The organism is Psychrobacter sp. G, assembly GCF_000418305.1.
Lineage (GTDB): Bacteria > Pseudomonadota > Gammaproteobacteria > Pseudomonadales > Moraxellaceae > Psychrobacter > Psychrobacter cryohalolentis.
The window spans coordinates 2,363,260-2,478,602 of sequence record NC_021661.1; the positions used below are offsets into that span (position 1 = coordinate 2,363,260).

General features: G+C 43.3%; 98 protein-coding genes and 2 pseudogenes (1 of these 100 running past the window's edge). 50 read left to right on the top strand and 50 right to left on the bottom strand.

Annotation, left to right across the window (positions count from 1 at the left end; all coding sequences use genetic code 11):
- From PSYCG_RS09860 to PSYCG_RS09890, 7 genes are all read left to right on the top strand, one after another.
- Positions 1–1,224 carry the 3' portion of an FAD-linked oxidase C-terminal domain-containing protein gene (locus PSYCG_RS09860; protein ID WP_011514205.1) on the top strand. Its footprint begins 255 nt before the window's first position, so the window shows 1,224 of its 1,479 coding nt (coding positions 256–1,479); its start codon lies beyond the left edge, outside the window; its stop codon occupies positions 1,222–1,224.
- The gene (gene glcE, locus PSYCG_RS09865) at positions 1,221–2,279 is read left to right on the top strand and encodes a glycolate oxidase subunit GlcE (protein ID WP_020444066.1); all 1,059 of its coding nucleotides are present in this window, start codon (positions 1,221–1,223) and stop codon (positions 2,277–2,279) included. The genes PSYCG_RS09860 and glcE overlap by 4 nt, the downstream gene beginning before the upstream one ends.
- A gap of 26 nt (positions 2,280–2,305) precedes the next feature.
- Entirely contained in the window at positions 2,306–3,517 is a 1,212-nt protein-coding gene (glcF, locus tag PSYCG_RS09870) for a glycolate oxidase subunit GlcF (protein WP_020444067.1), read from the top strand.
- A gap of 243 nt (positions 3,518–3,760) precedes the next feature.
- A complete protein-coding gene (locus tag PSYCG_RS09875) occupies positions 3,761–5,518 on the top strand; it encodes an L-lactate permease (RefSeq protein WP_020444068.1) in 1,758 nt (585 codons plus the stop codon).
- Positions 5,519–5,710: 192 nt separating this feature from the next.
- Positions 5,711–6,919: an alpha-hydroxy acid oxidase gene (locus PSYCG_RS09880; protein WP_020444069.1), complete on the top strand. Its 1,209-nt coding sequence runs from the start codon at positions 5,711–5,713 to the stop codon at positions 6,917–6,919.
- Between the two features lie 99 nt (positions 6,920–7,018).
- Positions 7,019–8,065, top strand: coding sequence for a rhomboid family intramembrane serine protease (locus PSYCG_RS09885; RefSeq protein ID WP_020444070.1), 1,047 nt, complete (start codon positions 7,019–7,021; stop codon positions 8,063–8,065).
- Between the two features lie 245 nt (positions 8,066–8,310).
- Complete coding sequence (locus PSYCG_RS09890; RefSeq protein WP_020444071.1) at positions 8,311–9,123, top strand: MipA/OmpV family protein; 813 nt, start codon at positions 8,311–8,313, stop codon at positions 9,121–9,123.
- A 152-nt stretch (positions 9,124–9,275) separates the two neighbouring features.
- Here PSYCG_RS09890 and PSYCG_RS09895 read toward each other — a convergent pair whose 3' ends face one another.
- The 3 genes from PSYCG_RS09895 to fumC all read right to left on the bottom strand — a co-directional run bounded on the left by PSYCG_RS09895 (position 9,276) and on the right by fumC (position 12,502).
- Positions 9,276–10,064: a hypothetical protein gene (locus PSYCG_RS09895; protein ID WP_020444072.1), complete on the bottom strand. Its 789-nt coding sequence runs from the start codon at positions 10,062–10,064 to the stop codon at positions 9,276–9,278.
- Between the two features lie 212 nt (positions 10,065–10,276).
- Positions 10,277–10,804: a peroxiredoxin gene (locus PSYCG_RS09900; RefSeq protein WP_020444073.1), complete on the bottom strand. Its 528-nt coding sequence runs from the start codon at positions 10,802–10,804 to the stop codon at positions 10,277–10,279.
- Positions 10,805–11,098: 294 nt separating this feature from the next.
- Complete coding sequence (fumC, locus tag PSYCG_RS09905; protein WP_020444074.1) at positions 11,099–12,502, bottom strand: class II fumarate hydratase; 1,404 nt, start codon at positions 12,500–12,502, stop codon at positions 11,099–11,101.
- 143 nt (positions 12,503–12,645) lie between these two features.
- On the opposite strand from fumC, the gene PSYCG_RS09910 reads away from it, so the two are divergent.
- Positions 12,646–13,356, top strand: a complete 711-nt coding sequence (locus PSYCG_RS09910; RefSeq protein WP_020444075.1) for a 5-formyltetrahydrofolate cyclo-ligase — start codon at positions 12,646–12,648, stop codon at positions 13,354–13,356.
- Entirely contained in the window at positions 13,353–13,586 is a 234-nt protein-coding gene (locus PSYCG_RS09915; protein WP_020444076.1) for a hypothetical protein, read from the top strand. The genes PSYCG_RS09910 and PSYCG_RS09915 overlap by 4 nt, the downstream gene beginning before the upstream one ends.
- Positions 13,587–13,826: 240 nt before the next feature.
- Here the strand turns inward: PSYCG_RS09915 and PSYCG_RS09920 are convergent, their stop codons facing one another.
- Positions 13,827–15,188, bottom strand: a complete 1,362-nt coding sequence (locus PSYCG_RS09920) for a Na+/H+ antiporter family protein (protein ID WP_020444077.1) — start codon at positions 15,186–15,188, stop codon at positions 13,827–13,829.
- A gap of 318 nt (positions 15,189–15,506) precedes the next feature.
- Between PSYCG_RS09920 and lon the strand changes: the two genes are divergently transcribed.
- Together lon and PSYCG_RS09930 are read left to right on the top strand one after the other, a co-directional pair.
- Positions 15,507–18,131, top strand: a complete 2,625-nt coding sequence (lon, locus tag PSYCG_RS09925) for an endopeptidase La (RefSeq protein ID WP_020444078.1) — start codon at positions 15,507–15,509, stop codon at positions 18,129–18,131.
- Positions 18,132–18,405: 274 nt separating this feature from the next.
- Positions 18,406–18,963, top strand: coding sequence for a superoxide dismutase family protein (locus PSYCG_RS09930; protein WP_020444079.1), 558 nt, complete (start codon positions 18,406–18,408; stop codon positions 18,961–18,963).
- A 111-nt stretch (positions 18,964–19,074) separates the two neighbouring features.
- Here the strand turns inward: PSYCG_RS09930 and topA are convergent, their stop codons facing one another.
- Complete coding sequence (topA, locus tag PSYCG_RS09935; RefSeq protein WP_020444080.1) at positions 19,075–21,765, bottom strand: type I DNA topoisomerase; 2,691 nt, start codon at positions 21,763–21,765, stop codon at positions 19,075–19,077.
- A gap of 279 nt (positions 21,766–22,044) precedes the next feature.
- Positions 22,045–22,641 carry a hypothetical protein gene (locus tag PSYCG_RS09940; protein ID WP_020444081.1) on the bottom strand — a complete coding sequence of 199 codons (597 nt, stop codon included), beginning with the start codon at positions 22,639–22,641 and terminating at the stop codon, positions 22,045–22,047.
- A gap of 320 nt (positions 22,642–22,961) precedes the next feature.
- On the opposite strand from PSYCG_RS09940, the gene PSYCG_RS09945 reads away from it, so the two are divergent.
- Complete coding sequence (locus tag PSYCG_RS09945; RefSeq protein WP_020444082.1) at positions 22,962–23,507, top strand: DUF2799 domain-containing protein; 546 nt, start codon at positions 22,962–22,964, stop codon at positions 23,505–23,507.
- A 175-nt stretch (positions 23,508–23,682) separates the two neighbouring features.
- Here PSYCG_RS09945 and PSYCG_RS09950 read toward each other — a convergent pair whose 3' ends face one another.
- From PSYCG_RS09950 to PSYCG_RS09960, 3 genes are all read right to left on the bottom strand, one after another.
- Positions 23,683–24,084 (bottom strand): ExbD/TolR family protein, encoded by a 402-nt coding sequence (locus PSYCG_RS09950; RefSeq protein ID WP_011514224.1) that lies wholly within the window; start codon positions 24,082–24,084, stop codon positions 23,683–23,685.
- A gap of 100 nt (positions 24,085–24,184) precedes the next feature.
- Positions 24,185–24,874: a MotA/TolQ/ExbB proton channel family protein gene (locus tag PSYCG_RS09955; protein ID WP_020444083.1), complete on the bottom strand. Its 690-nt coding sequence runs from the start codon at positions 24,872–24,874 to the stop codon at positions 24,185–24,187.
- Between the two features lie 106 nt (positions 24,875–24,980).
- Positions 24,981–25,973 carry a TonB family protein gene (locus PSYCG_RS09960; protein ID WP_020444084.1) on the bottom strand — a complete coding sequence of 331 codons (993 nt, stop codon included), beginning with the start codon at positions 25,971–25,973 and terminating at the stop codon, positions 24,981–24,983.
- A gap of 334 nt (positions 25,974–26,307) precedes the next feature.
- Between PSYCG_RS09960 and PSYCG_RS09965 the strand changes: the two genes are divergently transcribed.
- The 4 genes from PSYCG_RS09965 to PSYCG_RS09980 all read left to right on the top strand — a co-directional run bounded on the left by PSYCG_RS09965 (position 26,308) and on the right by PSYCG_RS09980 (position 30,496).
- On the top strand, positions 26,308–27,360 hold the full coding sequence (locus PSYCG_RS09965) for a siderophore ABC transporter substrate-binding protein (protein WP_051130948.1): 1,053 nt from the start codon (positions 26,308–26,310) through the stop codon (positions 27,358–27,360).
- Positions 27,361–27,441: 81 nt separating this feature from the next.
- Positions 27,442–28,548, top strand: coding sequence for an ABC transporter permease (locus PSYCG_RS09970; RefSeq protein WP_020444086.1), 1,107 nt, complete (start codon positions 27,442–27,444; stop codon positions 28,546–28,548).
- 62 nt (positions 28,549–28,610) lie between these two features.
- Positions 28,611–29,681, top strand: a complete 1,071-nt coding sequence (locus PSYCG_RS09975; protein ID WP_020444087.1) for an iron chelate uptake ABC transporter family permease subunit — start codon at positions 28,611–28,613, stop codon at positions 29,679–29,681.
- Between the two features lie 44 nt (positions 29,682–29,725).
- Positions 29,726–30,496 carry an ABC transporter ATP-binding protein gene (locus PSYCG_RS09980; protein ID WP_020444088.1) on the top strand — a complete coding sequence of 257 codons (771 nt, stop codon included), beginning with the start codon at positions 29,726–29,728 and terminating at the stop codon, positions 30,494–30,496.
- Between the two features lie 40 nt (positions 30,497–30,536).
- Here PSYCG_RS09980 and PSYCG_RS09985 read toward each other — a convergent pair whose 3' ends face one another.
- Complete coding sequence (locus PSYCG_RS09985; protein WP_020444089.1) at positions 30,537–31,826, bottom strand: PepSY-associated TM helix domain-containing protein; 1,290 nt, start codon at positions 31,824–31,826, stop codon at positions 30,537–30,539.
- Positions 31,827–32,010: 184 nt separating this feature from the next.
- A complete protein-coding gene (locus PSYCG_RS09990) occupies positions 32,011–34,104 on the bottom strand; it encodes a TonB-dependent receptor domain-containing protein (RefSeq protein ID WP_020444090.1) in 2,094 nt (697 codons plus the stop codon).
- A gap of 649 nt (positions 34,105–34,753) precedes the next feature.
- On the opposite strand from PSYCG_RS09990, the gene PSYCG_RS09995 reads away from it, so the two are divergent.
- Complete coding sequence (locus PSYCG_RS09995) at positions 34,754–36,160, top strand: uracil-xanthine permease family protein (RefSeq protein WP_020444091.1); 1,407 nt, start codon at positions 34,754–34,756, stop codon at positions 36,158–36,160.
- 162 nt (positions 36,161–36,322) lie between these two features.
- Here PSYCG_RS09995 and PSYCG_RS10000 read toward each other — a convergent pair whose 3' ends face one another.
- On the bottom strand, positions 36,323–36,988 hold the full coding sequence (locus tag PSYCG_RS10000; protein WP_020444092.1) for a TetR/AcrR family transcriptional regulator: 666 nt from the start codon (positions 36,986–36,988) through the stop codon (positions 36,323–36,325).
- 336 nt (positions 36,989–37,324) lie between these two features.
- On the opposite strand from PSYCG_RS10000, the gene uraD reads away from it, so the two are divergent.
- The 11 genes from uraD to PSYCG_RS10055 all read left to right on the top strand — a co-directional run bounded on the left by uraD (position 37,325) and on the right by PSYCG_RS10055 (position 48,176).
- Entirely contained in the window at positions 37,325–37,846 is a 522-nt protein-coding gene (gene uraD / locus PSYCG_RS10005) for a 2-oxo-4-hydroxy-4-carboxy-5-ureidoimidazoline decarboxylase (RefSeq protein WP_020444093.1), read from the top strand.
- 38 nt (positions 37,847–37,884) lie between these two features.
- Positions 37,885–38,253: a hydroxyisourate hydrolase gene (uraH, locus tag PSYCG_RS10010; protein ID WP_011514236.1), complete on the top strand. Its 369-nt coding sequence runs from the start codon at positions 37,885–37,887 to the stop codon at positions 38,251–38,253.
- Positions 38,254–38,461: 208 nt separating this feature from the next.
- A complete protein-coding gene (locus PSYCG_RS10015) occupies positions 38,462–39,808 on the top strand; it encodes a urate hydroxylase PuuD (RefSeq protein WP_020444094.1) in 1,347 nt (448 codons plus the stop codon).
- A 146-nt stretch (positions 39,809–39,954) separates the two neighbouring features.
- Positions 39,955–41,466, top strand: a complete 1,512-nt coding sequence (locus PSYCG_RS10020) for an NCS1 family nucleobase:cation symporter-1 (RefSeq protein ID WP_020444095.1) — start codon at positions 39,955–39,957, stop codon at positions 41,464–41,466.
- Between the two features lie 100 nt (positions 41,467–41,566).
- Complete coding sequence (puuE, locus tag PSYCG_RS10025) at positions 41,567–42,547, top strand: allantoinase PuuE (protein WP_011514239.1); 981 nt, start codon at positions 41,567–41,569, stop codon at positions 42,545–42,547.
- Positions 42,548–42,771: 224 nt separating this feature from the next.
- Positions 42,772–43,314: an ureidoglycolate lyase gene (locus tag PSYCG_RS10030; protein WP_020444096.1), complete on the top strand. Its 543-nt coding sequence runs from the start codon at positions 42,772–42,774 to the stop codon at positions 43,312–43,314.
- A 114-nt stretch (positions 43,315–43,428) separates the two neighbouring features.
- Positions 43,429–44,265 (top strand): bifunctional allantoicase/(S)-ureidoglycine aminohydrolase, encoded by an 837-nt coding sequence (locus PSYCG_RS10035; protein ID WP_020444097.1) that lies wholly within the window; start codon positions 43,429–43,431, stop codon positions 44,263–44,265.
- A gap of 256 nt (positions 44,266–44,521) precedes the next feature.
- Complete coding sequence (locus PSYCG_RS10040) at positions 44,522–44,797, top strand: Trp family transcriptional regulator (protein ID WP_011514242.1); 276 nt, start codon at positions 44,522–44,524, stop codon at positions 44,795–44,797.
- A 61-nt stretch (positions 44,798–44,858) separates the two neighbouring features.
- Positions 44,859–46,277: an anthranilate synthase component I family protein gene (locus PSYCG_RS10045; protein WP_020444098.1), complete on the top strand. Its 1,419-nt coding sequence runs from the start codon at positions 44,859–44,861 to the stop codon at positions 46,275–46,277.
- A 32-nt stretch (positions 46,278–46,309) separates the two neighbouring features.
- Entirely contained in the window at positions 46,310–46,957 is a 648-nt protein-coding gene (locus PSYCG_RS10050; RefSeq protein WP_020444099.1) for an anthranilate synthase component II, read from the top strand.
- A gap of 271 nt (positions 46,958–47,228) precedes the next feature.
- Positions 47,229–48,176, top strand: coding sequence for a DMT family transporter (locus PSYCG_RS10055; protein ID WP_011514245.1), 948 nt, complete (start codon positions 47,229–47,231; stop codon positions 48,174–48,176).
- A gap of 111 nt (positions 48,177–48,287) precedes the next feature.
- Here the strand turns inward: PSYCG_RS10055 and PSYCG_RS10060 are convergent, their stop codons facing one another.
- The 4 genes from PSYCG_RS10060 to PSYCG_RS10075 all read right to left on the bottom strand — a co-directional run bounded on the left by PSYCG_RS10060 (position 48,288) and on the right by PSYCG_RS10075 (position 51,757).
- A complete protein-coding gene (locus PSYCG_RS10060) occupies positions 48,288–49,031 on the bottom strand; it encodes an amino acid ABC transporter ATP-binding protein (RefSeq protein ID WP_011514246.1) in 744 nt (247 codons plus the stop codon).
- A 73-nt stretch (positions 49,032–49,104) separates the two neighbouring features.
- The gene (locus PSYCG_RS10065) at positions 49,105–49,788 is read right to left on the bottom strand and encodes an amino acid ABC transporter permease (protein WP_181209871.1); all 684 of its coding nucleotides are present in this window, start codon (positions 49,786–49,788) and stop codon (positions 49,105–49,107) included.
- 53 nt (positions 49,789–49,841) lie between these two features.
- Entirely contained in the window at positions 49,842–50,678 is an 837-nt protein-coding gene (locus tag PSYCG_RS10070; RefSeq protein WP_020444100.1) for an amino acid ABC transporter substrate-binding protein, read from the bottom strand.
- Between the two features lie 314 nt (positions 50,679–50,992).
- Positions 50,993–51,757: a UTRA domain-containing protein gene (locus PSYCG_RS10075; RefSeq protein WP_020444101.1), complete on the bottom strand. Its 765-nt coding sequence runs from the start codon at positions 51,755–51,757 to the stop codon at positions 50,993–50,995.
- 269 nt (positions 51,758–52,026) lie between these two features.
- On the opposite strand from PSYCG_RS10075, the gene hutU reads away from it, so the two are divergent.
- The 5 genes from hutU to hutI all read left to right on the top strand — a co-directional run bounded on the left by hutU (position 52,027) and on the right by hutI (position 59,361).
- Positions 52,027–53,745 carry a urocanate hydratase gene (hutU, locus tag PSYCG_RS10080; protein WP_020444102.1) on the top strand — a complete coding sequence of 573 codons (1,719 nt, stop codon included), beginning with the start codon at positions 52,027–52,029 and terminating at the stop codon, positions 53,743–53,745.
- 46 nt (positions 53,746–53,791) lie between these two features.
- Positions 53,792–55,174, top strand: coding sequence for a YjiH family protein (locus PSYCG_RS10085; protein ID WP_020444103.1), 1,383 nt, complete (start codon positions 53,792–53,794; stop codon positions 55,172–55,174).
- A gap of 90 nt (positions 55,175–55,264) precedes the next feature.
- On the top strand, positions 55,265–56,827 hold the full coding sequence (hutH, locus tag PSYCG_RS10090; protein WP_020444104.1) for a histidine ammonia-lyase: 1,563 nt from the start codon (positions 55,265–55,267) through the stop codon (positions 56,825–56,827).
- Between the two features lie 27 nt (positions 56,828–56,854).
- The gene (hutG, locus tag PSYCG_RS10095; RefSeq protein ID WP_020444105.1) at positions 56,855–57,946 is read left to right on the top strand and encodes a formimidoylglutamase; all 1,092 of its coding nucleotides are present in this window, start codon (positions 56,855–56,857) and stop codon (positions 57,944–57,946) included.
- A 77-nt stretch (positions 57,947–58,023) separates the two neighbouring features.
- On the top strand, positions 58,024–59,361 hold the full coding sequence (hutI, locus tag PSYCG_RS10100; protein ID WP_020444106.1) for an imidazolonepropionase: 1,338 nt from the start codon (positions 58,024–58,026) through the stop codon (positions 59,359–59,361).
- A 281-nt stretch (positions 59,362–59,642) separates the two neighbouring features.
- On the opposite strand, the gene gdhA is transcribed toward hutI, so the two are convergent.
- On the bottom strand, positions 59,643–60,989 hold the full coding sequence (gene gdhA, locus PSYCG_RS10105; protein WP_020444107.1) for an NADP-specific glutamate dehydrogenase: 1,347 nt from the start codon (positions 60,987–60,989) through the stop codon (positions 59,643–59,645).
- A 395-nt stretch (positions 60,990–61,384) separates the two neighbouring features.
- Between gdhA and PSYCG_RS10110 the strand changes: the two genes are divergently transcribed.
- On the top strand, positions 61,385–61,654 hold the full coding sequence (locus PSYCG_RS10110) for a hypothetical protein (RefSeq protein ID WP_020444108.1): 270 nt from the start codon (positions 61,385–61,387) through the stop codon (positions 61,652–61,654).
- Between the two features lie 232 nt (positions 61,655–61,886).
- Here PSYCG_RS10110 and PSYCG_RS10115 read toward each other — a convergent pair whose 3' ends face one another.
- Complete coding sequence (locus PSYCG_RS10115; RefSeq protein ID WP_020444109.1) at positions 61,887–62,450, bottom strand: GNAT family N-acetyltransferase; 564 nt, start codon at positions 62,448–62,450, stop codon at positions 61,887–61,889.
- 291 nt (positions 62,451–62,741) lie between these two features.
- Between PSYCG_RS10115 and PSYCG_RS10120 the strand changes: the two genes are divergently transcribed.
- Complete coding sequence (locus PSYCG_RS10120; protein ID WP_020444110.1) at positions 62,742–63,410, top strand: DsbA family protein; 669 nt, start codon at positions 62,742–62,744, stop codon at positions 63,408–63,410.
- 28 nt (positions 63,411–63,438) lie between these two features.
- The gene (locus PSYCG_RS10125; RefSeq protein ID WP_020444111.1) at positions 63,439–63,687 is read left to right on the top strand and encodes a DUF2164 domain-containing protein; all 249 of its coding nucleotides are present in this window, start codon (positions 63,439–63,441) and stop codon (positions 63,685–63,687) included.
- A gap of 89 nt (positions 63,688–63,776) precedes the next feature.
- On the opposite strand, the gene PSYCG_RS10130 is transcribed toward PSYCG_RS10125, so the two are convergent.
- Complete coding sequence (locus PSYCG_RS10130) at positions 63,777–64,901, bottom strand: S-(hydroxymethyl)glutathione dehydrogenase/class III alcohol dehydrogenase (protein WP_020444112.1); 1,125 nt, start codon at positions 64,899–64,901, stop codon at positions 63,777–63,779.
- A gap of 113 nt (positions 64,902–65,014) precedes the next feature.
- On the opposite strand from PSYCG_RS10130, the gene PSYCG_RS10135 reads away from it, so the two are divergent.
- Positions 65,015–65,881 carry a LysR family transcriptional regulator gene (locus tag PSYCG_RS10135; protein ID WP_020444113.1) on the top strand — a complete coding sequence of 289 codons (867 nt, stop codon included), beginning with the start codon at positions 65,015–65,017 and terminating at the stop codon, positions 65,879–65,881.
- A gap of 132 nt (positions 65,882–66,013) precedes the next feature.
- Positions 66,014–66,532 carry a DUF302 domain-containing protein gene (locus tag PSYCG_RS10140; RefSeq protein WP_020444114.1) on the top strand — a complete coding sequence of 173 codons (519 nt, stop codon included), beginning with the start codon at positions 66,014–66,016 and terminating at the stop codon, positions 66,530–66,532.
- 88 nt (positions 66,533–66,620) lie between these two features.
- Here PSYCG_RS10140 and PSYCG_RS10145 read toward each other — a convergent pair whose 3' ends face one another.
- From PSYCG_RS10145 to epmB, 8 genes are all read right to left on the bottom strand, one after another.
- A complete protein-coding gene (locus tag PSYCG_RS10145) occupies positions 66,621–66,908 on the bottom strand; it encodes a DUF4031 domain-containing protein (RefSeq protein WP_020444115.1) in 288 nt (95 codons plus the stop codon).
- Positions 66,909–66,980: 72 nt separating this feature from the next.
- A complete protein-coding gene (locus PSYCG_RS10150; protein WP_020444116.1) occupies positions 66,981–69,284 on the bottom strand; it encodes a transglutaminaseTgpA domain-containing protein in 2,304 nt (767 codons plus the stop codon).
- Positions 69,281–70,330, bottom strand: a complete 1,050-nt coding sequence (locus PSYCG_RS10155) for a hypothetical protein (protein ID WP_020444117.1) — start codon at positions 70,328–70,330, stop codon at positions 69,281–69,283. The genes PSYCG_RS10150 and PSYCG_RS10155 overlap by 4 nt, the downstream gene beginning before the upstream one ends.
- A 142-nt stretch (positions 70,331–70,472) precedes the next feature.
- Entirely contained in the window at positions 70,473–71,480 is a 1,008-nt protein-coding gene (locus tag PSYCG_RS10160) for an AAA family ATPase (RefSeq protein WP_020444118.1), read from the bottom strand.
- 67 nt (positions 71,481–71,547) lie between these two features.
- Positions 71,548–72,003 (bottom strand): c-type cytochrome, encoded by a 456-nt coding sequence (locus PSYCG_RS10165; protein ID WP_020444119.1) that lies wholly within the window; start codon positions 72,001–72,003, stop codon positions 71,548–71,550.
- A gap of 142 nt (positions 72,004–72,145) precedes the next feature.
- A complete protein-coding gene (locus tag PSYCG_RS10170; protein WP_020444120.1) occupies positions 72,146–74,239 on the bottom strand; it encodes an EAL domain-containing protein in 2,094 nt (697 codons plus the stop codon).
- Between the two features lie 238 nt (positions 74,240–74,477).
- Positions 74,478–76,184, bottom strand: a complete 1,707-nt coding sequence (locus tag PSYCG_RS10175; RefSeq protein ID WP_020444121.1) for a hypothetical protein — start codon at positions 76,182–76,184, stop codon at positions 74,478–74,480.
- A 175-nt stretch (positions 76,185–76,359) separates the two neighbouring features.
- Entirely contained in the window at positions 76,360–77,367 is a 1,008-nt protein-coding gene (gene epmB / locus PSYCG_RS10180) for an EF-P beta-lysylation protein EpmB (RefSeq protein ID WP_020444122.1), read from the bottom strand.
- Positions 77,368–77,560: 193 nt separating this feature from the next.
- Here epmB and efp point away from each other — a divergent pair, with 193 nt between their 5' ends.
- Positions 77,561–78,133, top strand: a complete 573-nt coding sequence (efp, locus tag PSYCG_RS10185) for an elongation factor P (RefSeq protein WP_011514270.1) — start codon at positions 77,561–77,563, stop codon at positions 78,131–78,133.
- 130 nt (positions 78,134–78,263) lie between these two features.
- On the opposite strand, the gene PSYCG_RS10190 is transcribed toward efp, so the two are convergent.
- From PSYCG_RS10190 to PSYCG_RS10230, 10 genes and pseudogenes are all read right to left on the bottom strand, one after another.
- On the bottom strand, positions 78,264–80,063 hold the full coding sequence (locus tag PSYCG_RS10190) for a GAF domain-containing hybrid sensor histidine kinase/response regulator (RefSeq protein WP_227500741.1): 1,800 nt from the start codon (positions 80,061–80,063) through the stop codon (positions 78,264–78,266).
- Between the two features lie 21 nt (positions 80,064–80,084).
- Positions 80,085–80,975: a ThiF family adenylyltransferase gene (locus PSYCG_RS10195; RefSeq protein WP_020444124.1), complete on the bottom strand. Its 891-nt coding sequence runs from the start codon at positions 80,973–80,975 to the stop codon at positions 80,085–80,087.
- 72 nt (positions 80,976–81,047) lie between these two features.
- Positions 81,048–82,057, bottom strand: a pseudogene (locus PSYCG_RS10200) (TatD family hydrolase).
- 71 nt (positions 82,058–82,128) lie between these two features.
- Positions 82,129–82,284 (bottom strand): hypothetical protein, encoded by a 156-nt coding sequence (locus PSYCG_RS13460; protein ID WP_020444125.1) that lies wholly within the window; start codon positions 82,282–82,284, stop codon positions 82,129–82,131.
- A gap of 319 nt (positions 82,285–82,603) precedes the next feature.
- Entirely contained in the window at positions 82,604–84,856 is a 2,253-nt protein-coding gene (gspD, locus tag PSYCG_RS10205) for a type II secretion system secretin GspD (RefSeq protein WP_020444126.1), read from the bottom strand.
- Positions 84,857–85,068: 212 nt separating this feature from the next.
- Positions 85,069–85,971 carry a type II secretion system protein N gene (locus PSYCG_RS10210; protein ID WP_020444127.1) on the bottom strand — a complete coding sequence of 301 codons (903 nt, stop codon included), beginning with the start codon at positions 85,969–85,971 and terminating at the stop codon, positions 85,069–85,071.
- Positions 85,972–86,802, bottom strand: a complete 831-nt coding sequence (gene gspN, locus PSYCG_RS10215) for a type II secretion system protein N (RefSeq protein WP_020444128.1) — start codon at positions 86,800–86,802, stop codon at positions 85,972–85,974. It lies immediately after the preceding gene.
- A gap of 216 nt (positions 86,803–87,018) precedes the next feature.
- Positions 87,019–87,342, bottom strand: a complete 324-nt coding sequence (locus tag PSYCG_RS10220) for an H-NS family nucleoid-associated regulatory protein (RefSeq protein WP_020444129.1) — start codon at positions 87,340–87,342, stop codon at positions 87,019–87,021.
- 498 nt (positions 87,343–87,840) lie between these two features.
- Positions 87,841–88,500, bottom strand: coding sequence for a single-stranded DNA-binding protein (gene ssb, locus PSYCG_RS10225; RefSeq protein ID WP_020444130.1), 660 nt, complete (start codon positions 88,498–88,500; stop codon positions 87,841–87,843).
- Positions 88,501–88,608: 108 nt separating this feature from the next.
- Positions 88,609–89,973 carry an MFS transporter gene (locus PSYCG_RS10230; protein ID WP_020444131.1) on the bottom strand — a complete coding sequence of 455 codons (1,365 nt, stop codon included), beginning with the start codon at positions 89,971–89,973 and terminating at the stop codon, positions 88,609–88,611.
- 584 nt (positions 89,974–90,557) lie between these two features.
- Between PSYCG_RS10230 and uvrA the strand changes: the two genes are divergently transcribed.
- On the top strand, positions 90,558–93,464 hold the full coding sequence (gene uvrA, locus PSYCG_RS10235; RefSeq protein WP_020444132.1) for an excinuclease ABC subunit UvrA: 2,907 nt from the start codon (positions 90,558–90,560) through the stop codon (positions 93,462–93,464).
- A gap of 114 nt (positions 93,465–93,578) precedes the next feature.
- On the opposite strand, the pseudogene PSYCG_RS10240 reads toward uvrA, so the two are convergent.
- Together PSYCG_RS10240 and PSYCG_RS10250 are read right to left on the bottom strand one after the other, a co-directional pair.
- Positions 93,579–94,937 (bottom strand): annotated as a pseudogene (locus PSYCG_RS10240) (AbiH family protein).
- 399 nt (positions 94,938–95,336) lie between these two features.
- On the bottom strand, positions 95,337–95,618 hold the full coding sequence (locus PSYCG_RS10250; RefSeq protein WP_020444135.1) for a DUF503 domain-containing protein: 282 nt from the start codon (positions 95,616–95,618) through the stop codon (positions 95,337–95,339).
- 163 nt (positions 95,619–95,781) lie between these two features.
- Here PSYCG_RS10250 and PSYCG_RS10255 point away from each other — a divergent pair, with 163 nt between their 5' ends.
- The 3 genes from PSYCG_RS10255 (at position 95,782) to gorA (ending at position 98,483) form a co-directional block, all read left to right on the top strand.
- Positions 95,782–96,591 (top strand): threonine/serine ThrE exporter family protein, encoded by an 810-nt coding sequence (locus PSYCG_RS10255; RefSeq protein ID WP_041772304.1) that lies wholly within the window; start codon positions 95,782–95,784, stop codon positions 96,589–96,591.
- Between the two features lies 1 nt (position 96,592).
- Positions 96,593–97,045: a threonine/serine exporter family protein gene (locus tag PSYCG_RS10260; RefSeq protein WP_011514285.1), complete on the top strand. Its 453-nt coding sequence runs from the start codon at positions 96,593–96,595 to the stop codon at positions 97,043–97,045.
- Positions 97,046–97,127: 82 nt separating this feature from the next.
- On the top strand, positions 97,128–98,483 hold the full coding sequence (gorA, locus tag PSYCG_RS10265; RefSeq protein ID WP_020444137.1) for a glutathione-disulfide reductase: 1,356 nt from the start codon (positions 97,128–97,130) through the stop codon (positions 98,481–98,483).
- 164 nt (positions 98,484–98,647) lie between these two features.
- On the opposite strand, the gene PSYCG_RS10270 is transcribed toward gorA, so the two are convergent.
- Positions 98,648–99,016 (bottom strand): hypothetical protein, encoded by a 369-nt coding sequence (locus tag PSYCG_RS10270; RefSeq protein ID WP_227500742.1) that lies wholly within the window; start codon positions 99,014–99,016, stop codon positions 98,648–98,650.
- A gap of 104 nt (positions 99,017–99,120) precedes the next feature.
- On the opposite strand from PSYCG_RS10270, the gene PSYCG_RS10275 reads away from it, so the two are divergent.
- Complete coding sequence (locus PSYCG_RS10275) at positions 99,121–99,330, top strand: hypothetical protein (RefSeq protein ID WP_020444139.1); 210 nt, start codon at positions 99,121–99,123, stop codon at positions 99,328–99,330.
- Positions 99,331–99,332: 2 nt separating this feature from the next.
- On the opposite strand, the gene PSYCG_RS10280 is transcribed toward PSYCG_RS10275, so the two are convergent.
- Both PSYCG_RS10280 and PSYCG_RS10285 read right to left on the bottom strand, forming a co-directional pair.
- On the bottom strand, positions 99,333–100,004 hold the full coding sequence (locus PSYCG_RS10280; RefSeq protein WP_020444140.1) for a GNAT family N-acetyltransferase: 672 nt from the start codon (positions 100,002–100,004) through the stop codon (positions 99,333–99,335).
- Between the two features lie 233 nt (positions 100,005–100,237).
- The gene (locus tag PSYCG_RS10285; RefSeq protein ID WP_020444141.1) at positions 100,238–101,878 is read right to left on the bottom strand and encodes an FAD-dependent oxidoreductase; all 1,641 of its coding nucleotides are present in this window, start codon (positions 101,876–101,878) and stop codon (positions 100,238–100,240) included.
- A gap of 171 nt (positions 101,879–102,049) precedes the next feature.
- Here PSYCG_RS10285 and truD point away from each other — a divergent pair, with 171 nt between their 5' ends.
- Entirely contained in the window at positions 102,050–103,219 is a 1,170-nt protein-coding gene (truD, locus tag PSYCG_RS10290) for a tRNA pseudouridine(13) synthase TruD (RefSeq protein WP_020444142.1), read from the top strand.
- 51 nt (positions 103,220–103,270) lie between these two features.
- On the opposite strand, the gene PSYCG_RS10295 is transcribed toward truD, so the two are convergent.
- Both PSYCG_RS10295 and PSYCG_RS10300 read right to left on the bottom strand, forming a co-directional pair.
- Positions 103,271–104,791 (bottom strand): sensor domain-containing diguanylate cyclase, encoded by a 1,521-nt coding sequence (locus PSYCG_RS10295; RefSeq protein ID WP_041772306.1) that lies wholly within the window; start codon positions 104,789–104,791, stop codon positions 103,271–103,273.
- A 166-nt stretch (positions 104,792–104,957) separates the two neighbouring features.
- On the bottom strand, positions 104,958–105,839 hold the full coding sequence (locus PSYCG_RS10300; RefSeq protein WP_020444144.1) for a PHP domain-containing protein: 882 nt from the start codon (positions 105,837–105,839) through the stop codon (positions 104,958–104,960).
- Between the two features lie 154 nt (positions 105,840–105,993).
- On the opposite strand from PSYCG_RS10300, the gene ispZ reads away from it, so the two are divergent.
- The 5 genes from ispZ to PSYCG_RS10325 all read left to right on the top strand — a co-directional run bounded on the left by ispZ (position 105,994) and on the right by PSYCG_RS10325 (position 110,400).
- Positions 105,994–106,545: a septation protein IspZ gene (gene ispZ / locus PSYCG_RS10305; protein ID WP_011514294.1), complete on the top strand. Its 552-nt coding sequence runs from the start codon at positions 105,994–105,996 to the stop codon at positions 106,543–106,545.
- 155 nt (positions 106,546–106,700) lie between these two features.
- Positions 106,701–107,030 (top strand): YciI family protein, encoded by a 330-nt coding sequence (locus PSYCG_RS10310; protein WP_011514295.1) that lies wholly within the window; start codon positions 106,701–106,703, stop codon positions 107,028–107,030.
- Positions 107,027–107,521 carry a hypothetical protein gene (locus tag PSYCG_RS10315; protein WP_020444145.1) on the top strand — a complete coding sequence of 165 codons (495 nt, stop codon included), beginning with the start codon at positions 107,027–107,029 and terminating at the stop codon, positions 107,519–107,521. Before PSYCG_RS10310 ends, PSYCG_RS10315 begins: the two co-directional genes overlap by 4 nt.
- Positions 107,522–107,620: 99 nt before the next feature.
- On the top strand, positions 107,621–109,714 hold the full coding sequence (gene mnmC / locus PSYCG_RS10320) for an FAD-dependent 5-carboxymethylaminomethyl-2-thiouridine(34) oxidoreductase MnmC (protein ID WP_020444146.1): 2,094 nt from the start codon (positions 107,621–107,623) through the stop codon (positions 109,712–109,714).
- A 59-nt stretch (positions 109,715–109,773) separates the two neighbouring features.
- Positions 109,774–110,400: a hypothetical protein gene (locus PSYCG_RS10325; protein ID WP_020444147.1), complete on the top strand. Its 627-nt coding sequence runs from the start codon at positions 109,774–109,776 to the stop codon at positions 110,398–110,400.
- Positions 110,401–110,516: 116 nt separating this feature from the next.
- Here PSYCG_RS10325 and PSYCG_RS10330 read toward each other — a convergent pair whose 3' ends face one another.
- From PSYCG_RS10330 to tsaB, 6 genes are all read right to left on the bottom strand, one after another.
- A complete protein-coding gene (locus PSYCG_RS10330; protein ID WP_051130974.1) occupies positions 110,517–111,134 on the bottom strand; it encodes a DUF4112 domain-containing protein in 618 nt (205 codons plus the stop codon).
- 49 nt (positions 111,135–111,183) lie between these two features.
- A complete protein-coding gene (ubiA, locus tag PSYCG_RS10335) occupies positions 111,184–112,107 on the bottom strand; it encodes a 4-hydroxybenzoate octaprenyltransferase (protein WP_020444149.1) in 924 nt (307 codons plus the stop codon).
- Between the two features lie 253 nt (positions 112,108–112,360).
- Positions 112,361–112,600, bottom strand: a complete 240-nt coding sequence (locus tag PSYCG_RS10340) for a hypothetical protein (protein ID WP_020444150.1) — start codon at positions 112,598–112,600, stop codon at positions 112,361–112,363.
- Positions 112,601–112,640: 40 nt separating this feature from the next.
- On the bottom strand, positions 112,641–113,531 hold the full coding sequence (locus tag PSYCG_RS10345) for a class I SAM-dependent methyltransferase (RefSeq protein ID WP_020444151.1): 891 nt from the start codon (positions 113,529–113,531) through the stop codon (positions 112,641–112,643).
- A gap of 65 nt (positions 113,532–113,596) precedes the next feature.
- The gene (locus PSYCG_RS10350) at positions 113,597–114,439 is read right to left on the bottom strand and encodes an undecaprenyl-diphosphate phosphatase (protein WP_020444152.1); all 843 of its coding nucleotides are present in this window, start codon (positions 114,437–114,439) and stop codon (positions 113,597–113,599) included.
- 126 nt (positions 114,440–114,565) lie between these two features.
- On the bottom strand, positions 114,566–115,249 hold the full coding sequence (tsaB, locus tag PSYCG_RS10355) for a tRNA (adenosine(37)-N6)-threonylcarbamoyltransferase complex dimerization subunit type 1 TsaB (RefSeq protein WP_041772633.1): 684 nt from the start codon (positions 115,247–115,249) through the stop codon (positions 114,566–114,568).
- Positions 115,250–115,343 lie beyond the last annotated feature (94 nt).

A 115,343-nucleotide genomic window follows, 5' to 3' on the forward strand; every position in this document is an offset into this window, starting at 1 on the left:
GCAATGCCCAACCCTGATGGCGTCTTATTGGTGTTGTCACGATTTAAACATATCCTTGATATTGATCCACTTGCCCGTAGCGCACGTTTGCAGCCAGGTGTCCGTAACCTTGCTATTAGTGAGGCGGCTAGACAATATGGCTTGTATTATGGCCCAGACCCCTCCTCACAGATTGCCTGCTCCATCGGTGGCAACGTCGCCGAAAACTCAGGCGGCGTCCATTGTCTCAAATATGGTCTGACCACTCACAATTTATTAAAAGTTGAGATGGTCACAGTCGAGGGGGATCTCATTACTATTGGTAGTGAAGGTCTTGATAGCAACGGCTTTGATTTGATGGCTTTGATTACTGGCTCTGAGGGTCTACTTGGGGTGATTACTGAAGTGACGGTCAAGCTGCTACCTAGCCCTGAAAAGGCTCAGGTCATTATGGCCGCTTTTGATAATGTTCAGACCGCAGGGGACGCGGTCGGCGGCGTGATTGCCAAAGGTATTATTCCAGCCGGACTTGAGATGATGGATAGCCCTGCCATCATAGCCGCCGAAGCGTTTGCTCATGCAGGCTATCCAATTGACGCCCAAGCTTTGCTGCTGTGTGAGTTAGATGGCAGCGAGGCGGAAGTTCAAGAACAGATTGCAGAGGTTGAGCAGCTGTTTATCGAGCTTGGCGCAACCACAACACGTGTCTCACAAAGTGAGGCGGAGCGCGCCTTATTGTGGAAAGGTCGAAAATCTGCATTCCCCGCTGTCGGACGAATATCCCCTGACTACTACTGCATGGATGGCACGATTCCGCGTAGCCAACTTGCCCATGTCCTAACCGAAATGCAAAAACTCTCAGATGAATACGGTCTGCGCGTCGCCAACGTGTTTCATGCTGGGGACGGCAATTTGCACCCGCTTATCTTATTTGATGCCAATGTCCCAGGAGAGCTTGAGCGCACTGAAGAGTTCGGCAGCCGTATTTTAGAGCTTTGCGTCAAGGTGGGCGGCTGCATAACTGGTGAGCATGGGGTTGGCGTTGAAAAAATCCGCCAAATGACGATTCAGTTTAACGATCAAGAGCTGACACAATTTCATGCAATCAAGCACGCCTTTGACCCAATCGGTACGCTAAATCCAGGTAAGGGCATTCCAGTGCTCAAGCGCTGTCAAGAGTACCGTACCCTTGACAGAACGCAACACAACCATGACTCTCAACCACAGCAAGGAGATCTGGCATGACAGACATGAGTCAAGAGCTGATTGCGCGAGTAATGCAAGCCAGCCATGACGGCACAGCCCTACAAATCATGGGCGGGGGCAGTAAGCAGTTTATGGGACGTGAGCCAATAGGCGACCCCATCAGTCTTAGCGAGCACAAAGGCATCATCAGTTATGAGCCGATCGAATTGGTGCTGACTGCTCGTGCTGGAACCTCAATTACTGAGATTAATAGCGCATTAGCCGAACACAATCAGTGCTTAGCATTTGAGCCACCGACATTTGACGGACAAGCAACCTTGGGCGGTACATTGGCTTGCCACTTATCAGGCCCAGCAAGACCTTGGAGCGGTTCAATAAGAGACCATGTCTTAGGCATTCGCCTGATTAATGGCCATGCAGAAGAACTGCGCTTCGGCGGTCAGGTGATGAAAAACGTCGCCGGTTATGATGTATCACGGATGCAAGCAGGCGCGATGGGCACTTTGGGTATCATCACTGAAGTCAGTCTAAAAGTCATGCCTAAGCCTGCCGCCACTGTGACTATTAAGCAGGAAATGGACGCTGCAAAGGCTATTGAGACCATGAACCGTCTCTCAGGAAAATCCAAACCCTTGACAGGGGCGTGTTGGTTTGACAATCATTTGTATTTGCGCTTGGCAGGCGCGCGAAGTGCTGTAGACAGTACTGTCAACCAGTGGCAAGGCGCGATATTAGAGGATACAGATACGTTTTGGTCAATGCTTCGTGAGCAGCAATTGGATTATTTCTTAGACGCGTCCTCATTGTGGCGGTTTTCTGTAAAAAGTAGCGCGGCGCATATGCTACCAGAGGAAGATTGGCTGATTGATTGGGGAGGATCACAGCGCTGGCTTCGTGGCGACTTTACCGCGGAAAAATTAGAAGCGCTTGCTGAGGCCGCAGGTGGTCAGGTCAGCCTTTATCGCGGTGGCGACAGGAATCAGGAGGTCTTTCATACTCAGCCTGAGGCGCTCCAAAAGCTCCACCAACGCCTCAAACACGCCTTTGATCCGAATGGTGTTTTCAATCCCAATCGTTTATATAGCTGGATGTAAATTAGCTCGATGACAAGGAAGTCGTAATGCGAACTCAAATCAATATAAAATATCTGGATCACCCAGATATTCAAGAAGCCGATGATATTTTGCGCACTTGCGTTCACTGTGGATTTTGTAATGCTACGTGTCCCACGTATCAAGAGCTTGGCGATGAGCGTGACGGTCCTCGCGGTCGTATTTATTTACTAAAACAAATGCTTGAAACTGGTGATGTTAGCGAAAAATCCCAACTTCATTTAGACCGCTGTTTGACTTGTCGTAGCTGCGAAACCACTTGCCCCTCCGGGGTAAAATATGGCCGCTTGGCTGAGATCGGCCGCGATATTATGGAAGAACAGCTGTCGCGACCTGCTGATCAAAGACTTAAACGCTGGCTTATCAGAAAGGTGTTGCCCTATCCGCACCGATTTGGGTTTCTCTTAAGACTTGGACAACTGTTTCGCTCCTTTTTGCCTCGCGACTTAAAAGCCCAAGTCCCTGTTAAGCAAATCACCCGCCCGCGACCCTCACAGCAACAGTCGCGTCAAATGCTGGTGCTAGAGGGCTGCGCCCAACCTTCTGCCACCCCCAATACCAACAATGCCGCCGCCCGAGTACTTGATAGGCTAGGCATCAGCTTGATTGCTGCACCAGATGCCGGATGTTGCGGCGCTGTGAGCTATCACATACCTGCTCATGAAGAAGGGCTTGCGTTCATGCGGCGCAATATCGATGCGTGGTGGCCATATATTGAGGCTGGGGCTGAAGCCATTGTTATCAGCGCTTCAGGCTGCGGCTCGATGGTCAAGGAGTACGGTGAAAAACTCAAACATGACGACGCTTATGCAGCTAAAGCCAAGCGTATCAGTGCACTGACCCGAGACCTGAGTGAGATTTTGATCAAAGAGGACCTAGAGAAGTTGGTAGTAAAACAGACGAATCGCAAGACCGCTGTCCACTGCCCATGCTCGCTACAGCACGCTCAGCAGTTAGGCGGTCATGTTGAGCAGATATTGCAACGCGCTGGGATTGAGCTCTCTAAAACCCAAAACGGACATTTATGCTGCGGCTCTGCTGGTACTTACTCGCTCCTTCAGCCTACGCTTAGCCAGCAACTACTCACCAATAAAATCAACGATCTTACCATCGATAACCCAGATCAGATTGTGACAGCCAATATCGGATGCCAATTGCATTTAGGCAGCCATGCGTCCGTCCCAGTCAAGCATTGGATCGAATTGTTAGACCCACAATAAAACCAACTATAATGAGTTAAGCGGATTGTAAAGGACAATCATAATCAGCTCTTAACTACCTTAATAAAGAATACAAGGTCTCAGCTAATTTTTGAAATAAGTTCTCTACTGCCATTTGAATGACGCCCGCAGCACCAAAAAACTACGGGCTTCTTTTGGCTTAATACTGATAAAGAAAAAAGAAATATCCTTCAATGATATTTCAAAGATGACTTCAACTACATATACCAAGGACGGTTTATTATGTACACTTTTTTGGCCTTAGCGCCTATTCTGGTAGTACTCGTTTTGCTTGTAATGTTGCGGCTCCCTGCCAAGATTTCTATGGGCGTTGCCTATTTAGTAACCGCGCTATTAGCGTTGTTCGTTTGGCAAGCCAGTGGTGCTCAAGTCGCAGCCGCGACTGTAAACGGCATCATCGTCGCACTCACGCTTTTATTTATTGTATTTGCGGCTATTTTATTGCTGAATACTTTGAAGGAAGGGGGCGCTATTGTCGCTATTCGTAAAGGCTTTATGGATATCTCGCCCGATAGACGCGTTCAAGTTATCATTGTGGCGTGGTTATTCGGCTCGCTGATAGAAGGCTCATCAGGATTTGGTACGCCATCTGCTATCGGTGCACCGTTGTTGTTAGCTTTAGGTTTCCCAGCGATGGCATCAGTTATGGCTATGTTAATTATTCAGTCGACGCCCGTATCATTTGGTGCCGTTGGTACGCCAGTATTACTTGGCGTTTGGACTGGTATCAATGATAAGCCAGATATAACGCAAGCGATTGCGCCACTCTCAACTGAAAACTATCTATTACAAATCGCGGGTAACATCGGTCTGATACATGCGCTGGTGGGTTTTCTAATTCCGTTACTTTTGAGTGGATTTTTGACTCGGTTCTTTGGTAAAAATCGCTCCTTCGTTGAAGGGCTCAAAGTATGGCCTTTTGCAATTTTTGCTGGTCTCTGCTTTACCGTTCCTTATTATTTAGTGGCTAGATACCTAGGTCCTGAGTTCCCATCATTGGTCGGCGGTTTTATCGGTCTTATGATTGTGCTTCCTGCAGCAAAGCGCGGCTTCTTGATGCCTAAAGAGATTTTTGATTTTGCGCCACGCGCTAAATGGGATAAAGACTGGCTAGGCTCGTTACCTGAAGAAAAGTTTGATGATGCCATTGCACCAAGATTTTCTTTGGTTCGGGCATTTTCTCCTTATCTCATCGTTATTGGTCTACTAATCATCACTCGAGTCATTGCACCACTGAAGGCATTTTTGACTGGAGATTTGACCACTATACAATTTACCAATCTTTTTGGTACAACTATTTCTAGTAAAATCCAACTTGCCTATTCTCCAGGTATTATTCTAATTATTGTTGCCTTAATCTCTATCTTGTTGTTCAGAATGAACGGACAAGCCGTCAAACGTAGTTGGAGTAGTTCTGCAAAAACCATGGTAGCCGCTGCACCAGCCTTGCTGTTTTCGGTACCGATGGTACAAGTATTCATCAATTCCGGGTCAGCTGCTGAAGTCGCAAATTCGCTACCCGCTATGCCCATCTTACTGGCTGAGAGTGCCGCTGGTGCATTTCAAAATGCATGGCCACTCGTGTCTCCGTGGATTGGCGCGCTGGGTGCGTTCATTGCAGGCTCAAATACCGTCAGTAATATGATGTTCGCTTACTTTCAGTGGTCAACCGCCAGTCAAATTGGCTTAGATGTCAATCTTGCTGCACAAGTAGTAGCACTGCAAGCGGTCGGTGGCGCAGCGGGTAATATGATTGCGGTACATAACGTCGTTGCTGCTTGCGCGGTGGTTGGTCTGATGGATAAAGAAGGCTATGTTATTCGCAAAACCTTAGTCGCAATGACATACTATGTGATTCAGGCAGGATTGATCGGTATGGGTATTATTTTCGGTCAAATGTGGTGGTGGATATTGGCTGTCATTTGGCCAATCGCATTTTTTGGCATCATGGCAATGACGAGTAAAAAAACCGTTGCTTAACATGAGTTAGCTGTACTAGCAAATCTGTGAATCCGCACTCAGTACTTGAACTGACGCTATTATACTAACTATGATAGCGTCAGTTTTATGTCATGGTTAAGATAATATTTTCTAATAATTAACGACAAAAAATGAATGACCGCAGCATCATAATGAATAAACGGTTACCAAATAAGCAACAAGGAAGACCTTATGAAAAATTTGAGCAAAATTACTGAAATTGAAGACTTACGACGGGTCGCTGAGCGTAAAGTACCTCGCATGTTTTATGATTATGTTGACTCAGGATCATGGACTGAGACCACCTATCGCAATAATGAAACTGACTTTGACCGTATCAAACTGCGTCAGCGAGTATTGGTTAATATGGAAGGACGCTCGCTTGCCACCGAAATGTTGGGCACGCCCGTAAAAATGCCGGTTGCGATTGCGCCAACAGGCTTTACTGGCATGATGTGGGCAGATGGAGAAATCCTCGCGGCACAGGCAGCAGAAAAGTTTGGCGTACCGTTTTCACTATCGACCATGAGTATTTGCTCTATAGAAGATGTAGCAGAAAATACCAGCCAGCCGTTTTGGTTTCAGCTGTATATGATGCGTGATATGGACTTTATCGCCAATTTGATTCGCCGCGCCAAAGAAGCCAATTGCTCAGCCCTCATCCTGACCGCCGACTTACAAGTACTCGGTCAACGTCATAAAGACATCAAAAATGGTCTATCTGCGCCGCCAAAACCGACGCTTGCCAATATCTTAAATCTGATGACCAAGCCAGAATGGTGCATGAATATGCTGAGTACCAAGCGTCGCACCTTTGGTAATATCGTCGGTCACGCTAAAAACGTCGAGGATATCTCATCGCTATCAGCATGGACAGCTGAGCAGTTCGATCCGGCACTGAGCTGGGATGATGTCGCTCGTATTAAAGACATGTGGGGTGGCAAGCTGATTATCAAAGGCATCATGGAGCCAGAAGATGCCATCATGGCAGCTCGTAGCGGTGCCGATGCGCTAGTGGTCTCCAATCATGGTGGACGCCAATTGGATGGTGCGCCCTCTTCCATTTCATCTCTAGCCGATATTGTACAAGCCGTGCGTGCTGAAGACAGTCAGATTGAAGTTTGGCTCGATAGCGGTATTCGTTCTGGGCAAGATGTACTCAAAGCGATGGCATTAGGAGCCAATGGCACGATGATTGGTCGCGCTTTTCTTTATGGTCTTGGCGCGTATGGCGAAGATGGTGTCCGCCGAGCGCTTGAACTGATTTATAACGAATGTGATATCAGCATGGCGTTTTGCGGTCATACCGATATCAATGAAGTGCGCGATGATATCTTAGTCAAAGGTACCTACGAGCATCTCAAAACTGCCTTGCCATACGTAGCGCCAATGCGCTGGTAAGTGTATACGATATAGCTACTTAGACTTGTTGGTCGCTTTCTTTATACTATCTATACCCTTTATACTGTACTGATAATTTTTTATTGATAATTAGATGTTATGACCATTCAACAATTATTAAAGACAGCGCCTGTTACCACCTTGTTATTAGTCAGCTTTATCGGGCTATTTATCATGCAGGTATTAACGGGTGTCGATGCCAATAATCCTTCAACTGAAGCGCTGATAAAATGGGGTGCCAATGCTCTGCCTTTTACTATGGATAATGAGCCATGGCGCTTGGTGAGCAGTGCGTTTTTGCATATTGGGCTGATGCATTTATTGTTTAATGGTTTTGCCATGTATTTTTTTGGTCAAATCGCCGAGCCGATGTTTGGCTCCGTGAAGTTTTTGGCGCTATTTTTACTGGCAGCAATCGGTGGCAACTTGCTAAATAATTACGTCACATGGCAAGGTATTGTGGACGGAACAGGACAAGCTGGATTATCTGCGGGCGCATCGGGCGGTATCATGGGTATTGGCGCAGCGTTATTAATCGCTGCGCTGTTTAAGATATCAGTCAATGGTATGGTGCTGAATCTTAAAAGCCTGATATTTATTATGGGCATCAACTTAGTCTATGGTTTTGCGGTGCCAGGTATCGACAATGCTGGTCACATTGGCGGTGCGATTACCGGTCTTATCATTGCACTGCCTTTTGCGATTGCCTATCGTCAACGTATGGCAGCTGTCATACAGAATATTGCCACTTACGAGAATGATTATTTACCCCATTATCAAAGTGAGCAACAAAACGAATATCATACCACTTATATTAATACGCCAGTGAATAGCGGCACTGACTTTGATAATAATGCACACTTAAATAATACTCATTTAAATAACGCCAGTTTGCATAATGAGAGTCATGTAGATAATAATAGTGGTGTAAACTCAAACGTAACTGTTAACCCTACCAATCCTATTCGCCCTACTCTTAACGAAATCCCGAATGAAAAAAGCGAAGCCATTAAACCTGCGCTTATTTGGCAATTGCTGCCATGGATTGTAATGTTATTTATTAGCATTGGCTTTATGTGGTGGTGGCAAGATATCCATCAGCAATTAATAGAAGTGCTCAATGCCATTGAGCAAAGCACTGTTTAGCCTATATCTCTTTTATTTTTACCTGATTCTATAGTCAGTTCAAAATAAAAGCGATACGATTGTAATAACGTGCTATTGGCTATAATTTTTTCTTGCTTGCTGTTCGCAGGCGTGACAGAGGCTGCAAAAAATTTATAGCCAATAGCACTGTATCGTTTTTAAGATGAATCGACTATAACGTAAAAAAATCCTTACGTGTTTTACTATTTTTATCCCTTTGTTTCACCCACTTATGAGAGCACATCATGTCTACATCATCATCGCTATCCCCTACTTTTAAGCGTGCTTTGCTTAGCACGTTGACGGCTACTGCCATGCTTGGCGCAGCTAGCCTATCTAATGCAGCACTCTTCAATAAAAACCTACCGAAAGATCCTGATGCTGAGTTAAGCGTCGGCATCAACGTCATGGCAGTCAAATCTGCTTACGATTTGGAAGAAAGCACCGAGATAAAAGTATTGCCAGGCGTATTCTATGACAATAATAGAATCTACGCACGCGGTGCTCAAGCAGGTGCTTATATCATCAATGATGGCAGCAATCAGCTAGCTGCTTATGCTCAGCTTGCTGGCAATTCATTTGATCCTGATGATGCTACTGGCGCACTAAAAGGACTTGATGAGCGTAAAGCCTCTGCTGCTGCAGGACTAAGCTATACGCGTCTGACACCGGTTGGTGGCTTTCGTGCCCAATACGCAACAGATATCTTAGACCGTAGTGGCGGTAATACTGCCCGCTTAAGCTATATTGGTAAAATTAGCAAAAACAAGCTAACGGTCTATCCAAGCGTTGGATTTGAGTACAATGATGCTGACTACAATGAATACTACTACGGCGTGAGCGATATAGAGTCAACTAGAACAGGCGTTGCTGCTTATACCGCCAACTCAAGCTTGAATCCTTATATTAATGTTAGTGCCAACTATGATTTCAGTAAGCGCTGGGCAGGCTTTGCCAATCAAAGCTTAAGCTATCTGCCAAATGAGCAATATGACAGTCCAATGGTTGACTCGCGTACTGATGCTACGACGACGCTTGGTTTGCTTTATAAGTTTTAATTAAGCACGTATATGAAATAAAAAAAGACCTTGTCGCTTAATGTGGTAAGGTCTTTTTTATTCTGTAATAGATACGAAACCTTAAACTTTCAACGCATTAAATCCTTCTAACTCAATCAATATATGCTCTTAAATTCATTAGTAGTAAAAATTTAAGCAAGTTCCATATTTGTGGATCTTTTCAATAATTCTAAAATATCTGGACGATTTTCTAGAAGAATTTTATTTAACATCTCTTGAATAAACGGAGCTACCCAGTACTGACTATTTTCAGGTGGCGTCATACCCATTTCTAAATGTTCTAAATAATTTGAAGAGACCATGTAATGTTCATTAATTATAAAGATGTATGAAATATTAAGTATGAATACATTTCTAACATCTTTTCGCAATTGTTCAAGATGCTGAGAACGCTCTTTCAAATATATTCTGCCATCATTAAGCAATACTAAGGAAAAGAAATTGTAGTGCATATTATCATTGCAACGATTTCTAATACCTTCATAGCGCTGATTCAAGTCAATTAACTCATTAACTTCAGATAGAAGCAAAGAGTTCTTTAAATATTTTGCCATCTTAGACATTCTTGGCAATGGCTTTTTACCATGCAGCCAATCATTGATCTCAGCAACATAAAAATCTGCTATTTCTGAATTTTGATTGATATATAAATTTGTGTACGCATTGATCATGACAGAATCATAATATTTTCTTAATAACGCATAACCATCATTTAGATTACCATTTTTTAAAACTAAATCTATAGACTCTAAGGTGCCTCTCATGGACATATAAACATAAGTATCCATATTAGCAATTGCTGATGTACCTTTAGTCGAGAAGCTCATGACAGAGTTGGATAAAGACTCATAAAAGCTAGCATAATAATTAAGTTCTTCAAATATTTTATGGTCAGTATATTCGGCATCCGTTGAATTCATATTCAAGTACTCTGTAGATATGGTAGTTTACTATCTTTTGATATTATTACTTATATCATAAATTGAAGAGATAAATAATGTCACAGAGTAGCGCAAAACTTTACCTACCTATTGAGGCTTTGCAAACTCTTAGCTCCAAAAATTTAACCGAAAAAAAGACCTTGCCACATAACGTGACAAGGTCTTTTTTATTTCTAACTTCTCAATAGAATCTAAGCATTACTTTTTAAATACGCTAACATAGTGTCTGCATCTGATACTTCAAATGGGTCTATTGGACAGTTGTCGCCAAAATCGGCTTCCTTAAACACTTTTTTAACTTCTTTATTGTCGACAACCATCGAATAACGCCATGAGCGCATACCAAAGCCAACATTACTCTTATCAACAAGCATCCCCATTTTACGAGTGAACTCACCATTACCATCAGGAAGTAAGAAAACGTTTTCACGGTTTTGCTTCAGACCCCATTGGTACATGACGAACGCATCATTGACAGAAATGCAAACTATTTCATCTATGCCTAATGCCTTAAACTCATTATAAAGCGCTTCATAACGAGGGAGATGGCTGGTCGAACAAGTTGGCGTAAACGCACCTGGTAGAGAAAACACAACCACTTTTTTATTGGCAAATAACTCATCTGTGGTTAGATCATACCATGTGAACGGGTTGTCTCCTCCAATAGAGTCATCACGAACACGAGTTTTAAAAGTCATATCAGGTACATGGGTAATCATTGTTTACTCCGATTTAGGTTATTGTCTTTTTTTCCAAAATTCTGCATGTATATGATAATAGTTATAGTAGTCCATAAGCAATCTTTGAGATTACATTCACTATATAAGATGTAGATCTAGCTTTAAAAATATAAACCAAAAAAACCTTGCCACATTCTCGTATAAGAAGTGACAAGGTCTTTTTTTCTAAACTTTCAATGGAACAAATATGATGCTGCTACTAGCAGTACAAATGGTACCTATCGTACATTAAGCAAGTCTGACACCGTAGCAGGTCATTATTTGGTCTATTGCTTACTTAGGATTTACCATATCAGCAGGAATAACCCACTCATCAAACTGTGCTTCAGTTAGCAGTTCTAGCTCAACGGCAACTTGTTTCAAGGTTTTGTTCTCTTTATAAGCAGTCTTAGCGATTTTCGCGGCATTCTCATAACCAACATGACGGTTCAATGCAGTGACTAGCATCAATGAGTTATGCAAGAAGTCATCGATTTTGTCTTTGACTGGCTGGATACCAACAGCACAGTTTTCGTTGAAACTGTTGCACGCATCGCCAAGCAGTTTGATAGATTGCAACAAGTTAAACGCGATAACTGGCTTATAAACGTTTAGCTCAAAGTTACCTGACGCGCCTGCCATGCTGATAGTGACATCGTTACCCATGACTTGCGCAACTACCATGGTCATCGCTTCTGACTGCGTTGGGTTGACTTTGCCCGGCATGATAGAAGATCCTGGCTCATTTTCAGGAATCGTCAACTCGCCCAAACCACAACGAGGACCTGATGCCAACCAACGTACGTCGTTAGCGATTTTATTTAAGCTACTTGCTAGCGTTTTTAGTGCGCCAGAAGCAAATACTTCAGCATCACGAGCAGCTAGTGCTTCAAATTTATTCGGTGAAGTCACAAATGGAAGACCAGACAATGTCGCCAATTGCTCAGCTGATTTTACCGCATAATTAGGATGAGCGTTTAGACCAGTACCAACCGCCGTACCACCTAATGGCAATTCATACAAGCCTTGTAGCGCATTATCAATACGTACCAATGAATGATCAAGTTGGCTAACATAGCCGCTAAACTCTTGACCTAAAGTCAAAGGCGTGGCGTCTTGTAAATGCGTACGACCGATTTTCACGATGCTATCGAATTCTTTTGCTTTAGCATCTAGCGTATCACGTAGCGCTTTTACTGCTGGAATCAATAAGCCATTGATTTCACGAGCAGCGGCAACACGAATCGCCGTTGGGAAGCTATCATTGGTAGATTGAGCATGATTTACATGGTCATTTGGGTGAATCGGCGTATAGCTGCCGCGCGCGTTCCCTGCGATTTCATTGGCACGATTCGCTAATACTTCATTCATATTCATGTTTGATTGAGTACCAGAACCGGTCTGCCAAACGACTAGCGGGAACTGATCCGTTAGACCACCATTGATGACTTCATCAGCGGCTTGCACGATAAGATCGCGCTTATCATCTTCGATACGCTCAAGGCTCGCATTGGTAATCGCAGCGGCTTTTTTGACCAGTGCCATCGCTTCAATCATCGGACGCGGCAAGGTCTCGCCACCGATTTTAAAGTTTTCGCGGCTACGCTGAGTTTGTGCACCCCAATAAGCGTCAGCTGGGACTTCTACATTGCCCATGGTGTCTTTTTCGGTACGAGTTGCCTGATTCTGTGTTGACATAACTACCCTCTTTGATGGTTTGGTAATGAATGGTTTGTCATAAAAAGTGCAACAGCTGCTGCACACAAAGAAAAATACGCTGTAAAGTGGCGTTATGATAGCATGACTTATCACAAATTTCTCCACGTCCGTGAGGGTAACTGATGTCTAAGAGCACCAGCCAACAACAATCTACCAGTTCGCTACCTGAGTTATCTACCGTGAGCAGTCAAGCTACTAATAATGTGCAAATAGCTGATACCATTAGCAACCCATCCAGACGCCATTTTACTCGCCAGCGTCGTAGGCTCTTGGATAATGAGCGTAAACAATACGCACGCATGGCAAGCTTGCATTTAGTCAAGCTACAGCAACGCTTGCCGCCGAATGCACGTATCGGCTTATATTATGATGGCTTTGGTGAGCTACCCACTCAGCCAATTTTGGATTGTTGTCAACGCTTAGGCTATTTGCCGTATTTACCAGTGGTCGGCTCATTTGGTCGTACTAGCAATGGCTTGGAAGATAAACGATTGCGCTTTGTGCCTATTTATCATGCAAAGTTATTAAATGTACCGACACGCATTCATAGCTTAGGCATGAAACAAAACCATCATCGCAGATTGCGATGGGCAGCAGAATTAGATGTAATTATTTGTCCGTTAGTGGCGGTCGATAAAAACGGCAATCGTATGGGCATGGGTGGCGGATTTTATGATACGACGCTTAGCAAAAGCTATAAATCAGGAGCGAAAAAACCGCTAAAGATAGGCTGGTGCTATGACTTTCAAGTGGTTGAGCAACTAGAGCGTCAATCATGGGATGTGCCGTTAGATGCCATAATTACGCCAAGTGGCTTGAGGTGGTTTCGATGAAAAATGATAAGAAATCTCTAGATACTAACTCTAGTGCAGAGAATGTCGAACAACATTTGCAAGAGTTAGGAAAAGCGGATTATGAGCGGCTCTATTATAGTCAAGAGCAGACTTTTAGCGCTGACGAGTTAGCAAATACTATCAATGAACGCCGTTTAAATGAATTAATGGCGCAAAGTGATGAATTTTTGAGTGGGTTAAATAGTGAGATTGAGGATTTTGATGAATAGTATTAAGAAAGGCATAAATCACATCATCATATAGTTAAAATATCTTAAAAACGCTACAGTACTGCTGGTATAAATTTTTTGTAGCTTCTGTCTGCGTAGCCACAGCAAGCAAGAAAAATTAATATCAGCAATACATGATGTATGGATATTACTTTTCCCTGACTATAAAAAACCAAAAAGGCGAATGATTATGAAATCACTCGCCTTTTTTATATCGACATTAAGAGTTTATATTGTTAATTAAAGCACCATTGCCGCAATCCAACCAAAGATCAATAACGGAATATTGTAATGGATAAAGGTTGGCACCACGCTGTCTTTGATATGGTCATGCTGTCCATCAACATTTAGACCAGAGGTGGGACCCAATGTTGAATCTGACGCAGGCGAACCAGCATCACCAAGCGCACCAGCTGTACCGATAATCGCAACCGTAGCAAGGGGCGAGAAGCCTAACGAAATACAGAGTGGTACATAAATCGCTGCCAAAATTGGAATGGTCGAAAAGGAGGAGCCAATACCCATAGTTACAATCAAGCCAATGAGTAACATAATAAATGCTGCCATCGCTTTGTTACCAGCAAACAACGATGCCGCTCCATCGACTAATGGCTGTATTTGCTCAGTCGCTTTCATGACTTCCGCAAACCCTTGCGCCGTAATCATAATAAAGCCAATCATCGCCATCAGCTTGATACCGTCATTAAAGACCGTATCGGCATCACGCCATTTGACGACGCCTGTCGCCATAAAGACGCCAAAACCAAACATCGAACCTAGCAATAGTGAGTCAGTATATAGCTGCACCACAAAAGCAGTGACAATCGCTGCAATCGCCACTAGCGTCTTCATTTTACTTTGTGTTTGTGCAGTAGCCGCAGTTTTGCTTAACTCGTCACTATCTAACACTTCATCATGCGCAGCTTTATCAATTGCTAGCTGCTGATACTGACGCGGTTTACGATAGCTGATAAATACAGCAATCAGTAAGCCCACGAACATACCCAAAGCGGGAATCGCCATGGCTTTGGTCACCGAGATATTACTGATATCGATACCGGCTTCACCAACATTTTTAAGCATGATTTGATTGAGATAAATATCGCCAAACCCATACGGAATAAACATATAAGTCGTGACAAGTCCAAAGGTAATCAAACAAGCAATTAAACGTCTATCAATATGCATGCGGTTAAATGCCAATAATAGTGGCGGTACAAGCAGTGGAATAAAGGCAATATGAATGGGGATTAAGTTTTGGCTAAAGCAGCTCATAGTGACAAGACCTGCAAACAACATGTATTTAATCATGCCACTGGTGCCGCCTGCATCAATGCGCTTAATCACTGCCCCTGCCAAAGATTGTGGCAAGCCGGAATGCGCAATTGCCACTGCAAACGCACCTAGCAGCGCATAAGACAGCGCGATTTGTGCGCCATTTTTGATCCCTTCTTGAAAGGCGTTCAAGGTATCAGTCATACCGAGACCAGCGATGAGTCCACCTGCCAGCGCACCGATTAACAAACTGAGTACCACGTGTACCCGCGCCAAAGACAGCCCTAGCATGATGAAAACTGCCAGTAGTACCGCATTGATGGTCATATTCTCGCCCCTTACCGTATATTTTTTAGCCTACTATCGACCCATTTTGGTATGCTGCCAATTTACTTATGTCGTCTCAGCCTTTTAATCCACACAGTTGCTATTTGAACGGAGCGATTAAGACGCGCGCTATTTTACCTGATTTTACGACTAAAACCCACGCGCAAAACCAAATAGCCTGAAGAGAAAAAGTAGATGAAGGAACAATATTCTCTCAACTGTTGATAACAGAGCCTTGCAATTTTATATAGCAGCACCATTTATCTAAACATGAACCACTAACTTGACTTTACAAGTCTGGTGAACGAGGAAGAATATATGAGTGAACATAAAATTGATAAAGACAATATCGACATCGATGTCGACGTGTCACCTAACGTTGCTGATGACAACAGGCAGCAAAGTGAGCTAGAAAACGAGCAACAGAACGAGCTAAAAACCTCGTCTGATAACGCAGTAGAAAACAAGTCAGCGGCTGACGCTGATCAGGAAGATGACACTGCGAAAGACAGTAAAGAAGATGCTGTTGAAGACTATCTGCCATTATTGGCACTGCGCGATGTCGTTGTTTATCCGCATATGCAAATCGCCTTGTTTGTCGGTCGTGAGCCTTCAGTCAAAGCGGTTGAATTGGCGCAAGCTGAGTACGGCAATAAAGTATTAGTCGTTGCTCAAAAAGACTCGCTCACCGAAGATATTGATCACGATAACTTATATCAATACGGCACAGTATGTAGTATCGTCAGCACCATGCCACATGATAGCGATGAGAATTGCATCAAAGTATTGATCGAAGGTCAATATCGCGCTCGTGTTGATTCGATAGAGAGTCATGATGATTTATTGATGGCAAGCTTTGAGCGTGCAGACCTTGATATCAGCATGGATGAAAGCCAGCAGAAAAACACGATTCAAGCCTTAACCTCGCTGTTTGAAAGCTATGCCGATGCACGTCTACGTAATGCGCGTGAGCTAACGCGCGTTGCAAAACGTATCGATGATTTGCTTGAGTTGGTCTACTTTATCTCAACTCGTGTGTCGATGGATCTTGATATCAAACAGTCATTTTTAGAGCAAAATGATATCAAAACCCATATCAACACTTTGACTGAATATTTGGTCAAGCAAAGTGCTGAGCAAAACATCGAACAAGATATCCAAGAAGCTGTCCGTCAGCAAATGGAAGACAATCAGCGCGAATACTTCTTAAACGAGAAGATGAAAGCCATTAAAAACGAGCTGTCAGATATGAATGACGGTGCGTTCGATGGTGAAGATGACGTGGCTGAGCTTGAACAACGTCTTGATGAAGCTGACTTGCCAGAAGATGTGCGCAAAAAAGCTGAGCAAGAAATGAAAAAGCTCAAAATGATGCCACCGGCTTCGAGTGAATCTTCAGTAGTGCGCAACTATATTGAATGGATTTTGGACACGCCGTGGAATGCGACGACTAAAGTTTCTATCAATTTAGATAAAGCTAAAACTGTTCTAGACGAAGACCATTATGGCTTACAAGATGTCAAAGATCGCATCTTAGAGTATCTCGCTGTACAGTCTCGAGTGAAAAAACTGCGCGGTCCGATTCTTTGCTTAGTCGGTCCTCCGGGTGTTGGTAAGACTTCATTGGGCGAATCAATTGCTCGTGCAACCGGTCGCAAGTTTGTACGTATGGCGCTTGGCGGCGTACGTGATGAAGCGGAGATTCGTGGTCATCGCCGTACGTATATCGGTGCAATGCCAGGTAAAATCGTGCAGTCATTGGCAAAGGTAGAAGTCAAAAACCCGCTATTCTTATTGGATGAAATCGATAAGATGGCGCATGATTTCCGCGGTGATCCAGCATCAGCATTGCTTGAAGTGTTAGACCCATCACAGAATGATACTTTCAATGACCATTATTTAGATATGGACTTAGATTTATCACAAGTGATGTTTATCTGTACCGCTAACAGTATGGATATTCCAGCTGCGCTACTTGACCGTATGGAGGTTATTCGCCTACCGGGTTATACCGAAGCAGAAAAAGTGAATATCGCGCAGAAGTATCTAGTGCCAAAAGCCATTAAAAATAATGGTCTCAAAGAAGGCGAGATTGAGATTGTTGAAGCGGCATTGCATAGCATCGTCCGTAGCTATACGCGTGAAGCCGGTGTGCGTAACCTTGAGCGTGAAGTGAATAAAATCTGCCGTAAAGTGGTTCGCGGTTCGGTTGAAACGCATGGCGCCCGCGCTCCGAAAAAAGCAGAACGTGAGCTGGTCGTGGTCGATGACAAAAACATCGATGACTATCTAGGTGTCCATCAGTATGACTATGGTCTAGCGGAAGAAGAGCCTGAGATTGGTCGTATTACTGGGCTTGCTTGGACACAAGTCGGTGGTGAGCTACTCACTATCGAAGCGGTCGCCATGAAAGGCAAAGGTGAGCTTATCTTTACCGGCTCACTCGGTGACGTGATGAAAGAATCTATCCGTGCTGCCATGAGTGTGGTACGTGCTCGTGGCGATAGCTTAGGAATTGATTACGAGACCTTTAAAACGACTGACGTCCACGTACATATGCCAGAAGGCGCCACTCCAAAAGATGGTCCATCTGCTGGTGGTGCACTAACGACAGCGCTGGTCTCTGCCTTAACTGGTATTGCTATTCGTCCAGATATTGCCATGACAGGTGAGATTACCCTGCGTGGTAAAATCTTACGTATCGGTGGTCTTAAAGAGAAGCTGCTCGCAGCGCATCGTGGTGGTATCAAGCATGTGTTGATTCCAGATACTAACGAGCGTGACTTAGCCGATATCCCTGATAACGTCAAAGAAGGCTTAACCATTCAGCCAGTCGCGACGATTGATGAGATATTAAAAGTAGCGTTGGTCAGTATGCCAGTACCAATTAAACCTACCAAAGTAACGGTTGATAAGACCAAAGGTAAAGCGCTACACAATTAATAAGTTAACGTAAGAAAAAGACCGTAATATTAGTTACGGTCTTTTTTTTGTTCAGGATTTTTAAATTTGCTATTTATTTTCTCTTGGATTAAATCCCTTCAAATATGATAGGAAGATATCCTACTTAAGTTACCTTCTTTTAAAAATCATATGATACTTACATTTATTAACCGATTGTTGCGCTTTTAGTGAATAACTCCTTCAGGCGCCTAGCTATACTGATACAGTAAATCATTGATGATATCAAAAACAAAAATTTAAAACGGAGATAATAATGAATAAGACAATACTTGCAAGTGCTCTATTATGTGGTTCTGCTTTAGCAATGACGGGTTGCCAAACGGTAGAAGGTCAGATGCAAACAGGCAATTCTCTAAACCAACCTGTTTTAAAATCGACCATTAATGCTGTTAGTGGTGATAAAAATGAAGTCGGGCAAATGTTTTTACGTCCCGTTGATGGCGGTGTACAAGTATATGGTAAGCTGATGAACTTGCAGCCGGGTCAGACCGTGTCGCTACATATTCATGAAACAGGAAGCTGTGGCAATATGGGTAAAGCAGCAGGTGGGCATTTTAATCCAGATAACAAACCACACTCTAACCCAGATGACATGAATGGCCATGCAGGCGACTTACCTAATCTAACGGCTAATGCAGATGGTGTCGCAACTATCAATTATGTGAATAAGAAAATTTCTGCCGCTGATGCTGGTAAATACAGCGTCAATCGCCTAGCCTTTATCGTGCATAGCGGCGTTGATGATTACACCAGTCAGCCAGCTGGTAATGCCGGTGATCGCGTCGCTTGCGGTATCATCGAAAAAAGATAATCCATAGTCCATAATCACAGCTTCGATTTTAAATCATAAAAAAACCTCTTAGATTGTCTAAGAGGTTTTTTTATAGCCTGAAACTACTGACGGATTAAAGGTAAAAGAAATTTACTCCTCTACCCACTCGCCTTTACGCCAGTAAACGCCCCAACGTGTGGCTTTGCCATTTTTCTCAGAGCCGATATACTGCTCTTTTTTCTTGCGCGACCAACGTAAAATCGTCGGATTACCATCTGGATCTTCATCTGGTCCTGCAAACAAATACTGGAACTTGTCTTCCATTTTATCTTTAATCTCTCGCAGCTCAGCAAGCTTTGGCGGACGTGTCTCCCGTACTTTAGGGAACTTAGAGGCTGCTAAGAACATGCCCGCTGCGCCTTCACGTAAGATAAAGTAATCTTCATGCTTAACAGATTTTAACTCTGGTAGATGGATAGGATCCATGCGCGGCGGTGCTGCTTCGCCTGTTTTCAGCACTTTACGCGTGTTATCACATTGCTGGCAAGCAAAGTAAGGACCAAAACGTCCCGTCTTTAGCTCCATTTGTCCATCGCACTTATTACAGTCAATGGTTGGAGAGTCAGAGCCAGGCACTTCGAACTTACCTTCTTCTAAGACATAACCATCACAATCAGGATTGTTACCACACACATGCAGCTTCAGACCGCCATCAACGATATAACCATTCATTGCCGTACCGCATTTCGGGCAGCGTTTCTTCTCCATCAAATCTCTGACTTCGGCCGCTTCGTCATCACCTTCGGCATCATCAAGATTGGCAAAAGCTTCGACTGGCATTAAGTTCTTAGTGCCTTTACAGCGCTCTTTTGGTGGTAAGTTATAACCAGTACAACCTAAGAATACACCCGTCGAACCGGTACGTAGCTGCATTGGACGAGCACAAAGATCGCAATGGACATCTGGTACATCGGTTGGATCATTCGGGCGCATGCCGTCTTTTTCTTTAGCACGATCAAGCGTTGTCTTGAAGTCGCCATAGAAATTATCGAGCACATCTTTCCAATCGGTATCGCCTTCTGCAACATGATCAAGCTTGTCCTCTAGCGCAGCAGTAAAAGTATAATCCATCAAATCAGGAAAACTTGCGGTCAGTCTGTCGGTGACGATATCACCCATTTTTTCAGCAAACAGGCGCTTGTTTTCGAGCTTTACATAACCGCGATCTTGAATAGTAGAGATGATAGAAGCATAGGTCGATGGACGACCGATGCCTTTTTTCTCAAGCTCTTTGACCAAGCTTGCCTCAGTAAAACGCGGTGGCGGCTTGGTAAAATGTTGACTCGGATCAAGCTTATCTACTATTAATTTATCGCCTTTTTTCACATCTGGTAATAAGTTATCGTCGGTCTTGGCAGGTGGCATCACTTTAGTATAGCCATCAAATACCAAGGTACGACCGCGTGCTTTTAACTCAACGTCGTCAGCAGCAACGAATAAATTCACTGATAGATATTTTGCTGGTAGCATCTGACAGGCCACAAACTGACGCCAGATTAGCTCATACAAACGTATTGCATCACGTTCAACGGCCTTAAGCTGCGTTGACTTCATATTGACGTTAGACGGACGTATGGCTTCATGCGCTTCTTGTGCGCCTTGTTTATTACCATAGAAATTCGGCTTTTCTGGCACGTATTTCGCACCATAGCTGTCTTCGATATAGCCACGTACCGCAGCAAGCGCATCACCTGATAAAAAGGTCGAATCGGTACGCATATAAGTAATGTGACCCGCTTCATATAAACGTTGCGCTAAAATCATGGTTTTCTTAACTGAGAATCCCAGACGCGTGCTGGCGGCTTGTTGCAAAGTCGAGGTAATAAAAGGCGCACTTGGTTTCGACTGCGTTGGCTTCTCTTCACGTTCTTTGACGATAAAGTCATTTGCTTTTAGGACATCTAATACTTTATCGGTCTGCTCTTTATTGACGAGCTTTAGCGTTTTGCCGCCTTGCTTAGTGGCTTCTAAACGAATACCAATTTGCTCAGCGTCTGCAGCTTTTTTGGCTTTGCTCTCAGCAATATGGGTATCGGCATGAATCTGCCAATACTCTTCTGGAATAAAGGCGCGGATTTCATGCTCACGCTCAACAACCAAGCGCATGGCAACTGACTGCACGCGACCCGCCGATAGACCACGAGCAACCTTTTGCCACAAAAGTGGCGATACCATAAAACCAACGACACGATCTAAAAAACGCCGCGCTTGCTGTGCATTAACTCGGTCAATATCAAGTTTAGACGGTTGCTTAAAGGCATTTTGAATGGCAGATTTGGTAATCTCGTTAAAAACCACACGCTCATACTTACTGTCAGCGCCGCCGATGACTTCTTTAAGATGCCAAGCAATCGCCTCTCCCTCTCTATCCATATCCGTTGCCAGATAGATTTTGTCAGCATCTTTGGCTAAAGCTTTCAGCTCCTTGATGACCTTGGTCTTATTTGGCAAAACTTCATAGACTGCCGCCCAATCATGCTCAGGGTCGACACCCATACGCCGTACCAATGCTTGCTGGGTTTTTTCTTCTTTGCTTAGACTGTCATCTTTTTTGGTCGTTGCTGGTTTCTTTGCGCTTTTACTTGCACCGACTGGCAAATCTCGGACATGACCGATACTTGAGCGCACGATAAAATCATCACCCAAGTATTTATTGATGGTTTTTGCCTTGGCGGGTGATTCAACAATTACCAAAGATTTGCCCTTTGGACTGGCTTTCGGGCTGCCTTTAGGTTTGTCAGCAGCGGGCGCTGCACTTTTTTTAGCTGCGGGTTTTGTCATAGGTGACGACACCATAATAAGTAAATTAAAATAAGAATTGTCTAGCAGCATGCCATTTATAGGTTTGGTTATAAGGGCGTGGCAAATTATTGTAGTAATGGCTGCTAGTAAAATCGGTTATAAAACAAATGATAACCATAACGAAAGGTTTCAGTTATAAAGACGTTACACTGCTAAGGCTTAAACTGTCAACTGAAAATGACTAAGCGTCTGCCAAAAGCACTTGCATATCGTTCTTTTATGGAGACGAAAAAACAATTTGCTACCTTGTGGCGATTTTTATAGGATCTTTTGCATCTGCAGCGCCCACTCTTCAAGCTTTTCTTTGAGCGCTAATAAATCGCTCTCAATCAATTTTTGCTGATAAGTAGGATTGGTCGCAGGGCGTACATAAGCGATATCTTCCCAATAAATTACGATACTATTTGCCTTAGTCAATAGCCCCTTTACATAGGGCTCAATACTGACTGGCAAATCAAGTGGCATCTTGTCCAAACTGACATTGGGCTTCTTAATTGCCGTATGGGTATTGCTTTGATTCGCACGAATAGCCGTTGGCACGATAAGCTTATTATCATCTGTAGTCGTATCGACAAAACTACTATCTGGTCGCCATTGCCCATCAATCACTTGATAGCGGGTAAACGGCAGATTGGTATTTTCTAATATTAAGCAATACTGCCCCATCATCCCGCGACCATACTCATTGTCTTTACCCTTTATCCAGTCAGGACAAGTGACCAGCTTTGGATTGAGCTGCAAGCGGCGCGCGGTCATACGAAGCTTATCTAAACGCTGATCGATACCGCTCGGCTTGAGCGCCATCATACTCCCTAATACGAATAGTACAATGAGAATAGCAATCCACATACCCATGACAATCTGACCTTTTAGCTAATAAGTTCGCTCATAACAGCGATTATTTTATACGTGACTGACCTTGATAACTGTATTTATAATGCGTGTCATCTCTCAAAAATTAAGAAGAATAGAGCGCAAGTATACAAATTACCGCTTGCTAGATTATCTATCGTTATGAGACAAGCAAGCAGCTAATCTACAATATCGCTGATATTTATAGTGGCATATCAAATACTTAGTACAGAAAGCTACTCGTTCGATAACAAGATACAAAAAGTCGAGCCTATAAAAAGGTGCTATGATAAACCATAATTTTAAACGCGCGCAGGTTTATTATGAATAATCTTATTAAGCGAAACTCATCGAGTGCCAATTTTACTCAAAAATCGCGCACTCCAATCATGAGTAGGTCCAGCGTTGCCCTAACACTAATCGGTGTTGCCTTATTTACTTTATCAGGCTGTGCCACCACTCAAAAAAGCCTGACGCCGCAGCAATGTCAAAGCAGCAACTGGCAAGAAGTGGGCTATGCCGACGGTATCAATGGGCGCTCAGGGGATTATTTTGGTCATTATGCTAATAGCTGTGCTAGTGCTGGCGCTCCCATGCCAAACCGTATTCAATGGGAGCAGGGTCGCCAGCTGGGGCTAAAAAAATACTGTACTGAGCTAAATGCTTATAAGCGTGGACGTGAAGGTTATGACTGGCAGCCTGTCTGCCCGCTTGAAGGCATTGAAAAGCTCGAAGAAGCTTACGCGCAAGGTCGTTATTACCATATCCGCCAACGTGACCTTGATTACTTGCGTTCGCCTTATCCGTTTGGTTATGGTCCTGGACGCTATGGCGGCTATGGCTATCGCCCGTTTGGCTACGGCTGGTAAGCATTTATCAAGAATAAAAGCTAAATAATACATTAATAAAATAAAGGAAACCTCACAAGATTACCTTGTGAGGCCGGAGAGAAAGTTTATTATTTTAATGGTTCTTATTATTATTCTACTGATTTTTCTGTTAATAAGCTTGCTGATATTTTCAGCAATCTTATGGCTTTAACGTTTATTCATTAACAAAGGCTATTTTGCTTAGTCCCGCTTCACTCGCCGCTGCCAACACTTGAGCGACGGTATCATATTTACTGTCTTTATCAGCACGTAGCTGTACGGAAGGATCTTTGCCAGCGGCACTTTGCTGCTGCAAGCGTACTTCTAGCTCTTCCATACTAATAGGATCGCTGTCCCAAAATATTCCTGCATCTTTATCAATACTGATTTGGATCGCTTCGGGCGGGATTTCATTTAACATCGCACTGGTCTTTGGCAAATCTAATGGCACTGCCGGATTCAATACGCTCGCCGTCAACAAAAAGATAATCATCAATACCAGCATGATATCGATCAGCGGAATGAGGTTCATCTCATTCATGCTTTGACTACTATCATCACCCAATTGAAATGCCATAATATTCTCAATACGTTTTGTATAATCATCAAAGCTACGACTTTCTAGCTTATCTGTCGCTTCGCTTTCTTTTAATGTAAAACCCTATCAATAAATAGAGTTACGGCTGTGATGGCGCTGATTTATGATAATGTTCTGTTTGTTGAGGGGCTTGCGTCTCTGTATGATTGCCTTTTACTAACTGAGCTTGAGTCACGGCATGTTCATTATTTATTGATGATTGTTGTGTGACTGCTAGCTCAGCAGATTGCGCCAGTAAATCATGGGCGCGATCATTTGCATGGTACATGATGCTACGATTAATACGTACAGCAAGGTTATAGAACACTACCGCTGGAATCGCTACGGCTATTCCTAAACCGGTCATGATAAGTGCCTCACCGACCGGTCCCGCTACCTGCCCAAGTCCTGCTTGTCCGCTCATACCAATATTACGTAGGGCATGGAAAATACCCCATACTGTCCCAAACAGACCAATAAACGGTGCAATCGCTGCTGTCGTACCAAGGATAGGCAAACCACGCTCGCTAGCAAAACGGTAGCGACCAATGTGCTTTAGCAAGGTTTGCTCAGTAATCAAACGCCGCGTCGCTGCATCTGCCACGCTTAGATCTGAGCGCTTTGCCTGCATCTGCTGGCTCAAATCATCAGCAACAGTCGTCACCAATTTTCGACTTTGTAGCACCCGGATGATGCCCGTGACCCAAGAGATGATAGATAAAGCGAGCAGTAAAAAGAACAAGGTTCTAGTCACCATGTCGCTATATTGCCAGTAAGTTGTAAAGTCCATGTCAGACTCCCTAGTAAGTTGTGCCATCACATAAACCTGCAGCGACTATCGCATTTATGCTTATCGTGAAAAGAGTAGAATGTATGTTTTTATAGATGGATAATCATTAAGGTACTGCGTAGCTCACAGGCAAGGTCACATTCCCAACCACTGGTACGCCAGCATTATTCGTAAATGGTTTAAACTTGCCTGAGCGCACTTGCCGCGTCGCTTCTTTATCCAATGCCGCATTCCCCGAAGATTGAGCGATACGCACATTATCGATCCCGCCCTGCTTGTTTACCCTCAGTATCAACACAACGTTGAGCGTATCACCCGAATTTGCTCGTCGTGCAACGCGCTCAGGGAAACTGAAGTTTGGGGCTGATACCCAATTTGCTGAGCTGGCGGTAAAATTGACAGGCTCATTACTTTCAGCAGCTGCTTTAGCGGCCTCTTCTGCTTGCTTAGCCGCTCTTGCTGCTTCGGCACTCGCTTTAGCTTGGGCATCTCGAACGGCTTTAGCATTTGCTACTCTTTGCGCTTCCTGAGCCTGCGCCTGTTGCCTCTGTACTTCTTGCGCTGCTTTTTCCGCTTGTGCTGCTACAAGTCGACGTTGCTCAGCTTGCTGATTGTTAACCTTTTGGTTATTAGCAAGCTGCTCAGATATGGCTTTATCAATGGCGGGATGCGACTCTTCTTGCTTAGTCTGTTTTTGTGACGGCTTTTCTTGAGCAATCGACGTTGTCTTTTCTTTTTTGACTAGCGGTGTAATATCAGGTTTGCGTTCTTGTACCATTGGTTGTTTTGGCGTCTCTGTGACCGGCTTTGGTTTTATTATAGCCTGCGGTTTTGGCGCTGGCGTGCTTTTATCTATCACAACCTTAGTCACTTCTTTTTCAACAGATTTCACCACTTTTACCGGCTCTTTAGGTAAAGCAGCAGGTAATGATACCAGCTCTATTTCAATAGGCGGCGTCTGTTTGGGCGGCGCGACTTTGGGTGCAGACGGTTTCATTGCCACCAATGCCACTGCCGTGAGCACGTGAAGCCCTACTACAACTAGTATCGCTATCAAGATTGATTTAAGTGGGGGCGTCTCTAAATCCGTTGAACTCATAATACTCTAGCATTTAACCGTCATAGAATGGTGGTGATAATAATGCAAACGATAATTATTATCAATAGTAAATTTCTAATATTTCAGGCATTATTGTGAATTTTTTAAGTTCAATCTAGGTCAGTATGCGATTCTATTATAACCTGAATACACTTAGTTAATAAAAATCATTATCATCTTTATTGATAATACGTCTCAATTACTTTATGATGGCGGCTAAATTATTTACCCAATTTATAATAAAACACCGAATCATTTAACCTGCCGTTAAATGAAGATTTTTATCGAGCAGGTTGTATAAAACTGCCAAAACCCGTCCTATACCGAGTTATCTATGTCTACTACCTCATTCTCTAGCCACCGTGCTACTCCTGTTTTTAAACGTCCCTTAGTAGCTGCACTCATGACAGCACTGCTTACTAGTATTACTGTAACTGGCTGTAGCGCTCCTGAATCTAATGACTCAGAACCCGCAGATAGCAACACCGAAAATAAAACCGCTGATAAAGCCAAAAATGTCGCCACTAACGAGGCGGTTTCTGTGACCACTATTAGCGTTGATACCATCAAGGGATCTGTTAATTTGGCAATCAACCCATCGCCGCTAGTGGTTTATGACATGACCTTGATGCAGGATTTGGCAGCGCTCGATGTCGCTGTTGATGGCATGCCAAGCGGTCTAAAATTGAATAACCTGCATTCAAAAACTCAACCAGATCCGAAAGAAGTCGGCACGGTATTTGAGCCAGATCTTGAAGCATTAAACGCAATGCAGCCACAAGCTATCTTGGTCGGTTCGCGTATGGCAGAGAAATATAATGCGCTCTCAAGCATCGCGCCAACGCTCGATATGAGTATTGATACTGCCAATATCTATGAGTCTAGCAAACAGCGCTTGCATGATTTGGGTGCGTTATTTGGCAAAAGCGATCAAGCCTTGAAGTTGCAACAGGATATCGACGGTCTTATTGATGAGACGAAAACAGCGACCAAAGATAAAGGCAATGGCTTGGTCATCATGGTTAATGGTAATAAGCTGTCTGCTTACGGTGATAAGTCACGTTTTGGCTTTATCCATACCGTACTTGGCGTACCGATGGTTGATAATCAGATAAAAGACGCCGATCATGGTCAGCCGGTTTCCTTTGAATACTTGCAAAAAACCAACCCTGACTGGTTGTTTGTGATTGACCGTAGCGCGGCTATCGGTGAAGAAAGCGTTGGTGCAAAAGCCGTCTTGGACAATGCATTAGTCGCGCAAACGACAGCTTGGAAAAAATCTCAAGTGGTTTATCTAAGCCCAGATTCATACCTTGCATTTGGCGGTTATTATCAGTGGGTGCAAGATTTGACCGCGATTAAAACGGCATTTAGCCAAGCAAAGTAAATATTTTTATTCGTTGAAAACCAGACGTAAGTGCCCATTCTTGCGTCTACCCTTTACGCTAATCATAAGTTAACAGTCGTTATGTCGTTATTTTCTAATCACGCTACCAATATAGATAAAGTTAATAGCGATAAACCCCTATCTTCTGTACCCTTAACAGGGCAACAGAAGGTAAATGGTCAGTTAAACTCTAAATCACGACACGCAAAAATAGCACCTTGGTTAATCAATACAGCAAGCTTTGTCATCATGGGAATGTTGGTATTGCTAAGTTTATCTATTGGGGTTGCTGACTTTTCATGGTCAGGTGTCTTTCATAGCCTCATCAATCATAGTGCCAACTCGGACAGCTCCCTGATGCTGGTCAGTCGTTTGCCGCGGACGATTGCTATTATTTTGACCGGTATTGCCATGGCAGTAGCTGGGATGATTATTCAAGTGGTACTCAAGAATCGCTTTGTAGAGCCGTCTATGGTCGGCGCAACTCAAAGCGCTGCCCTTGGCTTATTGGTGGTGAGTCTGTTCTTTCCGGCCAGCGCGCTAATTATAAAGATGAGTGTGGCAACCATTGCGGCAGTATTTGGCATGATGCTCTTTATGCTGCTGATTCATCGTATTCCGCCGACAGATTTCTTGATGATTCCGTTGATTGGTATTGTCTTTGGCGGGATTATTGATGCTATTACTACCTTTATTGCCTATCAAACGGAAACGTTACAGATGCTCAGCGTTTGGCAATTTGGTGACTTCTCAAGCGTGTTGTCAGGACGGTATGAGCTGTTATGGTTGACTGGCGTGCTATGTATTATCGCTTATATTATCGCCGATAAGCTGACCATTATTGGTTTGGGCGATAATATTGCTTTAAATTTGGGTATCAGTAAGCGTCATGTGACGTGGATTGGCGTTGGTATGGTCGCCATGATGAGTGCCGTGGTCGTGGTCACGGTTGGCATGATTCCTTTTATTGGTTTGGTCGTGCCAAATATCGTCAGTCGCATTATGGGTGATAAGCTCAGGCGCAGCTTGCCAGCGGTAGCGTTATTGGGCGCATCAGCGGTATTACTTTGCGATATTATCGGGCGCTCGATTCGCTATCCGTTCGAGATTCCGGTAGCAACTGTCTTTGGCGTGGTCGGAACTATAGTGTTTTTATGGCTATTATTACGTGCGCCTGCTGAGTCCTAAATGAGTTAGATTATCTAAGTTATCATTGTTTTACTTGCCACTCTCTTTTATAAGATTAGCGTATGTTTTTACCTTCTGCCTCGTCTGGTCAAACGACTGATGCTACTATTGATAGTGCTGCTAAGAGTGCTACCGCCAACCTGAACCCATTGGCAAAATTCTGGGCAAGGCTAGGGTTAGCTATCAGTCAACAGCCTAAATCTGTTGCTGCTCTTGTTTTATTAATCTCCGCCTTATTATTTTTAACCGTCAATGTCCATGGGCATTGGGACTTTGCCCTGCCACTACGGGGTAAAAAACTATTGGCGCTAATGGTGGTCGGCTACGCAATTGGCGTCTCTACTCTGCTTTTCCAGACTTTAACCCATAACCCTATTCTCACGCCCTCATTATTGGGCTTTGACTCGCTTTATGTGCTATTGCAAAGTCTATTGGTATTTTTCTTAGGGGCGATTAGCTTCACCAGTCTTAATCCAGTTGCCAAATTTTCGCTTGAGATTGTATTGATGTTTGGCGCGTCGTTATTGCTGTTTAAATTACTCTTCTCCAAAAGCAGTCAGGACTTAACGCGGCTGATATTGGTAGGGGTTATTTTTGGAGTCTTGTTCCGCAGCTTATCAGCCCTGATTGCGCGACTGATTAATCCAGATGATTTTGTGGTGGTGCAATCGGCAAGTTACGCGCAGTTTAATACGGTCAATCCGCAGCTATTAGTCATCAGTCTATTTATTTGTGTCGTAAGTGCGCTATTTATTTGGCGCTGGCGGTATCAATGTGATGTGCTGATGTTGGGTAAAGCGCAGGCAACTAATCTCGGTATTAACTATCAACGTTTGGCATTTGGGCTATTAACTGTCATCGCGGTATTGGTCGCTACAGCTACGGCGTTGGTTGGTCCAGTGACCTTTTTTGGTTTATTGGTCTGCGCTCTAACCAATCGTATGGCGCGCCATATGTATCATAGCGAACGGCTCATTTTAGTGAGTTTAGTAGCGATGATTTGCTTGGTACTCGGTCAAACGCTCTTTGAACAAGTGCTCGGTATGGCAGGCGTATTATCCGTCGTTATTGAGCTGGCAGGCGGCTTGGTATTTTTAGCCTTGATATTTATGAGCCAGCGGCGCTTGAAATAAAAACTCTAAACACTTATTAAACATTCAGCTAAAAAAGAAGCATTATGATAAAAATAACGGGTGTATCGCATCATATTGGCAAGCAGCAGATTTTGCATGATATCAACTTATTATTGCCACCGTCACAAGTCATCGCTTTAATTGGTCCCAATGGTGCCGGTAAATCGACATTATTTTCGGTGATGGCACGTTTGCAACCGTTGCAAAGCGGACAAGTGAGTTTTGCTGCTGATAATGAAGAACGTGATATCGTCAGCTGTGATGCGCGAACGCTTGCGACGACGGTAGCCATGCTCAGTCAAGACAATCAAGTACAAGGGCGGCTGCGGGTGCATGAATTACTGATGTTTGGGCGCTATCCGTATCATCAAGGTCGTCCAACGGCAAGCGATCAGAAAAACGTGGCTGAGATTATCGAACTCTTTGAGCTGGCGCCATTAGCTGAGCGTTTTTTATCTGCCTTATCGGGTGGACAGCGGCAACGGGTGCTGATTGCGATGATTGTTTGCCAAGATACACCGTATTTATTGCTTGATGAGCCGCTAAATAATCTCGATATGTATCATTCAGGTCGCTTGATGCGTGAGCTGCGTGAGTTAAGTCATAGCCAGCAAAAAACCGTGGTCATTGTCCTCCATGACATCAATCAAGCCGCCCAGTTCGCTGATACGGTGGTGACCATGAAGGACGGTCAAGTACAAGCTATTGGACGTCCTGTCGATGTCATTACTCAAGAGACCATGAAAGATCTCTATAACGTCGATGTGACTGTAATCAATCATCAAGGTCGTCCGGTAATCGTGGATGCGGCTTAAAATCGTACTTATAAACGGCTTTGTCACTTTTAGACCAATTTTATCTCAGCTTTCGCATAGATTTTAAGCGTTGCTGTCGACCTTTCCACCATAAATACACGCCAGTACCAGACAAGACGGTAACGGCTAGTCCAATCAATGCCAAGAATATTTGATATGCCAGATGACCGACACCATGACTGATATGTCCCATATGTAAGGTGGATAGCCATTGGTCAGCTTTATGGCCAAATGAGGCGTTTTGATAAGCAAAATTTACTTTCTCAACGCTACCATCTCTTGCATTGACTGTAATTGAAGACGCGCCGCCTTTTTTACCGATGTCTTGATTGGTTTTAAAGCGCATCTGCCACTGCTTATCTTCCTCGACCCAGCGAATACCCAATAATTGCTGCACGGTTAGTCCGTTTTTTTGCGCGGCAATAGTTGCTTGCTTGCTTAAATAATCGATACTATTGGCTTTATTAACAATATTAGCGATGATCATTTCAGTGCTAACTGGCGCGCTAGATTTATCTGCTTTATTTAATTTATCTTCTTTGCCTTTGTTGCCGTCAAGCCCTACCACCGCTTGCATCACCGGCTTATAGATCTGCTGCAAATTAAAACCGACACTTGACCAAGCAATCACAAACAGCATCAGCCACAACCATAAACCAAACGCGTGATGCGCATCATAATTAAGCTTAAAGGTATTGGTTTTGGTGCGGATTTTCCACGCAGGCAGCCATCGTTTTAATAAAGAAGCCCGTTTTTTAGCAGGATATTGGGGCGGTACCTGATTCTTTTTAACCGCTCTTGGAAAGGTCAAATAAAATCCAATAAAACAATTAATCGTCCAAACAAGCGCAATAATACCTAGTACTAACTTACCAATATCACCAAGCAACAACTCACGATGCAGCCAGAACACCTTCCACATGGTATTGCGCCATGCCCACTCGTCTTTATCACGCGTGCCAATAATATCCGCAGTATAGGGATTGATATAAACCTCTTGGAACAAGGGTTTAGGTTCTACTTTTATATCGCCTTTATATTTATCGACAGCAAAGACGACAGCGCGATTAGGCTCGATTGCCACGGGCATGGTCGAAAAACTGTATTCTGGATAGTGGCTAATCACCTTGTCATGCAAGGTAGCAATAGACAATGGCGGTGTCTGCGCTTTCTCAACAACCGCCAAACGCTGATTAAATACCGCGTCCAGCTCATCGTGAAATGCCAATAGTGCGCCCGTTATACCAGCCATAAGTAAAAAAGCGGCCATCACAAGTCCAGTATAACGGTGAATCCATAGGCAAGTTTGGCGTGGGTTAAATGAAATCATTGATTATTATTCTTTGTTAATTTTAGCGTTAGAATTGCGCTAAATGCTGATGTGTTAAAGACGCATAAAACGATTTAAAAAAGACATCTGGTTTAAAAAAGAGGTTTCGACATAAAAAAGCCAGCTCTTATACAAAGCAGCTGGCTTTTTTGATACTCATTTTTTACGCATGATCAGTATAAATTTAGAACTGATAGGTTAAAGATGCTTTGATATTGCGACCGGGTTCAAAGTCGGTACGCAAACCATCTGCTTGTTCTGCAAGCGAACGTGACGCATGGCTGGCATAGGTTTCATCAAAGATATTATAAACCCCAACAGTCGCTTTTAAACCATCGACTTGTTTTGGCATATAGCTCATAAAAATATCATGCACATCATAGTTAGACTTTTCAGGCTGGGCAGATTCAGTTTTGGGCGTGATGGCTGCAACATAAGTACTGCGCCAGCCAAGCTCGGTGGTGTCTGTCGGTACGTAGGCCAAGTTCACCATATATTTATCGCCAGAGTCGGCGCTGCCACCAGTCACCGATGGGATACTATAGCCCGTTCTATCGCCTTTACTACGTGCATGAGCATAGCTTAGACCCATGCTAAAGTCGTCCATTTTATAGTCAGCAGCGAGCTCAACACCCTTAATTTTATAATCTTCATCTTTATTGACCGCGCCTTGGCAAGCGCCACCAAGTTGTCCAGTGGTACAGTCTAAGCCAACGCGAGTACCACCAGAACGGACAAATTCAATAAAGTTTTCGATATCAGTTTCAAAATATTTTCCGCTAAGTTGCAGTGCATCGCCCGCTACCGTTAGATCGCGCAAGGTTTTTACGATACCAATCTCAGCATTTGATCCTTCTTCTGCTTTTAAGTCTTTATTGACGTATGTTTTGTCGCCGTCTGAGTTAAAGATCGCTTGGCTCAAATCAGGGCCATTAAATAACTGCGTATAACTGGCAAACACTTGCGTTAACGGTGCAATTTCATAACTAGCAGCAAGCGCACCAACGACATTGTCATAAGTTTTGCCACCAGCAACAAACTCTGGCGACTCATAACGGTCGTAGCGTACGCCCGGCGTTAAGGTTAACTTGCCATTTTTCCACTGATCTTCTAGATAAATAGAGGTATTCTTGGCTTCATCGGTGCCCTTTTTAACGAAGTCACGCTCTAGCTCAGATTCTTTTTTATAGTGTTCAATACCAGCGATTAGCTTATGGCTGCCGACATTGGTATCAATGATGCTGGTATTTTGAATTTTTGCGCCGGTGGTTTTTACGCCCGCTTCCCAGTTATAACCTGGCTTTGTCGTATAGTCGGTATCGCGTGAAATCTGCGTTTCGGTTTGATAAACATTGGTATCGACATTGACTAAGTTACTGGCAGGATTGTAACTATAGTCTAAACCATAAGTATCACGCTTAACCTTTTGCGGTAGAATTTCATTCCAACTGCCAACGCCTGGGCTTGCTGGGAAATCTGGGCGTAATGGGAACATGCCTTCGTTTTCGGTACGGCTAAAGCTAGCCCCTACGTGATGGTCATTGGCAATATACGCACCTGCCTTTAATAAAATATTCTCGCCTTTGCTATCTTCCGTTTGGATCTTACGACCTTCGCCATCTTCACCCGCATTGGCATTACGCTGACCATAATAAGCCAGTAAGTCTATATTATCCGTTGGGGCAGCAAACACAGTCGCTGAGGTGAGCAATTCATCATTATTACTAGCATAACCTGCATGCAATTTGGCACCGATTTTTTGACCCGGTTTTAGCAAATCTGCGGCATCAACGGTTTTAAAAGCAACTGCGCCACCTAGCGCATCGTTACCTAGTGTCACTGAGTTATTACCGACCGATACTTCCGCTTGTTTTAGCAAATCAGGGTCAATGGTCACATCGCCCATATGATAAAACAGCGTGCCTTCTTGGCGAGCGCCATCAATGGTCACTTTCAAATTGGTATCATCGAGTCCACGTACGCGTATACGCTGATTGACCGCTGACGTACCGCCTACCGTAACACCGGGTACGACATTTAAAAAATCACTTAAGTGGCTTGCCTGCGCAGCTGGGGTATAGCCTTCAACATCAACACCGCCCTCTTGCACGCTTTCACGTACTGAGCTGTTTGCCGTCACTGTGATGGTCTGTAAGGTAGTGCTCGGCACATCTGCTGAGATAGTAGCACTCGCCGCTTGTGCCCCTAGTACTGCTGCTACGCCCATAGACAATACGGTCAATCGACTAGAAAATCTTGATAATTTTACTTCGCGCATAACATACTCACTTTATCTAGTATAAGAATTTTAAAACTCGTTTAGGAAACCAATAATCAGTAATTTTTGCCCAAAATCACTTTCTAAAGAGCTTGATGCTTTAATAATTATTAAGTTTCATATAAGAATGACATTATTAATGTTAATGATAATGATTAGCGTTTAAATATTGACAGGCATAATAACGAAGTATTAACAATTTGGCAATATTTAAACTGAAAAATTTTCTTTTAATATCTTTGTAGGCTTGTATCGGCACCTGCACATCTGATGAATACCTTTAGTGTATTGCCGTCTACATAAGTTCCCCATATATGCGGAGGCGATTATCAGCGACTGAGTGATTATTTATAAACGCTGAATATCAAAAAAAAGTATTGCAATATACTGCCAATTACATATACCCTAAGATAGTTGACTATTTAGTCAGGTTTGTACATACGACTATCGGTCAGACTGAGAAAGACTGGTTATTTGCTTGCATGTATTTGCATAAGGATCATGCGACTCTGTGTTTGATACTGTGTAAACAGCTAGCTGCGATAAGGGCTTATAGAGACCCTCATATGTCTCCTATTTATCAACGTAACGCTGTCTCTAAATATCTTTACAGAGCTTGGACTAAAAGTCACTTTAGGAGAAAGCCAAAATGAGTGAGCATACTCAAGGAAATCCCGATTTATTGTACGGACTGCACGACCGTCCTGCGCCTGCAAAAGCATTTTTAGGTGCGGTACAGCATGTACTCGCCGCTTTCGTTGGTGTTATTACGCCCTCATTGATTATTGGCGGTGCTTTGGGTCTAGGTGAGCATATTCCCTACCTGATCAGTATGGCGCTAATGGTATCTGGGGTTTCAACCTTTATTCAAACCCGTAAATTTGGTCCTGTCGGTTCAGGGCTGATGGCTCTGCAAGGCACCAGCTTTGGTTTTTTAGCGGCAGTGTTAGCAGCAGGTTTTGTAGTAAAAAACCGAGGTGGTAGTCCTGAGGAGATTCTCTCTGTAATCTTTGGCGTGACATTCTTAGGCGCCTTTGTCGAGATATTCTTGAGTCAGTTTATTACTAAACTTAAATCCTTGATGAGCCCTATCGTCACCGGCTGTGTCATTGTCACTATTGGTTTGTCCCTAACCAAAGTTGGTCTAACCGATCTAGCAGGCGGTGTTGGTGCAGAGAATTTTGGTAGCATGGAGAATTTGCTACTGGGTGGCGGGGTCTTAATCAGTGTCGTGCTTATTAGTATCGTACCTAACAAAGTTATTCGCTCAAGCGCTATTTTTATTGGTCTGATGTTAGGCTTGCTGGTAGCAGCATTTATGGGTCGTATTGACTTCTCATTAGTCTCACAAGCCCCGCTACTGACTGTACCTGTGCCTTTTAAGTTTGGTTTTAGTTTTGATTGGCAAGCGTTTATACCGATTGCCTTTATGTATATCATTACCAGTATCGAGACTGCTGGTGATTTGACCGCGACGTCGATGATCTCAGGTGAGCCTATCAAAGGTCCACTATATGAGAAACGTATCAAAGGTGGGGTACTAGCCGATGGTGTCAACTCTGCCATTGCTGGTATCTTTAACAGCTTCCCAGTCACTACTTTTAGCCAGAATAATGGCGTTATTCAGATGACGGGTATCGCTAGTCGCTATGTTGGCTTCTATGTCGGCGGTATCTTATTCTTTATGGGTTTATTCCCTATCCTAGGTGCTATCTTTACTCAGCTACCAAAACCAGTAGTTGGTGGTGTGACACTGTTGATGTTTGCAACCGTAGCGACTGCTGGTATTCGCATACTTTCGACCGTAAACTTTACCCATCGTAATATCTTAATCATAGCCACCTCTCTAGGTTTGGCGATGGGTGTTGCCTTTGTGCCTGATGTATTTGCACAAATGCCGCAGATGTTCCGTAATATCTTTGGTTCAGCAGTGACCGTATCGGGTATTATCGCGATTACGCTTGATATGATTTTACCAAAAAGCTTTGGTGCGGAGTTTGATACGGCTGACCAGCATGCTGAGGATGACATGAAGCCTGCTCGTGAAGCCGCTTAAGAATCAAGGGTTAGATGATTTTCTAAGACAATGTAAAAGACTTTGCTGAGTGACAAAAGAAAAGGATTGCCTTGATGATAAAGCGCTAATTAGCAGCGATATCGTTAAAGCAATCCTTTATGCGTCAAGCCATTCAGTAACAGCAGTTGTTCGAATCTACCCCTACTCGAGTCCGCAGCCTCGTAGTATAAAAGGTATTAAGAAGTCAGCAGCGCGTGCCTCGTCTGTCTCATCATACGCGCTCTTTTGCATTAAGCCGACGATTTCTGTTTCAAACTCTGCATAGCGCTGCGTGGTTGCCCAAATCAAAATCAATAGCTGTAAAGGGTCAGCAATGGCAATTTTGCCTTGCTCATGCCATATCTTCATGACTTGTGTTTTATCCAGTGCCCAATCTTTCATCGCCGTCGACATAAAATCATGTAAATGCGGGGCACCGCCGATGACCTCTAACGCAAATAGCTTATGGCGATTTGGGTTTGCAAATGCTTGATGCAATTTGGTGCGGACGAACTTTTCGATAACGGTTCTCGGATCGCTGTCTACTGTCATCGTCACCAAGCCATCATTCCACTCTTGAATGATGGCACGCAAAACTACTTTGTACAGATTGGTCTTACTTTTAAAATAGTAATGCACATTGGCTTTTGGCAGCCCTGCTCGATCGGCGATACCTTGCATGGTGGCACCGCGATAGCTTTTCAGCACAAACTCTTCTTCAGCGGCAGTCAAAATCACCGCTTGGTTTTGGGCACGAATATCATGCTGATTGCGATGAACCACGCTCTCAGAGGCGGATGAAGGTTTTGCTTTAGAAATTTGAGTCATAGGTTGCACCATTAGACATTTATATCAGTAAGTACCATATTCTAGCGTGACTTTAAGATAAACTGTGAATAAACACACTGATTATTAGCATATCTAGTAAAAAATAAAAATATTTTGCATAAAGTAGTTGACCATTTAGTCAGGTTTAAGCAGAATGGATATATATTAACCAATTATGACTCAATCGATACTACTTTCACCTGAGTTTTTCCCTGAGTTAAGTAATCAACAGACTAATATCAGCACACGATACTGTCTGTACCTTATAAATTCATATCACTCAAATGATAAATGTGTATCCGTCAACACTTTGTGTCAACAGATAAGGATATCACTGTGAGCTTATCACTAGCGCAACTGAACGCCCTCTCGCAAGCCGATGCGACCTCAGAATTTCTAACGTGCTGTACTAGTAGCCAATGGGCGCAAACCTTGGCAGACGCACGTCCGTTTGCAGATATAAAAGCACTATTGAGTGCAAGCGATGACGCATGGCAACAAGCTAAAGCGGATGAAGCTAACTTGCTAGAAGCCTTTGATGGTCACCCACAGATTGGCAATGTCGACTCATTAAAAGAGAAGTATCGCAATACGCAAGACAGTGCTGCTCATGAGCAATCAGGCGCCAATGACGCTGAAGATGCGGTACTTGAAGCGTTAGCACAAGGCAATCAAGACTATCTCGATAAATTCGGCTTTATCTTTATTGTCTTTGCAACTGGTAAAAGCGCGCAGCAAATGCTTGATCTATTGCAAGCACGCCTGCCAAATGATCGCGAGACTGAATTGCTCAATGCGGCTACTGAACAAAATAAAATCACGCGTTTGCGTTTACAAAAACTGTTAGGCGACGCTTAAATCTTGCTTTGTCTCTCTCATACATAAAAGGAATTATTATGTCAGGTACTCTTTCATCACATATTTTAGACACCCATCTTGGCAAGCCTGCCGCTGATATCGCAGTGACGTTACATCGTATTAGTGCCAGTGGCGAGCCGTCATTATTGGCAAACGGTGTCACCAACGCTGATGGTCGCGTGACGCCAGATAGCTGGGCATTTAACCCAGAAATTGATATTGCCGAGTATCATTTAGATATCGGTCGCTATACGCTGACCTTTGATACCCAAGCATATTTTGATACGCAAAACCTCACAGTATTTTATCCGCAAGTGGTCATCGATTTTATGATACAAGATAACGGTCACTACCATGTGCCGCTACTGCTTAGCGCACACGGCTACGGCACTTATCGCGGATCATGATTTTATAGCTTTATGACTCGAAACCTTATAAAAACAAGGCTAAACGAGTGCTGGAAACTTTAAACACCTGACAATGAGGTCAGTGATTTAAGACCAAATGAATAATGCTGGTATCGCTACGTTGTATCACAATCTTTTATAATAACGAAGGTGAGCAAAAGTCGTTACGAGTTACCAAGATATAATAATATAAAAGGACATTGACAACATGGGTGCATATCTTCTCGATTGGCTAAGCTTATTTTTCCGCTGGTTTCACGTTATCGCTGGTGTAGCATGGATTGGCGCATCATTTTATTTCGTATGGCTAGATATGAGTCTTCAGAAGCCACCAGAATGGAAAGCAAAAAAAGGCATTTCAGGCGATCTTTGGGCAGTACATGGTGGTGGTTTCTATGAAATTGCCAAATACAAGCTCGAACCTGAAGAGATGCCAAAAACGCTGCATTGGTTTAAGTGGGAAGCTTACACCACATGGCTGACTGGTATGGCGATGCTCATTATTGTCTACTACATCAATGCCACAGCTTATTTGATTGATCCGAGCAAAGTTGATTTTGGTAGTAGCATTGGTGCTATATCGACCAGTTTACTGTTCTTATTCGGTAGTTACTTTATTTATGAAGTCATTGTACGCAGCAATGTCGGCAAAAATAAACTGGCTTTCAGTATCACTATCTTTGTACTCATGATTATCGCCACTTGGGGCTCATACCAGCTGTTTAGTGATCGTGCATCCTTTATCCATGTCGGTGCCATTTTAGGTACTATCATGGCAGGTAACGTCTTCTTCGGTATTATGCCAGCTCAGCGCGCACTCGTAGATTGTGTACGCCGCGGCGTAAAACCAGGTCCAGAAGTAGCAGATTTGGCATTGATGGCCAGAAATCGCTCATTGATGAATAACTACTTTACCTTGCCGCTCATCTTTATCATGATTAGTAATCACTATCCAATGATGTATTCACATGCGCATGGTTGGCTGATATTGGTATTCATTGGTGTCATCACGGCAACAGCTCGTCATTACTTCAATGAAAAACACTTGGGTCGCCATAGACCAAAATTCTTAGTGATTCCTGCGATAGCAACCGTACTATTGATTATCTGGATGCGTCCAGCACCTATCGAGCCATTACCAGTTTCTCCAATCAAGACGCCTGCTGTCACTGAAGTAGCACCGACAGATACACCGCCTGCTGCTGTCACTCAAGATACAAATACGGTAGCACCTGCTACTGCTACAGAGGCTGATCCCAATGCGGTTGCTGGCGGAACTGCCGCTACCGAAGTAGTACCTGTCGCTGTTTCAGCTGACGACGCTATTATGAAAGTAGTAGAAGCGAAATGTAGCGTTTGCCATGCGGCACAACCAACACAAGCTGGATTTAATGCGCCGCCAGCGGGTATTATTATCAAAACCCCTGCAGATATAAAAACTCATCAAGCTAAGATTGTGACTGCCGTACAAAGTGGCTATATGCCACTGGGTAATATCACTCAGCTAAGCGATGAAGAGCGCCAACAACTGGTCGCTTATGCTTCAGGGTTATAAATGAGCATTCTAGACAAAGAAGAGTAAACGCTGATCAAACAATTATCTTGACCAATGACCTAGACATCCTTAAAGTGTTAACAATAAACATTAATAAGTGTTAACAATGTTTATTTCGATTGATTTCAATCTAAAGGGAGAAAAGGATGTCCACTGCGAATGAGCAAGGAAGTCAGCTCAGTACTCAATCCAATAGCGCGCTCTATGATTGCAATACCTTTAATCCAGAACGCAAAAACTCAAGATTATATAATGAAGATCTTGCCCCACTACAGCCTGAACAGCGTAATTGGGGTTGGTTTGCGATATTTAATGTTTGGTCCAATGATATTCAGAGCTTATTCGGTTATACCTTAGCTGCCTCCTTATTTTTGAGTTATGGACTGAATGGGTGGTGGGTCATGGCAGCGATTATCTGCTCAGGATTCATCGTCATGCTGATGGTCAACTTAACTGGTAAACCTAGTGTCAAATATGGCATCCCTTTTCCAGTCTTGATACGTGCCAGCATGGGTATCAATGGCGCTAACTTACCTGCCATCTTACGCGCTATTATCGGTATCTTTTGGTACGGGGTGCAGACCTACTTTGCCTCAACTGCAGTTGCCATTTTGTTGACTATTGTCATAGGTAGCCCAGATACGACATTTTTAGGCTTGAATAGTACCGCTTGGATTGCCTTTGTCATCGTTTGGGTATTTCAGATTTTACTGTTTTGGGCAGGCATCGAGCCGATCAAGCACTTTTTGAATTGGGCAGGACCGCTAGTCTATGTCGTTATGGTCATCTTGATGGCCGTCATCTGGTATCAATCAGGCTCTGAGTTGTTACCTGCGATTAATTCTATCTTCGCTAGTGGCAGCGATTATAGTGGAAATTCCATACAGGCATTTACTGCTATCGTCGGTACGATGGTTGCTTATTTCGCAGCAGTCGTCATCAACTTCGGTGATTTCTCGCGATTTTTGCGTAGTGAGCGCGATATGCACTTGGGTAACTTACTCGGTTTGCCAATTAACATGGTGTTTTTCTCATTCATCGCTTTGGTCATTACCGCTGGGACCCTAGTAATATTTGGCGAAGCATTGACCAATCCATCGGATATTGTTGATCGTGTAGATTCTCTACCCTTGACCATTATTGCAGCGCTGACCTTCTTTGCCGCAACCGTCGGTATCAATATGGTTGCAAACTTTATTCCCCCTGCTTACGATTTGGCTAACTTATTTCCTAAGCATATTAACTTTCGCATGGGCGGTTTAATTACTGCTGTTATCGCCTTTTTCGTTGGTGCATTGTGGTTATCATTCATCAGTAAGATCGGTATTGTCGGTTTTGTAAATACTATTGGTGCGGTCATCGCTCCATTCTTTGGTATCTTAGTCATCGATTATTACCTGATTAAACGTCAACATATCGATATGAATGACTTATTTTCCGCTCACCCAACTGGTGCATATTACTACTACAAAGGCTGGAACATCCGTGCGCTTATCGCCTTTGCAATCGGCGCTTTATTCTCTATCGCCACGGTATTGATACCCGCACTGACTAAGCTTGAAGGTTATGGTTTCTTATTAGGCGCGGCAATAGGTGGCATCGTGTATTGGGTATTGATGCGCCCTTATGCAGTAGATCCTGACACCATAGTAGAATAAGGCAGTGAAGTCAGAAACATGAAGTGCAAGAGTAGAATAAAAAATAGTTATTACATGTCTAACAGACCTATTACTCTGTTTTTATAAAGGATAAAACACCATGAAAAAAAAGATAACCAGCGACTTTGATCAAGCCGCTTATCCACGCGATTTAAAAGGCTATGGCGACCATCCACCCAAAGCCAATTGGCCGGGCGGCGCTAAGATTGCCGTACAGTTTGTGCTAAATATCGAAGAAGGCGCAGAGAACAGTGTCTTGCATGGCGACGGTCAGTCAGAACGTTTTTTATCAGACGTTTTAGGTACGCCAGAATTTAACAACCGCCATCAGTCGATTGAATCCGCCTTTGAATATGGTAGCCGAGTGGGTGTTTGGCGCGTACTAGATACTTTTAAAGAATATGGTTTACCTATTACTACCTTTACTTGTGCAGCCGCTGCCGAAAAAACACCGCATATTGTCGAGCGTATTCTAGAAGATGGTCATGAGATTGCCAGTCACGGATTGCGCTGGATAACCTATCAATATATGTACCGCGAGACCGAGCGTGAACATGTGCGCCGCGCCACTGAAATATTTGAGCGGATGGTCGGCAATCAGCCTCTTGGCTGGTATACCGGTCGCGATAGCCCAAATACTCGCGAGCTGGTCGCAGAACAAGGCGGCTACATTTATGACTCTGACTCTTATGCTGATGAGCTGCCGTACTGGCTCAATGTTAAAGTAGAAGAAGGCAACAAAATTGCTCGCAAACCGCATCTGGTCATTCCTTATACGCTTGAGACCAATGACATGCGTTTTTCTTCAAGTCCTGGGTTCACCAATGCTGAACCTTTTTATCAGTATTTAAAAGACAGCTTTGACACTCTATATGAAGAAGGTCAAGACACTCCCAAGATGCTAACCATTGGTTTGCATTGCCGCATCATTGGTCGTGCTGGTCGCATTAAAGCGCTTAAACAGTTTTTGCAATACATCACCAGTAAACCCGACGTTTGGATCTGCCGCCGCGATGAAATCGCCAAGCACTGGTATGAAAATCATCCAGCCACGGCTGATAACACCGCCAACTGGATGTAGCCGTAACAACAATCATAAGACGTATCATCATATTAATAAGCACGTACATAGTATCAACCACGTAAGCTAACGGATGATACGCTCAAGGTGGTTGATACCTGAGTGCTGTAATTGCTTAAAGATGACATCTTATATCCGGTATTTCCTTAGCTCAAATCGAGCTATCACTTAATAAGTTGCTAGAACAAATAAATAATATTGCTAATTAATCTAAAGGTGAACTTATGAAAACCACACTCATTGCTAAACCTTTAACTAAAGCTGCTTTTGCTCCTTATGGCTCAGTGATTGAGCCTTATGATGATCAAGAAAAGTGCCCTGAAAACAGCTGGGATATCAATCGTGGCTTTGCCTGTCGTCATAATGCTATCTCAAAAGTCACTCATGATGGCGGAGAAGTCGGTTTTAGTATTTTCCGTACTAAAAGACGTGACTGCCCTATTACGTTATCGGTCATGGAATACCATCCATTTGGCACGCAAGCGTTCTTTTCTATGAATGGCACAGACTATATAGTCGTTGTGGCCAAAGCTGGCGATGCGCCTAAATCAGCTGATGATTTAGAAGTGTTTTATGCTCATTCGCATCAAGGTGTACAGTATGATGCCAATGTTTGGCATCATCCGCTACTGGCGCTAAAAGCGGATTGTGACTTTTTAGTGATTGATCGTATCAACGGCGAAGGTAACAATTGCCATGAATTCGAGATTGATGATTGGGAAGTTTGCATTGATATATCTGCTGAGCAGGCTAAAAATCAGGCCTAATGGCTATCGTCAACTGACGAAGAATTATGCTAATGTCAGAGCATTAATCATATAAAAAATCAAAGGTTCAGACACAAATTTATCGCGGCACCAAACCCCTAAGGAACACGAACCATGACAACAAAAAGTACTTATTACGCACCAACTGGCGGATTGCCTCCACAAACACAATTACTATCCGATCGTGCTATCTTCACCGAAGCTTATGCGATTATTCCTAAACGTGTACTAACCGACATCGTGATTAGTTATTTACCTTTTTGGACAGGCATGCGCATGTGGGTGCTTGCACGTCCTTTAAGCGGTTTCTCTGAAACCTTCTCACAGTATATCGTCGAAGTAGCACCAAATGGCGGCTCAGAAAAACCTGAACTAGATGCAAATGCCGAAGGCGTCGTATTCATCGTTGAAGGTGAAATGGACATGACGATTGAAGGCGTGTCGCATCATCTTGAATCAGGTGGTTATGCATTTTTACCACCTGGCTGCAAATGGACGCTAAAGAACAATAGCGACAAGCACGTCAAATTCCATTGGATCCGTAAAGCCTATCAACACTGTGAAGATATTGATGTGCCTGAAGCGTTTGTAACTAGCGATCACGATGTTGAAGCTATTGAGATGCCGGGTACTGATGGCGTATGGACAACCACTCGATTTACCGAGCAGTCTGATATGCGTCACGACATGCATGTGAATATCGTGACGTTTCAACCAGGTGGCGTGATTCCATTTGATGAAACGCATGTTATGGAACATGGTTTGTATGTATTAGAAGGTAAAGCCGTCTATCACTTAAACGGTGAATGGGTAGAAGTTGAAGCAGGTGACTTTATGTGGTTACGCGCATTCTGCCCACAATCTTGTTACGCTGGTGGACCAGGTCCATTTAGATACTTACTATATAAAGATGTGAATAGACATATGCCGTTTATTCGCCCAGTAAAATAAGCAATATAAAGGCTTAGTCGTTCATTCGAATCTATCATTCATTGTTCTTTAGAACACCAGCAAAATTTTTAATAGTAAAGCCAGCTCATTACGATTAGCTGGCTTTTTATTTTTATGCTGAAGTTAATATTTTTAAACAGCGCTTTAATCAAGCAATGCTAAAACATTCATCACTTTACTTGTTTTTTATGTACTACTGTACTAGAATACTGAAACAAGATAGCCACTTACCTCTTTTTTATTAAGATTAAATATTATGAGCACTGACCCTTATCGTAGCTTGTTGACGCATTTAGCCCATTGCAATGACAGTAATGATATCGATGAGCTATTAACAGCGCTACTAACGACTAAAGAGCAACACGAGATTGCCAATCGCATCTGTATTTTTGATTTGCTCGAGCGTGGTATCACCCAGCGTGACATATCCGAACAGTTGGGCGTTGGCATCGCAACGGTCTCTCGTGGCGCCAAAGCCATGCAAATTCACGATGTAAGTGCACTGCTAGCCACCCACAGACAAGACAATTAACGCCAAGAATATTAGCTGAATTTATTTTATAAGACCTATTTGAATTACTTTGGACCTCGTTATGACCTCTCCTACACTACAATATGACCAGCCTGCTGCTATTGATATCCCAAGCAAGCCGCAGCGGATAAAGCTGACGCAAGATATTGATTTTTTTGCGTTATTCAAACGTATTGAGGGTGTTTTTGACACCTGTTATTTACTTGAATCCTTGGGCGAAGACAGTCATATGTCGCGTCATCATGCGATTGGTTTTGATCCAGTGATGACCATTGCCGCCATTGACCGCACGACGCTTGCCATTAGCGATAATAAAACTGCTGAAACCAAACATTATCAGACGGATAATCCTTATCAGCTTCTACGTACTATTACTCCGCAGCACGTTATTGCCCGTGAGCAAAGTGGCGGTCTTGTCGGCTATCTAGGCTACGACTGTGTCAATTTCTTTGAGCCAAGTCTAAATGCCAAGCCAAGCGATGATTTTGAACCTTTCAAATTTGGTGTCTATCTAGATGGCTTGACGCTCGATAAAATGACCGGTGAGATATTCTATTTTTATTACCCAACCGCTCAGCAAGACAATCGCATCGAGCAAATCAAAGCCTTGCTTGATGTACCTATCCCAAGTTATAAACCGCCAACCGTAGAGTTTTTAGGTGATGGTATGAGTCAAGAAGAGCATGCTAAAGTCGTTATGCAAGTCAAAGAAGACATCATCTCTGGGCGTATTTTTCAATGTGAAGTCGGCTTTAAATCCAAATATCGTATTGCGGGCGATAAGATGCCAATTTATGAAAAGCTACGGGCAGTCAATCCATCACCGCATATGTATTTTATGAAATTTGCTCAGCAATGCATCATCGGTGCCTCACCTGAATTGCTATTTCGCCTGCGTCAAGGAGAGATGGAGACCTATCCGCTCGCAGGTACAGCCAAGCGTGGCGTTGATGTTGCTGAAGACCGCAAACTTGCCCGTGCCCTACTGAATGATGCCAAAGAGATTGCCGAGCACAATATGCTAGTCGATCTGCATCGCAATGATATCGGACGCGTCGCACAATTTGGTACGGTAAAAGTGCGTAATTTGATGGATATCAAACGCTTCTCACACGTACAGCATATCTCCTCTGAAATCGTCGGTATTCTGCACCCCGATGAGGATATGTTTAGCGCACTTGCCAGCAACTTCCCTGCGGGCACCTTGTCAGGCGCACCAAAAGTTGAAGCGATAAAAGTGATTAATGAGCTTGAACTAGATGGTCGTGGTGCTTATGGCGGCGCATTAGGATCCTTTAACTTTAACGGCGATTGTATTTTTGCCATTCCTATTCGCAGCTTATTTATCAATGGTGAATCGGCCTATGCACAGACTTGTGGCGGCAATGTGTACGACTCCAATCCTGCTGATGAATATCTAGAAATCCAGCGTAAGCTTTCTGCTATGAAAGTGGTACTAGACAGCTTTATGAACCAATAACCACATATAATTTATCAAAGAGTTGGCTACCCATGAATGTTTTAATTATCGATAATTACGACTCATTTACCTTTAACCTTTATCAATATATCGGTGAGATCTTGCAGACGATGGACAGTGATAAACAAGCAAATGTCATCGTCAAGCGTAATAATGAAATCACCTTAGCAGACGTACAAGCGATGAGTCTTGACCGTATTATTATCTCACCCGGTCCTGGGTCACCTGATGATCCTGCCTATTTTGGCATTTGTGCCGAAGTGATTGAAGTGATGGGTAAAACGACGCCACTATTAGGCGTTTGCTTAGGCATGCAAGGCATTGCTCATGTATTTGGCGGTGACGTGATACGCGCCAGTGTGCCGATGCATGGTAAAGTTTCAGCCATTCGTCATGATAGTGCGGGCATTTATAACGATTTGCCACAGGAGTTAGAAATCATGCGCTATCACTCATTGATGGTACAAGCAGATACGCTACCAAATTGTTTGACTGTCACCGCAGTCGTCGCCAATGATGAACATAATGATTTAGATTTGACTGAATCGGCGCTGGCTGGTGATGAGATAATGGGTGTGCAGCACAAAGACTATCCGATTCAAGGCGTGCAGTTTCACCCAGAGTCATTTGCGACCGAAGGTGCCAAGCGTTTATTGACGAATTTTTTACTTCAGGTGTAAATCACGATGCTTAAGCTGGTTTGGAGGATATGACGCTAAAGAGTAATAAGCTGAAGTGAAGCCTGCATCTAACTCAAATAAATTGCATTTTATGCCTAACTGACTTGTGTTAGTACTTAATTAACGCTTTAATGATAGACTGAAAAAACAAACAAAAGGCAGCCTTTAATCAGGTTGTCTTTTGTTATTTCAGCATATTATTAAGTAATCAGCCAGAAGGCTTGGACCGCTTATTCTTTGAACTTGGTAACAAATAAAAATAGAGAGCGATATGGCACATACCGATAGCGCAACGTCAGCACGGCAGTCATGGATAGGCACCATTCAAATCATTACAGCCGCTGTCTGCTGGGGTACTTTAGGGATATTCTCAACCTATCTCAACCAAAATGGCTTTAGTGGCTGGCAAACGACCATTTTACGTATCGTGACCGCTGCTCTTATCATCCTCGTTATGCTACCAAAACTATGGCCACAGCTAATAAAGTTGCGTCCAAAACAGTGGCTCGGACTGGCACTACAGTCGTTGATTGGTGTACTCGGCATGTCGGTTTGCTATTTTTTTGCCGTTATCTATGTCGGTGCTGGTCCTGCAGTCGCCTTGCTATATACTGCGCCCGTTTTTAGCTTATTATTTTCAGCATTCTTGCTTAATGAATCCATTACTCGGCAGTCAGCCCTACTGGCACTCATGGCAGTATTTGGTGTCGGCTTGACGATGTTAGGTGAGCAGGCGCAAGTCAACTGGGGTATTGCATTGGGTTTATTATCAGGCATATGTTATTCCCTATATGGGGTATTGGGTAAGCGCGCTATGCATGACGCGCACCCTGCTCCTTTAGTATTTTTTACCTCTATTATCATCAGTGCTGGCATACTGCTACTACTACCTGAAACCTATAAAACTTATGGACAATTACTAACCTTACCCTTATCTACTTGGGGCTATGCATTAGGATTGTCTTTGATTGGAACCGTCGTACCCTTTGCGCTCTATATGAAGGCATTAGAGAAGCTACCTGCCACCCGTGCATCAGTGTTTACTATCTTTGAGCCTCTAACCGCGATTGCTTTGGCAACGCTATTACTGCATCAATCATTATCTTGGATTCAATATGTCGGCGTCATACTCATTCTGCTAGCAGCTTTATTTAATGCTGTGCTAAATGGTACTACTACTCGCGTACCACGTTGGCTAAAAAGACGGCAAAGGATTTAGTCGATATCCTATAATCACTTTTAATAGCCTTAGATTTCTTTCTGTTGAATCAAAAAAAAGCCCCTACTATGAATATAGCTGGGGCTTTTTATTTAGCATCTTTCAAGCTTATTACTGTTCAATACGCTGTAAAAACGCTTGCGTACGCGGATGCTTAGAATCCTCGAATAACTGCTTAGCACTGCCCTCTTCGACAATTTTACCATCTTCAATCAAAACCACATGATCAGCGACATCGCGGGCAAAATTTATTTCATGAGTAACAACAACCATCGTCCAACCTTCTGATGCCAGCTGTTTCATGGTTTCAAGCACATCTTGTACTAGCTCAGGATCAAGCGCAGACGTTGGCTCATCGAATAGTAGTAAAGACGGCTCAATCGCCAATGCACGAGCAATACCAATACGCTGCTGCTGACCACCCGATAGCTGAAACGGATAGAGATCTGCCTTATCAGACAAACCCACTTTATCGAGTAATGCTAATGCCTGCTCACGTGCTTGCGCTTTACTTTGCCCTTGTACCACCGTAGGTCCAAGCATTAAGTTTTCGATGGCTGTCTTATGTGGAAACAAGTTATAAGACTGAAACACCATACCTGACTTACGTTGTAGTGCCAGTAAGGTTTTTTTCTTAGGTTTAGTGGCAAAATCAACCGTCAGGCTGCCATCATCAAAAGCGATGATACCTTGATCTGGAATTTCAAGCGCATTCAAACACCGCAAAAACGTCGTCTTACCAGAACCTGATGGTCCTAATATGACCACCACTTTGCCCTTTTCGATGGTCAAGTCGATACCTTTAAGCACTTGATTGCTCCCAAAGGCTTTATGAATATTGGTGACTTGAATCATAAGACGTCCACTTGCAAATTAAAAAACACATGGGTTAAAGGGGCGAGAAATATATCATGGGTTGATAGCGATATTATTTGGCAACATAACGATCAAGACGCGTTTCAAGCCTACCTTGGATAAAGGTCAAAAACAGACAAATACCCCAATAGATAACGGCCGCTTCGATATAGACCAACATAAACTCATAGTTACGCGCGGTGATAATCTGCGCTTGTTTAAACAGCTCAGTCACCAATACGAGCGATGCTAGCGAAGTATCTTTTACCAGACTGATAAAGGTATTAGATAGCGGCGGTACGGATACGCGTAGTGCCTGCGGCAAAATAACATGGCGAAAGGTCTGCAAATACGTCAAGCCGACAGTCGAACCGGCTTCCCACTGTCCTTTTGGAATAGACAAAATGGAAGCGCGCACCGTCTCTGACGCATAAGCACCAATATTTAGCGAAAAAGCGATAATTGCTGACGGAAAAGGATCAAGCTTGACCCCAACACTCGGTAACCCATAAAAGATAATAAACAGCTGTACCAGCATCGGCGTGCCGCGAATGGCAGACACATAGATGCGAGCAAGTCTGTACACAATCTCATGAACCCAACCAGCACGCGGCACAATACGAATCAGTGCCACGGTCAGCGCAATTGCCATACCGATCGCAAACGATATCAATGCCAGCGGTATCGAATAATAGATACCGCCTTTAAGCATCGGCCAAAAAGACGAGATAACAATCTGCGCCCGATCAGGACTCATAAACGGCAATAATGCCAATAAATCTGCTAACACTGACGTTATAGAAGCTAGCATTACTTTTGTTGACTTATATCAGCACCAAAGAATTCTTGGCTCAGTTTGGTGAGCGTTCCATCAGCGGCCAATGCTGCCATGGCTTCGTCTAATTTTGCCAATACTTCATCATCACCTTTTATCAATACCAAGCCTGAACCGGTTTGCTCACTGACAGGGGCCGTCAATTTAATCTCAAGCGCCGCATCTGGGAATTTTTTTAGATAATCCAAAATGGCAAGATTGTCATTCATGGTAAAGTCAGCGCGATCTTGTTTGACCAGCTGGATCGCTTGAGCCATACCATCAACAGGGATGACTTCAGCTTGATAACGCTCTGCAAGCTCACCATAGTTACTGGTCAGTGATTGAGCGCTACGCAGACCTTTTAAAGCCTCCCACGAGCTATAACGGTTATCATCTTTTGGGGCTAAAACCACTGCGCCCGACCAGCTATACGCTTGTGCTTTATCATATTTTGCTAAACGCTCAGGCGTGGTTAAGCTGACTTGGTTGGCAACCATATCAAAACGTTTGGCGTCCAAACCTGCGAGCATTGCATCCCACTGGGTTTCTTGAAACTCAACTTTAACGCCAAGTTTGTCAGCAACGGCACGCGTCACTTCGACATCATAGCCGGTCAGTTTGCCGCTCTCATCATGATAAGTGAATGGAGGATAAGTGCCTTCGGTACCGACGTTGATAGTGCCCCCGTTATTGATACGCTGTAGCAAATCAGAACCGCCACTTGCAGCGGTATCAGTTGCCTTGGTTTCAGCATCATTGGTAGGTGATTGACCACAAGCGGCAAGCAATACGGTACTTGCGGCAAGGGCTAAAAGCGTGCGACGTTTCATAAGACGTCCTTATCATAGTGAGTAAATAAAAGTGACTGAGTCAAATAAAGCAAAATATGTCCTGCCAATAAAATCGTACTGAAGAACAAGCAGATATCATCATAAATATCTGCTTGGTATTATTTGACTGTGACTGCTCAATTTGAGGATACACAGCATATTTTTCAATGCTGGTTTTATTTTATTCTTGAAAATTTGAGGCATTTTATGACAAATACTTATTCTAAATCTGCCCATTAGACACCTGCTCATGTGTATATTAACGCAATTTAGAAAGAATAAACGTACAAAAATAGTGAATATGCGTAAGGTTGTTATAGTTCCCCTGAAAACTGGTACCGCTCACCTGCATGCCACATTTTGACAAAAGTCAGTACTTGACCCGCTGAGTAAGTTTGACGACAAAGTACCAATGTAGGCGACTGCGAGGTAATCCGTAGTAACGCTGCAATCTCATCGGGTGCGGCTAGTGCTCGAATAGTATAGCTACCACGCTCCAGTGGGCTTTTGGCAATGAGATAATCACTGGTATTGACCACGCTAAAATCTTGCTCGATAAACTCTGGAACCTTTAGAGCATCTACCCAGCGCTCTTCAAACTGTATCGGCTGACCATCTGCAAAATGGATAATCTTGACCTCATATAAAACAGCGGCTTCGCTATCAATACTTTTACCTTTTTTCAATTCAAAAGTTTCAACCATTTTCTCAAGACCAAATTTACGCCGTAGCTCATCATTGAGCATAGCAGCAGTAATGCCACGCTTACTGACAACTTTTGCCTGATAATCACGATTGGCAGACTTTAAGTCTTGGGCAATATTACGCACTTCTACAAATGTATGATTAAACTGCTGCTGCGCAACAAACGTCCCCGACCCTTGACGGCGCTCCAATACTCGCTCTTCGCTCAATTCCTTTAAAGCACGGTTGACCGTCATACGAGAGACGCCAAACTCTTCTGCCAACGCCATTTCGGTAGAAATCGCATTGCCCGCTTGCCATTTACCTGAATGGATATTGTCCAATATCGCATTTTTAATGCGTTGATATGCCGGAATCGTCTTTGTCGTATCCATTTTTAACCGTTAGTTTTACCAATAAGAATAGCGTCATAGTAACACGAGATAATCATACAAACCTCAGCAAAACCATATGGCAGCTGCATGTTTGTCTAATCACTCACAAAAACAATGCAGCAATAAAGAAAAAAAACTTGCATGAAAAAATGATTCCTGATAATTTGTATATACAACTTTACGGCAGTATTAGTAAATTTAGCAAACTGACCGTACAAGACTCACTTTGATTGCCATATTGCCTCAACAGATATCATAAGGATAGGATCATGACTACTGATAATGGATTGAACAAAACCCCTGAATATACTCGCCGTGACGAGAGTCGCAATATTGCGGCGCCAACTGGCAGCACACTACACTGCAAGAGTTGGCTGACCGAAGCTCCTTATCGTATGTTACAAAATAACCTGCATCCTGATGTGGCTGAAAATCCAAAAAGCTTGGTCGTCTATGGCGGTATTGGACGCGCTGCCCGTAATTGGGAAAGCTATGATCAAATTTTAGAGTCACTCAAAGAATTAGAAGACGATGAAACCTTATTGGTGCAATCTGGCAAACCAGTTGGCGTTTTTCAAACCCATGAAAATGCGCCGCGCGTATTGATTGCCAACTCCAACCTTGTCCCGCGCTGGGCAACATGGGAGCATTTCAACGAGCTCGATCGTAAAGACTTGTTTATGTACGGTCAAATGACTGCGGGCAGCTGGATTTATATCGGCACCCAAGGCATCGTTCAAGGCACTTATGAAACCTTTGTCGAAGCTGGTCGTCAGCATTACGACGGTAGCTGGGCAGGTCGCTGGATTTTGACTGCTGGTCTTGGTGGTATGGGCGGCGCGCAGCCACTAGCGGCGACCTTTGCTGGCGCAACTTCTCTAAATATCGAATGCCAACAATCTAGTATTGATTTCCGTTTGCGTACGGGCTACGTCGATAAACAAGCTGACAATCTTGACCATGCCTATGAGCTCATTAAGCAACATACTGCAGCTGGTGAAGCCGTTTCTATCGCGTTACTTGGTAATGCAGCAGACATCTTGCCTGAGATGGTAAAGCGTGCCAATGCAGGCGAAATCAAACCTGATTTGGTTACTGATCAAACCTCCGCCCATGATTTGATTAATGGCTATCTACCAAGTGGTTGGACGGTTGAAGAATGGAAAGCCGCTCAAGAAAACCCAGAGCAACATGCTGATCTAACCAAAGCCGCTGCTCAGTCTTGTGCCGTACATGTACAGGCGATGCTAGACTTGCAGGCAATGGACATCCCAACGACTGATTATGGTAATAACATCCGTCAGGTGGCGTTTGATGAAGGCGTAAAAAATGCCTTTAATTTCCCAGGTTTTGTCCCTGCGTATATTCGTCCGCTGTTTTGCCAAGGTAAAGGTCCCTTCCGCTGGGTCGCATTATCAGGTGATCCAGAAGATATCTATAAGACCGATCAAAAAATCAAAGAGCTATTCCCTGAAAACCAACATATCCATCGCTGGTTAGACATGGCAAAAGAGCGCATTCAGTTCCAAGGATTACCTGCCCGTATCTGCTGGTTAGGGCTTGGTGAGCGTGATAAAGCAGGTCTTGCTTTCAATGAGATGGTCAAAAACGGCGAGCTTAAAGGTCCTATCGTCATCGGTCGTGACCATCTGGATACCGGTTCTGTTGCCAGTCCAAACCGCGAAACAGAAAGCATGAAAGATGGCTCAGATGCGGTATCGGATTGGGCACTATTAAACGGTATGCTCAATGTCGCAGGCGGTGCTACTTGGGTATCATTACATCATGGCGGCGGTGTTGGTATGGGCTACTCGCAGCACTCTGGCATGGTTATCGTCGCTGACGGTACTGATGCCGCAGCTAAGCGTTTAGCGCGAGTACTGGTCAACGATTGTGGTTCTGGCGTTATGCGTCATGCCGATGCGGGCTATGAGCTGGCGATTAAAACTGCTAAGGATTACGGTCTAAATCTTCCTATGATTAAGTAATTCTCCATAGACACATAGATCACATGATTTTATCAAGGAAGATAATATGACCAAGCAAGATACCCTACAATTAGAGAAAACTGAGCAGGTCGCTAACATCGTGCCCGATACGACAACGCCAGAGACATTGCTGTCAAAACCCATTGCCTTACTGCAACTGATTGTCTTTAGTATGATCGGTTTGGTGATGTTTTTTGTGCCATTTACCATTGGTGAAAAAAGCACGATTTTGTTCGACCATGGCGCAACTTATCTGGTCAATCAGCAACATACTTTATCTGTAACTTTGTTATTTATGCTGATGATATTTGGGGTAAGTAAACCGTTTATTGATGGTTCATGGCGCAAAAACATCACCCATAAAATCCTAACTGTCTTTAAAGTACTGGGACTGGTATTAGCTGTGATGTATATCACTGGTAACGCTCCAGCCTTTATGATGGAAAAAGATATGCTGCCGTTTTTATTTGAAAAACTGGCGCTACCCGTTGGTATGATTGTGCCGCTTGGGGCTTTGATTCTGGCGTTTTTAGTGGGTTTTGGTTTGCTTGAGATGGTTGGTGTGCTGATGCAGCCGATTATGAAACCTATCTGGAAAACGCCGGGCGCATCAGCGATTGATGCCGTTGCCTCTTTTGTTGGCAGTTATTCGATTGGGCTGTTAATTACCAATCGTGTGTATCTGCAAAAGCAATATTCTGCGCGTGAAGCCATTATCATTGCGACCGGTTTTTCGACTGTATCAGCTGCGTTTATGGTAATTGTTGCCAAAACACTGGGGTTGATGGAATTTTGGAATCTGTTTTTTTGGTCAACGCTAGTGATTACCTTTATTGTCACCGCTATCACTGCCCGTATTCCACCAATTAGTCAGTTTGATAATGAGGTTGAGCGTCCAAATTTAGACTACAAAAGAGGCACGCGTTTAAAAGCGGCATATGAGCTAGGTTTGTCCACGTCACGCCGTGCATCAGATTTTAAACAAATTCTATGGACCAACTTTCGTGATGGCTTGACAATGGCAGCCGCTATTGTACCCTCTATTATCGCCGTTGGACTCACTGGTTTATTATTGGCCAAGTACACGCCAGTATTTGACGCTTTAGGTTTACTGCTTTACCCCTTTACCTGGTTGGGCGGTTTGCCAGAGCCGCTCGTCGCTGCCAAAGGCATGTCTGCGGGATTGGCTGAGATGTTCTTGCCCGCATTATTGCTCAGTGAAGCGGATATGTTGACCCGTTATGTCGCAGGCGTCATCTCTATTAGCAGTGTGCTGTTCTTTTCTGCCATGATTCCTTGTGTACTAGCAACTGAGATTCCTATCTCTGTTGGGAAAATGGTCATCGTTTGGTTCCAGCGTGTAGCACTTAGTATCTTACTGGCAGCAGCTTTTGGACATTTGGCAATGTCTTTTGGCTGGATAAGTTAGGATAGATTGCACCTATTAATACAAGCACAACATCAATACCCCACCACATAATAAATAAAGCTAATAACATTTAATACTAGGATTACCACCATGACTGCTATCAAAAAATTAACCCTACAGCCACGTCAGCTTAGCTTTGAGATACTACGCGATATCTATGAACAGCCCGTCATATTGACCTTGCTTGATAGCGCTTATGAGGCAATAGACGCCTCACACGAAGATGTACAAACGATTATCCGCCGTGATAAAAGCGCTTATGGTATCAATACCGGTTTTGGTCTGTTGGCAAAAACCCGTATCAGCGATGATCAGTTAGAACTATTACAGCGTAATCTTATCGTATCTCACTCGGTGGGCACTGGTGAAGCATTACCAGCCAATGTGGTTCGACTGATTATGGTGATGAAGGTGACCAGCTTGGCACAAGGCGTTTCTGGCGTCCGCCGCGCCGTGGTCGACAGCTTACTGGGCTTAATTAATAACCAAATTACCCCAAACATCCCTGCCAAAGGCTCAGTAGGTGCTTCAGGAGACCTCGCGCCTTTATCGCATATGACACTGGCGATGATGGGCGAAGGTCATGTTTATGTTGATGGTAAAAAAGTACTGGCCGCTGATGCTTTAGCACAGCATGGTCTTGAGCCAATCACCCTTGCGGCAAAAGAAGGTCTTGCCCTGATTAATGGCACTCAAGTATCCACCGCACTGGCACTACGTGGTTATTTCTTAGCACGTGATTTGCTTGAGACAGCAACCATCGTCGGCTCACTGTCTATCGATGCGGCTAAAGGCTCAGATGCGCCATTTGATGCGCGTATTCATGAAGTACGTGGTCATCATGGTCAAATCGAAATCGCCAAAGCACACCGTCAGCTCATTAAAGGCAGTGCCATTCGCGCCTCACACGATGGCGAGCAAGACGACAGAGTACAAGATCCTTACTGCCTGCGTTGCCAGCCACAAGTGATGGGCGCTTGCCTCGATATCATCAATCAAGCAGGCAAGACGCTATTGATTGAATCAAATGCCGTCACGGACAATCCACTGATCTTTAACAATGAAGACGGCCCAGTTGCCATCTCAGGTGGTAACTTCCATGCTGAGCCAGTGGCTTTTGCTGCTGATATTTTAGCATTGGCCATTGCTGAGATTGGTTCTATGTCTGAGCGCCGTATCGCCTTGCTAATCGATGCTACTTTATCAGGTGGTTTACCACCATTCTTAGTGGATAATGCTGGGGTCAACTCAGGCTTTATGATTGCCCATGTCACCGCAGCGGCGCTCGCCTCAGAAAATAAGTCTATCGCCCATCCCGGTAGTGTCGACAGCATTCCAACTTCTGCCAATCAAGAAGATCATGTGTCGATGGCAACCTATTGCGCCCGTCGCTTATATGAGATGGCGCAAAATACCGCCACCATTATTGGTATTGAGCTCTTGGCTGCTGGTCAAGGTATCGACTTCCATCGTGGGTTAGAGACCTCAGAGCCTTTGACTATGGCACATCAGAAACTTCGCGAGCAAGTGACCTTTTATGATAAAGATCGTTACCTAGCCCCTGATATCGAAGCGGCAAAGCAGCTGGTATTAGATGGTACGCTTACTGAGCATTGGCAGTCATTGCGTAGTAATTGGTACGACTCTAAATAAAGGCTGATTGCAAAAAGGAATCTGGCGATGACATCTCTAACAAATAAAGCAGCGAGCACGACTACCCATACAGAAGCCGTTAGCCACACGATAGCTGATATGAGTCGTTGGACAGGACGTGCAGAGCCGTTTGAGACAGCTCGTGCTCGCTACTGGTATCAAATAGCTCAGCCTTATGCCTTTGATAGCGCCAGTCAGCAAAACGGCCAGCACATTGGGCTAGTCGGTTTCGCTTGTGACCAAGGTGTCAGACGCAATCAAGGACGCGTGGGTGCAAGAGCGGCTCCGCCCTTGATTCGTCAAGCATTTGCTGCGCTGCCTGTCATCGCTGAATTACAACAACGCTTTGATGGTCAATTATCAACCTTATTGGGTGATGCTGGCGACATTCATTGTGATGATAATGATGGCTTTGCCGCAAACATGCTAGAACAAGCACAACTCAATTATGCCGATAAGGTAAGCCAGATTATCAAGCAAGGCGGCTTACCCATTGGTCTTGGCGGTGGTCATGCTATTGCTTATGGTAGCTTTTTAGGATTGTGGCAAGCGCTACAGCAGACAGACACTAATAGTGATACAGATGCGCTGCCGCGTATTGGCATTATTAATTTTGATGCCCATCTTGATATTCGTAAGTCTGATGTCGCTACCTCGGGTACGCCATTTCGACAAATTGCAGAGCATCTTGATGAGCAAGGTCAGCCATTTAATTATTGCTGTATCGGCGTCAGTCGTTTCTCTAACACCGCTGCGCTCTTTGATCGTGCTGAGCAATTGGGCGTACATATCATCAGTGATGAAGATTGTACCAATAAAAAATGGAAGAGAATCGCAGCTCAAATTGCAGATTTTATCGAGAGCGTTGATATTATTTATTTAACCATTGATATGGATTGCTTACCATCAAGCGTTGTCCCTGGTGTTAGTGCGCCAGCTGCCTATGGTATTGAGCTCAGTTTCGTTGAGCGTGCAGTCAAACTTATCTTGTGCTCAGGTAAGGTAAAAGTAGCCGATATTGCTGAGATTAACCCTACTTTTGATATTGATTCGCGTAGCTGCAAAGTTGCTGCTCGTCTTTTGGCGACTATTATCGAGCAGCATTTACTGAATTCATAGATAAAGGCTTATAAGTTTAACTTTAGAAATGAATTTTATATATTTACCTGATTATCAGTATTAAGCAGGAGCTTATTATGAACAACTCTAGCGAACAGATACTTGACGACTCTATCAATACTACCGATGCTATGAATGCCTTAACAACGTTTGACCATATTATTATCAATGCCAATCTTGCAACTTTTTCAGCGCAATATGGTTTCGATACTTATGCTGAGAATAAAAATAGTATATCCGCAGCCGCAAAAAGCACGCCTTATGGTCAATTAGAAAACGCTGCTATCGGCATCAAAGACAGCAAAATTGCATGGATTGGGGCGCATACGCAAATAACACCCTATCTCACGCATTATCAAAGTCAGCAAATCACTGACGCTGATGGTCATTGGATAACGCCTGGATTGATAGATTGCCATACTCATATCGTCTATGGCGGCAACCGCAGCAATGAGTTTGAAGCGCGTCTACACGGTGCCAACTATCAAGATATTGCTGCCCAAGGTGGCGGTATTGTCTCAACAGTTCGTTCCACTCGCGAAGCCAATATCGAAGAATTGTTTGCACAGAGTGAAAAACGTCTGCTGGCGCTTATCAAAGAAGGTGTGACCAGTATCGAGATTAAATCTGGTTATGGACTAGACTTAAAAACTGAACGCAAAATGCTGATTGTGGCGCGCAAGCTTGGCGAAAAGTACGATATTCATGTTAGCACCACTTATTTAGCCGCTCATGCCCTACCACCTGAATACAAAGATAGTGCCGATGACTATATCGAGCAAGTCTGCGAGTGGCTACCGATTTTACATAGCGAGGGCTTAGTTGATGCAGTCGATGGATTTTGTGAAAACATTGCCTTTAATGCTGAGCAGATTAAGCGCGTCTTTGAAGTCGCACGCTCATTAAACTTACCGGTGAAACTGCATTCTGAACAACTATCAAATATAGGCGCTAGCGCCTTAGTTGCTGAATATCAAGGATTATCAAGCGACCATCTTGAGCACTTAGTAGAAGACGATATCAAAAAAATGGCAGCAAGTAATACAGTGGCTGTACTGTTGCCAGGCGCGTTTTATACCCTACGTGATACCAAGTTGCCACCGATCGAAGAACTGCGTAAACATCAAGTACCAATGGCAATTTCGACTGACTGTAATCCAGGTACCTCACCGCTGACCTCACTGCTATTAGCGATGAATATGGGCTGTACGCTATTTTATATGACCCCTGAAGAAGTATTGGCAGGGGCAACGGTTCATGCAGCTCAAGCGTTAGGTCTAGCTCATAAAGGGTGTATAGAAGTGGGCTGTGATGCAGACTTGGCACTTTGGGATATCACTCGCCCTGCTGATTTAGCCTATCAAATGGGGCTAAATCCTATTGAAGGTATTATGATCGAAGGTGCATGGCGTTAAACTTTACCGCTCGTTTTTGACCACGCTCTTTTGAATCCTAAAAAGCCCTAATCAATGAATGATTGGGGCTTTTTGGTTTATGAAAAGAATTTATGACATTAACAACTTATGTCTTATAGTGAGTTCAATATAAAAGAGTTACGTTCAGAATAGCATTATGCTGGGATAAATTTCTCTCGCTTGATGTGCGCTTCGCACTCCAGAGGCTTCGCAAAATTTATCCCAACAGTACTGTATTCTTTTTAAATTGAATCAACTGTACTATGATCTATAAACCGCTCTTAGTTCAAGATACCATAAGCAACTAAGGCATCGGCAACACGTTTAAAGCCGACGATATTAGCGCCAGTCATATAATCGATATAACCTTTATCAGTTTGATGGTATTTTTCTGAGGCTTCAGCAGCGCCGTCATGAATATTTTTCATAATAACTTTTAAACGCGCCTCAATCTCTTCAAAAGTTTTGTACTGACGTACTGAGTTCTGTGACATCTCAAGACCAGATACTGCTACGCCTCCTGCATTTGCCGCTTTACCTGGAGCATAGTGCACACGGTGCAAGCGGATATGATTAATTGCGTCTGCAGTCAATGGCATATTAGCACCTTCAACCACGTACTTAATGCCGTTCTCAACCATCAGCTTAGCGTCGTCTTCATTCACTTCGTTTTGCGTGGCTGATGGGATAGCGATATCGCCTTTGATATGCCAAGGCTTTTGTCCAGCGAACCATTCACCGCCATAGACAGCTACGTAATCTGCTAATGGTTGGCTTTTTGCTTTTTGCGCTTTTAACCAGTTGATTTTTTCTTGATTTAGACCCGCCCCATCATACAAGGTACCTTGGGAATCAGATACGGTGACCACAACACCGCCCAGCATATGAGCTTTTTCAGCAGCATGTAGAGAGACGTTACCCGCGCCTGAAACCAGTACTCGCTTACCATCTATGCGCTCATCTTGAGCCGTTAGCATATTTTCTAAGAAGTAAACCGCGCCATAGCCCGTCGCTTCCGTACGCATCAAACTGCCACCAAACCCTACGCCTTTACCAGTCAATACACCGCCGTATTCGCGGGTCAGGTTTTTATACATGGCAAACATATAACTAATTTCGCGTCCGCTAACGCCGATATCACCTGCCGGTACGTCCGTATCTTTATTGATATAGGGATGCAGCTCACGCATGAAAGCATAGCAAAAACGACGGATTTCGTTGTCTGACTTGCCCTTTGGATCAAAATCAGAACCACCTTTAGCGCCGCCCATTGGCAAACCGGTCAAGGCATTTTTAAAAATTTGCTCAAAACCTAAGAATTTTAAAACCGATTGATTGACGGTTGGGTGAAATCTAATACCACCCTTATAAGGACCTAACGCGTTACTAAATTGGACACGCCAGCCGCGATTTACTTGTACTTCGCCCTTATCGTTTTCCCAGTTGATACGGAAACCCATCACGCGGTCAGGCTCAACCAAGCGTTCAAAAACTTTGAAAGTATCATATTCAGGATGAGAGTCATATAGTGGTGCAATCGTGATTGCAACTTCTTTTACTGCCTGAATAAACTCAGGTTGATGGGCATAACGTGCTTCAACTTTTTCGATTGCCTGACTGATACTCATATAGGTTCCTTAGGGTAGAAATTTTAATCGTGCTGATCTACATCGGCGCACTATCGCATACCCGAAAATGATAGGATGGTGAACACAGATGTAGGATTGATGTCGCTGCTATACGCTATTTGGTATGACAACTGGTGGGATTAGAATCCAAAGGTTTGGGTCGCTAAATTATGATAAAGAAGCCCAGACTATTTTTATCTCATAATTGTATATCATTCTTTTGATGTATACGTCTAGTAAATATCGGCATCATCAAAAGTTATGGATAAGTTTTTATCATTAAAATATCTGAAAATAGTGCGTAGTAAAAATTTAATAATTAAAAAAGGTGATTAGTTTAGAAAGCTTTAGACAACTGAAGCGAATATTGAAGCATTTGCCTTTAACAATGAACAATGATTTCATTAGCACTATCAAAAGGCATCGATGAAGAGCGCATTCGAGCTATGCCGCTTTTATTTTCACTGGGTGATCGTATAGGCCGCGAATTGGCTTGTGGTAGCACCGACCGTATTATGATTCAAGGTGTGAAAAACTATGTAATCATGACTTCATCAGGTTATAAGACTGCAATGAATATTAGGGCTAAACTGAATGCCAAACTTGGCTTAATATTCTTAGATATTGAATGTGCTTTGGAGGCATTGATGAAATTAATGGGCTAAGTGGTGTTAAAGAACCATCAACGCTGTTTGATACCTCATCTAGCTATCAATCGCTTTATCAATAACACTTTAAATGAAAATAGGCACCCTGTCTTATAAAAATTATTTAAGGCATTGCACACTGTTTATATGCAATGCGTCATTAGCAGATTTAAGTAATGGAAATAGCCATTCACAATGAGATGTTAATACATTAAGGCATCTGATGTGGCAACGCTCATTCTAAAGCTACTTAAACTGCCTGCCACTGCTGCCGAGTGATCTTATATAGCACATGTTCAGCGAGTAAGTGATTTGACTCAAGTGCAAGATGATAAAAATTGTTTTGCGTATCAGTCATCCTGATACGCTTCATAAGCAGTTGAGAGCGCTTATTAATCACAGCAGTAAATGCAACTACCTCCTCAAGCGCTAGCTCGCTGAAAGCAAAATCTAAAGACGCGCGAGCAGCTTCAGTTGCATAGCCTTGTCCCCAAAACTCCTTACGCAGTCGCCAAGCAATCTCAACACAGGGAGCAAAAGACATATCAGCATGCGTCTGATTTAAGCCAACAAAACCAATAAAGGCATCATTTTTTTCTGAACCCTCTTTTAAACTGAGCGCCCAAAATCCCCACCCATTATCTGCAATCAGCTGCTGGCATTTATTCGCAATAATATCGCTCACTTTAGCTGATAAAAGCTTGGGGAAATACTTCATAACCTCTGGATCGGCATTCATAGCAGCAAATATTGCAAAATCGCTTGCTTGCCACTGTCTAAGATAAAGACGCTCTGTTTCTATATAAGGTTTCATTGGGTACTCTATAAAGCTCATTAAATTGCCTATTTACATAATTTCTCAAGCCATTCTTATGATGGCTACCCAGTTTAAGCCGCCTTAATCAATAGTTGGCTTATTATTATGGCTGGTAGTTATCTATCATTAGTAACTTATCCGCCATTGTAATCACCTAGCCTTTCTCTTAGTATCGTTTGATAAGTATCCCTTAATAAGCATATTGATTACAGTCAGCTTCAGGTAAGAAAGCTTACTTCAAATGGTACTTCATTAGATAAAAAACAGACAATAAATTAGGTGAAAAATATGGAAAACTCAAAGCAGTTAACATCAGAGCAGCCACTGCGCATCGATATCGTATCAGACGTGGTCTGCCCTTGGTGTGTCGTCGGCTATCGCCAACTAGCAGCAGCACTAGAGCAAACCAATACTGATCATGTGATACATTGGCATCCGTTTGAGCTAAATCCTAATATGCCAAGCGAGGGTCAGAATATGCGTGAGCATATCATGGAGAAATATGGCTCAAGCAAAGCCGAGTCAGACGCTAGCCGCACTAGAATAGCAGAGGCAGGTTCTGATGTCGGCTTTCAGTTTAACTTTACTGATGACTTGCGTATGCACAACACCTTTAATCTGCATCAGCTTTTGCATTGGGCTGAGCAGCAAGGGCGCATGCATGAGTTAAAGCAGGCATTATTTATCGCGCACTTTACCGATAATAGAAACCTCTCTGATATCAAGGTACTTGCCGATATTGCTGCAGAGATTGGGTTAGATGGTAAAGAAGCGTTGACGGTTTTAGAAGACCAGCGGTTTGCCAATGACTTGCGTGAGGTAGAGCAGCATTGGCAAAGGCAAGGTATTCAAAGCGTGCCTGCTATTATTTTTAATGAGCAGCACTTGGTTAGCGGCGCGCAAGGCGTAGACAATTATGTCAATATTTTAGAGCAGCTAGCCAATATGAAAGAGTAAATTAAGATTTTTTAGTAGGATCATTTATATGAATAAGGACAAACTAATCACCCTATCAGATGAGACTGAGATCCTTATCTTAGATCAACTACGGGTTTATATGAATGATGAATTCGATATCGATATTGGTAATTTGCCCGCTAAGTTCTTATTGGATTTTATCATCGAAACCGTAGGTCCGCATTTTTATAATCAAGTCGTCGATGACATGGAGCCATGGCTATACGAGAGGTTTACGGGGATGTTAGAAGATATGCATAGCTTTAAAAAGGACTAAAAGATAGACAGAAAAAAGCCGCTCCTATGATACCTATGATAGGAGCGGCTTTTTTCTGTCTATAGTACTAATTTTATAACTGTTACAAGTTAAAAATGAATAACCGTACGAATACTCTCGCCTTTATGCATCAAATCAAACGCTTCATTGATGTCCTCTAATGGCATCGTATGAGTGATAAAGTCATTTAATGGAATATCACCTTGCATATAACGATCGACATAGCCGGGCAGCTCTGAACGTCCTTTGACGCCCCCAAAAGCTGAACCACGCCAGACGCGACCAGTCACTAGCTGGAATGGACGGGTTGAGATCTCTTTGCCTGCACCAGCGACACCGATGATGACCGACTCGCCCCAACCTTTATGACAGCACTCAAGCGCTGAACGCATAACATCGACATTACCGATACACTCAAATGAGTAATCTACACCGCCATCCGTCATCTCAACGATAACCTCTTGGATAGGTTTGTCATAATCTTTAGAGTTGATGCAATCAGTCGCGCCTAGCTTTTTGGCGAGCTCAAATTTATCTTCGTTAATATCAATACCGATAATACGACTGGCTTTTGCCATTTTTGCACCGATAATAGCCGCTAAGCCAATACCACCAAGACCGAAAACCGCAACGGTCGCGCCTTCTTCAACCTTAGCGGTATTCATGACTGCACCCAGACCAGTGGTCACACCACAACCAAGTAAGCAAACTTTTTCTAACGGTGCATTGGCGTCAACTTTGGCTAAAGAGATCTCTGGCAATACCGTATATTCAGAAAAGGTTGAGCAACCCATATAATGGTAGATTGGCTGACCGTCTTTATAAAAACGGGTGGTGCCATCTGGCATTAAGCCTTTACCTTGGGTCTCACGTACCGCTGAGCATAAGTTGGTTTTACCTGAAGTACAGAACTTACATTCGCCACATTCTGCGGTATATAAGGGAATGACATGGTCACCCACTTGGACGCTAGTCACGCCTTCGCCGATTTGCTCAACGATACCGCCACCTTCATGACCTAGGATAGCTGGGAATACGCCTTCTGGGTCTTCACCAGATAAAGTAAACGCATCGGTATGGCAGACGCCACTGGCGATGATTTTGACCAATACTTCGCCTTTACGCGGTAGCATGACGTCCACTTCTTCAATCGATAATGGCTGATTAGGGCCCCAAGCAATGGCAGCTTTTGATTTGATAAATTTATCTGACATAAAAGTCTCTCTTTTTAATGGTTGAATTTTAATAGTGTGATTATTTTATATTACTTCCCTGCTAATGATAATATAGCATATTTGCAAATATCTTTTACACAGTGGTAATAATCATGAAGTGGGATGGTATCAGTGAGTTTGTCTATGTGGCAGAATTTGAGAGCTTTACTAAAGCGGCGGCAAAGCTTGCCATCTCGACAGCGCAAGTAAGCCGGCAGGTCACTGCACTGGAGAAGCGGCTCAATACCAAGCTGCTGTATCGGACCACGCGTAAAGTGTCGCTAACAGAAGAAGGGCGGGTGTTTTATCAGCATTGCCGCAGCATCCTTGATGGACTTGATGCCGCAGAGCAAGCGGTCAGTAATTTGCAGTCCAAACCGCAAGGTCGAATCAATCTGACAGCTCCTGTCACCTATGGAGAGCAGCAGCTATTACCACTGATAAATGATTTTATGGTGCAATATAGTGATATCGAAGTGACGGCTTTTTTGAGCAATCAGAAGATTGATTTGATTGAAGGTGGTTATGATTTGGCAATACGTATCGGTAAGCTGAGCGACTCTACGATGATGGCAAAAAAACTCAGTCACCGTACCAACTTTGTCTGTGCATCGCCCGCTTATTTTGAGAAATATGGTCGCCCAAAAACCTTGGATGAACTCAGTCAACACAGCTGCTTATTGGGTACACTTGATTATTGGCATTTTAAAGAAGCGGATACAGAGCGCAATATACGCGTGAGCGGTAAGATACGTTATAACAGCGGTTATAGCTTGGTTGATGCAGCGCTAAAGGGGCTTGGCATCGTACAATTGCCAGATTATTATGTACAAAAACATCTAGCAACCGGTCGTTTAATGACGGTATTGGACGAATATAGAGAGCAAGAAGAAGGGATATGGGCAATCTACCCGCACAACCGCCAGTTATCACCAAAAATCAGGCTGTTGGTGGACTATCTAGCAGAGCATTTGGCTTAGTGATTGATTAAGGCAGGTTGCAATGCGGCTCTTTACTAAGCAGCGTTTATTACGCACAATATTATGACGCATAATAAATATGTGATGCTACAAACTACTACGGATAACTGACCACCATAAAAAGGATTACTTATGATTAAAATCATCTCTATCGCCGCTCTAGTTTTGACCATGGCCTCTTGTGCCAGTGTTGAAAACATTTTACATTCACCCAGCGACACACCCTCGGTGACAACAACGATGACTGCTACCAGTGCCGAAAAAGGCTTGATAACCATGCAAAGTCATCACTCTGTCCAAGAGACTGCTGATAAACTGGCCGCCATTATCGAAAGTAAAGGCATGAAAGTATTTGCGCGCGTCGATCATCAAAAAAATGCACAAGGTGTCGATTTAACCTTAAGACCAACACAAGTTATTATGTTTGGTAACCCGAAAGCGGGTACACCATTGATGAATTGCGAGCAAAGCGTCGCCATCGACTTACCGCAAAAAATTCTCATCAGCGAAGATGCCGATAAAAAAGTATGGCTGTCATATAATAATCCTGAGTATTTAAAAAATCGTCATAACATTAAAGGTTGCGATACCGAGATTGCTAACATCTCAAAAGCGCTCAACAGTGTTAGTAAAGCAGCTATTGCCAAGTAAATTTCTAGCAGAAAATTTAATAAATAAAAAGGTGGGTAGCCAAATCGCAACCCACCTTTTTTCTATCTCTAGAATATTAACTTATTTATTAGCAATGCTCAGAGCGTGCTATTTGCTCATGCAACTCTACTTTTAATTTCTTTGCACATTCTATAATCTTTTTTCGGTCGGCAGGGATAGCACCATACTCAATCGCTATCTCTCGCATTTGTACGGTGACATCGTAGTGCGGGTAACTGGCATGACGATGGAATAAGCGTGCATCCACTTCAATCAGCGCAGCAAAATCATGCAGCTCTTGCAAGGTATCTGCCAGCAGATGGCACCACTTATAGCCTTTAAACTCTATCTGCATAAAATCGACGTATATCGCCATAGAGCTATCCCTTTATTTATTGCTTTAAAATAATCTAAGTACTTTTACTCTAGTGCATCTACCACACACAAATCAGTATAACCTTGGTAATTCCCTTACGTTTTTCTTTAGCTGCTTAAGTACTTGCTGGTACTCATTATTACTCATATCTATCGTGCTCAAACGCCCATAACGCAGCTGACGATAATCCTGTTTAATCTGCTCGATTTTCATTTGAGCCATTGTTAAAGCATTGCTGTCTACCAACTGACTAGGACTACTACTCTGAGTATTTGTCCCTGTGTTTGCTTCAGGTTTTGGACGAGCACTTGTATCAATTGACATTGCCAAGCGTTCAAGCCATGCCAATTGCCCTTCACTCTCAAACCTAGCCAACGTTTTATTATTCTTGCCAATACGTTTTGATAGCTGTGCAAGTGGCAGATCTGCTGGATGCCAGCGCTTGCGGCGGCGTTGCCAAATGACAAAAACGAGAATTACCATGACGCTAATAGCACTCACTGCTAACCAAATAATTTGCTGCATCACTGAGCGGATGTTAAACCATTTGAGTAGTGAGTCCGCTTGCTTGTCTTTATCATAACCGACGACGTCTTTTTGCCAATAGTAGCTGGCTTGGTCTGACAGGCGGCGCAAGGTTTGTAGCATCTGATACTGCTGATAGCTGATTTGTGCCCCAGCGCCATCGCCGAATATCGCTGCTCCTTGCGACTGCGTCAGAGCATCCATCCCTTGCTCGACCCGCTCAGGCGCAACAAAAGCTGTCGGATCGACACGTACCCAGCCTTGCCCCTCAAGCCATACCTCAGTCCAAGCGTGCGCATCCTTTTGCCGCACTTCCCAAACATTGCCACCGCGGCTTGGCTCGCCACCTTGATAGCCTGCCACGACGCGTGCTGGAATACCAGCAGCCCGCATCATAAAGGTGAAGCTGGAAGAATAATGCTCACAGAATCCCGCTTTGGTCTCAAATAAAAACTCATCAATACGGTTATTATTCAAGCGTGGCGGCGATAGTGTATAACGAAATTCTGTTTGATTAATCCAGCGTTCAATAGCTGCAATATAGCGCACTGGGTCTGAGCCAGATTGCGCAAATAATCGCTTTGCCAGTGCGCGTGCTTGTGGGTTGCCGTCAGCTGGCAGAGCAAGATTCAGCCGCCGTAATGCTTCAGAGAGAACAGGGTCAATGCGCATCGGCGCAAACTGTAATACGTCATAACGGAACTGCTGAGTAACTGGCTGGTCTTTTAATAAGGTAAAGTTTGAAGTAATACTGATGTCTTGGCGCTGGGCAAAAGGATAATCGAGTCCAAATAGCCAGTTTTGTTGTGTGGGTTCTAGAATAACCTCATAGCTGGTAGGCGCAACTTTCACTTCATCGGGGATAGTAGCGAAGGCGTTCTCAATCCAAACAGGCATTTGCGGTGCAGGCCGCCATTGTTGTTGCTGAGGGCTAGGACGCCATGTAACCCCATCAAAATCGCTAAATACCAAGCCGCGCCAGTACAATTGCTGCTGCGGTGGGCGCTTATCTACAAACTCTACCCGAAAGGCCAGCTCAGTCGATTGTCCCAAATTAGCAAAGTCACCGGGCGACATACTATCAGACACACCAGTGGTTGCTTGCTGACCCGATAGCTGCACTGACCATAGCGGTGGTAAGCGCGGGAAGAATAAAAACAATACAACTAATAATGGCAGTGCCCCAAGACCTAATACACCCAAAGTGCGCAGACGACCATCACCGCGAGTATTGCCATCGTCATTGAGCGCAATAAATGCCAACAAAATAATAACAGCACCGATGATTACTTCTAAAGTCGTAACAAGACCTTGATCCATCAAAAACAGCGCAGCAAGCACGAATAGCGATAAATTTAAGACCACATAAGCATCGCGGCGCTTGTAAAGCTCCCACAGTTTGCTGATAAGGCAGAGCACTAAAAATGCCACACCCATATCCAGTCCAAATGCAGTATTGTAGGTCAGCCACAATCCTGCCAGCCCCAATAAGAAGCCAAGCATTTGCATGCCTTGATAGACGCGTTTTAAATATGCTATTTTTTTAAACCGCACTTTGATGCGTGGCAATTGGGCAATAATACTGACGACAGCAAAACCCATTAGCCATAATGGTAAGTGTGCCGCATGAGGTAAAATAACAATGACTTGGGCAATTAATACCCAGTAATAGGCTGGTAGCGCTAAAAAATTACGATACCATTTTCTAGCGTAACTGTGTTCAACACTAGAGCGGGTGCTTTGACCCGTTGCCAATTGCTCAAAAACGGCTGTCTCTGTAGAGTTTTTAGTAAGAAAATCGATCGATACATTTTCAATGTCATTTGAGGAAGATCGTTTAGAATTGTTCATGGCGCTTTTGCCAATCTTAGCAAGCACGCTTGTGCAAAGCTGTCGCCCTCGCCCATCATCAGCGCAGAGGAAAATTCAGACGGTGCCTCATTTGGTAAGCACATATTAAACGGCACACCCAATTGCCCTAATATGAGCGTGCCGTGAGCCATTTGTGCCAGCTTCTGTTCATGATTCGCCGCTGGCATATCGGCATAATCCAAGGTTTGCTCGTGACCAACAGGATCGGCAAAATGCTTGGTAAGCATACCCTGACCGCGTGCCACATGTCCCCAAGAAACCCGTGCCAGCGACTCTCCTTCGATATAATTATCCAGCCGCTCAAAGTCATCTTGACCTTGCCGATATTGCCCGCCTGTTGGTAAATCCTCCTGACTGGCAACTGCATACTGCGCCTGCCAATCAAACACTTCAGGTTTTGGATAGACCCAAGCAGTACGGGCAAAATAAACGTAAGACCACGCCCGCATAATGCCCAAAGGATAAACCGTTTTTATTTTTAACCGTGGTAATTCAAACTGCCCACGATTCTGCGTCGGTACAGGCAAGCGAATAATTTGCTCGTTTTGCAGTCGTGTCACCAGTATTGACTGTTTATTATCAGCGTTATGTTTAATTTTTTTATCTTTTTTGCTATTAGCCTTGTCATCAGTCTGCTCAAAGCTAAATAACAACTGCCGTCTTGGTTGACGGCTCTCACTGCGCAGCTGCAAAGTCACCCAAACAGGCGCACCTGCTTCTGCCATAGTCACTTCAAGTAAACGTATTTTCAGACCTGAAATGTGCGCAAAGGTTACATGAAAGCTGATCAGCCAAACGCTGACCAAATAAAAACATAAACCTAACACCAAGTTATTGCCATAGTTAATACCGGCAATAAAAGTAATGATCAGCAGCACCGCAAATAGCATGCCTTCCCGGCTAAAAAAAATATAGACATTACGCAAATTGAGTTTGGCGCTGTCACTTTTGGGCGCACGCGAGGCGAACCAACGGCTTAATGCTGAAGTGGCTGGTACGGTGAAAGCTTTTGGCAAAAGGCTCATGGCTACCCTATCATTACCATAAAATTGACAATATCATTGATATTCAGAGAAAGCGTTCGATACCAATATGTTGAATAATTACTTAGAGAATCACCTTCAGTGTTAAATGATTTTAGATGAGCATTTATCGAATCATAAACATTTAAACAATAACTGCTACTTCTGCCAAAATACGTTGAGAAATGGTCGGGGTAGCTTGCCCGCCAGTGACATGGGCTGGCACAAAACGCTGACCCAAACGATGGTCAGTGACTGCAGCAAATACCGCTTGAATATCTTCAGGCGTGACCTCCATATGTCCTGATACATAGGCGTAAGCCTGCGCGGCGCGCTGTAGCGACAATAAACCGCGCGGCGACAGCCCATGATACTCTTGGCTTGCTCGCGTCTTTGCGACCAGACGCTGAAGATAATCCAAGACCACATCTGCGATGTATACCTGCTTAACCCCTTGCTGCGCCAATAACACCGCTTCCGTATCAAGTACCGCACCCAAACTGTTTAAAAGCTCGCGGCGATCTTGACCTTTTAACAATGCCCGCTCTGCTGCAGCTGATGGATAACCAAGCGATAAGCACAATAAGAATCGATCCAGCTGCGATTCAGGAAGTGGGTAAACACCTGCTTGCTGCAAAGGGTTTTGAGTGGCTATCACAAAAAATGGCTTGGGTAAGGGATAACTTTGCCCATCTTGTGTCACTTGCCGCTCCTCCATCGCTTCAAGTAAGGCGCTCTGGGTCTTGGGGCTTGAGCGATTGATCTCATCAGCGAGCAGCAGCTGAGTAAAGATAGGACCTGCTCGAAACTCAAATTGGCGCTTATTTTGATCGTAGATACTCATGCCCAATATATCGGCAGGCAGCATATCATTGGTGAACTGCACACGGCTAAAGCTCAAGCCTAATAATTGGGCTAAACCTTGTGCCAAGGTCGTCTTACCCATACCCGGCAAGTCTTGTAGCAATAAATGACCACCTGCTAAAATACCACTAAGCGCAAGCTTAACTACTTGCGATTTATCCAATACGATTTGATTCAATTGCGCCATTAACTGAGCAATTTTTTGCTGATTATGGCTATAATCAGCAGCACTAGGCACCGTTTGAGGACGCGTTTCTGATATCAGCTGATGTTTCGATGAAAGGGGCATATTAGGGGCTGCGTTAAGGCGATTATGGGTTTAATTTGTGAGGAAAACAAAAGGTATCAAGTAAGGTTTATTTGTCATTTTCAACGCTTGGGGCAGCTGCGCGAAGGGTAGACAAGTAGGCAATCACATCAGCGCGCTCTTTAGAATCTGGCATCGGGTCTGACAGCATTTTTGAATCTGGCATAGCTTTTTCAGCATCCGCAATATAAGTATCAAGGGTTTGAGAATCCCATACCCAACCCGAGGCTTTAAGTCCTTCACTATAAGTATAATCTGCAAGTTCCGCTGCCGGTGCGCCATAAATATTCATCAGCTGCGGGCCTTTTTTATTGAGACCGGGGTTTAACTGATGACACTGACCACAAGCATCTTGATATATGAGTGCACCATTATCGGCATCGCCTTCAATGTAAAGCGGTAGCGTAACAGTAGCACGATAATCAGGCGGCGTTTTCTCACAACCACTTAGCAGCAAAGCGGCGACAAGCATACCGACCAGTTGATATTTATTGACTATAGACATGGTGTCATCTTTAATTAATAGGTATTGATGTCGATGAGTCTACATCAAACATCCTATAATGCAAAGGTTGGTAGACATCGATAGCCGTCTGTAGACCATAAATACAGAGATCTATATAGTATTTATGAGTATAAAATAAGACCTAACTCTCATTAGAGACTTTGATACTGTTACTCGGCATTTCTAAATAATTGCCTTGTAGGTAGCGTGCGCCGACACTCCATGCAACAGACATGGTTGCAGCATCTTCAATATAAGGCATCAATACATCAACATTAATCTCATTGGTACGTACGATAATTGATTTAACCGTTTCTAAATTGTCAGCGGCATCAATCCCTTCGACATAATTATGGGCTAAACGTACCACATTAGGATGAACAAAATTGGCAAGCTCCACAGATTTTATGGATGAGCCAAAATTATTGATGCTAAGCTGGCAGTTTATCTGATTGAGCGCAGTAAATTGAGATTTCGCTACCGTTAAGTAATCTGAGATGTCTTTTTCATTGAACTGTAGTGTCAACGCCCCAGCTTTACCACCGATGGCATTGATAAGCTGGCTTGCAACACTGGGCAGTTTTTTATCGATTAAAGACGCACTGGTTAGCTGTACCAGTAACCGCGCCTCTGGATGGGTTTTACGCACTTCATTGATTCTCTTACAGGCATTAATCAATACCCAGCGGTCTATTTTTTCTAATAATTGATGAGATTTTGCAACCGCCATAAACTGTTCTGGAGTCAATACGGTATTCTCAGCATCTGCTAGCGGCAGCCGCAGGAATACTTCAAAGAAGTCACTACGGTCATTATTGATGTCATATATGGGCTGGAACAATAACTCAAAGCGATTATTGGTAATGGCATCAACCAGAGATTCTGCTAGCGCATGATCGTCACTATTGGCGTGTTCACTTGCATCATATAGATGATAACGACCGCCATGATTGGAGGTCTCAATCATGATTTGATTGATGGCATCCATGGCGCGCTCAAGCAACACTCTAGGCTCAGGCGTATTTTTTTCGATTTTAACAATAGCAGTACTTGCTGTCGTATTGGTTGTGCGCTTATCCACTTCAATAAGCATCTTACTGATACTCATACCAATCTGTTCAGCCAGCTTTTCAAGCGCAGCTGTCGTCTGGTTTTCTACCAAAATAGTGAATGCTGTATCACTAAAGCGGCTGACATGACCATCGACTACCAGCTCATCTAAGGTATTAGCCACTTGTTTCACCGTGCTATCAATACCTTGCAGACCTAAACTGCTTCTAATTTTTCCGACATTATCGAGTTGCACATACAAAAGTGCCGCCGTCAAAGCCCCTTTTCGTGCCTGCTCATATGCTGCCGCCAGCTGCTCTTCAAAGCTGTGGCGATTATCAATGCCCGTTAAGCTGTCTTTACGCTCAGCTTCAGCCAAACGTTTGGCGACCTCAATGCTATTGCTATTATTTTGTTGAATAATAATCTGGGTGACCGGCTCACCATCTAGTGTCGCTATTGCCAACTGTAGTTTTGCTTCAAACGTACTGCCATCCTTACGTCTACTCTCAAAATTAAACTCAACATCTTTACGGTTCCCTTTATCAAACTGACGTAAAAACTGTTTAACAGCTTTAACATTATCACCGCCTGCAATCAAATCAATCACAGGTATACCGATAATATCATTCATCGCCTCAAAACCAAATAACTGCAGATACGGATCATTGGCAAAGATATGAATCCCTTGATCAATGTATGCGACTGCGCTTTTTGAGTTTTTAATCAATACGTTTGCGCGCTGTTCTGCCTCAGAGAGCACAGACTGCAATGTCTTTAGCTGTTGGCGACTGTGCAAGTTTTCGTGCAATAAGCGAATAGCCATGATGACTGCCATTTCTTGCTCTACATAGAGTGCCTTAACCATCGTACCATTCATAATAGACGGTAAGCCTTCGTCATTGTGAGCGTTGGCTACCGTGTTTTTACTTATCAAACAAACCGATGGTAAGTCAATATCTTGCTCTTGAATGATAGCAACCACGTCGGTGAAATTCATATCATACGCTTGACCAAAAACCAACACATCCCATGATTGACGCAATGATTTTAGCAACTCATCTTTATCGTCCAAAAAACCTAAATTCACGCTGTCATAGTATGAACCGAGCAAGTCTACAAGGCGCTCAGCATAAAGCTGATCAGCATCGATAACCAATAAGTTCAAGAGAGACTGAGTACGCATAGAAAGCCTTTTTAATCTTAAAAAATAATATGAATCGCCGCTGAGCTGTCGTCAAATATATAAAAGATAGCAGAATATTAAGAAACAGCGTCGTAGTTATTGTTGTCATTATAAACAATAATTTAGCCGACTGTTGCTTAACTTATCATGGTAATTGTTAAATAATTCGACATAGCAATTTTATATGACACGAGTAACTAGGTCTTTAGAGGTCCGGCTTTTATGTAGATTAACGTCATTAACCCTGCACCCCTTCATATTGGCTAAATTCATCAGTCACCATTAGACTACGACCCAAGCGCAAAGATTTCTGTTGGTCATTAATACGCATGATAACCTTATCATCTGTTTGAAAATGAGAGGTTGGTAACAATAGACTATAAGACGTTTGTAAGTGTTCATCTGCTCCGATGACAAACGCTGGCACAAAATGCTGACTGCGATTCTGTCTATCTTGTAGACAAATTCCACAGGCGATTATCTTATGACCAAGGATTTGCCATTCAAGCTCGAGTTTTGCGCTATCCAAATTAAGCCAACGCACCACTCCCATGGACCATTTAGGCGCGGTAGCCTTATCTTTGCGACACAATAAAAAAAGGCTCATTATTTGTAAAGGTGGTGCGATGGAAGTGAGATCATCAATTTTATCAATTGGCTCAGATGAATCTAGAAATAAGCGTAGGGTACGAAAGTGTGACAACTGATTATCACCCTCAGATGTATCCGCCCTTAATTCTTTATGGGCAGCATTATTTTTTGGTAAGGTATCATAACGCGGCTGCTGATACTCGGGCAGATTTTTAGATGCTATTAAACTGCTGAAAGCTTCACCGTTACTAATACGGTAATGTATTTCATTAAAACCCGATATTATCGTCGCCGGCTGCTTTGTATTGTGATCAATAGGAGGCATGCGCTTTGGTTTAATATAACGATATCTTATCGCCATTGAAACGGTATTAATCAGAAAATATTCAACCCCTCTTCGATCAATATCGATTAAGGTTTTCATACGCGATTGTAAATACGTCACTAAAGGTTCAAGCTCTATAAATAGGCAGATGTGATGAGCATCATATGGGTTGATAGTAGATAATGCAGTTAAGTAAGTAGGCGGCTCTTTACTCTGTAGATTGACGAACACTCGCGTTGCTGTGCGTGGCTCTATGGTAGCAACTATATGTGCACTCCACGCTGGCAGCAGACGCTGTAGCAGTAAGATATGAGGTCGACGCAGTGCACGTACATTTAGCAACTCATGCAAGCATATTTGACAATATAAGTCATGGATAGTATCACTTTGCTGCGCTGGAATGTAAGCACTCAGTACGATATGTGAGGCTCGCTGCTGGCATGCGTTAAGATATAAGTTATTTACATTAGCCCATATATAGGCTGGCGACTTTTGATAGCAAAAGCCATCTTCAAATAGCAGTTTTTGATACATCAGTAGCGTTTGGTAAGTGGCAATCGCCAAGGTAACAGGAGATGATTTTTCACTGGTAAAATAGCGCTGCAACAGATTATTTGAAGGTGCTTGCTGCTTATCCTTTAAAAGGATAATTTCGCGGCGTATCACGCCGTCATAGGTCATAATCAATGAATAGTACAGCGACTTCACCTGAGCAACATAGCCAAGCTGAGCCTCATTGAGCGCCCCTGTCTCATAAATGTACTGTTGGCGTAGCGCCGCAATTAGCTGACTGGCGGCATTAGTGACAATCTTAATCAATCTTAAACGCTGCCTATCATCAGTAGGAATCAGGCGCAATTCTGTTAATACTTTTTCTATTTGTTCGACTTGCTGGGCCTCTGTTTGCGCTGGCAATAGTGCCGCCCATTTATGCAAGTGCGGCTCATTGCTACTCTTAAACTTATTGCAAGCTTCTAAAAAAGGGGGTTCAGCCGCTAAATACGCTTGAAACGTCGATAAATTTACCATTACCATCCTTAGTAATTGCGTAAGTTATCCATGAGTGTAGAAGGATATATTCTTAAAAAAGAATATTGCTATCATACCTAACCATTCTTCTATATATGTTGCTTATTTATAATTTTCTCAAATCTATTTCTTGTTATGTATTTGCCAAAATAAAAACCCTATCATAGTGCACAATTTACCTATTATTGTAAACATTAATTGGCACCTTGAAAGGTTCGTTTGGCAATTCTCTGACCAGTTTGGGTACTAGGTAGCCCGGTAATTTAGCCAATAGCGACCAATAAAGCTCAATGGCAAATTTCTCATCACTGTCAAAATGAGCCGCGCCCGCCACTTTATCTAGTACATGTAGATAATAGGGCAACACGCCCGCTGCAAATAAACGCTGACTCAATGCCGTTTGCGCACTAACGCTGTCATTGATACCTTTTAAAAGTACCGCTTGATTTAATAAAGTAATTCCTGCGGCACGAGCGCGCTGCAAATACTCTGCGGTCAACGCATCAATCTCATTGGCATGATTACCATGAATGACCATAACGATTTGACAACGGCTTTGTGCCAAACGCTCTAATAACGCATCATCAAGCCTTGCTGGAATCACGAGCGGCAGACGGGTATGTATACGAATGGTTGTCAATTGCCCAATCGCCTCCAAAGTATCTAGCCAAGCAAATAGACGTCTATTGGTCACATTTAATGGATCACCGCCACTTAAGATAACTTCATTAATCTCAGGATGGGCGCTGATATAATCGATAATATCCTGTTTTGCGCTGGCAGTTGGCATATTGGCACTATAGTCAAAATGCTGACGAAAGCAGTAACGACAATGAATCGCGCAAGCACCAGTAATGGTTAATAGCAGTCTTGATTGATATTTATGCAGCACGCCTTTAACAGGATTATGCGCATTTTCGGCTAGTGGGTCAGCCACATAGCCCGCCACTGCCATTTGCTCTTTATGATTGGGTAACACCTGCCTTAATAAAGGATCATCACGATCACCAACGGTCATTTTTGCCACAAAGGCACGCGGTACTCGCAGCTCAAAATGCTTAGGCACGTAGACCTCTGAGCGCAGAGATTGTAGCTCTAATATCTCAAGCAGCTCATCAATAGAGGTAATGGCTTCGGATAATTGCGTTTGCCAGTTTTTTTGTGTGATTAAATGGTTTATCATGACAACCTAATACCTGTGCCCAAAAGCCGATATTATACGCTGTTAGGGCGTCGCCTATCAAAGCAAACGTCCTATCGTTTATGTACTAGAATGGCTCATATCTTTTAGCACGGTAAATCTGGCACTCCATTTTCACTAAAAATATTTACCATCCTTTTTTTCAACCCTTTTTCTAAACCCTTAGGAGTCTTCCGTGGCAAGTTTTTCTACCAATGAATTTAAATCTGGTCTCAAAGTCATGCTCGATGGCAACCCTTGTGCCATTCTTGAAAACGAGTTTGTCAAACCTGGTAAAGGACAGGCCTTTAACCGTGTTAAATTGCGCAATCTTCGTAGTGGTAAAGTATTGGAACAAACCTTTAAGTCAGGCGATAGCTTAGAAGCTGCTGATGTCATGGACACTGAAATGAACTATCTCTATAACGATGGTGAATTTTGGCATTTCATGCATCCTGAAAGTTTCGAGCAGATTCAAGCAGACAAAACAGCGATGAGCGATTCAATAAAGTGGTTAAAAGAAAACAGCAATGCACTATGTACCATCACTTTATTCAACGGTGCTCCTCTTTCAGTAACACCGCCAAACTTCGTTGAATTGCAAATCACTGAAACCGATCCGGGTGTACGTGGTGATACCTCAGGCGGCGGCGGCAAGCCTGCAACGTTAGAGACTGGCGCTGTGGTACGTGTACCATTATTTGTGCAGCAAGGTGAAGTAGTACGTGTAGATACTCGTACTGGCGATTATCAAACGCGCGTTAGCTAAAGCTATTAATAGATAGCTCTAGTCTGTCTATAAAAACAAAAAAGCTTAACCGCTCAGAGAGAGAGAGGTTAAGCTTTTTAATGGCTAGCAAATAAGTCATGAATAATAAAGGGTGGAATTAAACTGCCAGTTATTGTTCTAACGATTGCTTATGCATCAACCAATATTGAACCAACGCATTCAGCTGCTCTTGTTTGAAAGGCTTGGTACAATAATCCTGCATACCCACATCAAGGTATTTTTTGCGCTCGCCATCCATTGCATTGGCAGTCAACGCAATAATAGGCGGCAAATCTTGGGGAGCATAGAGCTCATGAAGTTTGATGGTTGCCTGTACCCCATCCATAATCGGCATGTGATGATCCATCAAAATCACATCATAACGCTCAGGATATAAGGCAAATATCTCGATAGCTTGCTGCCCGTCATTGACGTGAGTGACCGTATGACCACCATTATTAAGGGCTTTTTTGGCAATCATCGCGTTCACACTGTCATCTTCAACCAACAAGATATGACCGACCAGCTCATCACTCGGCAACGTTATTGTAAAGTCATTGTCCGTTTGCCATATCTCATAATCTTCTGCAGCAATACACGGTAGCGGCAATAATACTCTAAAGGTTGTGCCAATACCGACTACGCTATCTACTTCAATATAGCCACCCATTAGCTCCACTAGAGACTTACAAACAGACAATCCAAGTCCGGTACCACCATAAAGCCTATGAGTATATTTATTTGCTTGATCATAAGCATCAAATATTGCCTCTAATGATTCAGATTTAATACCGACACCCGTATCCGTAACCTCAATACATAAAGTCATTTCTTGATGAATCGTTGTGCTATTTTTATCATCAATGGCAAAATCTAAACGACTATCATTACTTCCTTTAGTCTGATCGCAATCCTTATTATCTAGACAAGGATTGTCTTGCATATGTTTAACATCAATCGTTACACGCCCGCCTTCACGGGTAAATTTAATCGCATTATTAACCAAATTTACCATGACCTGCTTAAGACGTACGGGATCTCCTTTAACATAAGGAGATAGTGACTCGGTATAGTGATAGTCTAAAACCAAGCCGCGTTGGCGAGCTTTGATAGCAAATAAGCTAACGACCTCATTACAGAGACTAGATAGATTCATCGGGATAGAATCGATAGTCATTTTACCGGCTTCGACTTTTGATAAGTCTAAAATACCATTGATAATCGCGAGCAAATGCTCATTTGATACTTTTATATTCTCGATATATTCTCTTTGTTCAACGCTCAGCATGGTGTCACTGAGCATCTCAACCATACCGATGATACCATTCATCGGTGTACGTATCTCATGACTCATATTGGCCAAAAACGCTGACTTCATCTCATTGGCATATTTAGCATTACGCTGCTGCTCTTGTAGCTTTAAAGCGTCGGCTGCCATCGTCGCAAATTGGGCTAGTATGTTGGCTTTTTCATCACTGAAATCATGATGAGGCTCTATATCCATTAAACATAAAGAGCCAAAACGATAATTTTTACCGTCTTCATGCGTGATGATGGGTGCACCAGCATAAAAGCGTATCTTAGGCCATTGAACAACAAATGGATATGTATTGAAGCGCTCATCGTTTGCCAAATCAGCTACCACAAAAATGCTATCAGACAATATAGTATAATTACAAATAGCCACATTACGTGTCGTGGTACATACCTCGTCAAAACCAATACCAGATTTTAGGTACTGAGTTTCCTCATCTATAAAAGTAATCGCAACCATCGGCACATTAAAAAACAGTTTCGCAAGCTCAGTCAGACGTGCAAAAGAAGACTCTTGATTGGTATTAAATACCTGATATTTTTTGAGCCTATTGATACGCTCCGCGTCATCTTCTGCGATAGGGTAATCAAAGTCTGGTACGCTGGATATAGACAAGGTGGACTCCATAAATTTATATCAGAGGCTTGGTTTAACAGCCGCCTGCTTAAGCAATAATTGTAATGCCTCACTCACCATAAGCATGGCAACCACTGAGGTGACGACGACCGCCGAACCATAACCACCACAGTGCAAACCACCTGTTTGACAGCTCTTGTCTACGCGCGGTGGTTCTGTAGAATAAACACACTTGATACCGAATTTCTCTTTTAGGGCACTATTAATGCCCTTTTCATGGCGCAATTTATTACGTAATTTAGCCAATAATGGATCTTGATAAGTGTCTCGTAAATCGCCGACTCTAATCTGACTGGGGTCTATTTTACCACCTGCCCCGCCAGCACAGACCAATTTTAGTTTGTTAAAACGGCAATGCAAAGCAATAGCAAGCTTGGCATCCATATCATCGATACAGTCTAAAATCACAATCGGAGCGGTTTGTGCCGCCGTTTTTGCCTCTTCACGACTGGGCAGCAATGTTGCGACATTTTCAGTGGTCAAAAAATCATCAACCAAATGCAACGTAGCTTTTGGATTGATTTCACGAATACGTGATGCCATCGCCTCAATTTTACTTTGCCCAAAGGTACTATCTAAAGCGGGCAGCTGCCGATTGACATTGGATGCTACCAATATATCTAAATCAATTAATGTAATAGTACCAACAGCCGTACGCGCCAAAGCCTCTGCTGCCCAGGAACCAACACCGCCGACACCAATAACATAAACATGCGCAGCAGAAAATGTATTTACTGCAGCATTACCATACAGTGTCTGAGTACCTTTAAAACGGCGCTCATACTGCTCGGCATCTCTATCAGGTGTCTCTAATATTGCAGGTACAAATATCTGCTCTTCGATAGGCTCTGGCTGGATAATATCTGACTGCATCTGTGTGTCTTCATTCATAACGATATGGCAACTCTTTTGAGAATTTTATTGTTAAACCATCTATATATTAATTAGTATGCGCTAAAAACTTCAAAGCGTATAAGACCACTTAGTTTGCAAAGCATTACAACTGTTGAGCCACAATTGCTGAGCGAGAATAGCCGCAGGAACATTGAGTAATTCGCTCAAGCTATGTAATACGTAAAGCAAATTAGCAGGAACATTCCTACTATGCATAGATGTATCACCCCATTCGCTATTTTTATCTCGTCCAAGCACAGACGCGTTATTAGATGACGCACCTTCTAAATTCTTATCTAGCGTCTGGCATAGGATAGGCATCATATCGGGGCAATCTGTCTCGATAACCAAACAGTCAATACCATAACTCTCAACCGCAGCTTGAATGGCAAGGCGCAGTTTTTTCGCATTGGGATTGGTTATTTGCCCAGTCACGCCAAGCTTAAACCCTAATTTCGCAAAGGCTTTGGCTTCTTGTACACCACCACTAAAACTATGGGCAATGCCGCCAAGCTTATGCGCGTCATAATTATGTGCTTTTAGTAAAGCCAGTGCTTCGGCATGTGCTTTACGAATATGCAGCATAACAGGTAGCTGATGTGCCAATGCCATATCTAACTGCGCAATAAAAAACCGCTGTTGTTTGGCAAACGTTTCAGGCTGCTTCATGGCATCGGTAAAAGTATCTAAACCTATTTCACCAATGGCCAATGGAAGCTGTTCATTTAGCATTTGCGCCATTTCTTCCAAATGGGCTTCTGTATGCTGCTCAATATAAAAAGGATGTAAACCTAGCGCAATATGTACTTTAGGAAAACGTTTTTTTGGTTCAAACAATTTTTTTTATCCAATTGACAAAGATCATTTATCTGCTGCTGATTCTCATAAAGCCGTGCAAAATATCGGTGCAAGTAGCCAACCAAAACTAAATGGCGCACACCTTTATCATAGGCAAATTTTGTCTGCTCAACTCTATCCTTATCAAACACAGGAGCATCAAAATGCGTATGAGTATCAATTAAAGGAAAAATCTTCGTTCTTACTTTATTATTGATAGCTGATGTATCAATCCCCGTCATCAAGAAACTCCAAAATTCATCATTGCTATGATAAGTCAGCTTTCCCATTAACTACTTTCTAAATAATCATTTTACTCACTATCTGTACTTTTAGCTTTTTCTATAGGGTCATAATTTTCAGGCACTGGTTTGTGCGCCTTTTGACTACTGCGTCTTGGTATCAGTACCAATGCAATACCCACTACGCTTAATGCCAGCCACTTTTTTTTATTATTAGTGCTTGCCATTATAGTTACCTTTTAAAATTAACTGACGAATAGTACTTAGCCGATATTTGATAAATACGGCTTTATAGGTGACCTTTATCTATTTTAACAAATATATCGTACTATCAGCAAAAGCGTGACATACCCATGTTATCTGTTTTTATTATACGCGTATAGCCAAGGCATATGTTTATCTATTATATGAATACGCAAACTAAAGTACGGTGTATGTAATACACCGTACTTTTAAGTATAGTAAAACTTTAAGAGAGATATGAAAGCAGAGTTTGGTAAACGCTAAAAGCCTAGATAATTTATTAGCGAACAGCCATAAAAGCGCTTAACGATTTAAGGGATAAGTTGTGATACCTGTGCTTGGACTATCAACACGAGTAAAACCTTTGGAAGTTGTTTTTGGCTTTTGATCCCGTTTAGGAATCAAAGGATTGAGTGGCATAAGCTCGTAATCAGCACTAATATCACCATTCCAACCTTCGGTACCGCTTAATGGCAGCTGTTTAATCGTACCGTTTTTATCAATAACCAGCTGAAGGACGCGCATCTGATTGTATTTACGCTCTGTCACGCTTGCTACTGCACCGCCATCACGGAGGATAGTCGGCTGTAAAAATATGATTAAATTGCTTTTTTGGCTATTGTCATTGTCCGAGCGGAACAGTCGACCGATAAGGGGTACATTACCCAAACCTGGCACTTTTTGTTGGCGCGTAGTTGAGTTGTCGCGCATCAAGCCACCTAAGGCAATGGTCTGCTGATCATCTGCCAAAATGGTAGTATTGATCAGGCTTTTATTGGTGATAAGACCGCTGGCATTCCCAGCACTACCTGGTACGACTGAAGAGACTTCCTGTGATACCTCTAAACGTACGGTGCCGTTTGCACCAATATGCGGGATGACGTTTAGATTGATACCAATATCTTGGCGATCAATGGTTTGAAAGGGATTGGTCGAAGAGTCACTACCCGTGGTGTAGGAGCCTGTCACAAACGGTACGTTCTGACCCACTAAGATACTGGCTTTTTCATTGTCCAAGGTCAAAATCGATGGCATAGATAGCAGATTGGCACTGGTAGAAGAATCAAGCGCTTGCAAGATAGCACCATAGAATTGCGCATTGCCTTTGCTGTCTTTACTACTACTGCCAATACCTAACAAAGCACCAGCAATGGATCCTGCTGCCGCGCTTATCCCTGTACCACCTGACAAAGCAGCAGCGGCAAGCGAAACTGCACTTGCGCCCACGTTATTGAAGTTCACCACGCCATAACCGCTATTGGCATTACCTAGCGCCCACTGAACCCCAAGCTGCGTTGCATCATCGCCCGACACTTCAACAATAGCTGCTTGAATCAATACTTGCGAGCGGCGGCTGTCTAACTGATTGACAGCGTCTTCGATCTCAAACATCAGCTCAGGTGCTGCATTAACAATGACGGCGTTTTGAGTTTCATCAGCGATAATACTAAAAGGTCGACCACCGATACCGATACTTGTACCCGCTGAACTATTATTCGGTAAAGGCGTAGCAGCAGTACCACCGATACTATTGCTACCTACCTTACTATTAGCGCCACCAGTTAGCGACGACCCTGTAGCAGCGGCATCATTCAATGATGCTGACTCTAATGTTGAAGAACCGCCAGAGCTATTGATAGATTGGCTGGCAAGGAGACCGCGCAGCATCTCAGCAATATGACCAGCACTGGCATATTTTAGGCGGAAAACACGCAGACCACTTAAGCGCCTTGAAGGCGTTGTGTCCAATTGATTGACCATCTCTTGAACTTTAGCAATCATCTCAGGACTGCCTTTAACCAACAGTCTATCGCTCGCCGTGTCGGCGATAACCTTTAGCTGATTGTTGCCAGTTGCCTGACCGCTACCAGCACTCGCTACCAGCGCGCTAATTAACTCCATCATACGCTCGGCATCGACATGACGTAGTGGTATGACTTGTAAGCTGTCATTCACATTACTGTCTAAATCACGGATAAGCGCTGTCAGCTGATTTAGGCTATCAGCACGATCGGACAGCACTAAGGCATTGACTCCAGGCACAGCAGCAGCATGTGCAGACGGTGGCATGAGCGGACGGATAACACCCAAGACTTCTGCTGCCTGGGTATTCGTCAGATAAATCACCCGCGTTGCCAAGGTTTCACCGACGCTCTCACCACGTAAATCAACAGCAACACCAGTTTGTTTGGCGACGTTATCTGGCACCAGTTTAATCGTTGTACCTGAATCGATAGCAGCGATACCGTTGACTTGCATCACGCTCAAAAACAGCTGATAAATCTCATCACGCGACAAAGGCTTATTGGAGATCACAGTCACATTACCGTTGATGCGCGGATCAAGGACGAAGTTTTGATTGGTAATCGTCGCCACCTCATTGATAAAGGCTTTGATATCAGCATCTTGCAAATTGACCTTCCAGCTTTCAGCACTCACCAGCCCAGTACTAGCCGCCCAAAGTGGTATGGCCAAGCAGAGAGGACGGCACAATCGCATCAAACGCTGCAAAATATGATGCAAAGGTGTGACTGAAAAATTATAAGAACTGACCATATTGATGATTACCTACAGTGATGGCGCTTGGTATGTACTGAATTCAACGTATGTTGAATATAATGGTTACTGGATTTGATAAGTCCTGATTCTTTAATGCTTTTGATAAGTCATAATTTTAATTGATACTAAGTTATGTTGGCCATCATATCGCCAATCATATCAACCAACAAATATTTATTTTGAAGAATCATTTTTGTCACTTATATATGCTAAAACTGCTGCCGAATCGTAATGACTTGATCGCCACGTTGTACTTCTATCTGTGCTTCCCCTGATTGCTTCACTTGTTGTAATACGCGAGCATCTTGAGCAGGATTACTACCGACGCTTTGCCCGTTGACTTTCAATACTCGATCACCAGATTCAAGTCCCAAGCGATTGCGTATATTAGCAGGCATCGCTGCTGTGACTTGATAGTTATCGCCTCCTGCCATTACACCCATTCTACTTAAATAACTGGCAGGGTTTTCTTGTAATTCAGTCACTGCTTCGTCAATTGCAGATTTGGGCGCGCTGTCGCTAGGTGCTTCGGCAGCCGGTTGATTACCAGTATTGCTTAGATCAGGCACAGGCGCATTAGGTAGCATATTGCCATCTTGCAAGCGCTGATTACTGACCCCGCCTGCGATCATCGCACTTTGATCAAGTGGCATGGCTTCTGGCATACGAATCACCGTTTCCTTGTCAATAGTATCAGCGATAATAATCTCGTTCCAAGCAACCGCAACCAACGTGTAATCGCTGTCTTTTAAGGTGTTACCAATTCGGTAGTTTTTGACTTCACCGTTGACCTCTAGAAGTGCCGAAGACAAACTCTCTGGAATGGCCAGCAATACACCCTTTAGCACAATATTAGGCGGCGGCTGCACTACAGCAGCGATAGGATCAGGGTCGGCAAAAATAGCAAATAGACTACTATAATCTGGAGCGGATAAGGCGTTATCCTGTAAAGGTACCAGTGGTAATGCAGGCGCTAACGGTGGCGCAAGCAGTAGCCATAAGAGTCGCGCTGCCGTCCAGCTTAACCAAGTGATTGCCAATAATAGCAGCCAAACGGCAAAGCGGTTAAAAATATTTAGCACAGGTTTTAAGCTTGTAGGGAGCGTCATCATCTAGCGTGTCCCTAGCCCATTTAACAGTGGTTGACGTACACTAACCACAGGCGTATCTTGCGGCGCTTTCCCCTTGTATTCAGGCATACTCTCGAGCAGACGCTGGGTCAAGCTGACATCCAACATATTATCGCCATCAAGATACAAGTCGCCTAAACGCTTGTCCTGATTGTTGACAAGATTGATATGCAGCAGATTTTTATTATTTTTTTGCTCGGTGCTCAGCTCAGCACGCAGAGCAGGTATGGTGAGATAAAATATTTTGCCGCCGCTAGGATAGCCAAGCTCGCCGCCAATCCATGTCAGCTGACCTGACGCTTGACGAAAGCCGGATGTGTTTCTATTAGAGTCACTGTTTGAGTCATCATCGTTTGAACCAGACTGACGTTTGAGCGAGATATTATTGACCTGAATTGGCGTATTTGGTAATTGCCAATCGACAATCCGAGTCAAAGTCTCAGGCGCAATTTTACCGCTCATGTCTTTTACTTCCCAAGAATTTGCGCCTATTTTTACCTGCCCATTGAGGCGAGTTTGCTCTGATAAAATATCAATCTTCGCACCAAACTTACCCAATAATAAATGCCACGGCTGCCATGACCATTCAGCCGCCCCGATCAATGGCGTCGCTGACAGAGGTATCTGCCAAATTGCAGCGCCCTGCCATACGTTACCGGACACATGCTGTACATAAGGCGTCTCTGGTGCATATTTTTCAAGTAGCCATGCTGCCGGCATTTGCAAAACAGCAAATAGCGCGAACAAAACAAGTCCAATCAACCACCACAGCTTACGGGGATGCTTATGAGACGAGGCAGATACTTGGGGCACGATGGCATAACTCTTATATCAGGTAAAAACGTCATTATCATAGCAAACAATAGCATACAGATGACAGCAAAAAAGCCAGTATCTTTTTACCACTATTTTGGTAAAAAGATACTGGCTTTTATCTGCCTATAAAGGTTCGATCTACTTGTTAATCAAACAGAACTTTATAGACAGAGCGTTCGTTGCTAAATATAACAGCGACTATTCATTAGAAAATTAAATAGCAAAATCTTCAAGACGACGACCTGCGGCTAATGCCTCTACTAACCATGTTGGTTTACGTCCGCGACCAGTCCATGTTTCTTCGTCATTGTCGGTATTACGGTATTTAATGCTACGCTTCTTTTCTAGTTTTTCGCCCGCTTGTAAAATCTCCTCGATACTGGCATTGCTTTCTTCAGCGATTTTTTCAAACTGCGTATAAGCATCATACAAGCGCTGGTGTTGCTTTTGAGCAATAAGCTGCTGTGCATTTTCAGTAATAGCACGTAGCTCATCAACATTTAAGCTGTTTAAATCAATAACATTACTTTTGTTCATAGTGTTTTCCACATTAAAATAAAGGGTATAAATAAATAGCATTTATACTAAAAATAGATTTATCAAGAATTACTAAATACAGTAATTATTAAATAACAAATCTTTCGAATATTGATAAAAATTTGATTGTCTACTGAAAAATATGGTGTGAATGCTTAAAATTATAAGCAACGCTAATATAAACAAAAATACTGACAATAACAATGACTTATCGTTATTTTCCGCTAAAATCAGTAAATGGCAGTTAATTCGATGACAATCAATGATATTAAATAAATAGCATTACTTATTAATCTTTCTTTAAATAGCCTCCGTAATTATTAGGGCTGTATAGTTATTATCAGGCATCATTGATGCACAGGTTCTGTTGGCATATCGGTTTTAAAATGACTTAATTATATAAATGACTCCTTACACTTTCATAATCTGTACATACTAAAAAGCCTTGCATTAGCAAGGCTCTAAGTTTATTTCTTTACACTTACTTAATCATGTATCCTAAAACGGAATGTCATCGTCTACAGGGCCATCTGGCATTGCTGTAGGCTTCGACTGCGCTGGTGCTTGAGTCGGTTTATTAAATTGATTCTGCTGAGCGGGCGCATTCTGATTGTTAAAGCTATTTTGATGACCACCCTGTGACGCACTGCCGCCTTGATTATAACCGCCTTGTTGAGCGGGCTGATTGCCTCCTTGCTGACCATAGTCGTTCTGGCCACCTTGGTTACTAAATCCGCCGCCCTGATTACCATAGCTACCTTGATTGCTTTGACCACCTTGGTTATTGCTACCAAAGCCACCACCAGCATCATTACTACCACCTGTCGAGCCATCTAGCATTTGCATTTGTTCAGCACGAATTTCAGTGATATAACGGTCTTGTCCGTTAGGATCTTGATATTTACGGGTACGTAAGCTGCCTTCGATATATACCTTACTGCCTTTACGAAGATACTGCGCAGCGATTTCACCCAAGCGATTGAATAGTGAGATACGATGCCATTCTGTTGCTTCTCTTTTTTCACCGCTTTGCTTGTCTGTCCACTGCTCTGATGTCGCAACCGAAATATTGGTCACGCTACCGCCGTTATTGAATTGACGTGCCTCAGGGTCTGCACCGAGGTTACCGATGATGATAACTTTATTAACACCGCGCATGATATCGTCCTTTTACTTATGAATAATTTTATTACCAGCTTTAATCGAGTCTTTAATATAAAGCCTCAATCTTAGCAGTAATATACTTTTACTTTAACCATTTTTCTGTTAAATATCTAGAGGGCTTTGCGCCAAATGCGACAGCTCCTGTCGCGAAGTATCTGTGAGCTGCGTCTTGTCCAATTTTAAATAAGCAACCTGTTCTTTTGCCATGACCACCAGCTCATCAACACCATCTACTGCCAGCATTTGCCGTGACCAGTCCTGAATATCGATATTCTTTGGTATCGTCACAGTCGTACTTGACAAATATGGTGGATCAGCAATAGGAATAATCAGCAATAAAGAGGCGGCCATTATAATTGCCAATATGCCCCATGCCAACAAATTAGGCTGACTTAATAACAACCCGCCCATTGCGCCACCAACAAATGCGCCAAAGAACTGACTCGATGAATTCAACCCCATCGCGGTGGCTTTATTGGCGACTGGTGCGCGCTTCGATATCCACGAAGGAATCGTTGCTTCAAGTAAGTTAAAGCCCATAAAATAGAGCAATAAGCCCAATATGATACCAATGCCAACCTGACTGCCAATGGCTAATAACACTAAGGAAACGGTCATTAACGCAATCGCGCCCAAAAATACTTGACGCATTTTGCGCTTCTTTTCAGCAATAATAATAAAAGGTATCGCGACGGCAAAACCGATGAATAATAAAGGCAAATAGACCAAGCCTTGCTGACGTACCGACAATCCTAGTACGTCATTAAGCTGATGCGGTAAAATAACAAAGATAGCGGTCATGGTCAGATGCAGAGCAAATATGCCAATGTGCAAGCGATTTAGATCACCAATTTTTAGAACTGTTGCCAACTGCTGACCAATCGATTTATTGTCTAAATTGTGCTTAAGTACCCGTAGCGGTGTCGGGACGAACAGTAACAATAACATCGCCAAAACTGCAAAGCCTGCAGTCAACCAAAACAATCCTGAGATGCCAAGCGAGCCTACTAATAGAGGCCCAAAGGCAAAAGCAAGCATGATAGAGGTCGCAATCGTCAAACCCATCGTCGCCATCGCTTTGGTGCGCATCTCCTCACGAGTTACATCGGCAAGTAACGCCATCAATACCGCAGAGACCGCGCCACTACCTGCCAGTGCTCGACCAATAATGACCTCGTAAATATCTGTGGCATTGGCAGCAATAATACCGCCGATGGCAAACAAGACAAGACCTAAAAATATAATCGGCTTACGCGGGAACTTATCCGCGGCAAGGCTCATCGGAATCTGAAATATCGCTTGTCCTAACCCATAAATACCGACTGCCAAACCAATCAGAAACGGGGTCGCATGCGCATAATTATCACCATACACAGAAAATACTGGCACAATCATAAACAAACCAATCATCCGCAAGGCAAAGATGCCACCGACCCCGAGGATTGCCCGTTTTTCTACGCTATTCATACTTGCCTCACTGGTTCATCATTGCTGGTTTATCACGGCAGCTCTGCTTGTATTATTACGACTGTATCAAGGCTTTAGCCTACAAATTAAGCTCACTAGTATAAGACATTCGCCGTTTGCTTGCCGAGACTTTTGCCCTCCCACTTCAGCATCATAGCGGCCACCGACTTAAGCCATTCATTTTACGCGATAATTTTGTTACCGAGTGCATCTGATGGGTCATTGCACCTTGAATAATGCAGCTATCATGACAATAAAGTAAGACGTTGAGAACGTTGTGGTCTGAAAAAATTTATAATAATTTTTTTACAAAACGACGTTATTCTGCCAAATCTATAACAAACCACTCATATTAGTTAATCTTTATTTAGATTACCTTTATCCATTTCAAGTATTAAAAGCATATTCTAATATAGACAGCCATTACTATCGCTTTGTGAAAACTGCATATTTTTATAAAGCCGTATTAATTTGAATGGCAATTTTAAAATTATCCACGTTTTTGATGAATCATTTGACTCATATTGATTGCTCCTTTTAATTTTTTTGAAAATATCATTTAGCAAATAGGAAACCTATCACCGATGGCACACGAGTATATTAAGGTTCGCGGCGCACGCACTCATAATCTAAAAAATATCGACTTAGACATTCCACGAGATAAATTTGTGGTCATTACCGGTTTATCAGGCTCTGGTAAATCTTCATTGGCATTCGATACCCTGTATGCCGAAGGGCAACGTCGTTATGTCGAAAGCTTGTCAGCGTATGCGCGTCAGTTCTTATCTCAAATGGAAAAGCCTGACGTTGATAGTATCGAAGGCTTGTCACCGGCGATTGCTATCGAGCAAAAATCGACTAACCATAATCCGCGCTCAACCGTCGGTACGATTACCGAAATTTATGACTATCTGCGCCTGCTCTATGCGCGTATCGGTACGCCCTTTTGCCCTGAGCATGGCGAGCCAATGGTGGCGCAGTCGGTGACTGAAATGGTCGATCAAGTCATGGCGCTGCCCGATGATACCAAGATCATGATACTGGCGCCGGTTATTCGTGAGCGTAAAGGCGAGCATACCGTGTTGCTTGAGCAATTAATTGGGCAAGGGTTTGTACGTGTACGCGTCGATGGCGATGTTTATGATACCGATGAACTACCAGCGCTCGATAAGAAGAAAAAGCATACCATTGAAGTCGTCGTTGACCGCTTTAAAGTTCGTGATGACTTAGGTAACCGCGTCGCCGAAAGTTTAGAGACAGCACTACGTCTAGGCCAAGGTTTGGTGACGCTACACTTTATGGATGGCAATCCAAAAGAAGGCGGCGATGATAACCAAGTGATGTCAGCCAAGCACTCCTGCCCTGTCTGTGATCGTGCAGTCTCTGAGCTTGAGCCGCGTATGTTCAGTTTTAACAATCCGTACGGTGCTTGCCCAAGCTGTGATGGTCTCGGTAAACGTCAGTATTTCTCCGCCGAAAAACTGATTACTCACCATGAAAAATCGCTCAACCAAGGGGCGATTAATGGTTGGGATAAGCGTCATGCCTATTACTTTGGTCTGCTTTCAACCGTTTGCAATCATTTCAAAATTGACATGGATGCACCGTGGCAAGATTTACCAAAAGAACAGCAAGACCTTATTATGCAAGGCTCTGGTAAAGAGAAGCTGACATTTAACTTTACTGATGAGCGCGGTCGTAAAACCAACAAGACCGTACCATTTGAAGGTGTGCTTCCATACTTAGAGCGCCGTTATGCCAAGACCCAAAGCAATCTCGTCCGTGACGAGCTAGCTAAATACTTGGCTGATACCACTTGTAATGTCTGTGATGGTGCGCGTCTCAATGAGATCTCACGTAATGTGCGCGTTGATGACCAGACCATCGCTCAAATCGTCAAGCTGTCTATCGGTGACGCGGCTGAATATTATAAGACCATTAAAATTGGCGGTCATAAAGGCGAAGTTGCGGAGAAAATCTTTAAAGAGATCAATGAGCGTCTCAACTTCCTCGTCAGTGTCGGGCTTGATTACCTATCACTTGCACGCTCTGCTGAGACGCTATCGGGCGGTGAAGCACAGCGTATTCGTTTGGCTAGCCAAATCGGCGCAGGTCTGATGGGTGTGATGTATGTACTCGATGAACCATCGATTGGTTTGCATCAACGTGATAATGATCGCTTGCTCAAGACCTTAACGCGCTTGCGTGATTTGGGTAATACCGTACTGGTCGTTGAGCACGATGAAGATGCCATTCGCCAAGCGGATCATGTCATCGATATCGGTGTCGGCGCCGGTATACATGGCGGTCACATTATTGCCCAAGGCACAGTCGATGACATCATGGCGAATAAAGAATCACTGACTGGACAATATATGTCTGGTAAGAAAAGAATCGAGATTCCAAGCATACGCCATAAAGCCAAAACGATCGATATGGAAGTCAAAGGTAAAGCTAAGCCTAAACAAGTACCGATGACTATTGAGCTCAAAGGTGCATCAGGCAACAACTTACACGATGTTGATTTGTCTTTACCAATCGGCATCATGACTTGTATTACTGGCGTTTCGGGTTCTGGTAAATCGACCTTGATTAACCGTACTTTAATGCCACTTGCCGCGACTCAGTTAAACAATGCTTCAACGCTCATCGCGGATAAGCATGACAGCATCAGCGGTCTTGAGCATTTGGATAAAATGGTCGATATCGATCAAAGCCCGATTGGTCGTACGCCGCGCTCAAACCCAGCGACGTATACCGGCGTGTTTACCCCAGTACGTGAAATGTTTGCACAAACGCAAGAAGCGCGTGCCCGTGGTTATAAAGCCGGTCGCTTTAGCTTCAATGTCAAAGGCGGACGCTGTGAGATGTGTCAAGGTGATGGTCTTATCAAAGTTGAGATGCATTTCTTACCGGATATGTATGTGCCGTGTGATACCTGTGAAGGCAAGCGCTATAACCGCGAGACCTTAGAGATTCACTATAAAGGTAAAAATATTGCCGACGTCCTAGATATGACCGTAGAAGATGCCACTGAGTTTTTCTCAGCCATTCCAGCGATTTATCGTCGCCTACAAGCCTTGATGGATGTTGGTCTGAGTTATATCCGTTTGGGTCAGTCTGCACCGACATTATCAGGCGGTGAAGCGCAGCGTGTGAAATTGGCGCGTGAGCTTGCCAAACGGGATACCGGACAGACACTGTATATCTTGGATGAGCCAACTACTGGTTTGCATTTCCATGATATCGATAAGCTGCTGCATATCTTGCATGCCTTACGTGATAAAGGTAATACTATCGTGGTCATCGAGCACAACTTGGACGTCATCAAAACGGCGGATTGGGTAATTGATTTAGGTCCTGAAGGCGGTAAAGGTGGCGGCATGATCATCGCTGAAGGTACGCCTGAGGAAGTGGCAGAAGTCAAAGAATCATACACTGGTGTATTCTTGAAGCCGATGCTTAAGCAAGCGATGAAAGAAGTGAGTTAACAGAACTTAGTTGTTTATTAATGAAAGGCTACTCTTTAGGGAGTGGCCTTTTTTGTAGTGATTCCCATTTCTAAAAGCAAAATCCTAGATTTAAACCAAGCTTATTAACCGATTCTAAATATCTGAAAAAATTGAATTTTCATTTTCTTGACCAAAGAATTTTCGTGGTTTTTTTTCACTTCGTTTACTAAGTTTATCTTCATAACCTTTTTCCGTATTGAGCCGATAGATATCAGGACTTTCTACGAACTCTAACCAACCTTCCTTCATCCACTTTTCTATTATATCTCTACCCATTATGAAAATTAAATTAGCAAGCTGTGCATGTGGAGAACCAAAATAATAGACAATTACATTAATAGAAGGTTTCGGACCTTGATTGAAACCAAATATTTCTTCAATATAATCACTATCAGAAGAATCTAGAGAATGTCCCCAGAGGTATATTTCAATTACCTCATTCAAACCCATGACACTAGTTTCAAACTTCTCTTTCTCTAGATCAGTTAGATCAGGATTGCCTCTTAAAAATTGATAGTCTGTATTATTGACCAGTTTTTGATAATACTTTACAAACCCATAGGCTTTCTCTTCTACTAGAATCTTACTTTCTAAAGCAGATATACCTAAGACTATTGTATTAGTATTATGGCCTCCTGTCTTTCCATGTAAAAACTGTGTATGGGCGTGATTATAGAGCCTCTCTACAGTAGAAGAGTAATTGAAACTATAAATAGCACACTCATCTTTCGATAAGGCTTTAGGTATAACCAATTTCTTCCTAGGCTTGAAAGTGTCGATATAATCAATATACATAGAAAATATTTCAATGAAATCGTTCCAATGCTTGGTCATATTTAAGAATATTTTATTCGTATCTAGATAAACAGCATGCTCATGATAATACTTAACAAATTCTCTATTCAAGGTAAGCTTTTCTCTAACAAACTGTTCCTTTTCTATAATATTAAACTGCCATAATATTTTGGAAATAGCAGGATGTTTTCTAAACATTTTTTCTCTAATTAATTTTGACTATATGCTTGCTTCTTTTTTATCTTCTGTTACACGGAAGTGCTGAGGTTCTCCTTCCATTTCATCTACTAAGCTACATACTGAATTAAGAGTATTTTTAACTTCATTTTCAAAGTCTATCCAAGTATCTACTCCACTATCAATTTGACTTTTAAAAAACTGAAACCAGTGATTATCTGTCAACTTGTCTTTCAAACTATCTACTTGCTCTGCTGTTATTTCCAGATCTTCTGTCTTATATAGCTCTTTACATTTAGTTAGAATAAAGTCTTTATTAGCTAAAAGACCTTTATATAGGTAATCAAATGATAATGAGGTATCTGATGAGGCTTCTTCTACCATTTTCATTGTATGAATAAAATGTTCATATTTTGTTGGCAAGAAATGAGCTAGGTCAAAGCCATTACCAATTATCAATACCCTTTCTCTAACAGTCATTGTATTTCTCTTTATTAGCCTATGGTAGGCACTTGTTTGTCAGTTTAGCAAATCTTAGCTTAAGTACTATATATATTTTTGCCCGTAGTCTGGGAAGATCTTGCAAAATCTGAAAATGATATCAATCTATTTTCAGCACTCAAAAACTGCCTTGATGTGCGGTTTAGGCCCCGATTGTAGCGGTTATCCTTGGTTGACCACTAGCTTGCGGGGACTTAGCTAGGAGCGGTATCGAGACAGTAGGAATGCTACTGTCTATTAGTCACCGCTCTAGTGGGCAACCAAGATATAGACAAGACAGAAAATTCCCTTTAAGGAATTTTCACTTGCGAAGCTAAAATTGCAGTGCAATTTTTTAACGCTTCTCAGGATTAGCTCCCAGTAATAAAAGCGCTCTAACTAAATAAACTCCCTCTCAACATTCATCACCCGCGCATCTACCGTACGTTCTAGCTTTTCCTCAATTTGACTACATTGCGACTCAACCTCACGTTTAGACAGCCCGACTATCACAAACGTCCATTCGCTGGCATCATGCCGATCACGCTCACCGCTCTCACATACTGCGACGCTTGGCGTATTGCCAAAGCGCGCATGCAAGCCGCCCATCCGTTGGCGTTTTTCTTTTAACGAGCTACAGCCGGGTAGCGCAAAAGTCAGGGTTAAGATAGCGATATGCATTTTATTCTCCTTGCGACAGTGGTTTACGCTTTATAATAGTAGCAAATAAGCACGGCAAGTTATGCTATCGTTACCTTGCTGTCTCGATAGCCTATAACCGCTCACACTATTTATAGTTATAGCATTCATAAAAATCATAATAGCCAACATGCGTATCTAATCAATGACCTCTATCAGCTACGTACAGCAACAGCACATTACTCGATTATGCGTGCGCTGCGGACTACTCCTTATGCAATATGGCGCTGAGTCTGCCGTGGTGGTGGATTTGTCCAAACGCTTAGGGCTTGCCTTGGGGATGAACAGCGTAGAATGTTCGCTGAATTTTAATGCCATTACCTTGACCACTATCTGTGATGAGCGCTGTATCACCACCACCAGAGACACGATCAATCAGAGCATTAATGTCAATTTATTGGTACAAATCCAGCAAATTGTCAATAAAACCGAAGCCGACACAGATATTGATAATGACAAACTGAAACCTGAGCTAACTCAACGCACGACCCTTGCTTTTGATGAGTTAGATAATAAGTCGGTGTATCCAACATGGTTGGTGGGCATATTTGTTGGGGCGTCTTGTGCTGCATTTGCTTATCTAAACGGCGGCAGTTGGTCAATTACCGCCGTAACCTTTATCGCGGGTATGGTAGCGATGCTCACTCGTATCTACCTGTCCAAGCACCATTTTAATCCCTTTATAGCGGTCATCGTGACCGCTTTTATCGCCTCTTTAATTGGGTCGACGACCTATTATTTTGATATTGGTAATAATGCCGATATTGCTGTTGCCTCGAGCGTGCTGCTACTAGTGCCAAGCTTCCCGTTAATCAATTCTTTCTCAGATATCCTAAAAGGCTATGTCAATATTGGGATTGGACGTGCCGTTTTTACCTATATGCTAACCCTATCAGCGTGCGTTGGCATCGTGATGGCGCTGGGCTTACTTAGAATACAGCACTGGGGGTTTTGACATGTGGTTCATTGAAACCGTGGTGCTGTCGTGTATCATCACCCTTGGTTGGACGCTGATGTTTAGCGTTCCCAAACGTTACATTTTGCCTTGCTTACTGATGACTGCGTTTGGCTTTGGACTAAAGACAGCTCTTGTCTATCAACACGTCCATCTCGTGGTTGCTAGCTTTTTTGGGGCGATGCTTGCCAGCTTTTTAGGCGTGTATTTTTCCAAGAAATATACCCTACCACCTAAAGCACTCATCTCGCCAAGCGTCATCTGTATGATGCCCGGTATCGCCGCTTATAAGGCAATGGTCAGTATGGTGCAGATTGGCTATTTCGGTTTTTCAGATGAATTGTTTAGCCAAATGATGGTGTATTTGTTTGAGGCTTTATTTGTGACTTCAGGATTGGTGCTGGGCTTGTCCATTCCTGGACTATTATTTTATAGACGTCGTCCCATCGTATAGATGATGGACTGCTCTTAGCTAGGCACTGTTTTCAATTAACGTTCCAAATTACATTAACAACCCCTTAATAAAGAGACTCAATATGACAAAACATTATGACTATATCGCCATTGGTGGCGGTAGCGGCGGTATTGCCTCAATCAACCGCGCAGCAAGCTATGGTAAAAAATGTGCCATTATCGAAGCCAACCAATTGGGCGGCACCTGCGTGAACTTGGGCTGCGTACCCAAAAAAGTGATGTGGTATGGCGCACAAGTTGCTGGAGCCATTCATAAGTATGCGCCAGATTATGGCTTTGACGTTGAACTAAAAGGCTTTGATTTTCAAAAACTGGTACAGAGCCGTCAACAATATATTCAAAACATTCATCGCGCTTATGACAATAACTTGGCAAAAAACGGTGTTGAAGTGATAAAAGGCTTTGCCAAATTTGTTGATAATCATACCGTAGAAGTGAATGGCGAGCTTATTACCGCTGACCATATTTTGATTGCTACAGGCGGTCATCCTATTAAGCCAAATATCAAAGGCGCAGAACATGGCATCGATTCTGATGGTTTTTTTGCCTTAAATCATTTGCCAAAACGGGTCGCTATCGTTGGAGCGGGATATATCGCCGTTGAGATCGCTGGTGTGATGAATAGTCTCGGCGCTGAGGTACATTTGTATGTTCGTCAGCACTCGCCGCTGCGCTCGTTTGATCACACCATTGTGGAGACTTTGCTGATAGAGATGGAGCAAGATAGCATTCAATTGCATACTAACACCATGCTCACTGAAGTTGTTAAAAATGACGATAGTAGCCTGACTTTGTGTACCACAGATGGTGCTCTTGATACCGTAGACTGCTTGATTTGGGCGATTGGTCGTGCGCCTTCGACGGACAATATCAATTTGCAAGTGACGGGCGTGGAAACGACCGAGTTTGGCAAAATCATAGTCGATAAATTCCAAAATACCAATGTTAAAGGGATTTATGCGGTAGGCGATATTATCGAAAACAGTGTTGATTTGACGCCAGTGGCTATCGCAGCAGGTCGTCGCTTGTCAGAGCGTTTGTTTAATAACAAACCTGATGAGCATCTAAACTATGAGCTGATACCGACAGTTATCTTTACCCACCCTCCTATTGGCACCATTGGTTTGTCTGAAATCGATGCCGTAAATCAATTTGGTAAAGACAATATCAAATGCTATACCTCCACCTTTACGGATATGTATAGTGCGGTGACTCAGCATCGCCAAAAGTCTACGATGAAGCTGATATGTTTAGGCGAGGAAGAAAAAGTCATTGGCTTGCACGGTATCGGCTTTGGCGTGGATGAGATGATTCAGGGCTTTGCGGTCGCGATCAAAATGGGCGCAACCAAAGCTGACTTTGATAATACCGTCGCCATTCATCCCACTGGCTCAGAAGAGTTTGTAACGATGCGCTAGCAATGGACCGGGTAATATTAGTAGTAGTCTTATCTATTATATAAAAAGGATACCGTTTGGGTATCCTTTTTTATTATCAGCAACCAATAGAAGTGCTTATTTATTAGCCCTTATTTATTAGCCCTTATTTATTAGCCCTTATTTATTAAAAAGTATCAAAGCCTCTAATTACCCAATACCCACTCATCATTGACTAGATAAACTTTAAATCCCGTCTTGTTGGTTTGGCTATTACCCGCTATCGTTTGGGTGACATCAGCGCTACAGAGATAGGCGTTTTCACCCTCAATGGCATCGCAGTCGATATTCTCAATGCGCTCAAGCTTTGGCATCATGGTCTCCATCATGCCGCTCATGGCTTTTGCCATCTTATCATTGCCTGCGTTAGCCTTTGCGTCCTCTACTATCTTGGTAGTTTGCTCATATTGCGCTTCGATCAGCCCTTCAACCGTATTTTCAGGAGGCGCATTAGAACACGCGGCAAAAAACGGCATGAATACCATAATGAATACCGATTTTTTGAAATTTCTCACGTCGTCGTCCTGATATGTTTATAAAATTTAAGGTGCTTATAAGTCAGACAGTACAATCGGGATGCTGCTATGATGTGCTTAATAATGATGGTTGCGAGATAATCATGTGGCAGGCGTATTTTTTTATATTACCGATTGGGCTTGGCATTTTAACCTTGGTTGTCAGTCTGATATTTTTATTTGCCTATATCACCTCTAATGACAATACCACACGCTTACCAGCATTTAACTGGTTTAAGCGCTTAATTGTGGTGGCATTTTTACTGCTGAGTATAGGACTGTTTATGACTTTCAAATATTTTTGGGGTCGATAATATTAGCCTCTACATATTTTTTGACTGACTGGTTTTTCTAATTCTAATAATTCCAAATCCTGACGCTTTGGCTCGCCATTATTACCATCATTTGGAAAAGGCATTTTATTGCCATTTAGCTGATAACCACGGCGCTGATAATAAGATAGTAGCTCAGGACGATGGCTTAAAATAGACATGGTCAAACGAGCAGGTTTTTTATCGGTTGCTTGACTATCAGTGGCTTGCTCATCTGGTTGTAGATGACGACCTGCAAATGTCTCAGCTGCTTGCAAAATCACATTACCAACGCCCTGCCCTTGTAGCTCAGGATGGACGGCAAACATGCCGATATAGGCTTTTTTATCACCAGCAGCATTAACTTGCATATCTACTCCAATACATCCTAACAGCTCACCCGTTTCTTCTCCATCACGCTCGCTTGTAGTAGTTTTTGGATAAACGAAAAGATAATGTTTTGGATTGGCGATGGTACTAGCCAGCTCATCTTGAGTGATACGAATACCACCGATTAAGTCTGCTTCGTTGGTCCAGCCTTCTGTCTGCCGATAACAACGATTCAATAGCTGCTCAAGTGCGTCGATATCACTAGCTTCTGCTTGACGTAAGAAAACGCTGTCTTTATTGGCATTGTCGTTATTAATATTGTCGTTATTAGTTTGGTTTTCATTCATATTATTTTGTCCTTTTATTATCCGTATGTTCAGTTCATTACAAAAAGCTCATAAAGAAGCTGATAGAATTTTTTGCAGCCTCTGTCGGCGGAGGCACAGCACGCAAGAAAATTTCTATCTGCCTCATGTATTGATAAAATACGTGAGTTTTTTATGTGATATCTATCCTAGATTAAAAAGCTGACCTAAATAAATAGCTCAGCTTTAATAGTAATATTTATCCGTTTTCATTACTAGCGCGATAACGCCTGCGCTTGCTCGATGATATCAAACCCTGAGTTAATCTGTGCACGCGTTGGCGCATGACCTTGGCGTAATAACTCAGAGAATGCTACCAGCTCTTTATCACGTCCAAGCGAGCTTGCTGCACTGGCACGCGTGTTTTCATCCTCGTCATCGAAGTAGTATTCTATGTAGTTAAAACTATCTGGCGAACCCATTAGAATGCCATGATCTGGTGTCGCAGCATGTCCACTATAACGCAAACTTTTGCCATATTGCATCGTCCAAAAGAAAGGAATGCGCTCCTGAAGCGATTTGACCTTGTCATCATTTAAGATAGCAGCTGCCGTCACCATGCCATGTTGCAATGCAACCCGCCAATGCTCAATACGCATACGCCCCAGTTGATTGGGCGCTTTGGCAATATCCCCCAACGCATAGACACCATCGCGCAGTTGTAAATGCTTATCGACTTTTACGCCATCTGGATGATTTGTATCCTGTAATAACTCGATACGCGGTGCGACACCTGTTCCTAAAATGACGATATCAGCATCGATTTGCTCACCATTGGCTAATTTGACGCCAGACACTTGTGAGAAGTTATCTTCGTTATTGTCAGTAGTATTTTTCGCTGTAGTAATTTCAGAGACACTGGCATCAAACACGAACTGAACACCATTTTCTTTGTGCAATTTAATCAGCGCATTACTGACCGTTTCTGAGACGATATTGCCCATCACGCGATGGTCTTGACCGATAACAGTGATAGAAGCAGTAGTACCCGATTGCGCCAATGCTGACGCAACTTCCATACCGATAAAGCCCGTCCCGACGATGACTACGCGCTGATCATGACTGGCGGCTTTGATTAATTTGGCATCATCCATACTACGCAAGGTATAGACACCATCAAGCTTTGCCCCTTTAATAGGTGGAATCTTGGGCTCAGCGCCGGTTGCTACAACTAAAAATTCCGCTGTTAGCTTGTTGTTATCACCCTTTTCATCTGTTATCAGGATACTACGCTCATTGAGCAACACTTCACTGACCGTTTGGTTTAAGCGCAGTTCAATAGCGTGTTTGCTTGCCCAATCTGTACCGCCCAGTAATAGCTTTTCTTCTGGCATATTACCGGCCAAAAAAGCCTTGGATAATAAAGGACGATTATAAGGGGCCTTGTCCTCGGCACTCACCAAGGTAATCTTGCCGCCGTAGCCAGTATTGCGCAGCTGATTGGCAGTCATAAACCCTGCACCACCGCCGCCAACGATAATAGTATGAGTATCAGGCAGCTTATCATTTTCAACCTGCTTATCTATCTTGGCTGAGGTATCAACCGTTAGGCTATTGCCATTATCTATGATTTGATATTGAGTCAAGCCTGTTGTCGCGATTGGCTCCAGTAATGCACCGTCGCTGCTATCAAAAGTTGCATGATGCCAAGGACAAATAACGCGATTACCACAACGCAAACCTGTACCCAAATCTGCTCCAGCATGCGGACATTTGCCATCAAAAGCACGAAACGTGCTGTCGTCACGGGTAATTAAAATGATACTATCGTCATCTTGCTTGTACGATTTCATACCGCCGCTGACAATATCAGCTTTGTTGATAGTGACTGTATTTATAGTAGCTGCCTTACTCATAAGTCATCCTTAACGGTTATAATGGTTCCTGTTTAAAGCGTGTCGAGACTTATCGATAGTAGCAAGCCTCCTTCACTTATGCTGTTCTTTTGTATATTGACCACGTTGCAAAACGTAATGACTGCTTTTTTAATCCCTATTAATGTTCTATAAAACGTAAAAGACTATCTTATGACTGTTCAAGACCATGATATTACCGCTGCTACTGATACTGCCAATTTACCGCAGCCGATACAGCCGCTGTTAAAGCATGCTACTTATAAGGCTCATACCACGGATTTTATTGTTAACGAGTTGCTACCATTAGAGTTCACCGGTGAGGGTGAGCATCTCTGGCTACATATCCAAAAGTCAGGGATGAATACCGCTTATCTTGCCAAATTATTGTCCGAATGGGCGGATATTCCTTTACGTGATGTCGGCTTCTCAGGACTGAAAGACCGTCATGCGCTAACAACGCAGTGGTTTAGTCTGCGCATACCAAAGAAGCAATTACCAGACTCTGAGTTTGCGCCCGTAGATATCGGTGCTAATGAGTCAATCACTATCCTTGAGCAGCAGTGGCACAATAAAAAGCTCAATCGCGGCACGCACCGCGCCAATCAATTTATTATTACCTTGCGTGATATTGAATTTGTAGGCTTTGATACACCATCACCTGAACAGCTATTGTCTGCCAAGCAAGCCGTCGAGCAGCACTTAGTGATTATTAGTCAAAGTGGCGTGCCCAATTATTTTGGGCCGCAGCGCTTTGGTCGCAGTGGCAACAATATTAGAGAAGCTTTATCATTGTTTGCGCGTCCTGTACCTGAGGCCCGTCCGCCGTCTAATAAAGGCAAACGTAAACGCGTGCCACGCGAGCAAAATACCATGGAGCTGTCGGCGGCACGCAGTTTGATATTTAATGAGATATTGGCAGCACGTGTCCGTGATGGTAGTTGGAACAACGGACTTGCAGGTGAAGTATTTAATCTAGATGGCTCAGGCTCGATATTTGCAAGCGACGAGATAGACGATACCTTACGAGCCCGTCTTGAATCAGGCGATATTCATCCGACTGCCGTGCTGTGGGGTACAGGTAATGAGAAGGTCAGCGGCAAAGCGGCAGCCATGGAAACTGATATCATAGCGCATAGTGCATTGTTAACGCAGCTAGCCACAGGTCTAGAGCAGCGTGATATCAAGGCGCAAAGGCGAGCACTGCGATTACCTATTGAAGCATTAAGTTGGGAATGGCAGGATACAGAAGGTGGTCAGATACTGATCTTAAACTTTACTTTGACGACCGGTAGCTTTGCGACCAGCGTATTAGCAAGTTTGGTACAAGAATTACATACCTAGACATTATCTATGTCATAACTGGTTAAGAATCTAAAAGATTAAAGTACTGATTTATTTGCTAGCGGTATAAAATGAGATAACCGTGCTATTTTCTGCTGCTAGTATCTCGTTGGCACTAACGACTTGATTACGTCCACGATCCTTGGCTTCGTATAGTGCTTTATCAGCGATACAAATCAAGCGCTGGCAAATGTCGATGGGCAATTGCGCCTTCGCGATTTCTGTGGCGACTCGTTTTCTTCTGTGAGCAATTCTTCGTTGCGAGCTGTTTTGTATTGAGCTACTTTTTTGCAACCCTTTAACAGATGAACGATCTTTTTTTGAATTATTTGGCGATTGTATATTCTCTTCTAATTCAGTAGCCCTATATTCACTTTGAATATGAATACGCTCAGCATGCGTCAAGGTATAAACCCCTAAACTTGCCGTAACATTAAAATCTGTATGGTTGTCGCCACTGATGACTTGCTCAGCAATATCTCGTCGCAGCTGTTTAGCAATCGTCATGACGCTATCATGCGAGGTATCTGGGAGCACGATTAAAAACTCTTCTCCACCATACCGACTCACAATCGCCTCTTCTGTTAATGAATTCAATAAGGTTTGTGCAACCTCAGACAATACTTGATCGCCAACATCATGACCATAATTGTCATTAATATTTTTGAACCAATCTAAGTCTAATAATATAATACTGACGTCCTGCTGATCTCCCATTGCCAAAAGCGCCTGCTGCATTTGCGTTAAGCCATAACGGCGACTTTTCAGCTGAGTCAATTCGTCATGATTGGCATACTGCATAATCTCCGCTTTACTGTTATCCAATATCAACAGCAGCGTGCGAAACATATAGATGATAAAAATTGCTTTTGGCAGCGACATATAAATATGTGTGCTGCGCCAAAAAAATGCGGAAGAAAAACGCAGTTGATTAAACGTATCCCAGCTAAGTGTCCCATTTTGGAATATGGACGCAGAGATGGCATTTTCGATAGCCGTGGTCTCGCTATAGGTCAAATAGTTATAGCTATCCAAGGGAAAAGAGGTCGTTGTCATTTGTTGCAGGTTGGGAATCGTAAAGCCGAAATAGGGAATTAATGTAGCCGAAAAAATCAGCATACTATGAGCCAAAAAAGCCTTCCATACATAACGCCGCCGTATAAGCATCATACCCAGCATCGCCCCGCCCACCAGCGACACCCCAGCCACCAAGCTGCTATGCCCCATTACCAAAATAACCACCGCAATATAAGTACTATAAAGTGTGATTAATACCGCCTGCCACGTATGTAGCGAGCCGTGACCGGTTTTGATAGGCGATGAGCGACTGATCATCCATAAAAAGAAGAGTCCAAGCAGCGTAATGCCAATCCATAAAGGATACAATAGCGCCATGTCAACATAGGAGCTATAGGTCTCTCTACGAAACCAAACATACAAGCACCAGATCCAATGTAAGGTAATTTCCATCAACACAAACAATGCTAGCAGCAATGCTCTATCAGCAGCCTGCCACTCGAAAATAACTCGAGAGAGTTTTCTATAGCCTAGATGAGATATCGAAAAAGCCATAATGGGCTACCGAAAACAATGAAAGTGATTGAGTTAAAACCAGAGCAATCCATCCGGTGTCATGATTGATACTAAATCTGAACTTATCATTGAGTGTGGCAATTTTTGATCTATTTATCAATCCGTTTAATTGATTCATCGGTCAATAAGTGCAGCCGTTTTCTATTTAAGATAAAGTCGCAAAAGATTGCCAGATACCTTGCTGTTCAGGATGCATGTTGGGGACATCGCCCAAGCGTCGCCATGGCATATTACTCCCATGAAAGTCACTACCTATCGATGCAGCAAGCTTGTGCTCAGCAATACTACGGTCAACCATTTTACGCGTACTGACAGGCTCGCTATTGGCAGGTAACTCACAAGCATCACCACCAAGCTGTGCAAATTCTTCAATAAGCTTACGGACGCGCGTCGCTGACAGCTGATACCGCGTTGGATGTGCCAACACCGCTTTGCCACCACATTCCTGTATCAGCTCAATGCCGCGCTGCATCGTCAGCGCCTCGATCGCCACATAAGCAGGTTTATTGTCTGCCAAATACTTATCAAAGGCTTTTTGTACCGTCTTTACTTCACCACGTTCAAATAACACTTGCCCGATATGTGCGCGCCCAACTGCTTGCGGGTTGCCACTAGCTTTAGCAAGAACAGCTTGCCACAGCTCATCATAATCGATACCAAGCAGCTTACTGAGTTTTTCTGTAATACGTTGACCGCGAGTCGCGCGGCTGTCTTGCAACTGTTGTAGGGTGGCGTGCATTTTTTCGCGGTCGGTAAAATCAAGACCAAGTACATGAATGATTTTATTGGTAGATTTATTTTTACCGTAACCGCCGCTCAAGGTATGCTCACAGCTGATTTCTACGCCATTAATCAGTTGTATATTGCAAGCTTCTGCCGCGGCGCGTGCCTCATCGATACCTAGCAAGGTATCATGATCGGTTAAGGCCAATACATTAATGCCAGCCGTATGGGCGCGCTGTACCACTTCTGCCGGCGCATAAGTGCCATCAGAGCAGGTACTATGACAATGTAAATCAATTTTCATAAAGCAAGCCTTAGAGTTTTGAATATTCTTGAGTAAAATAAGGTTAAAAGTGCCAAAGCAGCTCATATCAGAGGATTATAGTGTTGATTGCTTTTTTTTGGCGCAGTAGACGTGTAAACTAGCGCATACGTTTTAGTTGGACATTTTATTTGCTATGAAAGCCTTATTAGACTTCATTCCTTTGATCGCGTTTTTTATTGCTGCTCGTTACAATGGTATTTTAGCAGCAGCTGGCGCATTGCTCGTTGCTACTATCATCGTCTATGCGATTCACTTTGTGCGTCAAAAGGGTAAGTTCGACAAACAGCAGTGGGTCGTCTTATTGTTAACTATCGTTTTTTGCGGTGGTACCCTGCTGTTGCGTGACGATATTTACTTGCGCTGGAAATCACCGATTATTAACGGTATTTTTGCGCTAACGCTATTGGTCAGTGCCGCAATCAATAAACCTTTGATGCAATTGGCAATGAAAGATGTTTTTTCGCTCACGATGAGTGGTTGGAAAAAACTGACCATTGCTTGGGCATTGTTTTTTGCGATGATGGCGGTCCTACATTATATCACGGCATTTACCATGTCTGATGAAGCTTGGATTAACTTTAAAACTTATGGCTGGATTCCGCTTATGCTGGTATTCGTAGTTGCTCAGTTTTTGTTATTAAAAAAGCATCTGAACCCTGCATTAACGGATAAGTCAGCTAAATAAAAGTCAAATAGCAGCTGATAACTTAATAGTAGATATTTTGTTATCTCTGAATGCCACTGATAACTATCATGCTTTATAAAGTCTGATAAGACAAAATGACGCATGATAGTTATTGATTCTAACGCTCTATTTTTATTATTAATTGGGGAAGCAACATGTCTTTATTCGCCATTATTGGTCATGACGTAGCAGGCAGTAGCGCGCAACGTCAGCTGACACGCCCAGAGCACGTTGAGCGCTTACAAGTATTGAATCGTGAGCAGCGCTTGATTATCGCCGGTCCAACCCCTATCGAGCACGGGAAAAGCGAGATGTCAGGCAGCCTGATTATCGCGGACTTTGACTCGCTTGAGGCAGCTCAGAACTGGGCAAGCGCTGAGCCGTATCTGCGTGACGGTGTCTACAGTCATGTCGATATCAAGCCATTTATTCAAGCCCTACCAGCAGTGAATGTCAGCACAACAAATGAGGTAGCATCATCGTGATTCAGCGGTTACTCTCATTAAAAAGTCGTAAAACTGGTCTTGCAAGTACTGCTTTTGCGGGCATAGTATCCATTACTTCCCTGTCAATGTCAGTACATGCAGCGCCAACACTGACTACTCAAACCGAGCCCGCAGCAGGGATTGTGCCAGCACTAATTGCAGCTAGCAACGCTCCTCAATCGACCGACCTTCAAACAACTGCTCCGGTCATAGAAATGGCTACCGCAGCAAAGCCTGCTACCGATATTAACGATACCTTGGCGGCACAGCTGCAACCATCAAATAAAGCTTTATCGGCTGCCAACCAAGAATTACTAAGCCGTAATGCCCAGCTACAACGCCAAGTCAATGATTTGCAGACGCAAGCAAACGTCTTGGTTTATGAAAGTCAAGGTCAATTATTTTTATATGGTGCATTTACTGTTTTGCTTAGCCTATTGGTCGGTATTTTCATCTCATGGCTGGTATTTGTTCGCCGTGAACGCTGGTAGTTGCATTTTTATCGATTGAAATCATCTATTGGATTGATGTCTACCGATTTGATGCTCCACTTCCTACTTGCTTGACCACTGTGGGGTTGATAAATAATTATGCCCAAACCAGCTTCTATGGCTATTAATACAATCAAAAGCACGACACCAGCACATGTTATCTCTCCAGCCAACATTGAGTGGCAAACTGATGCTGCTGGTAATGAAGTGCCAATATCAGGTGAGTTTGGCGATGCCTATTTTTCGCAAGCAGATGGTTTAGCAAAATCTCACCATGTATTTTTGGCACATAATCAGCTGCCCACGCGATTGGCAAACCTTATTCCTAAGCAATGCTTTACGATCTACGAACTAGGTTTTGGTACAGGACTTAATTTACTCGCGACTTGGCAGTTGTGGCGACAGCTTCGATTAACACATCCGCACTTAGCAAGCGCCCGTTTGCACTTTATTACTACCGAAAAACATCCCGTCCCCTGTCGTGACTTAGCAAAGATACTTGCCCCACTGGGACAACGCACACCTGAACTGGCAATGTTGATTGAGCAACTTTTAACCAGTTATCCTCCTCTTATCGCTGGTTGTCATCGGCTAGATTTTATTGATGATAATTTAACCCTTGATATTTGGCTAGGTGATGCTAGTGATAGCTTAGCAAGTTTAGATAGTACAGTAGCTACTCAGTGTCCGTACATCAATGCCTGGTTTCTAGATGGGTTTGCGCCTTCTTGCAATGAGATCTTATGGACAGAGCGTATCTTTAGCCACATGCAACGCTTATCACGTGCTGGCACGACTGCTGCTACCTATAACTGTGCAGGTATCATCAAACGTGGATTACAGTCGCAGGGTTTTGTCATTAAAAAGAGCAAAGGGCTTGGGTCTAAGCGTGAGATGCTCACGGCGGTTATGAGCGAGATGTCATCTTTAGATAAGCCTATTTCAACCTTATCTAATAAGGTGCCTTTGTCCAACTATCCTAATAATGCAGTCGTTATCGGTGCTGGTGTGGCAGGACTACTGACTGCATGGTCACTTGCCAATCGTGGTATAAGCGTGACAGTGCTCGATAAAGACGCACCGCTGGCTGGTGCATCTGGTAATCCGCGCGCCTTACTTGCCCCGAATATGACGCCTATTCATCATGTTTATGAGCATCTGCATTCTATTGGCTATTTATACAGTGGTCGATTATATCGATACTTTAATCAGCAGGCCGCTATCCAAAAATCGCCGCTGATACTTGAGCAGACCGGCACATTAGACTTATTGGTGAAAACTAATATTGGTACGGAGCAGATTTCAGATTATCCAGATGCTATGGCAACCACTGTTAGCCCCGAAAAAGCACAGGATATCAGTGGTTTAAAAGATAAAGACTTAGCTCATAATTTGTATCTGCCACAGTCCGGTTTGGTCAATCCACAAGCCTTAAAAACTGTTATTCTTGCGCACCCCAATATCACCTATCAGCAGCTCAATATTATTAATATTAAGGAAACCGAGAACAGTATCATTTTGACAGGCTCTAAAGAGGATAAAAATGCGAGCCAAGCCTCTTTGACTATCACAGCTGACCATGTTGTGATTTGCGCGGCTTATGAAAGCCATCAATTGGATAAACGTATCGTTAAGTGCCGTACGATTCGCGGGCAACTGTCTTGGTTTACGCCAACTGCGCAGCAACTGACTCAATTGCCTAAATTGCCGCTCAAATACAGTGGCTACTGTGCGCCATTTATTGGACAGAGCGGTGATGCGGAACTGAACCATATTAGCGAAAATCAGCCGCACTTTTTACTTGGTGCAAGCTTTATCGATGGTGATGCAAATATCAATGTCCGAGATGAAGAAAATCAGCAAAATTATGACAAGTTGATTGAAGATATGCCTGAATTAAGCAGCGTCTTGCCAAATGATGTCAGTACATGGCATGCGCGTGCTGGCATTCGTACTCAAACGATGGATTATCATCCATTGGTCGGATTACTTGCACAAAGTCAGCGTTTATGGAGCATGTCAGCAATGGGTGCAAAAGGTTATGCGATTGCACCTATATGTGCCGAAGCCTTAGCAGATATGATGTTAGGCTGTTTTACCCCTTTATCTGCCGCTATGTTGGCGCGCCTATCACCCAATCGGGCGCGGCTACATAAATTGCATAAGCATAAAACACGTCAATCATTAATTTAGGTTCAGTACCTTAGCTATATGCCTAATTATGACCCTCACTAATGGATAGCTGTCTTATTATGAAAACTCTTCCCTCTACCTTTACCTTTATAAAATCAAAACCATATTTTCAAGCTGTATCTGCCATTTTTTTAAGCTTAACACTGTTGATTGCCTGCAAAAAAACACCAGAGCCTGAGACAGCTAATGAAACAACCACAGAACTAGCAACTCAAACGACACCTGTGACTTCCAACATTAATGCACCCAATGTTGCCGATGATATTAATGCCAACGCGTCTGCTACGAATCCAGAACAAGATGTGAACTTAACGGAGCTAGAGGATAATCTTGGCACAACGGATACCTCTGTCATTGACCCTGCTCCAGCGCCCAATCCAGAGCAAGCCATTAAAGGCGCGCAAATCACTGACGTTAAATATCGAAGTGCCTCGGGCGAATCATTATCAGTCGTTTTTGAGACTTCAGCAGCGGGCATGCTTAATGCCATCATCACCTTACCGAACAAACCTAAAATGACCTTAAGCGCGCCTGAGGGTCAAGGTAATAATCCTACCTATCGCTCAAGTGATGGCAATGTTCAGCTAGTTAGTCATGCTGGCGGTGGTACAGTAGATTTTATTCAAAATAATAAAATGACAAGCTTTGATGCCATTAGTGCCGATGCAGAAGTGATTACTGAATAAGCTTTATAAGTATAAAAATATGTCGTAAAGTTAGTGGAAATGGCAATAAAAAAGGCTGCAAACGTTGATATCGTTGCTGCCTTTTTTATTGCCTAACTGACCCATTTTTCTGTTATTTAACCAAATCCAGTAGTTTTACCAAACAGACTCACCAGCCAGCTCATCAATGACCACAAACCCCAACCGATAATAACAATGACAATGAGCCCCAACATATCAGGAATATGCAGATACAGCCAAGTAACTATTGGATTGCGCCAAAAAGCGCCAAAACGACTCTGCTGCTTATCTTCAAGTGATTGATGCAAAAACGGTCGATCCATATGTATGGTTTCGGTGATGCCATACTCGTTTTGTAGATGCTCATGCACGATGCCTAAGGTCTTACGACTAGGACGAATAAAGATGTCAAGCAGCGTCCCGATACCCGGTACGATACCAACGACCATATCAATCAGTGCCAATCTAACAGCGGGCGTCATTTTATGCGCGGGTACACCGAGCTGACGACCCAATATAAACGCATAGCTGGTTAACACCAGACCTGCTAAATCTCCTGCCAGCGGAATGGTCGAAAGCGCAGCATCTGCGCCCATACCTTGCTTGGTAAAAGGCACACGTACGAGCGAATCCATGGTATTGGCAAACTTTGCCAATTTACGCTCCGTCTCGATGACCTGCTGGCGTGTTAGTCCATGTTCAGCCAATCTTGCCTCATAATCACTCTTAGGCATATTATGCGCAGATGATTTCTTGGTCTTTAGTCTCGAAAATTTATTGATCTTATCCATTAAAAGTCGTCCAGATACAAGCGATGGCTATAAGAACAAAAACGTAACGTCCTACCCATATATTGGCTAAAAATGCTTTAAAACAAGCCAAAGCATTACGACTGGCACACGCACTGTTTTGCTTAGCAAACATCATCGCGACTAACGCTAAGCCAAAGACTGGCGTAATACCTAAACTGGTCGGCGCAAAATAATGCCACATGATTGCGCCCATGATAACTAAAAACAACATCTGTAGTAACGAGATGATAATCACATCATAACGACCAAATAATATCGCGGTTGATTTAACCCCTATCTTTATATCATCCTCTCGGTCAGCCATTGCATATTGAGTATCATAAGCAACTGTCCAACACATATAAGCAAGGAATAACAACCAACACCAGATATCAGGCGCGCCTTGTATCGCGACATATGCCATCGGTATCGCCCAGCCGAAAGCCGCTGCCAAAAAGACTTGCGGCAAATGCGTATAACGTTTCATAAATGGATAAATAAACGCCAATATGACGGCACCAAACGACCAATAGAATACTTGAATGGGTAAAAACAGTAATAGACTGGCACTCAATAATACTAATACTAAAAAAACTGCAATTGCCTCTTTAGCAGACAGACGTCCATCAGCTAACGGACGACCTTTAGTACGGCTTACGTGACCATCGACTTTACGGTCGGCAAAATCATTAATCGCACAGCCTGCTGCTCGCATCAATATCGCTCCAAGGGCAAAAATCACAAAGATACTGAAACTGGGTAGCCCTGCCGTAATGCCTGCACCTTGTTGCTGCGCCTGCCCCATCGCAGCGAATAATACACCCCATAATGTTGGCCATAGTAGCAGTTCAATACCTACTGGCTTATCAAAACGTGTCAGCTGAATATAAGCTTGTAGCTTGTCGTTAAATGTCATGGCGTTTTAATTATCATGGATAGAAAATAGTAAATAATGATTTGAGTGCATAGCAATTTAGTACATAGAACTTGGCGTACGCTATAGTGAGTTCAATATAAAAGAGTTACGTTTAGAATAGCATTATGCTGGGATAAATTTCTCTCGGTTGTCGTGCGCTTCGCACTCCAGAGGCTTCGTAAAATTTATCCCAGCAGTACTGTGTTCTTTTTAAATTGAATCGACTATACTTTTTTTGATACTAATAATGCCACTAGACTTGTTGCCACATCGTATTGGCTTCAATGAGTGATAGCTCGGGATATTGCTTGCGTAAGGCTTTAATCGCAGCAACTTTCTCTTTTTGTGCAGCTTGCTGGCGTAAAAATGCCAATTGCTCTTTAGGATTACTTAACTCTTTTAGACGTGCTTCAAGGCGCAAGATTCTGGTACGCAGCATAATATTGATTAACAATAGCGCCGCACCCATCACCCAAATGATTAATACAGACATTCCCTGCTCCTAAATTTATAAGCTGTCTTATTTGATATTATTAAACGAAATAACCGTCAAAACGTACTGCTTCATTATTCCAGCTTTCACTTGGCTGTTGATCAGCAAGTGACGGCGCAAATTGTGGACGCTTAACGATGACGCGACCTTGTTTTTGACCGTTTTGACTGACAACGGCTTGTGCAGATTGTAGTAATTGCTGCTCTTCATCTAACGTTGGCGGATGCGCTAATTGATGCAACGCTTGCATATGCTTACCGACTTTCGCGCCCTTCCCCGTCTTGCTATCTTGATAACTGTCTTCTGGAAACATAGGGTCAAGATATATCACATCAATGGCTTGCTCGTTATCAGCCCCTAGATAGTTATTAAACCTTGCAAAATAAGTAAGCGCATCGGTATTAATAATCTGCAAACGTGACATCAGCTTTTGCCAATTTGGCAGCGTACTCATACGCAGCTGCTCTACAAGCAACAATAACGCCATCAATGGCTGCTGCTCAAGCATGGTAACTTGGGCTCCGGTACTCGCCAGTATCAGACTATCATGACCAAAACCAGCAGTTGCATCAATGACCTGACTATCTGCGGTCAATTTCGCTGCTTGTAATAAAAGCTCAGACTTACGCCCTGCACTAACTACGCGCCGCTGCATTTTATCCCATTCAGGGGCAACGCTTAACCCATCACTCAACCATGAAAGTTTATCTTTTTCATCTAACAGCAATATAGGTTGGGTAGCTATCTGGCTTAACTGCTGGCGACGTTTTTGATTTAATTTCTCTGTCACCAGTTCAGTATTCAAAATAATGGGTAGCTTATGCTCAGCTATGAGTGCCTGCAAGCTTTCGACTTGACTGGCCTGCGTTTCATTAACATAAAGTAGTTGGCAGCTCATTTCAGCAGTCAGCACTTGCTTCAAATTGGTCATGACCGCCATTCCTTTCTAGTATTTACAAGCGCATGAATTACCATCAAAACATTCCACCAACAAACTTAGCCTGCCATTTGATAACCAAAACCCCAAGCGGCTATGAGTACCAATACACCGGTGACAATACGCAACCATGCAAAGATTTTAAAGTCACGGCGACTGACCCAAGCGACCAATAAGCGAATACAAAGCAAGGCCACGATAAACGATACGACAGTACCAATGCCTAGCACTAACCAATCTTCGCTACTGGTTAAAACGTCACGATGCTTAATAAAATCTAGTAGAGCCGCACCAATAATAACCGGAATACCCAAAAAGAATGAAAATTCAGCGGAGGCTTTACGTGAGACACCAAGCCACAGCGCACCAATAATCGTCGCACCTGAGCGTGATGTACCGGGTATCAATGCCAAACATTGCAGCAAACCTATCATCAAAGCTGTTTTTAGGCTAACGTCTTCTGCTTCTTCTGCAATAATGGCTTTCGGGCGATTCTCAACATAAAAGATCAGCAAACCGCCGATAATCAGCATAATCGCCACGACGATAGGGTTAAATAAATAGGCTTTTATCTCATCAGCAAAAGTGAAACCAACAATCATCACCGGAATAGTCGCGACAATCAGGCTAAGTCCTAGCTGACGAGGATTACTCATGCCTTCTGCTTTACCCGTCAGCAAACCCATCAGTGCCTGCCAGAGTCTGCCCCAATAATCATATATGACCGCCAAAATAGCACCAAACTGCACCACCACCACAAACAAATCGACTTTTTCTTTGGTCCAAAAACCCATCAAATCGGCGGATAGAATTAAATATCCCGTGCTAGAGATGGGCAAAAACTCAGTGATACCTTCAACGATACCCATGATGACAGCTTGAATTAATAAAATAATATCCACAAAATTATTCCTAAGAAATTCCGAAAACAGTAAAGGCGTTTGTTTTATATTGTTATATTCGTAATACTGTTATTGTCGCGTGCGACACTTGAAAGCTTTATAAGCACTGAATATAGAAAGGGTATACTAAGCCTTACCTTGCTCTTTCAACGTTTTCCACGCTTGATTGCGTAAGTATTTGGGTAAAGCTTGCGCCGCTTCTGTTCCGCCATTGACCATAAACTGAGCCACACCCAATTGTCCTATCACGGTCGCATCAGGATGGATATCAGCATAAATAATCTGACCGTCATGTAGACTTAATAAACCGGCACCATTGCCAACGATAGGAATCTCTAGCGCTGTCTGGCTATCATAATCAAGTAGCTGCTCAGTATCTTCGCCATTGTCTTGATTAACCGCCTGCATAATATTGTCTATTAGAGCATATTGCCCAAAATATACCTGCTGCATACGCGCATCAAGAGCACTGTATACTTCGCTTAAACCCTGTTGCTGATACGCCGCTTGCGCAATCGCTTGCAGGCTTGAAACGCCCACACAAGGAATATCGTGCGCGACAGATAGCGCCTGTACCACTGCCGTATTGATTCGTATACCACTAAAGGCACCAGGACCACGATTAAAGATAAGCGCTTGTATGTCAGCCAGTTTTAGTTGCGCCTCAGATAATGCCGCGTCAATCATCGGTAAGATTTGCTGCGTCTGCTGGCGCTTACCTGTCTCAGTATGACTCGATAACACTTGACCGCTGGCATCTAAAATGGCGATCGAACACTGATCGAACACGGTATCCATTGCTAAAAACATCATAACCTCGGCTAATTCTCTTGACATCGTAAAACAGCGCCTATCATAGCATTTAGGACAGATTAATTGACTTACTTTCTATATTTTTCATGCA

Excerpts from the sequence above, each read along its gene's own strand:
- PSYCG_RS10030 (WP_020444096.1), top strand. The coding sequence starts at position 42,772 with ATGAAAACCACACTCATTGCTAAACCTTTAACTAAAGCTGCTTTTGCT.
- PSYCG_RS10300 (WP_020444144.1), bottom strand. The coding sequence starts at position 105,839 with ATGAAAATTGATTTACATTGTCATAGTACCTGCTCTGATGGCACTTAT.
- PSYCG_RS09880 (WP_020444069.1), top strand. The coding sequence starts at position 5,711 with ATGAAAAATTTGAGCAAAATTACTGAAATTGAAGACTTACGACGGGTC.
- glcE (WP_020444066.1), top strand. The coding sequence starts at position 1,221 with ATGACAGACATGAGTCAAGAGCTGATTGCGCGAGTAATGCAAGCCAGC.
- PSYCG_RS10050 (WP_020444099.1), top strand. The coding sequence starts at position 46,310 with ATGAATGTTTTAATTATCGATAATTACGACTCATTTACCTTTAACCTT.
- PSYCG_RS10020 (WP_020444095.1), top strand. The coding sequence starts at position 39,955 with ATGTCCACTGCGAATGAGCAAGGAAGTCAGCTCAGTACTCAATCCAAT.
- PSYCG_RS09930 (WP_020444079.1), top strand. The coding sequence starts at position 18,406 with ATGAATAAGACAATACTTGCAAGTGCTCTATTATGTGGTTCTGCTTTA.
- PSYCG_RS09970 (WP_020444086.1), top strand. The coding sequence starts at position 27,442 with ATGTCGTTATTTTCTAATCACGCTACCAATATAGATAAAGTTAATAGC.
- PSYCG_RS10165 (WP_020444119.1), bottom strand. The coding sequence starts at position 72,003 with ATGTCTATAGTCAATAAATATCAACTGGTCGGTATGCTTGTCGCCGCT.
- PSYCG_RS09945 (WP_020444082.1), top strand. The coding sequence starts at position 22,962 with ATGAATAATCTTATTAAGCGAAACTCATCGAGTGCCAATTTTACTCAA.
- PSYCG_RS10120 (WP_020444110.1), top strand. The coding sequence starts at position 62,742 with ATGGAAAACTCAAAGCAGTTAACATCAGAGCAGCCACTGCGCATCGAT.
- PSYCG_RS10115 (WP_020444109.1), bottom strand. The coding sequence starts at position 62,450 with ATGAAACCTTATATAGAAACAGAGCGTCTTTATCTTAGACAGTGGCAA.
- PSYCG_RS10310 (WP_011514295.1), top strand. The coding sequence starts at position 106,701 with ATGTCTTTATTCGCCATTATTGGTCATGACGTAGCAGGCAGTAGCGCG.
- PSYCG_RS10015 (WP_020444094.1), top strand. The coding sequence starts at position 38,462 with ATGGGTGCATATCTTCTCGATTGGCTAAGCTTATTTTTCCGCTGGTTT.
- PSYCG_RS10160 (WP_020444118.1), bottom strand. The coding sequence starts at position 71,480 with ATGCCCCTTTCATCGAAACATCAGCTGATATCAGAAACGCGTCCTCAA.
- PSYCG_RS10085 (WP_020444103.1), top strand. The coding sequence starts at position 53,792 with ATGACCAAGCAAGATACCCTACAATTAGAGAAAACTGAGCAGGTCGCT.
- PSYCG_RS09995 (WP_020444091.1), top strand. The coding sequence starts at position 34,754 with ATGAGTGAGCATACTCAAGGAAATCCCGATTTATTGTACGGACTGCAC.
- PSYCG_RS10045 (WP_020444098.1), top strand. The coding sequence starts at position 44,859 with ATGACCTCTCCTACACTACAATATGACCAGCCTGCTGCTATTGATATC.
- PSYCG_RS09940 (WP_020444081.1), bottom strand. The coding sequence starts at position 22,641 with ATGGGTATGTGGATTGCTATTCTCATTGTACTATTCGTATTAGGGAGT.
- PSYCG_RS10150 (WP_020444116.1), bottom strand. The coding sequence starts at position 69,284 with ATGAACAATTCTAAACGATCTTCCTCAAATGACATTGAAAATGTATCG.
- gdhA (WP_020444107.1), bottom strand. The coding sequence starts at position 60,989 with ATGAGTATCAGTCAGGCAATCGAAAAAGTTGAAGCACGTTATGCCCAT.
- PSYCG_RS10295 (WP_041772306.1), bottom strand. The coding sequence starts at position 104,791 with ATGGCTTTTTCGATATCTCATCTAGGCTATAGAAAACTCTCTCGAGTT.
- PSYCG_RS10135 (WP_020444113.1), top strand. The coding sequence starts at position 65,015 with ATGAAGTGGGATGGTATCAGTGAGTTTGTCTATGTGGCAGAATTTGAG.
- ssb (WP_020444130.1), bottom strand. The coding sequence starts at position 88,500 with ATGCGCGGTGTTAATAAAGTTATCATCATCGGTAACCTCGGTGCAGAC.
- PSYCG_RS10040 (WP_011514242.1), top strand. The coding sequence starts at position 44,522 with ATGAGCACTGACCCTTATCGTAGCTTGTTGACGCATTTAGCCCATTGC.
- PSYCG_RS09960 (WP_020444084.1), bottom strand. The coding sequence starts at position 25,973 with ATGAGTTCAACGGATTTAGAGACGCCCCCACTTAAATCAATCTTGATA.
- PSYCG_RS10285 (WP_020444141.1), bottom strand. The coding sequence starts at position 101,878 with ATGAGTAAGGCAGCTACTATAAATACAGTCACTATCAACAAAGCTGAT.
- gorA (WP_020444137.1), top strand. The coding sequence starts at position 97,128 with ATGACAAAACATTATGACTATATCGCCATTGGTGGCGGTAGCGGCGGT.
- PSYCG_RS09985 (WP_020444089.1), bottom strand. The coding sequence starts at position 31,826 with ATGATTTCATTTAACCCACGCCAAACTTGCCTATGGATTCACCGTTAT.
- PSYCG_RS10130 (WP_020444112.1), bottom strand. The coding sequence starts at position 64,901 with ATGTCAGATAAATTTATCAAATCAAAAGCTGCCATTGCTTGGGGCCCT.
- PSYCG_RS10220 (WP_020444129.1), bottom strand. The coding sequence starts at position 87,342 with ATGAACAAAAGTAATGTTATTGATTTAAACAGCTTAAATGTTGATGAG.
- hutH (WP_020444104.1), top strand. The coding sequence starts at position 55,265 with ATGACTGCTATCAAAAAATTAACCCTACAGCCACGTCAGCTTAGCTTT.
- PSYCG_RS09950 (WP_011514224.1), bottom strand. The coding sequence starts at position 24,084 with ATGGCATTTCAATTGGGTGATGATAGTAGTCAAAGCATGAATGAGATG.
- mnmC (WP_020444146.1), top strand. The coding sequence starts at position 107,621 with ATGCCCAAACCAGCTTCTATGGCTATTAATACAATCAAAAGCACGACA.
- PSYCG_RS10195 (WP_020444124.1), bottom strand. The coding sequence starts at position 80,975 with ATGAATGAAGACACACAGATGCAGTCAGATATTATCCAGCCAGAGCCT.
- PSYCG_RS13460 (WP_020444125.1), bottom strand. The coding sequence starts at position 82,284 with ATGGCAAGCACTAATAATAAAAAAAAGTGGCTGGCATTAAGCGTAGTG.
- PSYCG_RS10260 (WP_011514285.1), top strand. The coding sequence starts at position 96,593 with ATGTGGTTCATTGAAACCGTGGTGCTGTCGTGTATCATCACCCTTGGT.
- epmB (WP_020444122.1), bottom strand. The coding sequence starts at position 77,367 with ATGATAAACCATTTAATCACACAAAAAAACTGGCAAACGCAATTATCC.
- PSYCG_RS09915 (WP_020444076.1), top strand. The coding sequence starts at position 13,353 with ATGAAAAATGATAAGAAATCTCTAGATACTAACTCTAGTGCAGAGAAT.
- PSYCG_RS10060 (WP_011514246.1), bottom strand. The coding sequence starts at position 49,031 with ATGATTCAAGTCACCAATATTCATAAAGCCTTTGGGAGCAATCAAGTG.
- PSYCG_RS10330 (WP_051130974.1), bottom strand. The coding sequence starts at position 111,134 with ATGCCTAAGAGTGATTATGAGGCAAGATTGGCTGAACATGGACTAACA.
- PSYCG_RS10035 (WP_020444097.1), top strand. The coding sequence starts at position 43,429 with ATGACAACAAAAAGTACTTATTACGCACCAACTGGCGGATTGCCTCCA.
- PSYCG_RS09875 (WP_020444068.1), top strand. The coding sequence starts at position 3,761 with ATGTACACTTTTTTGGCCTTAGCGCCTATTCTGGTAGTACTCGTTTTG.
- PSYCG_RS10070 (WP_020444100.1), bottom strand. The coding sequence starts at position 50,678 with ATGAAACGTCGCACGCTTTTAGCCCTTGCCGCAAGTACCGTATTGCTT.
- PSYCG_RS10000 (WP_020444092.1), bottom strand. The coding sequence starts at position 36,988 with ATGACTCAAATTTCTAAAGCAAAACCTTCATCCGCCTCTGAGAGCGTG.
- lon (WP_020444078.1), top strand. The coding sequence starts at position 15,507 with ATGAGTGAACATAAAATTGATAAAGACAATATCGACATCGATGTCGAC.
- hutI (WP_020444106.1), top strand. The coding sequence starts at position 58,024 with ATGAACAACTCTAGCGAACAGATACTTGACGACTCTATCAATACTACC.
- PSYCG_RS10275 (WP_020444139.1), top strand. The coding sequence starts at position 99,121 with ATGTGGCAGGCGTATTTTTTTATATTACCGATTGGGCTTGGCATTTTA.
- hutU (WP_020444102.1), top strand. The coding sequence starts at position 52,027 with ATGACTACTGATAATGGATTGAACAAAACCCCTGAATATACTCGCCGT.
- PSYCG_RS10065 (WP_181209871.1), bottom strand. The coding sequence starts at position 49,788 with ATGAGTCCTGATCGGGCGCAGATTGTTATCTCGTCTTTTTGGCCGATG.
- PSYCG_RS09890 (WP_020444071.1), top strand. The coding sequence starts at position 8,311 with ATGTCTACATCATCATCGCTATCCCCTACTTTTAAGCGTGCTTTGCTT.
- PSYCG_RS09980 (WP_020444088.1), top strand. The coding sequence starts at position 29,726 with ATGATAAAAATAACGGGTGTATCGCATCATATTGGCAAGCAGCAGATT.
- PSYCG_RS10175 (WP_020444121.1), bottom strand. The coding sequence starts at position 76,184 with ATGGTAAATTTATCGACGTTTCAAGCGTATTTAGCGGCTGAACCCCCT.
- PSYCG_RS09920 (WP_020444077.1), bottom strand. The coding sequence starts at position 15,188 with ATGACCATCAATGCGGTACTACTGGCAGTTTTCATCATGCTAGGGCTG.
- PSYCG_RS09975 (WP_020444087.1), top strand. The coding sequence starts at position 28,611 with ATGTTTTTACCTTCTGCCTCGTCTGGTCAAACGACTGATGCTACTATT.
- uraH (WP_011514236.1), top strand. The coding sequence starts at position 37,885 with ATGTCAGGTACTCTTTCATCACATATTTTAGACACCCATCTTGGCAAG.
- hutG (WP_020444105.1), top strand. The coding sequence starts at position 56,855 with ATGACATCTCTAACAAATAAAGCAGCGAGCACGACTACCCATACAGAA.
- truD (WP_020444142.1), top strand. The coding sequence starts at position 102,050 with ATGACTGTTCAAGACCATGATATTACCGCTGCTACTGATACTGCCAAT.
- PSYCG_RS09900 (WP_020444073.1), bottom strand. The coding sequence starts at position 10,804 with ATGATTACCCATGTACCTGATATGACTTTTAAAACTCGTGTTCGTGAT.
- tsaB (WP_041772633.1), bottom strand. The coding sequence starts at position 115,249 with ATGTTTTTAGCAATGGATACCGTGTTCGATCAGTGTTCGATCGCCATT.
- gspD (WP_020444126.1), bottom strand. The coding sequence starts at position 84,856 with ATGGTCAGTTCTTATAATTTTTCAGTCACACCTTTGCATCATATTTTG.
- topA (WP_020444080.1), bottom strand. The coding sequence starts at position 21,765 with ATGACAAAACCCGCAGCTAAAAAAAGTGCAGCGCCCGCTGCTGACAAA.
- PSYCG_RS09955 (WP_020444083.1), bottom strand. The coding sequence starts at position 24,874 with ATGGACTTTACAACTTACTGGCAATATAGCGACATGGTGACTAGAACC.
- ubiA (WP_020444149.1), bottom strand. The coding sequence starts at position 112,107 with ATGACATTTAACGACAAGCTACAAGCTTATATTCAGCTGACACGTTTT.
- puuE (WP_011514239.1), top strand. The coding sequence starts at position 41,567 with ATGAAAAAAAAGATAACCAGCGACTTTGATCAAGCCGCTTATCCACGC.
- PSYCG_RS10110 (WP_020444108.1), top strand. The coding sequence starts at position 61,385 with ATGATTTCATTAGCACTATCAAAAGGCATCGATGAAGAGCGCATTCGA.
- PSYCG_RS10055 (WP_011514245.1), top strand. The coding sequence starts at position 47,229 with ATGGCACATACCGATAGCGCAACGTCAGCACGGCAGTCATGGATAGGC.
- PSYCG_RS10155 (WP_020444117.1), bottom strand. The coding sequence starts at position 70,330 with ATGAGCCTTTTGCCAAAAGCTTTCACCGTACCAGCCACTTCAGCATTA.
- PSYCG_RS09910 (WP_020444075.1), top strand. The coding sequence starts at position 12,646 with ATGTCTAAGAGCACCAGCCAACAACAATCTACCAGTTCGCTACCTGAG.
- PSYCG_RS10125 (WP_020444111.1), top strand. The coding sequence starts at position 63,439 with ATGAATAAGGACAAACTAATCACCCTATCAGATGAGACTGAGATCCTT.
- PSYCG_RS10280 (WP_020444140.1), bottom strand. The coding sequence starts at position 100,004 with ATGAATGAAAACCAAACTAATAACGACAATATTAATAACGACAATGCC.
- PSYCG_RS10230 (WP_020444131.1), bottom strand. The coding sequence starts at position 89,973 with ATGAATAGCGTAGAAAAACGGGCAATCCTCGGGGTCGGTGGCATCTTT.
- PSYCG_RS10250 (WP_020444135.1), bottom strand. The coding sequence starts at position 95,618 with ATGCATATCGCTATCTTAACCCTGACTTTTGCGCTACCCGGCTGTAGC.
- fumC (WP_020444074.1), bottom strand. The coding sequence starts at position 12,502 with ATGTCAACACAGAATCAGGCAACTCGTACCGAAAAAGACACCATGGGC.
- PSYCG_RS09990 (WP_020444090.1), bottom strand. The coding sequence starts at position 34,104 with ATGCGCGAAGTAAAATTATCAAGATTTTCTAGTCGATTGACCGTATTG.
- glcF (WP_020444067.1), top strand. The coding sequence starts at position 2,306 with ATGCGAACTCAAATCAATATAAAATATCTGGATCACCCAGATATTCAA.
- ispZ (WP_011514294.1), top strand. The coding sequence starts at position 105,994 with ATGAAAGCCTTATTAGACTTCATTCCTTTGATCGCGTTTTTTATTGCT.
- PSYCG_RS10255 (WP_041772304.1), top strand. The coding sequence starts at position 95,782 with ATGACCTCTATCAGCTACGTACAGCAACAGCACATTACTCGATTATGC.
- PSYCG_RS10210 (WP_020444127.1), bottom strand. The coding sequence starts at position 85,971 with ATGATGACGCTCCCTACAAGCTTAAAACCTGTGCTAAATATTTTTAAC.
- PSYCG_RS09965 (WP_051130948.1), top strand. The coding sequence starts at position 26,308 with ATGTCTACTACCTCATTCTCTAGCCACCGTGCTACTCCTGTTTTTAAA.
- PSYCG_RS10345 (WP_020444151.1), bottom strand. The coding sequence starts at position 113,531 with ATGACCAATTTGAAGCAAGTGCTGACTGCTGAAATGAGCTGCCAACTA.
- PSYCG_RS10145 (WP_020444115.1), bottom strand. The coding sequence starts at position 66,908 with ATGGCGATATACGTCGATTTTATGCAGATAGAGTTTAAAGGCTATAAG.
- PSYCG_RS10140 (WP_020444114.1), top strand. The coding sequence starts at position 66,014 with ATGATTAAAATCATCTCTATCGCCGCTCTAGTTTTGACCATGGCCTCT.
- PSYCG_RS10325 (WP_020444147.1), top strand. The coding sequence starts at position 109,774 with ATGAAAACTCTTCCCTCTACCTTTACCTTTATAAAATCAAAACCATAT.
- uvrA (WP_020444132.1), top strand. The coding sequence starts at position 90,558 with ATGGCACACGAGTATATTAAGGTTCGCGGCGCACGCACTCATAATCTA.
- PSYCG_RS10075 (WP_020444101.1), bottom strand. The coding sequence starts at position 51,757 with ATGGATACGACAAAGACGATTCCGGCATATCAACGCATTAAAAATGCG.
- PSYCG_RS10170 (WP_020444120.1), bottom strand. The coding sequence starts at position 74,239 with ATGCGTACTCAGTCTCTCTTGAACTTATTGGTTATCGATGCTGATCAG.
- PSYCG_RS09895 (WP_020444072.1), bottom strand. The coding sequence starts at position 10,064 with ATGAATTCAACGGATGCCGAATATACTGACCATAAAATATTTGAAGAA.
- PSYCG_RS10340 (WP_020444150.1), bottom strand. The coding sequence starts at position 112,600 with ATGTCTGTATTAATCATTTGGGTGATGGGTGCGGCGCTATTGTTAATC.
- PSYCG_RS09885 (WP_020444070.1), top strand. The coding sequence starts at position 7,019 with ATGACCATTCAACAATTATTAAAGACAGCGCCTGTTACCACCTTGTTA.